Source organism: Tamlana carrageenivorans (assembly GCF_002893765.1).
Classification (GTDB): domain Bacteria; phylum Bacteroidota; class Bacteroidia; order Flavobacteriales; family Flavobacteriaceae; genus Pseudotamlana; species Pseudotamlana carrageenivorans.
The window spans coordinates 3,935,001-4,050,343 of the sequence record NZ_CP025938.1 but is presented as its reverse complement, the minus strand read 5'-3'; the positions used below and the strand labels follow the sequence as shown (position 1 = coordinate 4,050,343).

Genomic DNA, 115,343 nt, shown 5'->3' with positions numbered 1-115,343 from the left:
AAGAAAATGATTGATAAATTAAATGTAGCTGATATTAGACGCACCAGCAGAAGGTATCCTGCTATTATTTTTGAGCGCGAAAGAGAAGCAGGCGATCAAATTTTAAATGTTGAAGGCCTTGCAGCATCTATGGATGGTGAAGTGCTCTTCAAAGACATCGATTTAAACTTAGCCAAAGGCGATAAAGTGGTGGTGTTTTCACGTGATTCGAGAGCTACTACAGCATTCTATCAGATTTTAAATGATAAAGAAAAAGCCGATACCGGTAAATTCATGTGGGGTGTTACGACTACACAATCATATTTACCTTTAGATAATAGTGAGTTTTTTGAAAACGACTTAACCTTAATTGATTGGTTACGTCAGTGGGCAAAAACCGAGGAAGAGCGCGAAGAAGTTAATATTCGTGGTTTCTTAGGAAAAATGATTTTTAGTGGCGAAGAAGCCTTTAAAAAATCGTCGGTACTTTCGGGTGGTGAAAAAGTAAGATGTATGCTTTCTAGAATGATGATGATGCGTGCTAACGTGTTACAACTTGATGAGCCAACAAACCACTTAGATCTTGAAAGTATAACGGCTTTTAATAACTCATTAAAAAACTTTAAAGGAACGATACTATTTACTACGCATGATCATGAGTTTGCACAAACAGTAGCAAATAGAGTGGTTGAGTTAACGCCAAACGGTGTAATAGACCGCTACACCACTTGGGATGATTATATGCAGGATCCTAAAATAAAGGAATTACGTAATAAAATGTATGGGGCGTAGGCTTTAGGCAATATGCTGTATGTTTTATGCCGAAGGCTAGAATAAATTGAAGTTGTCTTGCTTATTTAGCTTCGCCCTTCAACAAGCTAAGTGTGACACCGTAGTGCATAGTTTCAGTGTGGGTTAATAATCAATAGTCAATAATGAATATTCAATTGTTTTATCTACGGTCTTCGAGCGGAGTCGAGAAGTTAAGTTACAAGGTTACAAGGTTACAGCGTTAAAAAGATGGTGTCATTCAGAATGAGGAACGACTGAAGAATCTTTAGCTCAATAACTTGTTGTAAAACATAGATTCATGAAGGTTTTTTGCCTTAGGTCGTATGCTTTATGCCAGTAACCAACAACTAATTATCACTTCTAATACCTACAATTTAACTTTTAGCTTTGAAGACTCTTCGACAAGCTCAGAGTGACAAGTTGGGACCACGTTTCAGTAGTAGGTTAATAATCAATAGTCAATAATGAATATTCAATTGTTTTATCTACGGTCTTCGAGCGGAGTCGAGAAGTTAAGTTACAAGGTTACAAGGTTACAGCGTTAAAAAGGTGGTGTCATTCAGAAGGAGGAACGACTGAAGAATCTTTAGTGGCTATTTCGGAGTGACCATGGCACGTATTTCGGTCAAACCGTGCCACTTTAAGAGATCATACAATAATAGTTAAAGAGTTTATCCAAAATTTTGTGTTTTTGAAAAATAATTTCAAAATTCATAGGTTAAAATAATATAGATTATAACCTGTTTGGAAAACAAATATACAATTGATTGTAAATTTGGCCCCATTTAAATCGTGTTTTCTTCCATTTTTTGCTGATGCTTTGAGCTGCTAAATATATGGATTTCAGTGCTGCATCATCATGAGGAAAGACTTTTTTGTTGCGTGTATATTTTCTTAAACTGGCATTAAAACTCTCAATGATATTGGTAGTATATATAAGTTTTCTAATCTCTTTTGGGTAGTTTAAAAACGCGGTCAAATTATCCCAATTGTTTTCCCAAGACTGTACGGCAGAGAGGTATTTATCTTCCCAATTTTGTTTAAAGACTTCGAAAGCCTCTAAAGCGAATTTCTCATTATCGGCTTGATAAATAGCTTTAATATCGACCATTATTGATTTACGGTCCTTATAGCTCACATATTTTAAAGAGTTTCTAATTTGATGTACGATACATATTTGACGTATACTACCTGGAAAAATAGCTTCTACAGCTTTATCTAATCCAGAGAGGTTATCCGAACACAGAAAGAAGATATCTTTTACGCCTCTAGAGCGCAGATCGTCTAAAATGGACATCCAAGCAGCTGCCTTTTCTGTCTCCACAATACTCATGCTCAAAATATCTTGTTGCCCTTCGGTATTCACCCCTAAAACTATCATACAGGCTTTAGATATTACCTTGCCTTCTTGACGTATTTTATAATGAATAGCATCTATCCAGACAATGGGATATACGTCTTCTAAAGGTCTATTCTGCCATTGTTTGATGTCTTCCAATAATTGATTGGTGACAATGGATACCTGTGATGTGGAATACTGCACTCCATAGGTACTTTCAATAAAATCAATAATATCGCTATTGCTCATACCTTTGGCGTAAAGCAGTTGAATACAATCTTCTAATTCTTGACTAATCGATTGATGTTTGGGGACAATAACAGGCTCAAAGCTCGCTTGACGATCTCTGGGGATTTTGATGCGTTGTTCGCCGTTATGAGTCTTGATAGTTTTCTCTGAGAAACCATTGCGCTGGTTGTTCTCAATTACAGAACCTCCTTTTTGAAACCCTAAGTGGGCAGTCATTTCTGCTTTTAAAAGTGATTCAATACCACGTTTAAGCAACTGTTCCTTGACCTGGTCAAAGTCCTCCTTGTTGCTGATTTTGCCGATCAAGGCGTCTAATTGTTTTTCTAAGTCTGAGTTCATAAAATAAAAATTTAAAAGTAAATTTTTTGCCTATGAATTTCAAAATCATTTTTAAACTAACTAACAGCAAAAACACAAAATAGTTTACAGTCCCTCCTATGCGATGAATTTACAATACGATCTAGTATCGCATCAGCGATAGTGCTTTCGCCGATAATATCGTACCAAGCGGATACAGGTATTTGTGAAGCTACAATCGTTGCTTTTTTATCATGTCTTTCATCGATTATGTCCATAAGCGCCTCTCTGTCCTGATTGTCGAAGCTCTGTAAACCAAAATCATCAAGGATAAGCAGATCTACTTTTAATAGTTTTGCAAGTTCTTTAAGGTAAGTGCCATCTACTTTACTTAGTTTTAATCGTTTCATCAGTCTAGCAGTATTTGTGTATAGGGTTCTTTTATTCATCATACAAGCTTGATGTCCCAATGCCTGAGCTATATAACTTTTACCCACTCCAGAGGATCCTGTGATAATCAAGTTTTCCTTTTTTTGTACAAAATCTAGAGTAGCCAAACGCTCGAACATATTTCTGTCCAAGCTTCTGTTGTGCAGGTAATTAATATCTGTAAGTGTAGCTCCCTGCTTAAAGGCTGCTTGCGTTGTAAGCCTTTTTATCTTTCTATTCTGAAGGTCTTCCCATTGGTGATCGGTAAGCAATGCTAGATATTGATCTGGCGTAAGACCCTCTATTCGGTTATCACTAAGGTGGTTGTGATGGAGTTCAGCCATAGCTGTTAATCTCATTTTTCTGAGTTTTTCGATGGTGTGATTTGTATTCATATATGTATAAAATTTAAGTGATTTTTTCGTGTTGTTTTTACTTATAATTGGATGCCCCACGGATGTTCGCATGCTTGGGGATATGAGAACCTCGGTCTGTTTCTTCTTGTAGGAATAAGGAGCTTTGATCTAGATTATTCTTCAGTATGTTGGTTATCCTGTTGTAGCTTACAGCATCAGCCTGTATGGCTCTTTTGCAAGCATTATCTAACCTTTGGGAGCCATAAGACTTATGGAGTTGTATAACGCCCATAGCTCTTTTATACCCTGTTTCAGGATAATCCAACGCAGCAATAATCCGCTCGACACATGCTGCAACATAACTACCATGGACAGCTGCCTTGTTCTTAAAGTATTGCGGACTCCACTGGCTGTATTGTTTATGAGAACTACTAAGGTGATCCTTGTTGGTTATGTATGCGCCTTTGGAACCGCTACGTTGGTGTATAGCTATGCGCTGTTGATTATAATACACCTCTACCATGCCTTTGGTATAGTGTAGCGTGGTTTCCTTGCCAATGTAACGATATGGAACGCTGTAGTAAGTCTTATCTGGTGAAAAATAGATATAGCCTATTTTCTGAACCTTAGCTCTTCTATATTCTTTTATCTCGTAGCGTGTACTGCTTAAGGGTTTTAGATACTCTCGTTCGACGCTTTGGAAGAGCTCCAGACGACTAGCTTCTTTGCGTTGGAATAATAGGTTGTTGTAGCACTCTAGCAGAAGTTTTATCTCTTTGTTTAGATCTGCTAAAGAAAAAAAGGTCATTTCCCGAAGGGGATAATAAATCCGTTGATAAGCTAGATGCACCGCGTTTTCCACCAGCGCTTTATCTTGAGGGGAGTAACTACGCGTTGGATTGACCACGCAGTTGTAATGGCGGGCAAAGTCTTTAAAACTACGGTTAACCTGAGCTTCGTATCTACTAGATCTGGTAACGGCTGATTTTAGATTGTCTGATACGATGGCCTTGGGTACTCCCCCCGTAGAAATGAAGGGCGTTTTCGCAACAACTTATAAAATCTTCACGCTTTTGGCTCATACAAGCCTCAACATAGGTATACTGACTGTTAGGGAGGATGGCAACAAAGACCTCTACTGGAAGTATCTCGCCTGTGATTTTGTCTACTATCTGAAGTTTTTTTCCAGCAAAGTCCACGAACATCTCTTTCCCTGCCTCGTGTTCAAGTTTCATAGATCCCTTGATCTTGGCATATTTACGATGGTAATGCTCCATGAATTGAGTGTAACTATAAGGGTCTTTAACCTTTTGACTATATTCTGTGTAGTGGTACAAAAAAGTAAATCCTGGGTGGTTCCGAGCCTTATTAATACTTTCAAAATAAAGCATCAATTCATCATAGCGTTTGTTATTTATGGTTGTATGAGATGTAAAGAGCTTTTCTAGGGTGTGGTTGTCTAGCTTTAATAACTCCTTAAAACTATAACCACTACCTTTAAATAGGTGTATATAGCTATTTATAGTGTTGCGGGAAATGCCAAGTGTGGCTCCAATTTGACGGTTACTATAACCATCTTGTTTTAAGTTGATAATTTGTTTTAGGTCCATTGGATCAAGTGTGTTGGCCATATCGCTTTTTAGAGCAATAAGGTAATTACTTGATCTCTTAAAGTGGCACAAATCGAAACGGAAACATTGGCACAAATCAAACCGTTTTTAGCTAACTCAATTTCCGTGTGGCACAATTTAAACCGAAATCAACGGCACAGTAACTCCGAAATCACTGGCACAAATCGAACCGTGTTAGCCAGTCTTAGGACTTTGGCTGGGTAAGAATGAATCGGCAGCCTTTTGGATGAGCGTACTAACCGATATGAAAGCCAGAGGCGTTCAGGATTTGCTTATCACGGCCACAGATAATCTTAACGGTTTTACCGACACCATTAAAAATGTTTTTCCTGAATCTAAAACCCAAATTTGCATGGTACATCAGATTCGTAACGCTTGTCGCTATGTTGTTTGGAAAGACAAGAAGGAATTTACAAAAGACATGAAAAATATCTATGATGCACCCACCAAAAACGCAGCAAAAGCTGCTTTAGAGGACTTTGCTCAGAAATGGGAACACAAGTACTCTTATGCTATTAAAAGCTGGAGAGACAACTGGGATGAGCTTACTGCTTTTTATGAATTTCCTGTTGAAATTAGAAAAATCATTTACACTACCAACCTTATTGAAAACCTTAATGGAAAAATCAGAAAGTACACTAAAAACAAGCTCTCATTCCCAACAGATGAGGCTGTTATGAAGTCCACTTTTTTAGCCCTTAGAGAGGCTACCAAAAAATGGTCGATGCCTATTAGGAACTGGGGCATTATTTTAAACCAGTTTTTAACTATATTTGAAAAAAGGGTTCAACTTTAAAAAAGCTAAACCCTCGATTTATAACTTACACACTTTACGGGATAGTGTCTATTAAATCGCTCTAAAAATAAAACCCTGTAAAAGAAGTATTCTTATACAGGGTTTTCATTTTTTATATTAATGCAACATGGGTTCGACAAGTTCAACCTGACGACCATCTTATTAATCGACTTTTAATACAGCTTCTTTTTTATTAATAAAGTATTGCTAATTATTAATAAAGGTCCTTAACTTTTCTAAGCTTAGATTTCCATAATTCTAAAGACTCTTCATGAAGTTTAATGTTATTGTGAACCTCCTTAACTAAAGGATTGTCATCTTCCACATTAGTGAAAAACTGTAAGTTGTTTTCCAGTTGATTAATCTGACTTTTAACTTCGTCTATCTTCTTTCTAATGAATACACGTTCATTATCTAAGTTTCTGTGATCGTCATCGGCAGCATTGAGTACGTCTAATTTGTTTTCGTACTTAATCATTTCAGCTTCGATTTTTTCCAGATCTAAATGGGATAATAATTGATCGGTTGCTTTTTGAAACTTAGCATCAATATAACGTTTGTCTTGAGGGACACGACCTAAGGCATGCCATTCTTTAATTTTTTCTTTAATTAACTCAATGCCTTTCGTTTTATCTTCAGTTAATTTTAGGTCTTTAAAAGCGTTTAAAAACTCATTTTTCTTGTGGTAAGCTTCTACTTGTTCGGTACTTGCAGCATTTCTTTTAGCATGAATTCTATCAAAATAGTAGTTACAGGCAGCCTTAAATTGTTTCCAGATTTTATCGCTGTCTTTTCTAGGAACGTGACCTATTTTTTTCCATTCACTTTGAATTTTTTTCATTAAAGGGGTTACCGTTTCAAAATCGTCACTTTCCTTATTATCCTCTGCCACCTTAATCAAGTCTAATTTTAATTGAAGGTTGTGGTACTGTTCCTTTTTTAAATCTTTATAAAAGCTGTTTTTTTGTCTGTTAAAGGTTCTTACAGCCTCTTTAAACTCTGCCCATGTTTTTTCGTTGAGCTTTAAGGGTACTTTTCCAGCATTGAAAAATGATTCACGTAAGGCTTCAATTTGTTTAATTTTCTTTTGAAGCGTACCGTGAGATTTGCAACCTGTGGCGCTAATAGCTTTTATCTTTTCAATGATTTCAAGCTTCTTCTCTAGATTCTTTTCGTAGACTTTGTCAATTTCTTGGTAATAGGCATGACGTTTGTCGTTAATAATTTTTGTAGCCGCTTTAAAACGCTCCCAGATTTCTTCACGATGCTCTTGACCAACAGGGCCAAGTTCTTCTTTCCACATTTTATGTAGTTCTTGAAGCTCTCTAAAAGCACGCATCACGTTATCATCTTTAGATAACTCTTCGGCACGCTCGATAATTAATAACTTTTTTTCTAGATTATGTTTGAAATCTAAATCGCGTAGGTCTCGGTTTAAATGTAAGAAATCATAAAACAACTCTACATGGTGGTGGTAGCTATTCCAAGCGTTATTGTATTTATCTCTTGGAATGGGACCAGTATTTCTCCAGCGCTCCTGTAAATCTTTAAAGTGTTTGTAAGTGGTATTAATGTTTTCTTCAACGTTAATAAGTCCTTTTAGCTCTTCAATAATGGCTAACTTATCCTGTAGGTTTTGTTTTAAGTTTTTCTCTAAACTTTGGTAATGTTCATTAAGTTTAGTTCGGTATACTTTGTAGGCATCCTTGTATCTTTTTTGAACAGGTGATGAAAAGTAGAAATCAATTTCATTACCACCATCATTAATAAAGTCTTCTTTCTTCTCATCAATAATGGTTTGTAGTTTTTGCTTAAACTCTGAATTTATACTATTCACATGGTTGCGAATGGCTTGAATTTTTTCGGTTGCAACAAGGCGTTCCAATTCTATAGCTAAGGCTTCTAACGACATGGTGTCGTATTCTTTAACCTCTATTTTATGACGATCTTTATTACCTTCATCTTCAGCATCTTCAGCATTCGATTCGTCAATTTCATTTAAAACTTCATCTTGGTCATCAGTTTTGGTCGAATTTTCAATAGCTTCTGATTCAGCACTTTCATTAGCGTCTTCAACAGAATTTACAGTTTCTTCTTCAGCATTCGATGTTGATTCCAAGGTTTGATTCTCATTTAATTCTGTAGAATTTTCAATAGCATTAGGCGTATCAACTTCTTCCGGTTTTTGTGATTTCTCGTTGTCAGACATTTTTAAAAATGTTAAGGTTCATCAATTATTTTCGAGTTTAAAGATACTAACAAGTAAAGTATAAACAAAGTGCATAGAAGTGTTTTAACTTATTTATAAAGGATTTAATAAAGATCCCAAATAGACCATGATTTTTCGGCTTGTAGTTTTAGCATATTGGCGCCATTAATAATGGTAGCTCCGTTTTTTTTACCACGACTTAAAAAAGTAGTTTCTTCTGGATTATAAATTAAATCGAAAAGAATATGGTTTTTACTTATACCTTGATAGGGGATATGCGGACAATCGTTAATGTCTGGGAAGGTTCCTAGCGGTGTACAATTGATGATAACCTCATGGTTTTTAACATCATTTTCTGTTAGGGTATCGTATGAAAATTGTACATGATTGGATAGTTTTCTAGAGACATAAGCGTATTCAATTCCTAATTCCTTGAGGCTATAAGCGACTGCTTTGCTAGCGCCTCCCGTGCCTAAAATTAAAGCCTTTTTATGATGCGGTTTCACAAAAGGTTCTAAGGTTTTTTTAAACCCATAATAATCGGTATTGTAACCAATAAGTTTGCCTTTTTTTGTGATTTTTATCGTGTTAACAGCGCCTATAGCTTTGGCTTTTTTGTTAATCTTACCCAAGTAAGGCATAACGGCTTCTTTATAAGGAATGGTAACGTTTAAGCCTTTTAAATTTGGGGTGTTTTTTATGATATCTGGAAATTTTTTAATGTCTTCAATGTCGAAATTTTCATAAGTAGCATCCGATATGCCTTCGTTTTCAAATTTTTCTTTAAAATATGCTCTGGAGAAAGAATAAGAAATATTTTTTCCTAATAATCCTAATTTGTTCATGTAGTTTTTCTGGTTTTTTGTCCGTACCACTCCAAGCCTAGAACAATGGCAATGCCAAGAAATATAAAGGCTAAGGCGACATAGGTTTCGGTTTGGAGTTCTGGAATATAACGGTGGTAGTTGTGCACAATATGTTGTCCTTTGGAATCCATTAATAAATGGCCGCTTTCATGTGTTTTATAGCTAGTTTCTTTCCAAGGCCATACTACGCCTAGTGAGCCAACAATAAATCCGATAATAGAAGAAAGGGTAATGCTTTTATAACGCTTTAAAATATAACTTAACAAATGCGAAAAAGAAACCAAACCCGTTATAGAACCAGCAGTAAAAACAACCAATATTTTAAGCATTCTGATGCGTTTGGGATTATTGGTAAAACTAAAATCGCCCGTAATAATCTCTGAAAAGGTGTCGTATAAAGCATTTACAGAATCGACTAATAACAGAACATAATTGCCTAATAGGATGAGGATAAACGATCCTGAAAATCCTGGAAGGGTCATACCCGAAACGCTAATGATGCCGCAGAAAAGAACAAACCACAGGTTGTCATTTTCCTTAGCAGGATTTAAAAAACTAATGCTCAAACCTACAATAATACCAATGCCAAGAGAGAGATAGGTTTTAGAATTCCAATCGTTAAAATCTTTGTAGATGTAATATATAGATCCGATTATCATACCAAAGAATACACTCCAAACATACAGTTCATAATGTTTAATAAGGAAATCTAAGATCTTTGAAATGCTAAAGTAGCTAATAAGCATACCTAGAAAAAGCAGACTTAAAAAACGGCCATTGATATAATAGAAAAAACTTTTAAAGCGTCCGTTAATAAGCAATCCAAAAGCTTTTTTATTTACCTTTTTTAATGAATAAATAAATTCTTCGTAAAAGCCGGCAACAAACGCAACTACACCTCCTGAAACTCCTGGAACTTTATTAGCAGCGCCCATGCCTAATCCCTTTAGAACTAGAAAAAGTTTATCGGTGAATGTTCTGGTATTTTGCATTACTGTTTTTTAGAACCTAATTTTTCAAGAATAAAAATAGTTAAAAATCCTAGAATCATTAAAATTACTGCAAATAGTACATGATTATTACCTTCAAAATTGAAAGGGGAAATACTTTCTTGTAATAACGGGGTTTTTATGCCTTTTGAACTGGTATGCCAGGTTAGTGTGTTTTTCCATGGCCACACTTTGTTTAATGATCCAAAAATAAAACCTGTTAAAACCGCTAATGTAATATTATGGTAGTGTTTAAATAGCCATTTTAACACATGGCTAAAACTAAGTAATCCAATAACCGCACCGGTTCCAAAAATCATTATTTTTTTGATATCAATATCGTGAATCGCATCACTTAAGGTTTTGTAAGCTCCTAAGATGATTAAAATAAACGAACCCGAAATCCCAGGAAGAATCATAGCACAGATGGCTAGGGCACCAGCAAAGAATAAAAATAGGGAACTATCATTAGTGCTTAGAGAAGGCATTTTACTAATGTAAAAAGCAACAGAAGCACCTAATAGTAGTGCTATAATAGTGGCTGCATTCCATTTGGTAATTTGTTTTCCAACAAAATAGATACTAGCAAGGATGAGTCCGAAAAAAAAGGACCATATTAAAATGGGGTAATAAATAAGGAGGTAGCTTGCCAGTTTCATAAAAGTCACAAAACTGATTATAATACCTGTTAAAAGCGCTAAAATAAAATTGCCATTAAGCTGTGTCCAAAAATCTTTAAAACCTTTACTAAAAAGGGTTTTAAAAAGTGATGCATTAACATTGCTTATCGTAGAAATTAGCTCTTCATAAATTCCAGAAATAAATGCGATTGTACCTCCAGAAACTCCTGGAACGGCATCGGCAGCCCCCATAGCTAGCCCTTTAAAAGTAATGATTAAGTAGTCGCTAAAACGTCGTTGCATAGTGGTTTTTTAAGAAAACCAAAGGTATACAAATTAATTAAAGGTTGTGTTACAGATTTGTTTTAAGTATTTTTTTTACCAAACGTTTATTTGAAACTTTTGGAAACAATTCATCAATTATAAAATAGTATTCATGATTGTGTTTTAGGCCGTTTTTTAAGTGAAAGCTCCCTTTGTCATTTTCGTTTAATTGAAAATATAAGCCAGCCAATCGGTATTCAATTTCGGCATTATCTGGGTAAAACTCTATAGCTTGTTCGAAATTATATATAGCAGCATCAGATTCACCCAGTTTAATTAGTAAATCGCCACGCGATAACCAGGTGTTTAATTCGTAATTGCCTAATTCTAAGGTTTTTTTGTAGCCGCGTTCGGCTTCTTCTAAGAAATTTAGCCTTTGGTTAATTTGTGAATAAAGCTTCCAATACATGACATTTTCAGAATCTATATTTATCGCTTTATTTATATAATGTAAGGCTTTTAAGTAATCGTTCTTTTTTTTGTAAAACTTAGTAATGGCAATCCATCCTTTGTCTAATAAAGGATCTTCGTGAACAGTTCTGTCGTAATACTGAAGGGCTAATTCATGATTGCCTAATTGTTCGTAACAGTTTCCAATTCGTAACAAAGCAAAGGAAGTAGGGTCGTCTAATGATAAAGTAATGCTATAGTTTTCAATAGCATCTTTATAGCGTTTTAATTTTTCTAAAACTTTGCCACGCTCTAAATACGCCCCAACAAAGGTGTCGTCGGAAATGATGGCAAAATCGTATGCCGCTAAAGCTTTTTTATAATCTTTTAAAAGATCGTATTGTTTTCCTAATTGGTGCCATGCCACTTCGCAGTATGGATTTTTATCTAGAAATACGTTTAAATACGAAATAGCATCTTCATGTTGATTTAAAAACTCAAAGCAATAAATGATGTTATATAAAGCCGAATAGTCCTCAATGTCACATTCTAAACATTTCATGAAGTAAACTTTAGCTTCTTCAAAATTGTCCAGAAATAAATATTCCATGCCTATAAGTGAATAAAGATCGACCACATCATCGGTAAGTTCCAAGGCTTGTTTTAAAACAGAAATGGCTTGTGAATGATTATCTTGTTTAGAAAAAATATTGGCTTTTTGTATATAGATTTCCTCATTATTAGGGTCTAAACTATACAGTTCACTTAATAAGGTATCGGCTTCGATGAGTTTGTCTTCAAACACATATATTTCAACTTTAAAAAGTCTTAAGTTGATGGACGTTGGATGTTGATCTAATCCTAACTTTATAGCTTTCTTTGCTAAGGCTATTTTACCTTGATTAAGGTAATGATGAATGATGTTTTCAAATTCTTCAGAATCAAAGAATAAAACATGATTTGTTTTTAACATCGATTCAAACTTGGTAAGCGGCAAATTATTGTTGTCATCCTGACTAAACTCCATAAGCACATTTGTGAGGTTCAACTTTCTTAAAGTTACTATTCTATTTAAAGGTTAGTCGTAAAAGGACTAAATGTTTTCAACAAAGTAATCAACATGAGTCGTTTTTTGTTGAATACTTGTTTGTTTTTTATTGGTAGTCAAGTGGTTGTGTTTCTGGTTAGGTGGTTTGAATGTCATCGAGAATCCTTAAAATAACCTGGCATCCTTCAATTATTTCTTCATTCGAAACCGTTAAGGGCGGGGTAATTCTTACTGCTTTTGGCTCAAACAGGAGCCAGAACAAGATTAAACCGTGATCTTGAGCGGTTAAAATAAGCTGGTTTACCATGTCGGGTGTTGGTAACATTAAGGCTAGCATAAGGCCTTTTCCTCTTATTTCTGCAATTAAAGGGTGTACCAAATGCTTTTTAAAAAGGGCTTCTTTTTCTAAAGCTTCGGCCATTAAATTGGTTTTGGTAATTTCCTGTAAAGTAGCTAATGCTGAAGCTGCAATTACGGGGTGTCCACCAAAGGTGGTAATATGGCCAAGCTTGGGTTTATCTTGCAATAAATCCATAAGGGCACTAGATGCGGTAAAGGCCCCTATAGGCATACCGCCACCAAGGCCTTTTCCCGATACGATAATATCTGGAATACAGTTGTAGTTTTCAAATCCGAAAAGTTTTCCTGTACGACCAATACCGGGCTGAATTTCATCTAAAATTAAAAGCGCTCCAACGGCATCGCATCGTTCTCTTACTTTAGCTAAGTAATTATTTTTAGGCTCAATAAAGCCAGCACCACCTTGAATGGTTTCTAAAATCACGCAGGCTGTTTTAGATGTAATAAGATTTAAATCTGCTTCATCATTAAACTGAATGAATTTCACATCAGGAATTAACGGCCTGAAAGCTTGCTTACGTTCCTCATACCCCATAACACTCATGGATCCCATTGTGTTACCATGATAAGCGTTTTTCGCTGCTATAAATTCGCTGCGTCCTGTTGCGCGTCTGGCTAGTTTTAAGGCGCCTTCAATGGCTTCTGTGCCAGAATTGGTTAAATAGGTTTTCTCAAAAGGAGCGGGTAAGTGGCTGGCGATAAGTTTGGTGAGTTCCACGGCAGGTTGCTGTGCATATTCACCGTAAACCATGACGTGCATGTACTTATCCAGTTGCCTCTTAATGGCGTCGACCACTTTCGGATGGTTGTGGCCTAGCGGACAAGCAGAAACTCCAGCGACAAAATCTAAATACCTTTTGTTAGCGGTATCATAAATATAGGAGCCAGAAGCGTGTGAAACTTCCATCGCCAACGGATGTGTTGAGGTTTGCGCTTGGTATTTAAAAAATTCAGAAATCATATGATGTTATTCCTTATTAACTTCAACAACATTTGCGCCCCACATGTATATGGTATCGTTGGTTTGAATATCACTTATTAAACATCGTAATTTACTGCCGTCTGCTTTTTTTGTTCCAATAAGGGTGTATTCCTTCCAGTCGTCGGTAAGGTTTACAACCAGGGTGTTATAGACTGCATAATCTTTGTCTGCTCTTTGAAAACGGAGTCTGGTTTTTCCTTTACCTTTCATCCAAATGGAGAATTTGAAAGTGCCTTCGGTGTTGTTTAATACTTGATATATATGGCCATCTGCAGTGCCTGTTCCTGTAATTTCATTGGCGACACTTTTACCTCCAGGTGTTGCCATAGTGCTTATGGTTACTTTTACTGCCGATTTAAACCATTTAGCGTGCTCAAATGCACTAGGGTATTCAATCAAGTTTTTTGATTCATGCGTAATAGGAATATTTCTAGCAGCTTTGTTGTGATGAGGTTTTCCTTTTCCTGCTAATTTAATGCGTTCCAACATGTCTTGATCAAAGAATTGGCCCGAAGGTATGTAGTCTTCAAGGCCTTTAATAACTGGTAACTCCAAAGGAGGGTCGTCACTAAAAAGATCTTCTACACTTTTGGGGCGTTCCTCTTCACGCCAATCGAAGCCTTTTAAATATTTGTCTTTTTGAGGGTATTTGGATTCCGGAATTAAATCGCCGTCCACTTGGTTAAATCTTGAATACTCTTCGATATCGCCCTCGGCAAATAAAATTTTGATACTTCCCGATTTCGCTTTGTCAATACCTATAAGTTCCTGTTTATCATTGCGTGCGTAGAATATGGATTCGGCATTTTTAATGATGTTAACCTCTCTTAATACATTTTCATCATTAAATAAGCCCACCAGTCTTAAGCCGTAAATTTGGTTGTATCCGTCGGTACTTAAAGTGTCTTTGCTAATTATGAAAGCATGATTAAACACTAAAAGTGAATCTATTTTTTCTGTTTTATTATTTGAAATTAAATGAATGGTATCACCGGTCATTTGGTTTTCAAAATTCCATAAGATGGGTTTACGTGCTTTTGAAAATTTATCGCCAGATGATAACCTCGGAATGTTTATTAATTTGGTGATCCCTGTTTTTTGATTTGCATAAATAGAATCTGATTTGCCTGTAATATCCGATTTAAAAAGTTTGGCGTTATAGTAAGCGTTCACAATACGATTATCGGGTTTTCCGGTAACCATAATTTTATCGGCATGCATAAACACAGAATCTTTTTCTTGAACGGTTATGGCTAAGGCCCGTTTTGTTATAAAAAGGGAGTCCTTTGCCTTGTAAACTTCGGCGTAATGCCCTTTGATAACACTTTTATTAAGGGTGTCGGTAACTTTGATGTTGTTGGTTGCAGATGCAAAGTTTTTATTGTTATCAAAATATAGACTGTCGCCTTCAATAATCCTATGGTCGTAATCTATTCTTGCATTTTTAATGGCGTATCCGACTTCTAATTTGGTATCGTAAAACCCTTTTTCGCAATAGGTTTTACTGGTTTCAGTTGTGATGATTGATGGGCCAAAAAGATAAGCAAAACCCGTGTCGGAATAAAAATCAAAGTAATCAGAATTGATAGTTGACTCTTTATTTACTAAAACCACATCTTTTACAAATTGGTATTTCTTGATATCCATGTAATATCTGCCAATTTTACTGGTAATTGTACCAGACGAATCTTTTACAACTTTACCGCCATTTCTGTAAAATGCTTGTTGTTTAACGCGATCAAAGTAAAGGGTGTCTGATGAAATAGTAGAATGCGGGTCTGTTAACACTACATCGCCACTAGCAAAAGCAAGTTCGGTAATACCACTATACTCTACATATTTGGAAGTCATATTAATGGTGTCGCCTTGTTTTACAGAAACGTTACCGTAAGCTTCAACAAAATTTTCTTCACCGTAGTGAATGGCTTTGTCGCACCACATGTTGGAGCCGCCATGAATTATATGAACTTGTTGCTTGTCGTCGCGGGTTAGAACCTTTGCACCAGGATAGTTTTCTTCGTCGATGGTGAGTTTACCAGCGTACTCAATTTGAATTTTGCGTTTCTCTTGAGCGTTATTCACCGAAACAAAAGAAACAATTAATAATAATAGTAAGACTTGAAGTTTGTTCAAAGTATAAAAAATTTGTGGCAAAAATAACGATTAAAAAAATGATTTATGATATCGAAACAAAAGAAGCTGTCTAAAAAGTATCACTAATGTTATTTTGATCCTGTTGATACGTTTTAAAATGATTGATAAGCGGCGTTGTTTAGGTACTGTTTAATTGGTAAATCAAATTAATTACTTTTTAAGCGGCCTTCAAAAATGATGTGTTATAATCACTTTGGGCCACCGAATTAAATTTATCCCACACTTAAAATATGCCCATAAAAAAAGACCACATTAAATGTAGTCTTTTATATTGCTTAAAATGTATCAACACTACTATTGCTGTCTAAAAATAGTTTGTTTTCTGTCTGGTCCAACAGAAACAATAGTAATAGGCGTTTCTAATTCTTTTTCTAAAAATTCGATGTAGTCGTTTAGGGCTTTTGGCATTTGAGAAGCTTCAGACATTTCAGTTAAATCTTCATTCCAACCACTAAATTCGGTATAAATTGGTTCTACATTTTCAGGTTCAATGTTATAAGGAAGGTGTGAGATTTCTTCACCTTTATATTTGTAAGCCGTACATACTTTTAAGGTTTTAAAACCAGAAAGTACATCACCTTTCATCATCATTAATTGGGTAACCCCATTAACTTGACAAGCATATTTTAATGCCACAAGGTCTAACCAGCCGCAACGTCTTGGTCTTCCTGTGGTTGCACCAAATTCATTTCCTACTTTGGCCATAGTTGCACCATCTTCATCAAAAAGTTCGGTAGGGAATGGGCCCGATCCAACACGTGTGGTGTAAGCTTTAAAAATACCGAAAACTTCACCAATTTGATTTGGAGCAACACCTAAACCAGTACAAGCACCAGCAGCAGTGGTATTACTAGACGTTACAAACGGATAGGTTCCGAAGTCGATATCTAATAATGAACCCTGAGCACCTTCAGCAAGAATGGATTGTCCAGATCTTTGAGCTTGGTATATATATTCTTCAGAATCGATAAATTTTAAAGATTTTAAAACTTCAACAGCTTTAAAAAATTCAACTTCTAACTCTTCTAAATTGTATTCAATTTCAACATTGTAAAATTTAATCATTGACTCGTGTTTATCAGCCAATGCTCTGTAACGCTCCTTCCAGTCGCTAAGTTCTAAATCACCTACACGAATACCGTTTCTGCCGGTTTTGTCCATATAAGTCGGGCCAATACCTTTAAGTGTCGATCCAATTTTAGCTTTACCTTTTGAGGCTTCACTAGCGGCATCTAATAAGCGATGCGTAGGTAAAATGATATGCGCTTTTCTTGAAATAAGCAATGATTTTCTATAATCAACGTCTTGTTCTTCAAGTTTATCGAGTTCACCTTTAAAAATTACAGGGTCTATAACGACGCCGTTTCCTACTAAATTGGTAGCGTTATCATGGAAAATTCCTGAAGGTATGGTGTGTAAAACATGTTTTTTACCGTTAAAAACTAAAGTGTGTCCTGCATTTGGCCCACCTTGAAAACGAGCTATAATGTTATAGTTTGTGGTAAGAACGTCAACAATCTTTCCTTTGCCTTCGTCTCCCCATTGTAATCCTAGTAGTAAGTCTACCGCCATTTTGATAATTAGTTATTTGTTGTTGATTTTCTATTTCCGTAAAAATAGAGCGAGTGGTTGTTAATTTTTATGTCGAAAACTTCTTCAATAGTTTTTTTGATCGATTCAATTCTAGGGTCACAAAACTCTATCACTTCACCGGTATCGGTTAAAATAACATGGTCGTGTTGTCTATCGAAGTATGATTTCTCGTAATGCGCTTGGTTTTGTCCGAATTGATGTTTTCTTACCAACCCACATTCTAAAAGTAGTTCTATAGTGTTATAAAGTGTGGCGCGAGACACGCGGTACTTTTTGTTTTTCATATTAAGATATAGAGACTCTATATCAAAATGTTCTTCACTATTATATATTTCCTGCAATATAGCATAACGTTCTGGCGTTTTACGGTGCCCGTTATTTTCTAAAAAGCTCGTAAAAACATTTTTTACGATATCCTGATTTTTTGTATCCGATTTTGCATTCATAATTTCCGTGTGCAAATTTACACATTTTTTACACTCTAGTAACCTTATCTATACCATTAATTTTTTTTAGTTTTTCAAGAATCTTTTTAATAATGGTATTGTTTTTTACTACAAGACTGATTTTTCCAGAGAATAATCCGTCCTCGCTTTCAAAACTAAGGCTTTTCATATTAACATGCATATTTTCTGAAACGATGGTTGTAATTTCGTTTACAAGGCCAATATGATCTATTCCTGTAATTTTAATTTGGGCCATAAATTCTTGTTGCGTCGAATCTACCCATTTGGCTGTCATGATGCGGTAGGCGTAATTAGATTGTAGGCTTAAGGCATTCGGACAGTTTTTTTTGTGTACCTTAATACCTTCAGTAACTGTTAAAAAGCCAAAAACATTATCTCCCGGTATGGGATTGCAGCAATTAGCAAGTTTGTAGTCTAGTTTTTCTGCTTCTTTTCCAAATACTAATGAATCATAGTTAGATGTAACTTCGTTTTTCTCTAATTCTTCTTTTGAAATATTAGCTTTTCTAGTGATTTTACTTTTAATGAAAGACATTAAAGCATTACTTCGCGAAGCCGCAAAGTTTTTAATCATAACATTGTCAATAGAGCCAATGCCTACGCGATAAAACAAATCTAAACTGGTTTTTAATTTAAAGTATTTAACAAGTTCGTTTATGGTTCTTTCATTAAGCGTAATTTTTAATTGCTTTAGTTTTCGACGCAAAATTTCTTTACCATCTTCGCCAATACGTTTTCGATCTTCTTTTAAAGCCGATTTTATTTTCCCTCGAGCTCTAGCCGTGGTGGCGTAATCGAGCCAGTTAGGATTGGGTTTAGCAGTTTCGGAGGTTAGAATTTCTACTTGATCTCCAGTTTCAAGCACATGACTTAGGGGAACCAATTTCCCGTTTACCTTAGCGCCTCTTGTTTTCATGCCAATTTCGGTATGAATACTAAAGGCAAAATCTAAAGATGTTGCGCCTTTTGGTAGTGATTTTAAATCACCATTTGGCGTGAATACAAATATTTCTTGAGAATAAAGATTGAGTTTAAACTGCTCAACGAAATCGACGGCATTAACTTCAGGGCTTTCAAGCGCTTCCTGAAGTCTGTTAATCCAAGTTTCTAGACTGTCTTCTTTTTCGGTGTTGTTTTTGTATTTGTAATGAGCAGCATAGCCTTTTTCGGCAATTTCGTTCATGCGTTCACTACGTACTTGGACTTCTACCCAGCGCCCTTTGGGGCCCATAACGGTAATGTGAAGTGCTTCGTAGCCCGTGGTTTTTGGCGAGGTAATCCAATCACGCAAGCGCATAGGGTTAGGTCGAAAATGATCGGTGACGATGGAGTAAATTTTCCAAGCTTGGAATTTCTCGTCGGCGAGTTCACTTTTGTAAATTATTCTAATAGCGAACTTATCATATACTTCATCAAAGGAAACCCCTTGGGTAAGCATTTTTTTTCTGATGGAGAAGATTGATTTCGGTCTACCTTTTATTGAATATATGATATTTTCTTTGTCTAAAGCTTTTTTAACAACATCACTAAATTGTTCGATATAAAGGTCTTGTTCCTCTTTGCTCTCTTTTATTTTATTAAGAATGTCATTATAAACATCTGGTTCGGTGTACTTTAAACTTAAATCTTCGAGCTGTGTTTTGATGTTGTAAAGCCCAATACGATGTGCTAATGGCGCGTATATATATAAGGTTTCTGATGCAATTTTGTCCTGTTTGTCAGGGCGCATGGAGTCCATCGTTTGCATGTTATGAAGCCTATCTGCTATCTTAATAATAATAACGCGAACATCATCATTAAGCGTTAAAAGCATTTTACGAAAGTTCTCGGCTTGTAGCGACACATCCATGTCTTTTTCTTTACTAAGCGAGGATATTTTGGTGAGCCCTTCAACAATACGGGCTATGGTTTTCCCGAAGCGGTTTTCAATGTCTTTTATTTCATAGTCAGGACTGTCTTCAACAACATCATGAAGTAAAGCCGCAGCAATAGAGGTAGCATCTAGTCCAATTTCTTGAGCTACAATTTTAGCCACAGCAATAGGGTGGAAGATGTAAGCTTCTCCCGATTTTCTACGTTGATTTTTATGCCCATCTAAGGCGACTTCAAAAGCACTCCTAATTAATTTTTTATCGTCACTAGAAAGTGTGGTGTAACTAACTTTTAGTAGCTCTTTATAAGCCTTAGCAATGCTGGCATTTTCTTTTTCAATAGCTTCCTCTGTCATAATTTAAAAGTAACATAAAGAATATTAACAGACAACATGCGCCTGTTTTTTTTAATCATTTTTAGAATAAAATGAGATTAAAATTGCGGTGGATAAAAATGTGCGGTCAAAAAATGCTGATCTTTTGATTTTAAATTTGGTTTAAAAAGGCTACTAAAAGCGAAACCGCTTTACCACGATGGCCTATACTGTTTTTTAAAGATAGCGGCATCTGCGCAAATGTTTCAGTATAGCCTTCAGGTTTAAAAATGGGATCGTAACCAAAACCTTGGTTCCCTATTTTATCCTTGGTAATCTCACCTTTACAAAGTCCGGTAAAACTTTGTAAAGTATCATTTAAATGTAAGGCGATTACGGTTTTAAATTGCGCGTTTCTATTAGAATTATCATCTAACTCGTTTAAAAGCTTATCCATATTATCCTGGGCATCCTTTTGCTCGCCAGCGTATCGGGCAGAATATACACCAGGCGCACCGTTTAGGGCTTCAACCTCTAAGCCTGTATCGTCTGCAAAACAGTTATAACCATAGTTGTCTTTAATGTAATTTGCTTTTTGAATGGCATTACCTTCTATAGTGTTTTGTGTTTCTGGAATATCCTCGGTGCAGCCAATATCTGCTAAGCTTAACAATGTGATGTGGTTAGGGATTAAAGCTTGAACTTCTTTGATTTTATTTATATTGTTGGTAGCAAAAACGAGTTTCATAGATATAGATTAGGATTTTAAACGTTCAAAAATACCATTATATCATATGAAATGAAAGTAGGCTGTCTTTATTCTAAAGAAAATTTTAATAGCATTTTATGATTTTTGTTGCATTCACTTTTTTCTAAAACTCGTATCTTCGGAGTGATATTAATTCTTAAAAGAGAACGATTATGACAGTAAATTTTCAATATGTAGGCGTAGATGTAAGTGAGACGCTTTCACAATTCACAAGAGAGAAATTAGAGAAAATATTTAATAGATACGAATTTTTAATAAGCGCAGAGGTACATTTTAAACAAGATGAAAAGGATCATGATTTAGGAAAAATTTGCAATATTGAATTGAGTTTACCAGGCCCTAGAATTTTTGCAACTTCTAATGAACGTAATTTTGAAGTATCCGTAAGAGAAACCATTAGCGATTTAGAGCGTCAGCTTAAAAAGAGAAAAGAAGTTTATAAAACACATTAGAATTGACATAAGAATGACAGATGACAGATGACAGGTGATTGAAGGCTATAAATTTAAAAAGATGATGAAGACCTAGTTTTTAATCATCTTTTTTTTTGTTAAAGAAACGCATGAACTAACATGCTGCAAGTCCGAGTAATTACTGAAAACTGAGACTGAGACGGAATACTTTAAAATTCTACATTTGGTAATTAAGTTATTAAATATAGAATTATTTTGTATCTTTGTAACTGATTTAAACCATGTTTAGCAAATGCATGTCATATCGCATAAAAAATTAAAGGACTATTTTTCTAAAGAAGTGAATTCTGAAGTTGCTTTACAAGATTGGTATAAAAGGGCTAAAACTGCAGAATGGGAAAATTATTCCGATTTAAAAAATACTTTTAATTCTGCCGATAATGTTGGTAATAATAGATATGTTTTTAATGTAAAAGGGAATCATTATCGAATTGTTGCTATTGTGCGATTTAATATTAAAAGGATATTTATTAGATGGGTAGGGAATCACTCAGAATACGATAAAATTAAGGACATAAATAAGTTGTAATCATGATAACAAATAAAGATTATATTGAGGCTAATTTAAGACTTGAAACATTGCTTAAAATTGTAGATGATGAAGGGGAAAATGAAGCTTTAAACAATGAACTGATTTTAGTTAGTGATATTATTGAAGCTTATGAAGAAAAACATCATCCAATAGGGATGCCTAAATTAATGGATGTTATAGAGCTTCGAATGTTTGAGATGAAATTAAAGCAAAAGGATTTAGCGGTTTTGTTAGGAACTAGCGCTTCAAGAATAAGTGAAATTTTTAAAGGAAAACGCGATATTACATTAAGCCTTGCAAGATCACTTCATAAAAAACTGAATATAGATAGCGATATTATATTACAGTAAAAGATGAATTATTTCTCGAAATTATAGAAGTGTTTTAGAGTTTGGTTTTTATAAAATATCAAAGGTCCTGACGGATGATAGGTGATTGATGATTGAAGGCAATAAATTTAAAAAGATGATTAATACCTAGTTTTTAATCATCTTTTTTTTGTTTAAGAAGTGCCATAAACTGAAAACTGTTACTAATAACTAATTTTACAAATCCGAGTCAGCCTGATAACTTGGGACTGCGACTGAAAACTAATATTAGCACATCCGAGTAATCACTGAAAGCTGCGACTGAAAACTGAAAACTTTTTATTCATCTATGATGATAAGGTTCATTCCTTAAAATGGTAAAACCTCTATATAATTGCTCAATAAAAAACAGACGAATCATTTGATGAGAAAATGTCATTTTAGATAATGATATTTTTCCTTGCGCCTTGTTGTAAACTTCTTCCGAAAAGCCATAAGGACCGCCTATCACAAATACGAGTTGCTTAATACCCGAATTCATGTGTTTTTGGAGGTAATTAGAAAAGTGTACAGAATCATATTGCTTGCCTTGCTCATCAAGTAAAATCAAGGCATCTGTAGTATTTGTCTTGCTAAGTATCAGCGTTCCTTCCTTCTTTTTTTGCTGTTCTTCACTTAAATTTTTAGAATTTTTAATATCTGGAATAATTTCTAGTTGAAACTTAATATAAAAACTTAAACGTTTAATATAATCGTTAATTAAATGCGTAAGTTGTTTATTATCAGTTTTTCCAATAGTAATAAGCTTGATAGTCATATAGCAATTTTTTTTAATTATTTTATTAATAATGCATTAAAACAAGACATTAATAAAAATTTCGTAAATGTAAAATTTAAAAAAGTGAATCTATTTATTATTTTTGCTGCAAACAAGATTTATTTATGATAACACAAGAGCAGTTCGATTCGGAGTTGAAAATGATAATTTCTAATGCGATTAGAGAGGATGTTGGAGATGGCGATCATAGTTCGATAGCATGTATTCCTGAAAATGCAAGAGGAAAAGCTAAGATTTTAGTAAAAGACAAAGGCATTATTGGTGGCGTAAACTTCGCTAAGAAAGTCTTTGCTTATGTAGATAAAAACTTGAAATTAGATGTACGTATTGAAGACGGTACAGAAGTTACTTACGGCGACGTGGTAATGTATATAGAAGGACCTTCGCAGTCTATCTTAAAGGCCGAACGTACCGTACTTAATGCCATGCAACGTATGAGTGCTATTGCAACGAAAACACGTACGTTTGTCGATTTGTTAGAAGGGACTAAAACTCGAATTTTAGATACCCGTAAGACGACTCCAGGGATTAGAGTTCTTGAAAAATGGGCTGTAAAAATTGGTGGCGGTGAGAACCACAGATTTGCTTTATATGATATGATTATGCTTAAAGATAATCATATAGATTTTGCAGGTGGGATCACAAAAGCTATTGAAATGACAAAAGATTATTTACTAGAAACAGGTAGAAATCTGCAAATCATGGTGGAGGCTAGAAATTTAAGCGAAGTGGAAGAAATTCTTCAGAATGAAGGCGTTTATAGAATTTTATTAGATAACTTCGATTATGAAGATACTAGAAAAGCCGTGAAAATTATCGGAAATAAATGCCTTACCGAGTCTTCAGGAAATATCAATGAAACAACCATAAGACATTATGCCGAATGTGGTGTAAATTATATTTCTTGTGGTGCTTTAACGCATTCCGTTCATAATATGGATTTAAGTTTAAAAGCGATAAAGTAGTTTATCGCTTTTAAATGTTTGATTTAATCAATTTAAGTTTTAAAAGACATTTTTTATTTTAATAACTTTGTTTGACAAACAACAAAAGCAAGTTATTAATGACTAAGCCTATAGAAGATAAACTTGATGAAATCCCTGTAGTTAATCTTCTGGTTCGTTTTTTAAAACGTATTAAGCTTCCTGGTTTAGAAGGTTTATCCTTATACGATTTAATAGAGCTTTACATTACGGGTATTATAAAAGGGGCGGTTACAACCAGAGCTAGTGCTATTGCTTTTAGCTTTTTTACGGCCATTTTTCCTTTTTTAATATTCGTTTTAATTATTATCCCATACATTCCTGTTGCAAATTTTAAACATGAGTTTTTAGTGTTTCTAGAATCGTTTTTGCCAGCGACTACTTCCGATTTTTTCTTTGAGAATATTTTTGAGAATATCGAGCAATCGCAACGTGGTGGTTTGCTGTCTTCTGTGTTTTTACTGTCTGTACTCTTAATGGCGAATGGGGTTAATGCCGTTTTTACAGGTTTTGAAAGTTCTTATCATGAGCAATTATCCCGAAATGCATTTAAACAGTATTTGTACGCTTTAGGAATCGCTTTGATTTTAGCTTTTTTGCTCATTTTTACCATTGCTATTTTGGGGTATTTTCAAATTTATGTGGTTCAAGAACTTTTAGTGTTATTTAAAGGTGAAGGTTATAAAGCAGAGGGTAAGGCTGTTTTTTGGACTAAAATGGTGCAGTCTGTTTTCTTTATAGTTATGGTGTATTTGTCGGTAGCGACCTTGTATTATTTTGGGACTAAAGAAGGGAAAGATTCACGGTTTTTTTCGGTCGGAGCTTTATTTACAACATTGCTTATTATTTTAACGTCTTTTTTATTTGGGGTGTATATCGAAAATTTTAGTCAGTATAACAAACTATACGGATCCATTGGGGCGCTATTAATACTCCTACTGTATTTATGGTTAAATTCTAATATTTTGTTGTTGGGATATGAGTTAAATGCCTCTTTAAATAAACTTAGAAAAGCCTCGTAGTTTATGGTAGATTTTATTGATGTTATTATTCCAATTCCTTTAAAAAAGCTGTTTACCTATACAGTGACACCTGCTGAAGCCGAATTTTTAAAACCAGGTATGCGTGTGGCTGTGCCATTTGGGAAATCTAAAATTTACACCGGACTCGTTTTTAGTGTGCACAAAAATGAGCCAGCGGCATATGAAGCTAAAGATATTCAGCAGATATTAGATGACACCCCCATTGTTAATGCCCAGCAATTAAAATTTTGGCAGTGGATAGCAAGCTACTATATGTGTACCTTGGGCGATGTGATGCGTGCAGCGCTTCCTAATGCTTTTATTTTAGAAAGTGAAACGGTGGTAACCAAAGGTAAAGTCGCTATTATAGATGATTCTGTTTTAAAGGATGACGAGTTTTTGGTTTATGAAGCCTTACAGCATCAATCGACGTTGAAAATTCAGGATATTTCAAATATTTTAGGAAAGAAAAATGTACTTCATGTGATTAAAGGGCTTATTGAAAAGGAGGCTGTTTTAGTTGAAGAGGAAGTTTATGAAAAGTACAAACCAAAACTAGTTCGTTACGTAAAACTGCAAACAAGTTATACGAGTGAAAAGGCTTTTCATGAATTGATGGAGGAATTAAGTAGGGCGCCCAAACAACGTGACGTTGTTTTAACCTTGTTTTCAATTTCGGCTAAAACGAAAAAACCAGTTAAAGTTACCGATTTGGTTACCGAAAGTGGTGCCTCTTCGTCTGTCGTTAAAGCTTTAATTGATAAGGGTGTTTTAGAAGAGTATCACATTCAAACCGATCGCGTAGAATATTCTGGAGAAGATACCGAGGCATCGAAACATTTAAACGAACATCAGGAAACGGCGTTAACCGAAATAAATTCTAGTTTTCAATCGCATGCGGTAACCTTGTTGCATGGGGTAACATCATCGGGGAAAACAGAGGTTTATGTTAAACTTATTGAAGCGGTGCTTCAGCAAGGACGGCAAGTCTTGTATTTACTTCCAGAAATCGCTTTAACGACACAACTTATTACAAGGCTTCAAAATTATTTCGGGGAGCAAGTGGCGGTGTTTCATTCTAAGTATTCGGCTCATGAGCGTGTAGAGGTGTGGAATCAAGTATTAACCAATTCCGCGAAAGCGCAAATTGTATTAGGCGCAAGATCTTCCATTTTTTTACCTTTTAATCATTTAGGGTTGATTGTGGTTGATGAAGAACACGAGCAGTCATTTAAACAATTTGATCCAGCCCCGCGATATCATGCCCGAGATGCGGCAGTGGTATTAGCGCACTTGCATCAAGCTAAAACCTTACTGGGATCGGCGACACCAAGTTTAGAGAGTTACTATAACGCTAGGCAAAATAAATATGGTTTTGTTGAATTATTATACCGATACAATAATGTTTTAATGCCAGATATTGAGCTAGTCGATATTAAAGACAAGCAGAAAAAGAAGCGGATGAAAGGGCATTTTAGCGATCGGTTGATTGAAGAAATGACCGAAACTTTGGCTGAAGGTCATCAAATTATCTTATTTCAAAATCGTCGCGGATTTTCACCAATCGTGGAGTGTAAAACATGTGGTCATGCGCCAGAGTGTCCAAATTGCGACGTGAGTTTAACCTATCATCAATACCGAAACCAGTTGCGTTGCCATTACTGCGGTTATCAAGCCGCTATGATACAAGATTGTTTGGCTTGTGGCGGACAAGATTTAGACAGCAAAGGTTTTGGTACCGAGCAAATCGAGGAGGAGGTTAAAATATTGTTTCCCGATTATAAGGTGGCCCGAATGGATTTGGATACAACCCGGGGGAAATACGGTTATGAAAAAATTATTACAGCTTTAGAGCAGCAAGAAATTGATATTTTGGTGGGTACACAAATGCTTACTAAAGGATTGGATTTTAGGAATGTGAAATTGGTGGGGATTATGAACGCCGATAACATGCTTAATTTTCCAGATTTTAGGGCGCATGAGCGTAGTTTCCAATTGATGTTACAAGTTGCGGGTAGGGCAGGACGTACGGCAGAGCGTGGTAAAGTTTTAATTCAGACTTATAATCCGCACCATAACATATTACAGCAGGTGTCTACAAATAATTATATCGATATGTTTAAAGAGCAAATGAACGATCGTTATAATTTTAAGTATCCTCCTATTTATAAGCAAATAAAGATTACGCTAAAGCACAAAGATTTTAATCGGGTGGAAACCGCATCGATTTGGTTTGCTAAGTCACTCCGACAAGTTTTTGGAGATTATGTATTAGGACCAGAAGCGCCTCCGGTGGCTAGAATTAGAAATCAGTTTCACAAAAACATTTTGGTTAAAATTCCTAAAAAACACTCACTAGCTAAAACAAAAGAAGCTATTATTAAAATTAATAATAGCTTCGAAAGTGTAAAAGATTTTAGATCTGTTAGAGTAATTTTAAATGTCGATAATTTCTAGTTTTAAAATTTATAAATTATAGATGAAAACTTTAAATATTATTTAAAGCATCAACCAATTGTGTTTTTTTGTTTCTACTTAACGGAATTTCGTAAGCGCCAACTTCAACGTTTTTACTATTAAATCGGTCAATTTTATCTAAATTAACGATATAAGATTTGTGAATTCTTAAGAATTTACCTTCTGGTAATTCAGCTTCAAAAGATTTCATGGTTGAAAGTACCACCAAGCTATTTTCTTCGGTAACTAATTTTACGTAATCCCCAAGGGCTTCAATCCATTTAATGTCTTTAATGTAAACTTTACGTTTTTTAAGATTACTTTTTACAAAAATGTGTTCACCTTCTTCTTCGCTAAAATCTTGAGTCAATCTGTGTTGCTCTAAGGCTTTGTCTACAGAGATGTTAAAACGTTCTCTGGTGATAGGCTTGTGTAAATAATCGGTGGCGTCGTAATTGAATGCTTTAAAAGCGTATTCAGTTTTACCAGTTACAAAAATAATTTGAGGTTTATTGTTCAGCACGTCTAGAAGTTCAAATCCGTTTAGAACAGGCATTTCAATGTCTAAAAAAATTAAATCTACTTGATGAGTGTTTAAACCATTTTTTGTTTCAAGAGCACTACTGTACTCTGCAATTAAGTTGAGAGATGGGTGGTTCTCGACTAGTTTAACAATAGAGAGGCGTTGTATTGCCGAATCGTCTACCACTACACAGTTTAAAGTCATAACAATTTATGTTTCGGTTAAGGTATCGACAATAATACAAAAAAACCGATTAAAAAACAAGAAACATCGGTAAAGGGTTTTTGGAGGTGTATTTGGTCTATGATTTAGATATTATCTTGTTTGGTAAATTTAGCTGTAAATTTATTGTGAGATATGTATAATTTGATTACTTTTGCAGCCAATTTTTAACAATAAAATACGATTTTTATGAATCATTATGAAACTGTTTTCATCTTAAATCCCGTTTTATCTGAAGATCAGATAAAGGAAACAGTAAAGAAATACGAAGATTTTCTTGTTTCTAACGGTGCTAAGATGATAGCTAAAGAAGATTGGGGACTAAAAAAATTAGCTTACCCAATTCAAAACAAGAAAAGTGGTTTTTATCACTTATTCCAGTACCAAGTATCAGGAGAAGTTATTGATGCTTTAGAGGTAGAGTTTAGACGTGACGAGCGTTTTATGCGTTATTTAACAGTGTCTTTAGATAAGCATGCTGTAGCTTGGGCAGAGAGAAGAAGAGAAAAACTTAAACAAAAAGCTTAATTATGTCATCAATAGAACAACAATCAAAAGGAAAAAAAGACGGCGAAATTAGATATTTAACGCCTCTTAATATTGAAACTAATAAGCAAAAGAAATATTGTCGTTTCAAAAAATCTGGTATTAAATATATAGATTATAAAGATCCAGATTTCTTATTAAAGTTCGTAAATGAGCAAGGTAAAATCTTACCAAGACGTTTAACAGGAACTTCATTAAAGTATCAAAGAAAAGTGTCTGTTGCTGTGAAAAGAGCACGTCACTTAGCTTTAATGCCTTATGTAGCTGATTTATTAAAATAAAATACCGATAACGATGGAACTTATATTAAAACAAGACGTTGAAAATTTAGGATTTAAAGACGATGTTGTAACAGTTAAGAACGGTTATGGTAGAAACTTTTTAATTCCTCAGGGACAAGCTATTTTAGCTACAGTTTCAGCAAAGAAAGTATTAGCTGAGAACTTAAAGCAAAGAGCTTATAAAGAAAAGAAAATAGTTGAAGATGCTAACAAAGTTGCTGAAGCACTTAAAGCATTAGAAATTAAAATACCAGCTAAAGTTGGTGCAGGAGACAAATTATTTGGTTCTGTAAACAACATCGATTTAGCTGAAGCTTTAGAGAAAGAAGGTCAAGCAATTGATAAAAAATTCATCACCGTTACTACTGTAAAGCGTTTAGGTAAATACAATGCCGTGATTCGTTTACACAGAGCTGTATCTGTAGATTTAGAATTTGAAGTTGTTGCTCAAGCTTAATTTTTTAAAAGCTTAACAATTTAAGGAAACCACTCTTTTTGAGTGGTTTTTTTATGCGCTATAGTTTCCTAATTTTGCGAGATATTTCATAAATTTGCGCGCTTGTAAAGGACAGTGTTTATTGTTCAAAAGCAAGCTAAATGATACAAATGGCTCTCAATTTGAGAGATTAATAGGCGAAAATGAAATATTCAAGACTTACAAAAGAACAGTTCGAAGAATTACACCAAGAATTTATAAACTTTTTAGCAACCCAATCTATTACAGCTGATGAGTGGACTAATTTAAAAGCCAATAAACCAGAACTTGCTGAAACTGAATTAGATGTTTTTAGCGATTTAATCTGGGAAGGTGTTTTGAATAAAGCAGAATATTTAGAGCATATTTCGGCGCAACACATGTATTTATTCCATTTAGGAGAAGAGCAAATGCAAGCCATTGTGGTTAATATAAAAAATGATGTTGACATCACCACAGAAGAGGGGTATGATTGGCTTCGTGAAAACCTAATGGATGAAAATGTGGAATTTTTACAAGCCGATAAGGAATATTCGGACGATAAGAATTTAGATAAATTCAAAATGATCGAGCAAGGTGCAGTAATTACTAAAGGCGATTTGTTTAAGTATTTTGATAAACTAATTAACTAATCAATCCTGTGAAGGCAGAATCTGGTTGTAGTTAAAACTAATATTAGAGCTCTTCCGCTGCAGTAATTACATTTTGTAAACTAGGATAAGGAAGATGCTATTATTAAATAATTAAAAGACACCTGTTTTAGCAGGCATTTATATGGCACAAAAACCAAGCATACCAAAAGGCACAAGAGATTTTAATCCAGAACAAGTTGCTAAACGAAACTATATTTTTAATACCATTCGAAATGCCTTTCAAAATTTCGGGTTTCAACCTATTGAAACACCAAGTTTTGAAAATTCTAGTACTTTGATGGGGAAGTATGGCGATGAGGGTGATCGATTGATTTTTAAGATTTTAAATTCAGGTGATTTTTTATCAAAGGCCAATACTGAAGCTTATGCAGAAAAAGATTCTACAAAAATAACGTCGTCTATTTCAGAAAAAGCATTGCGTTATGATCTTACCGTACCTTTTGCACGTTACGTGGTACAACATCAAAACGAGATTGAATTTCCTTTTAAACGCTATCAAATTCAGCCGGTATGGCGTGCCGATAGACCGCAAAAAGGACGTTTTAGAGAGTTTTACCAATGTGATGCCGATGTGGTTGGTTCGCAGTCTTTGTGGCAGGAAGTAGAGTTTATTCAGCTTTACGACACCGTGTTTTTAGCATTAAAACTGGAAGGTGTTACCATTAAAATTAACAATAGAAAAATTCTTTCTGGTATTGCCGAAGTGATTGGTGCTAGCGATAAATTGATTGATTTTACAGTAGCTTTAGATAAGCTTGATAAAATTGGTGAAGAGAAAGTTAAAGAAGAGATGCTTGGTAAAGGAATTTCTGAAGAAGGCATTTCAAAACTTCAGCCTTTATTTACACTTTCAGGTTCTTTTGAATCTCAAATTGAAAGTTTAAAAAGTATTCTTTCTACTTCCGAAGAAGGATTAAAGGGTATTGAAGAACTGACGTTTATTCATACAGCTATTTCCGAATTAGGAGTAAATACAGCAACACTTCAGTTGGATGTGACTTTAGCCCGTGGTTTAAATTATTATACAGGTGCTATTTTTGAAGTGTCTGCGCCTAAAACCGTTCAAATGGGCTCTATTGGTGGCGGTGGTCGTTACGATGATTTAACCGGTATTTTTGGACTAAAAGATGTAAGTGGTGTTGGTATTAGTTTTGGTTTAGATCGTATCTACTTGGTATTAGAGGAACTGAATTTATTCCCTGAAACTGTTAGCAAAAACGTTGAGGTTTTATTTATAAATTTCGGAGACAAAGAAGCTTTATTTAGTTTGAAAGCTATTAAAGAATTAAGAGCTGCTGGCATTAATGCCGAATTGTATCCTGATGCCGCTAAAATGAAAAAGCAAATGAACCACGCTAACAAACGCGACATTCCATTTGTGGTTTTAGTAGGTGAACAGGAAATTACTTCAAATAATTATACAGTTAAAAATATGAAAACTGGGGAGCAAGACACTGTGAGTTTGGAGGCTTTAGTTGAGAGCGTGAAGGGGTGAAAAAGCTATAGGCCTTATGCTTTGAGTTTTAAACCTTTGATTTGAACATGCGCTTCGACGAGCTCAGCGTGACAAACATATAAACAAAACCCTCGATGAAGTTAAAATCATCGAGGGTTTTATCATTAACACGAATGTTTGGACTTAGTCAAACTTAGTCTGACTGAATACAGCCTACATCCTTCCTTCTTATTCCACTAAAATCTTTTTAGACACGATGCCCTGTGCTGTTTGTAATTTAACGATATAAGCACCTGAGTTTAAATTTCTGGTTTTAAATATATTATACGTGTTTTCGTTGTCAATTTCGAAATGTTGAACCGGTTGTCCTAAAATATTAAAAAGACCTATGGTTTTTACGGCTTTCAAATTTGGGTTACGTAATACCACACAGTTTTTCTGGTTGTTAAAGTAGATGTGTAAATCTTTATCGAAAGTGCTTTCATCGCTATGTAGCGCTGCATCTTTAGAGAAAGTCATAACAAACCTATCGTGGTATTCTCCAGGACTTAGGTGAATTTCGAAATCAGAAGCTCTTAAATCATGATAGGTGTTTAATATATTATCAAATAAATAGACTTCGGTTTTAGCGTCAACATACTCTAAAGCGTCAATTTTTAATGTCACCAATCCTTCTGTCGATACTTTTATGCCTAGGGGTAATTTAAGATCTGGGTCCTCAAAATCTTTAACCGCTTGAATAACTAATTTGACATCATCAAGCAGCCAATACATGTCTTCTTTATGATTTTCAATGAGTGGGGCTTCAAAACCAATATCGAAATTTATTGAAGCGCCTTCGTCGGTTCCTAGTAAAAGTTGTCTGTTGTAACTTTCTGGAGAATGTAAAGCCAATCTAATTTTAGCTCGGGTATCGATGTAAGAAGTGCTTGTTGATTTTTTTGAAGTGGCTTTTAAAAATTCTGAATTACCACTACCTTCGGTAACAAATATACGTTGACTGTTTTTAAACACAATATTACCACCTTTTATTGTGGTAACTGAACCAGTGCCATCAAGAACAGTTGAAACAAAAAAGCCTTGTCCTACAGGAATATAGCGTTTGGCTATTTTACCTGGGGCTCCAGTAGCATTAATTCGAGAGTCGTTAGAGAATGCTTGTGTTTCTCCGGTTTTAGTAACGATGGAATAGCCACCTTCATATTCTCTGGTGTAATGGGTATTTGTAGAAATATGATCCCAGAAGTATAAGGCGCCATTTATGATGTTGTCTGAATTATTTCCACCATCGGCAATATTATCATCTATAAAAGCATGAGCATCAATTGCCGAAGGATATGGGTTTCCTATCAGATATTCGTTATCTACATCTAATATTAATCCTGGAATATTTCCACTAAATGGAATGCCTTCAAAATTATAATCCTGTACTGCATCAGTCCCTTTCATGGTAAACCCTTCACCTGCACTTAGCGCGCCTGATTTTCCTGCATGAACCCAATGATAAATATTATCGGCAGGTTTGTTTGGGTAACTGTATAACCAATACTCTGATATGGTGCCAGCACTCCCATTGATATCTGTGGTGAAATTTACGTTTGATATAACGCCTTCAACCGAGTAGCTAGTGTTTGTTGCTGCATTGGAACTAACACTTCCCACAGGCGACGACCAGTAATTATACTCATACATGCTAGAAGCTCCCTGTTGAGCGTGTTTAAGCACGCCGTTGCTAGCGTTGGTGATATTGCTGTGTTCGGTTTCAATAAGTTGCGATTCACCTTGTAGGTCTAGCGTACCGTATAAATCTACTGCAAAACTTGTATACAATCCTTTTGAAGCTGGAACGGTTAAAGTTGCACCAGGGTCTATATAAATCCCTGCAGTACCTTGCACGTCATAACTGCCATCAAGTGTGACATCATGAGAAATTTTAACGATAGAAGCATCATCTTTATTTCCAGATTTGGTATGAATATCCCAAACATCCCCATGTAACCAAGTTTTCGGATCTGACCAATTACCGCTTGCGCTTGTAGTCGTTACATAAGGAAGCGGAGCGGTTTGGTTGTAAATGGTTTTAAAATGATGCATTTTGGCTCCAGAAGGATTGGTGCTGGAAACCAAATTTTCAAGAATATCGTCTGTATAATTATCAAACTTGTAGTATTTAATAATGCTAGAGGCATAATCCGTTGGATCAGGAAAAAGACTAGTTAGTACGCTTCCTTTAGAAAAAGTGCTTTCATCTAATTCTTGATAGATACTACTCTTAATATGAATAGGAGACAAAGCTTCGTTAAATACCCTAACTTCATCTATTTCACCTTTGTAAAAGAATGTAGGTTCGGTGGCTGGTGAAACAATTGTAGAGCTGCCTATCATGAAATTCCCACTATTGTCTACACCTCCAAAACTTGTTGTCGACGCTTCTTCAACACCGTTAATGTAAAGTTTTGTTTCTCCTACTTTGGTAGTACATGTAATATGTGTCCAAAGCCCTTCTTTTAAGGTTGTAGTTGACTGTAAATTGTTTGCACCGATAAATGCTCTGATAGTATGGTCGGTGTCAATTCTCAAATAGAAATTATTTTTCCCTGCAATGATTTGAAATCCATTATTGGTATTAGCGCCACCATATTTAACAAATGCCATAATCGTACCGCCGCTACCTGCTGGGAAATCAACGGTATCATCTTCTATATAGTCATTACGGCCATCAAAATATAGGCTATGGCTTCCATTTATGTCTCTAGGAGAACCAAATAAGCTACTGTCGCCATCCAAGGAATCCATGACACCATCTTCATCGGCATCGGTATTGTCCGTTAGTTTTCCATTACCATCCAACAAGTTTGCGTAAATTAATCTAGGGTCGTTTGTAGCTAGTGGATTTACCTCCAAATAATCGGGGATGTTTGGATCACCAAAAGTACTAATGGGGTTTTCTTGCCCATCATTTCCGTAAGAATCAGTAAGACTAGTGTTCCCTTCCTGAAAATCAAAAACATCTAAAATACCATCACCGTAACCAGGAGCATTTCCTCTAAAGGTTTCGGAGTCGATGCCATCACCAATACCGTCACCATTACTATCACCATCACCGTTGTAAAAACTTGTATCGTGGGTGTTTGTGGCTCCCGATTCATCCACATCAAAAAGTCCGTCGTTATCGCTATCAAGGTCAAGGTAATTAGGCACACCATCTCCATCGGCATCTCGCCACGGATGATTTAAAAAATCAGTATAAGTAAGGTATTCTAGGCTGTCTAATAGACCATTATTATTAGCGTCTGTCCAACCAGTCATGCCAGTTAAATGTCCTTTTCCGTTACTCATTGTAGCAGTATCAAAAGTTGGGTCTGTAGCGATACTAGCTTCCACCACATCAGGAATACCATCGTTATCGGAGTCTAAGTCGTAAACATCGGCAATGCTATCGCCATCTAAATCGCAAAGGGATTGTTTAATTACGATATCATCTATAGCGAGGTCGTTTCCTCCGCCACTATCTTCGTTGTTAACAAATTCTACTACAATCGTAGTTTCTATTGGAGTAAATGAATGTTTAAATTCTCGCCACCTCAATAATTTGTCGCAATCATCCATGCCACTTGGGCATCTAAATATTTTACCAGGAGCATAAGTTGAAACAGGTGTAGTTAAGTCTGATTCGTAGTAAAAGTTGACAGTAATGTTAGGTTGGAGTCTGCCTGGGGTTACATTATCAACATTTACAGCCCAGTAACTATATTCAAGTAATACACCTGAAATCAATCCATTAATTTTAGTTCTGTAAAAAACTTCCCCCTTGTTATCTGCATTGAAAAGCGCCATTCTACCATTGGTATCTCCCGTATGGTCAGTTATGGGGTCCCAAGCATGCCAAGCCCAAGTTGCTACTGAACCACTTGGTCCAACAGGCTCGCTGTTGTTTCCATTTGTTATATGATTTGTTAGGGTGTATTCTCCATCGTTTACGCTTGAATTTGAGTCATTACAAGCATTTGGATCCGATGATGTTGTGGTTTCATTATCCTCAAAGCAATAGCCGGTGTAAACATCATAATCAGAGCTCGACATTGAAGCTCTCCCAGTTCCGGCACCAAAAGTTTCATTTAAAAAGATAAACTCGGTAATGGTAGAACTGGCTATAGCTGCGCAGGCTTGTTCTTCAATGGCGTCTGAGATGCCATCATTATCATCATCTTCATCAATGTTATCTTTAATGCCATCACCATCACTATCGGCTATGGCACTATCACTAGCAGCGGTAGCACTCATCGATTTCGTGCTTGTTAATGTGTTGTATTGAGTTTGGTTCGATTTGTTTTGAGCACTTAGACTAAGAGAAGTTGTTAAAATAGCAATTAGACATAACAGTGTACAAAAAATGGTAGTTTTTTGCATTGTAAAGTAGGTTAAATGGGGTTAGTAGTTGTTTTATGTAATCGAGTACAATATACTTATGTATCTGGTATTCACAAAATAATGTTTATTATTTTTAATCTAATTTCTGTGTTGAAGTAAATTATTGCTATCGATAGGTTTGAATTTGAAATGAGTACCATTATTATAATTTATAGAAAACCTTGCACAAGGGAGTCTAAACTCGTCATAATTAAGTTTAAGTTAAGGTGTTTTATTTAAGAGAGGTGCGTGATGTTTTAGTAAAATATTAGTTTAAATTGTTGATATTTAGTTTTTTATGTGGTTTTGAGTATGGATTAGCAATACCAGAGTAATTTTTTTATATTTGGCGCATGATAGCAAGATGGTGCCTTAGCGCTTTTATATTTTCATTAACCCTTTTTGGTGTCCTTTCTCAGCAGCAAGTAAGTTTGCCTAATCAGGAGGTTGTTTTACAATTTTCTGAGGAAACTTTATCGGCTAGAGAATTACAACTGGTTTTAAGTGATATAAAACATCAGCTATTAGAATCAGGGGTAAGTAACCTTCAGGTGAAAGCTTATGATAATGGCGAATTTCGTATCAGTTACTACAGTACGGTCGATGTTGCTATAATTAAAAAGGTGTTTAATGATGAGGCTCATCTTGAAATAGCTCATGCCGAGCACCAACAACCTATACAGCTTCCTTCCGAAGATCATTCTAAAAAATATAATGTCGATGTCTATGAAATCCAGTCGGGAAATACTACGGATTGGGATTTTAAAGGGACACTTGTTTTACAAGTAGATTCTAAAAGTGATCGATATATTTCTTCCAACACACTGTTTTCTGTTGGTTTTATTGATACCTCGAAAGCAGAAATTACTTTTCAAACGGCCTTTAAAGTGTGTCAAAACATTTTTCTTGATTTCCAAGATGGCCTTCATGTTATTCCCGAAGTTCGAGCTGGCCCCATTTGCTAAAGGCTAAGATAGCATGTGCCTGCTATATTTTAAAAGTTTTTTATGTTGGTGAGTGTCATTATTTAAATCAAAAAACACTTGATCAATATGAAAAAAGAGCCTACCATTTTTCAATAAACCTTTCTAAAACCGCGCGCTTAGAAAGTAAACAATCATAAAAAATAAATCATTAGTTAGTTTTGGGCTTAAATTCTATATTTGCCCGATTAAAAATTGACGTAAAAATTATAAAATGCAAAACAAAGGATTAGTAAAATTGTTTGCACTTTTGTTTGGTTTGGTAAGTATTTATCAGTTATCATTCACATTCAAAGCAAATCAAATTGAAAAAGAAGCTGTGGAATTGGCTACAAACAAAATTCCATCTTCTGAAGAAAATTATCACGCAAAACGTAGTAGAGAAGAATCTAACTACTTGCAATCTATTGCCAACGATACCGTGTATAACATGGGTATTGCGAAATTCACTTATAATGAGGTGAAGCAAAAGGCCATGAACTTAGGTCTTGATTTAAAAGGGGGGATTAATGTGATTCTTCAAGTATCTGTAAAAGATATCTTAAAAGGTTTAGCAAATAATACGGCCGATCCTACTTTTAATAAAGCTTTAGAAGATGCTACAGAACTTCAAAAAAATGGTCAAAACACTTATTTAGAAGATTTCTTCACAGCTTTTGATGCCATTAAGGGGAATACAAAATTGGCGTCTCCAGATATTTTTTATACCAAAGCATTGGATGGTGAGATTGACGGAAGCATGTCTGATGACGAAGTAAAAGTTGTTATCGAAAGAAAAATTGACGAGTCTATCGTTTCTGCATTCGAAGTATTACGTAAACGTATTGATGAGTTTGGTGTAACATCACCTAATATTCAACGTTTAGGAACTTCTGGTCGTATTTTAGTTGAATTACCAGGTGTTAAAGATGTAGAGCGTGCTACAAGTTTGCTACAAAGTACAGCGCAATTAGAGTTTTGGGATGCTTACAAAGGTGAGCAGTTCTTTCCTTTCTTAGCACAAGCTAATGAAACTTTAAAAGATGTTGTTGATACTAAAAAAGGTACTGAAGAAGCTACAGAAGAAGCTGACGATAAATCTTCTCAAATTGATGATTTATTAGGTGATGCTGTTACCGATTCTACGGCTGTTACAGCGGTTAACCCAATTTTTGATCTTATTAGAGGTCAAGGGTACCCAGGTGGACCAATCATTGCTAAATTTGAAGCAAAAGATAAAGCCACTGTTCTTGATTATTTAAACAGAAAAGAAGTTAGAGACTTATTACCATCAGAGCAACGGTACGTAAAATTTGCTTTTGGTAAGCCGGAAAAAAATAGCGAACTAATTGATTTATACGCTTTAGTTGGTAACAGAGAAAATATTCCACCATTAAGTGGTGATGTTGTAACCGATGCTAGAAACCAATTTAGTGCGGTTGGGAAATCGGAAGTTTCTATGCAAATGAATGCTAAAGGTGCTAAGATCTGGGAAGAAATGACTGGAAATGCTTACGCTCAAGGTAGTCAGATTGCTATTGTACTAGATAATATCGTTTACTCTGCTCCAGGTGTTACTACAGGACCTATTGCTGGTGGTAGTTCTTCAATTTCTGGAGATTTTTCATTAAACGAAGCGATCGATTTAGCCAACGTTTTACGTGCTGGTAAATTACCTGCTTCTGCAGATATCATTTCTAGTGAAGTTGTTGGTCCTTCTTTAGGTAAAGAAGCGATTCAAAGCGGAACCATGTCATTCATGATTGCTTTAGCTTTAGTATTATTATGGATGGTATTTTATTATGGGAAATCTGGTTTATTTGCCGATATCGCCATGTTATTAAACATCTTATTAATCTTTGGTGTACTTTCTGGTTTAGGCGCTGTTTTAACCTTACCTGGTATTGCGGGTATCGTATTAACTATTGGTATGTCGGTGGATGCGAACGTACTTATCTTTGAGCGTATTCGAGAAGAATTAGGTAAAGGTAAGGGACAAGTTGAAGCGATTAAAGACGGATTCGGAAATGCTTTATCTTCTATTTTAGATGCGAACATTACAACTGGTTTAACAGCTTTAATCTTATTTGTATTTGGTACAGGACCAATTAAAGGTTTTGCAACGACCTTATTAATTGGTATCGCAACGTCTTTATTTACTGCAATATTTATTACTAGATTATTAATCGATTGGTATACAAATAGAGGTGGTAAATTAGAATTCGCTACGGGAATTACTAAAAACTTATTTAGAAATATCAATATCGAGTTTTTAAAGAAACGTAAAATTGCATACATTATTTCAGGATCTTTAATTGTTGTTTCGTTAGTTTCATTATTTACAAACGGATTAGATCAAGGTGTTGATTTTGTTGGAGGTAGAACCTACCAAGTGCGTTTTGCTCAAGCGGTTTCATCAGCTGAAATTACAGATGTTTTATCAGACCCTGCTGTATTTGGTAGTGCCGATGCTAAAACTTTTGGAGCTTCTAATCAGTTGAAAATTACCACGAAACACATGGTAAACGAGTCGGGTACAGAAGCTGATGAGCATATCAGACAAAAGCTTTACCAAGCTTTAGTGCCTTATTTAGAAGGGATTTCATATGAGCAGTTTATCGACTTAAATGATGTGAATAAGCAAGTAGGTTTATTAGAAACTTACAAAGTATCACCAACCATTGCCGACGATATTAAGCAAGCTTCTTTATGGGCTGTATTAGGATCGTTAATCGTGGTGTTCTTATACATCTTATTCCGTTTTAAGAAATGGCAATATTCTCTTGGTGCTGTAGTTGCTGTATTCCACGATGTGGTTATTGTATTAGGGGTTTTCTCATTAACTTATAAATTCATGCCATTTAACATGGAAATTAACCAAGCGTTCATTGCAGCGGTCTTAACCGTAATTGGTTACTCTTTAAATGATACCGTGGTTGTATTCGATAGAATTCGTGAGTACTTTAACGAGCATACTTCATGGAACTTCAGTAAAATTGTTGATGTGTCATTAAGCAGCACATTAAGTAGAACTTTAAATACATCATTAACTACTTTAGTGGTGTTATTAGCTATCTTTATTTTTGGTGGAGATTCTATTAGAGGATTTATGTTTGCCTTAATTGTAGGGGTGGTTGTAGGTACCTACTCATCTTTATTTATAGCAACACCTGTTATGTATGAAACAGTAGATAAATCTAATAAAAAGAAAGCGCTTAAAGGCGGTGAGTAATTCACAGCTTTTAGTTTAAATATAAAATGCCTGTTAACGATGTTAGCTGGCATTTTTTATGTTTAAATTTTTAATGCGTATTCTTATTTAAAAGCCTAAAGCTTCAGGATGTTTTTGGTGAAATTATCTTTATAAACTCTTCCAATTGGGATTTTATAATCACCTTGAAGATAAACCGTAGAGCTTACTAATTTCTTTATTTTCTGAATATTCAAAATATAAGATTTGTGAATGCGATAGAATTGATTCTGAGGCAAAACTTGTATCCAATGGCGCAACGGCTCGTGGGACACATATTTTTTATTTGCGGTCATGATTTCAGTGTAGTCGGAATCTGATGCAATAAATAGAATATCATTAATCACAACTTTTATATGCTCGTAACCAGATTTAATAAAAATTTCAGAAGGAATTTGAGCGCTTAATTCTGTTGGTTTGGGAGTTACTTTAGATACGGCCTGAAAAAACCTCTGAAACGAAAAGGGCTTTAGTAAATAATCGACCACATTTAACTCATAACTTTCCAAAGCATATTCAGAGAACGCCGTGGTTAAAATGACCTGCGGCAAAGATTTTGAACCTTTAAGAAACTCTATACCCGAAATTTTTGGTAAATGAATGTCTAAAAACATCAAGTCGACCGTGTTATCCTTTAAGAAATCCATGGCTTTTATGGCATCAGAGAAAACACCTTCTAAACTAAGAAAATCCACATCATCAATGTACTTTTTTAAAATACGTTGCGCTGGTGGTTGGTCTTCAATGATAATACAAGTCATAGTTAAACAATTTTATGAAGCTTTAAAGTTAAATGAATCTGATAAAAGTTATCATGTTCATTAATTTTTAATTGGTGGGCATCAGGATAGAGGAGCTCCAACCTTTTTTTAACATTTTTCAAACCGATACCATGCGTTAAATTATCGGGTTTGTTTATGGGTACAAAATTGTTGCTGCAATGAAAATTTAAAACGTCATCTGTCATCGAAATGTCAATGTTAATTTTAATGTCTTCGGATTGCGCTGATTGACTATGTTTAAAAGCGTTTTCAATAAAAACGACCAATATCAATGGGGCAATTTCATACTGCGTATTGATATTTTCAACCAAAAAATTGATGACTCCACGTTCTTCTATTTGAAGTTCATTTAATTGGGTGAAATTTTTTAAGTGTTCTATTTCTTTACTGATAGACACATATCGCGCTTTACACTCGTAAAGCATGTATCGCAACACCGAGCTCAGTTCTAAAATAATAACAGGAGTTTTAGGTGAGGCTTCAATGGCGTACGAATACAAGTTGTTTAAATTATTAAATAGGAAATGCGGATTAATTTGTGATTTTAAAAACTGAAGCTCACTTTCTTGAATGTGTGAGGTTAATTTCTCAACCTGGCGTTGTTTTACAATGGCGTCCCAAGTGAATTTAAATCCAGATAAAATGGTTATAACTGGTAGAATATCGGCAAGCATAAAAAAGACACCTGGAAAAGTATCAGACCGCTTGGTATTTGGGAAAAACACTTTCTCAAGAAAAAATTCTTCCGTAAGGATTACAGCAACAATGAGTAAAATTAAATTCGCAGTAAATATGAAATACTTCTTCTTATAGAAAAAAGTAGGAATTAAAATGTAACTAATAATGGCAGCGGCAACAGCATAGTTTAAAAAGAAGATAATGTGGTAAAACTCAAAGGTTCTGTTTGTTCTATCGTAAGTGTAGAAAATAAAAACCAGTAAATGTAGGATAAGTTGGAAGACAACTTCTCGCCAAGTTATTTTTTTAAACGTGTTTTCTTTACTCATGTATCGAAATTACAATTAAAACCAGAATAATAAAAAGCAACTTCTGTGAACAACCAAATAAATCATGCAAACGTAAATTTGGGTTTATGTATTTGTAGTGCAAGCAATGAAAGAATTAAGCATCAAATGAATGTCATTTACTTTTGCATCATCAAGCTATCTAAGGAGTGATTTGCCGTTTACTGGAATGAATTTGTCGTTCGCGGGATACAATCTGTTATTCTGAAAATAAATGAACATTTTTGCATAAACGCAATTGAAAATGAATTACAGAAAAGGCTATTTTATTTTATCTCTGTTATGTTTAACCCTGTTTATGGGTTTAAAAAGTTCTGCTCAAAACATTCAAATTAAAGGTCAGGTTGTTGAAGAAAATAGCAAGCAATCTTTAGCTTTCGCTACAGTGGCTATTGTAGATCAGGCTACTAAAAAGGCAATCAGCGGATCTATTACCGATGATGAAGGGTATTTTGATTTAGATACGTCTGCTAGTAATTTTTATGTTGAAGTGAGCTATATGGGCTTTATCTCAAAAACTATAAAAACTTTTGATATTAAGAGAAATACAGCTAATCTAGGCGTGATTCTTTTAGCTGAAGATGCCGAACAATTAAATGAAGTCGTGGTACAAGCCGAAGTTTCTAGAAACGAATTTAAGTTAGATAAGCGTGTTTTTAATATCGGAAAAGACATTAGTAATACAGGGGTTAGTGCTTTAGAAGTGCTTAGTAATGTGCCTTCGGTAAGTGTAAGTATTGAGGGAGCGATAAGTTTGAGAGGTAGTCAAGGTGTGCAGGTTTTAATTAATGGAAAGCCGTCTATCTTAACCGAAGATTCAGGTTCTTTAGGAAGTATAACTGCTGATATGATCGAAAAAATAGAAGTGATTACAAATCCATCGGCTAAATATGAAGCCGAAGGCACTTCTGGGATTATCAATATTGTTATCAAAAAAGAGGAACGAAAAGGTGTTAACGGGTCGGTGACTTTAAACACGGGAGTGCCCGATAACCATAGTGTAGGATTAAGTTTGAATAAACGTTCAGAAAAATTTAACCTATTTACTCAAATTGGTTTAGGACGTCGTTCTTCACCGCAGGATAGTGAAAATATTAATAACGATTTAATCAATAATACCATCCTTTATAATATTGGAGAAAGTTTTAGAAATGAAAAATTCTATACCATTACGCTTGGAACCGATTATTATATTAACGATAATAATGTGATTACCCTTTCGGGGAATTATGCTTTCGAAGATGAAGATCAGCCTTCAGATAATAATTATCAATTATTTGATGAGGATGAAAACCTAGTGTCGGAGTGGAACCGAAATGAAACAACTGAAGCTTCAAATCCGAAGTGGCAATACGAACTGCAATACAAGCGCGATTTTGAAGATCATGAAGATCACGATTTACTAATTAGTGCCACGGGACGTTCCTTTTCTAAAGATCAAAATTCCTTGTTTAGTGATAAAACGGTTTCTGGTTCAGATTACGACGCCACACAACGTACTAGAACCGATTTTGGAGAAAACACTTTTACTTTTAAGTTAGACTATACCAAGCCTTTTTCTGAAAAATGGAGCATGGAAACTGGTGTGCAATATGTTTTAAGTGATGTGAGTAACGACTATGAAGTGCAAAACTTAATAAATGGTAATTTTGAAACCGATTTTGGTCTTACCAATATTTTTGAATTCGACCAAGATGTATTAGGTGTTTACGTTACTGGTGCTTTTGATAGTGGAAAATGGGGCGTAAAACCGGGATTAAGAATGGAGTATACCAAAGTAAATACGTTATTGGTTGATACCGACGAAGCTAATAATCAAGATTATTTCAATTTTTTTCCTAGCATTCATACGTCTTATAAAATATCGGATATGGTTTCCTTGCAAGCGGGATACTCTAAACGTATTTACAGACCCAGACTTTGGGATTTAAATCCATTTTTTAATATAAGAAACAACTTTAACATCCGTCAAGGAAATCCTGACCTTCAACCCGAATTTACAGATTCCTATGAAGTAACTAGTATTTTTGATATCGGAAAAACATCATTAAATTTCGGATTGTTCCAGAGGTATACCACCGAAGTGATAGAGCGTGTTTCAACATCTTCAAACAACGTGATTGTGCAACGTCCCGAAAATATTGGAACGAATAGCACTTATGGAATCGAGTTTAATACCAAAATTAGCCCTGTACAATGGCTTAGCTTTAATGTTGATTTCAATTATAATAAGTTTAGTCGCGTGGGAAGTTTTCAGACGACTGTATTTGATTTTAAAGGTGACCAATGGAATTCTAAAATCCTAGCCAAATTTAAATTTCCTGCTGATATCGATTTTGAAGCTACAGGAAATTACAATTCAAAATACCAAACCATTCAGAGCGAGGTAAGCGACAATATATTTCTAGATTTAGGTTTACGCAAAAAAATATTAAAGGGTAAAGGTGTTATTAATATGAGTGTACGTGATGTTTTTGAATCCCGTATTCAGGAAAGTGTTACTGTTCAAGACGATTTTGAAGCTTATAGTAAAAACAAGCGTGGGCGTTTTATAACTTTTGGGTTTAGCTATGGTTTCGGTAAAGGTGATGCTATGGAGTATTCTGGAAGTCGAAGACGTTAAGCTAGCTTGGTTTTGGTCTAAAAATGTTTAGCTTTGTGCTTACCAAGCTAATAAATTATGTTTTAAAACCAACGGCTTATGAAATTGTACCCTTTAAAGTTTACCCCATTATTTAAATACCGTATTTGGGGCGGTGAGAAACTAAAAACGCAACTCCATAAAAAATATACCGAAGATTGTATTGGTGAATCTTGGGAGATTTCTGATGTTTCTGGAGATGAAACCGTAGTAACTCGAGGTGCCTTACAAGGCAGTACTTTAAAGGATTTAATAAAAACATATCAAGGCGATTTTATAGGTAAGAAGGTTTATGAAGCTTTTGGAGAGGATTTTCCATTACTGATTAAGTTTATTGATGCCAAAACACCGTTGTCTGTTCAAGTACATCCTAGTAATGAAATTGCTAAGGAGCGTCATAATTCCTTTGGGAAAAATGAAATGTGGTATGTCATGCAAGCTGATGAAAATGCCGAACTTATTGTAGGTTTCGATAAAGAAATAAGTAAAGAAGCCTATAAAACATACTTAGAAAATAATACGATTTTAGATGTGATGCACCATGAAACGGTGCAGAGTGGTGATACGTTTTACATTCCTACAGGGCGTGTTCACGCCATTGGTGCCGGGGTTTTGTTGGCGGAAATTCAACAAACTTCCGATATCACATACCGTATTTACGATTACGATCGTGTAGACGCTAAAACGGGAAAGAAACGTGATTTACATAACGATTTAGCTATCGATGTTTTAGATTATAAAGTACACGATTCGTATAAAACGGCATACAAAACAGCTAAAAACGAAGCGCATACCCTTGTAAATTCACCTTACTTTAAAACCAATATTATTGATGTTGATGCCTCTATTAACCGCGATTTTACAGAATTAGATTCCTTTGTAATTTATATCTGTGTTGAAGGTGACGTAGAACTTCTTTGTAATAATTCAAATTACAGTATTAAAAGAGGCGAGACCATCCTTTTGCCAGCAAGTATTAACAACGTAACACTTAAATCTGAAGGCGCGAAGTGTATTGAGGTTTTTATGTAGGTTTTTGTTTGTTGAATTGTTGGTGCGTCTAATTGTGTAACCGTAAGGCGTTGTCAAATAAGGTTTTGTGAAGGGGGTAGAGTTTAAAGTTTAAAGTTAAGTTGAAAACTATAATATTAACTTTAACTGAAATAGCAAGTTGTCACACTGAGCCTGTCGAAGGGTATATAATCTCTGAATCTCTACCACTTTAATTCTCCAACGACATTTTTTTAGTGCGATGCATTTAGCCTAAAGCCTAAAGCCTAAAGCCTAAAGCAAATAGCATTATAAACCCAACGACTCCAAAAACGGCCAGACAAATTTACCAAAATCCGATTTTTGTGATCTTGAAAAATTACCGTGTTTCCCGCCTTTAACCGTCATAAACTCTGTTTTAACACCTTGTGCTTTTAATTTTTTGTAAAGCTTAACCGATTGAGAATAGGGCACCGTAGGGTCTTTGTCGCCATGAATAATGAAGGTAGGCGGACTATCTTTAGAAACGTAGTACATGGGTGAAACCGATTTCACGAATTCTGTGTTGAGGTGGTGGTTGTTTAACCATCTTTTAGCCGAACCATCGTGATGTAAAACGGTTAAATCTGCAGGTCCATATTCATCGATAATGGCGGCAACTTTTATAGTGCCTTTGTAATGACAGTTAGTATCAAACTTTTTGTTGTTTCCTAACAAACCTGCCATAAGAGCAAGATGACCTCCTGCAGAACCTCCCATGATCACAATTTTATCGGTGTCAACATTGAGTGACTTGGCGTGTTCGTAAATGTAAATTAATGCACATCTCACATCCTGGATAGCCGCAGGAGCAGGAGCAACATCTGTTAAACGATATTCCACATTAGCCACAGCATAGCCTTTTTTAAAGAATGTACCAAAACCGGTTTGCGATTCTTTTTGCCCAGATTCCCATCCGCCGCCATGTATATTAATAACTATAGGTGTCGGCGTTTCAGAAGTCGAATTGGTGTATAAATCCATGCGACCTTTCCAACCGTTTATTTCGGTGTAAACCTGATCGATAGTAGCGGTGTAATTTGAGGGGTATTTAACAGGTTTGAATTTAACCGACTGGCTAAAACTGTTACACACAAAACTTAATATAATAAGTAGCGTAAATGGTGTTTTTATCATTTCTGAAGGATATTATAGGACACGAAATTTATTCAGAAAGATAAATAATTTGCGTGTAGTTTCACTTTAAAATTTGATTGAACTTATGCCTTTTCTAGGCGCATCAATCAGCTAACTACCCAATGCGTGCTGTAAGCCAAGCTTTGAACTCATGAAAATTTTGAGGTGCTACACCATGACCAACAGGAAATTCAGAATATTGATTTTTAATATTTAAATTATTTAAAAAAGGTGCTGTTTGTCTGGCCCATTCCACAGGAATTACTTGATCTACGCTACCGTGTGAACAATAAAAATCTAAGTTTGAGTAATCTTTCGCGGCGATATCATCAGGGAAAATATCTTGAACTAAATAGCCACTTAAAGCCACAATGTTTTTAACCTTTTCAGGATAATTAAGAGCCACCCCATAGCTTAAAATGCTACCTTGGCTAAAGCCTAAAAGTGACACATTATTTTTATTTACAGGATAAGCTTCAACAGCTTCATCAATAAAATTAGCAATTAAATCGCGGGATTGTTGGGCTTGTTCGATATCATTCCACTTGCCTTTTTCGGCATCAAAGTTAATGGCATACCAAGCGTTTCCGTAAGGAGCCAAAGGGTAAGGAGCCTTTACGGAAATGATAAATAGTTCTTTAGGTAGTTCGCTAGCAAACGAAAACAAATCATTTTCATCACTACCATAACCATGCATCATGATTAATAATGGTGCATTTTCGGTTAAACTAGATTTTCTAATAAGGTGTTGTAAAGAAAGTGATGTGTTTTCCATGTTATATTCCAATATTTGCAAATATTTTTTGATAAAAAGCGCCAACTAAAGGCGCTGGCTGTGTTTTTCTGGTTAAAGCATTTGAAAAACCAAAAATAAAAAGCACGGCAAAAAACAAATAAAAAGCAGAGGTGATAAGCCAGCTATCAAAAGCACCAACAATATAACCAAGGGCAAAAAATGTTAACCAAAGTCCTAGCGATTGTCGGATGTGGAAACTTGCAAAAACACTAGGCTTTTCATTATTTAAATAGAAGGCGATAATCACACCAAAAATAGTTATATAACTAATTATGGCATTTTTACGCCCATTTTCTATATCCTGTTCTGTCATTTAATTATGATTTTAAAACCGCTTGTTGATTAGCGATTATGCCGTAAACGTATCCGTTTAAACTTTCATTTTCAAAAATGGCATTCTTTGATTTTGAAAGTATATCAGCTTTAGTGAATGTCGATTTGGTATTCGGATTAAAAAGCGTGAGGTTAGCAACAGTACCTTCTTTTATAGGTGTTTGTTCCAGTCCGAAACGGTCTTTTCCGCGGGTTAAAATATCGATGGTTTTCTTAGTTGTAAATAGTTTTTGTAAGGCGCCAAACGCACTTTCTAAACCTATGGTTCCGTAATCGGCATAGTCGAATTCAATTTTTTTCAATTCGATATTTAAAGGGTTATGGTCGGTAGTTACCATATCGATGGTACCGTCCTTAATACCTTCAATAAGGGCATCGGCATCCTCTTGGGTACGAAGAGGCGGCAGCACTTTAAAGTGGGTGTTAAAATCGCTTAGGGCTTCATCTGTAAATATTAAATTATGAATGGCAACACTACAGGTAACATCCAGTTTTTTCTTTTTGGCTTCACGAATTAAAGCTACCGAACGGGCTGCAGAAATGGTTGGAATATGAAGCTTTCCGCCCGTGTATTCTAACAAAAATAAATCTCTTGAAACTTGCATTTCTTCAGCTAAAGCTGGTATGCCTTTTAAGCCTAATCGCGTGCTTGCAATATGCTCATGAACCACACCTTTACCAGCAATTTTATTTTCTTGTGGAAACGAACAAACTAGTCCGTCGAAATTAGCAGCATACTGCAAAGCTATTTTCATTAAATTCGGATTAGAAATCGGTCTTTTATAATCGTAAAAAGCCGCAGCTCCCGCAGAACTCATATCGTAAAGTTCGGCCAAATCTTCTCCTTTACTTGCTACGGTTAAAGCACCAATAGGCAAAAGGTTCACCGCGTTATTTTGAGATTTTGCTTTTATAAAGGTGATGTCGGCATTCGAGTCGATAACTGGATTGCTATTAGCATTTAATGCCACCGCTGTAAATCCAGAAAGTGCCGCAGTTTTTAATCCGTTAGCAATCGTTTCGCGCTCTTCCCATCCAGGTTCGCCAAAACTAACACCACTATCAAACCACCCTTGTGAAATATGAAGGTTGTCAAGTTGAATTTCTTGATAATTATTAGGGTTTTTTATGCTTGTGGCAATCTTAGTAATCACACCATTTTCGATTAATAAATCATGAGAAGCATTGTGAAATTCGCTTTTCGAATCTATTATCGTGGCCGATTTTATAAGTATGTTCATTTAAAGAATTTTAAGATGAGCATTTCAATAATCAATAACGCTAGTGCAAAAATAACAAACCATTTCCATAGGGCATTAATTTTTGTGTCACTTTTTATGCTGTCAAAAATTTTAGTCACCGAGTCGCCTATGGTTAGCTGTTTTAAATCAGATAAATTGCGGTAACTTAAATCGCTTTCTTTTTTATCGTAATTAAAACTCACATGTTTTATGGTGTCATTGGTATGCATAATGGCATAAATACCATCTTTTGTTGGAGCTTCAGAGGTTTTAATAACCACTTTATTGTTGAAATATTGTTGTCTCGGAATCAAATGGATGTCATTCTTTACCAACGATAACACGGCATCTTGTTGTATTTGCGTGTCTACATCAAAGGTATGATCACGACCAATAGTATAGTACAAGCTTGGGATTTTAAAACTTTGTTTACCAATATTGAACAGTGTGGGAACAATAAGTGGTGAATTTTTAAAACTTGAATTTTCTTGATTTAATGCTGAAGCAAATACATAAACTTGACCGGATTGTGATAAAAAAGATTTACCGTCTTCAAATTGTAACGCTGAAGCACCACGATTCGATGTTAGTTCGTAAAAACTTGAAACTTTTGGATACCGAAAGTTCTTTACTTGCTTTTCAAAAACCCCGTTGTTAAATAGCGGGTGACTATAATTTATGTTGGTAATGCTCTTTTCTATGGGGATTTCCTTTGAGAATTGTGCTCCAAACGTATTTAAAAACTGGTTGTAGCTATTTATCTGAATGTCTTTTGAAGGGATAATTATTATAGAGCCGCCTTGATTTGAAAACTCCTTTAAAGCTGTTGTTAAAGCTGTTGATAGCGATTTTAATTCGTTGAGAATAATAAGATGTTGTTGGTCAATGATGTTAAAACTTAATTGCTTTTCTTCCGTCGCCGTGTAATTGAAAACATCTTTGGTGTATATGCGCTTTAGGAAATCATCATCAGCCTGATTAATGGCTAAAACATTAATTTTTGTGGCTTTGTTGATATTGAAATACAAATGATTATCAAACTGTAGCCCAGAGTCTTCAATAGAAATTTTTCCATTAATAGGTTGATTGACAGGTAAGGAAAAGGTGGTTTCTCCTGTTTTATGGAGTGCTATTGATGTTTTTGCAATTAACTTTTGATTATTAAAGAGTGAAATGGGTAAGTTTTCTATAGTCGTACCACTGTTTTTTAGTTTTACAGTAAGCTCTATTTGAGTGGCGTTTGTTTTAGAAATGTAAGCCGAATCGATAGAAACATTATTGCCATTTATCGGGCTAAGTTTTACAAGGTTTATTGGCATTAGCGTGTCCGATTCAATCTGAAAACTGGAGTTGTCCTGTTGAAAATCAGAAATAAACACCAAGTTTTTTAAGTGGTCTGTTCGGTTGCTAAAAAGTGTTTTACCCTTTAATATCGCGGCATGCGCAGTTAATGGGGTTGCAGTATAATCGAGCTTTAATAAATCGTTTTTAATCCCAGTTATGGTGGTATTTTTAAAAACCTGATCGTTGGTAAAAACACTAATATTTTGATTGTTATCTACGTTGGCGATAATATCTTGTACGGCACGTTTTAAAAGGCTCCCTTGTTGGCCTTTGGCTTGCATACTAAAGGAGTTGTCTAAATAAATGACCGTTTCTTTTTCCTTATTAAAAACATTTTTTTTGGAGGTATAGGGTTGTGCAAAAGCAAAAACCAGAGCCGCTAAAAGCATTAAACGGGTTATAAGAACGAGCCATTTTTTTATAATCGCACTCTTTCTTGTTTGTAAAGTGGCTTCTTTTAAAAAAGCGACATTGGTGAAATCTTCACGCTGAAATTTTCGAAGTTGAAACAGGTGAACAATAATAGGAATAAGCAGTAAAAATAAGGCGTAAAGAAGTTCGGGGTGTTTAAACTGCATATCTCATTTGGATTAGTCAAACCTACATAATTTTTTGTCATTAACAAAAGAAAACATAGTCTTCAATAGCTTTTAGTTTTAAAGAATTCATGTATTCTAAAATGACTTTTTGCTCCGTTTTATTGGCAACCGTTATAATGCTTTGCGGTGATGTTATACTTTCTAAAGCCTTAAAAGGTTTTAAAAGCGTCCCGTAAATATCTTTACCAATTTTTTTAGGATTATCGCAAATCCATTCAAAAGGGATATTTAAGGTTGTTAAGGCTTTGGCAATGGTTTTTCCTTTTTTGCCAGCGCCCCAAACCACTAAAGTTTTATTGTGGTTATAATCAAGTTCTAAAAAATAATTTAGCTTAAGATCTATAAAATGGTTTTCGGCATAATGCACATGAGTTCGGGAAGTCCGATAGCTGTAATCGCGCCACTCATGCAATACGACATCGCAAGGAATACATTTAAAATCGTGCTTGTAAAACCGAAAAGCCAGGTCGTAATCTTCAGGGTAGCGATTCGGATTAAAAGCATCACAAGCTATTAAGTCTTCACGGTGAATCATCCAACAAGGGGAGGGGATCACACATTCTTTATAGATTTCAGAATAATTGGTGCCTTTTTCAGTTAAGGCGTTTAGCCATGTTTCATAACTTTTATAGCCTGCTTTAATGCCGTCTTCAGCAAAATAATGAACCTGCCCCAGAGCGACATGTTTTTTTCCGAAAGTTAATAATTGATGCGCTAAAACTTCAATTTTGTTAGGGCGCATAATGTCGTCACTATCCATACGAGTAATTAATTCGCCAGTACTGTGTTGAAATGCAAGTCGTAAAGCATCAATAATACCTTGTCCGTCGTTTTTAAAAAGTTTAAAACGAGGGTCTTTTGAAGCAAAATGTTCTACGATATCAAAACTTCCATCAGTCGAATGGTCATCTACAATAAGTAATTCCCAATGGGTATAACTTTGTTGTATTATCGACGTAAGGCAATTCGTAATGAAATTTTTAGTATTTTTAAACGGTATTAATATACTAACAAGCGGTGTTTGCATCCTGCGAATTTAACAAAACCTTAGTTAAACCTACCGTTTCATAGTTGTATTTTGCGCATCAATTTTAACAAAAAACATATTAGATGAAAAACAAAATTTTGGCCTTGACATTTACAGGCTTGCTATTGGCCAGTTGTGGTACAAAAAAAATATCAGCGAACGATCTTGCTGTGAACACGCCAATTGAAACTTCGTTGGATTTAGTAAATATTAATAACGATCGTGTGCCAGTAACTATTGATCCGGGCCGTTTTACTGTAGATCAAGTAACTTATAGATTACCAAAAGTGGTTCAAGGTACCTATGCGGTTAGCGATTTTGGAAAATATGTAGATGATATAAAAGCATACGATTACGATGGTAATGAAATGCCTGTTAAAAATGTAGACACCAATACTTGGACCATCTCTAACGCTAAAGAGTTGGATAAAATCACTTACTTAGTTAATGATACTTTTGATGTCGAAGAAGTAGGAGGAATTGGTCATGAAACTCCTTTTTCGCCTTCGGGAACTAATATTGAAGACAAAAATTTTGTTTTAAACTTACATGGTTTTATTGGTTATTTCGATGCTTTAAAAACAAACCAATATAAAGTAGACATTACGAGCCCTTCTACTTTTGTGCGTTCTTCGGCTTTACATGAAGTTGGAACTAAAACCAGCGAAGACGGAAAAACCACTACAGCAAGTTATACTGCAGATAAATATTTTGAGATTACCGATAATCCATTAATGTACGGTGATTTGGATGTAGAAACCTTTCAGGTTGGTGATATTAAAATTGTATTAAGTGTGTATTCTCCTAGTAAAGCACATTCAGCAAAATCGTTAAAAGAAACGGTTTATAAAATGATGAAAGCTCAAAAAGCATTTTTGGGTGATATCAATTCTACGCCTAGATATGATATTTTCTTATATCTATCGGAAGGAAAAGAGGACTCGCCTAAAGGTTTTGGGGCCTTAGAACATCATTCTTCTACCGTGGTTGTTTTTGCAGACGCTATGCCTGCTGAAGCTTTAGCTGAAAGTATGATTGATGTGGTCTCTCATGAGTTTTTTCATATTGTAACACCTTTAAGTGTGCATTCTGAAGATGTTCAGTACTTTGATTATGCGAATCCGACATTCTCTAAACATTTATGGATGTATGAAGGGGTGACCGAATATTTTGCAACTTTATTCCAAGTGCACGAAGGCCTAGTTGATGAAGCTGAATTTTACAGCGATATCATGGAAAAAATAAATTATTCAAAACAAATGGATGATACCATGAGCTTCACCTTAATGAGTGAAAATGTTATTAAAGAACCTTATAAAAGTCAGTATTTAAACGTTTACCAAAAAGGGGCTTTAATCGGGATGTGTATTGATATTACCATGCGTGAGGAAAGCAATGGGCAGCGTGGTATTTTATCACTAATGAAAGAATTGTCTAATAAATATGGTAAAAACAAACCATTTGAAGACGATAAACTTTTTGATGAAATTGTAAGTATGACTTATCCTTCTTTAGGAGCGTTTTTTGACAGTCATGTTCAAGGTGATATTCCAATTAACTATTCAGAATATTTTGATAAGGTAGGTTTAGAAATCCGTAAAGGTAAAGTGGAAGGAAACTATATTATTATGAATGGCGCACCAATTTTATCTGGAGACCCTGCTAAAGGAGTTATCTTTTTTACCGATATGGTATCAGATAATAGCTTTTGGGTAGAAAATGGAGCTAAACCAAATGATATCATTAAATCTGTAGGCGGAAAGGCATTAACTTTTCAAAATGCGAATGATATTTTACAAGAAATTTACATGTGGAAGCCAGGGCAAGATGTTGATGTTGTTTTAGTTCGTGATGGCGAAGAGATTCAGATTAAAACTAAAGCTACCAAAAGCTTTGTAACAGGTGAAGGGCTTGTAGAAAAGGCTGATGCCACTCCAGCTCAAAAAGAATTGCGTGAAGCGTGGTTAAAAGGCTAATAGTTAAGTTAGTACTAAGAATAAAAAAAGGCGCTTGATGAAACTTCATCAAGCGCCTTTTTAACCATTAACCATTAACCATTAACCATTAACCATTAACCATTAACTATTTCCCTCTCTCATATTTAGCCGCTTTCCCATTACTCAATGAGTTTTTAATAAACTCACGAATATCATCATTAGCACTTATTAAATCATCTTTTCTTAAGTACATCATATGGCCGCTTCTATAACCTTTAAAGGTAAAACGGTCTTTCATTTTTCCGCTAGGATCTATTTGCCAGGTGGTATATTTTGCCGCAAAGTAGGTGGTAGCACCATCATAATACCCCGATTGTACAAGTACTTTTAAATAAGGGTTTTGTGCCATGGCTTGTCTTAAACCTTCTCTAACATTGTTATTTCTGCGGTCCCAAGGATGTACATTGCCAAACATATTATATTTAACGTCGGTTTTAAAATTTAGGTGTTCCCTTAAATAATAATTAATCGCAGGTGTAAACGAGTGCGACCATGATGAGATTTCGGCATTATAATCAGGAGAAGTTCCAGCTTCAGTTTTGTCAAAGCCTAAATATCTAGAATCCAAGCGTCCTACAGTTTGGCCAGATGTATTTCGAAGTAATGCTTTCCAGAAGTAATTGTTTGGCACTTCTAAATTATGTTGCAAAATATCTTTTTCATCCAATCCGGAATAATAAGCTATTTTTTTGGCGACTTGTTGTTTTTCAGATTCTGAAATAGAACCACCCTTTGCCAAAGCAGGCATGAAATGATTAATGGCGTAATTTTCAACTTCAGGTAAAATGTCTAATAAGTCTTTTTGCTGAAGTTCATTAGGAAGCATTTTATGGTACCAAGCTGTAGCTGTAAAATATGGTAAGTTTTAGGATGAGTACACTGGCTGACTTGTACTGTATAATTTGTAATCGGCTGGTGATACCATGATGACTCCGTTTAAATACATCCATTGATTTGACTGTAATTCATTGGCTAATCCCATAACACGTGTGCCACCGTAACTTTCCCCAATTATGTATTTAGGAGATTCCCAACGGTTTTTTCTAGAAACAAAAGTGTTTATCCATTCGGCTAAATATTTGATATCGGCATTAATTCCGAAAAAGGTTTCACGGTCTGGTAATTTACCTTATTTGTCTGGTAGCATTCTAGAATATCCTGTGTTTACAGGGTTTACATAGACAATATCGGCCACATCAAGAATGGAATTCGGATTATCCTTCACACCGTAGGGCTGAACTGGGTAGCCTTCGTCATCTAAATTCAAAACTTTGGGTCCAGTATAGGCGATGTGCATCCAAACTGAAGCAGAGCCTGGTCCGCCATTAAATGAAATCACTAAGGGACGGTTAGCTTTATCTTTAATGTTATTGCGTTCGTAATACGTATAATATAATGTAGCAATAGCATCTCCTTTTTGATTCCAAACAGGCTGTGTGCCCGTAGTCGCCGTATAATTGATGCTTGTGTTTTTAATGGTCGTTTGGAGTGTAGTAACCACCATAGTATCTGTAGGTATTTTTCTGGATTGCGAAAAACTAAAAAAACTACAGATTGTGAAAATGAGAGGTAGAAACTTTTTCATAGGCTTTATTTAAGGTTTTTGTTGGCAAATGTAGTGAAACCATGCTTAAAACCCTTCAAAAACACCCAATCCAAAAAGCGCAAAGTCATATTTTACGGGGTCTTTAGGGTCTAGTATTCTTAAAGCAGTGTCTAATTCAGTTAACGCTTTGGCGTCGTTTTGTTTTCTCTTAAGAAGCCCTAATTTCCTAGCGACATTTCCTGAATGCACATCTAACGGACAAGATAATTTAGATGCGGGAATGGAAGTCCAAAGACCAAAGTCGACGCCAGCCTGGTCGTTTCTTACAAGCCATCGCAACATCATGTTCAAGCGTTTTGCTGCCGATCCTTTGTTAGGGTCGCCAACATGTTTTTGACTGCGTTGCGGATGTTCAATAGAAAAAAAGATTGTTTTAAAAGCGTGAATGGCTGGTTGCATGCTATTTTCTGAGGCATGACTCATAAATACATTTTCTAAACCGCCATGATTTAAGTAAATGTTTTTTAGGGAGGTAATAAAGTATTTTAGGTCTTCGGCGTTAAATGTACGGTGTACAAAACCATCGAAGGCATCGAGATGTTGTGCCTGGTGATTCATTACAAAATCATATGGCGAATTACCAAGTAGTTGCATGATTTTATCGGCGTTTTTAATAATCATTTTCCGATTACCCCAAGCGATCGTAGCGGCTAAAAAAGAAGCTATTTCAATATCCTCTTTTAATGAAAATCGATGCGGTATCTGTATGGGGTCACTGTCTATAAACTTAGGGTTGTTGTATTCCAATACTTTGCTGTCTAGAAACTCTTTTAATTCTGTGGTTTTCAAGATTGATGTCATTTTGCGGTTTCTAAAATACCAATTATTAAGTTAACAGTTTGAGGTTTTAAATCTAGATGATTATTAAAATCATGGATAAAAAGAGTGAAATTATCGACAAAATGCTTTGTTTTGTGTAAAATGTCATATTTCACCCTTGGTTTTGAACTAAAATTCCATCAAATAGCGTTATTTTTGAAACGAATAACGTAAACAAATACATTATGAAAAAATTAATCATTCCAGTTTTAGCACTTTTATTTATAGCATGCGATGATGCTAAAGATACCGTTACTGAAGCTGTAGAACCTACAGCAACTATTGAAGCGATTCAGGAATATGCTTTGGTTAATCAGATATTCCAAGATATTGGAAATAATAATGGTGATGCCATTTTGCAAGCAGAAGGATCTTCATCAGCAAAACTAGAAGGTACTAAAAATAGCCCTGAAATTACAGTGACACCTATGGATTTAACCACATTTCCTAAAACGATTACTGTTGATTTTAAAGATGGTACTTTAGGTCGAGATGGTATTACTAGAAAAGGTATTGTGACTATTGTTTCAACGGGCTGGTACGGTGAAGAAGGAACCACGCATACGGCTACTTTTGATGGGTTTTATCACAACGCCTACAAAGTGGAAGGGACTCAAGTTGTTGAAAATTTAGGAGAAGATGAAGATGGAAATTTAAAGTATAGTGTTACCATTGAAAACGGTAAAATTACTGATGATAACGGTGCAGCTATTTTATATAGTGAGGATTCTTTTAGAACATGGATTTCTGGAGCAGATACGCCATTAAATATTTGGGATGACCAATACCTGTTAGAAGGTACCCAGTCTGGAGAAAGTTCAAATGGCATTGCATATAAACTAACGGTTGAAGAGACGTTACATTTTGTATTATTGCCTAGAGCAGTAAAAGCAGGTGTTTTAAGAGTTGATGTTGGTGTGTTTAAAAATGTTATTTTAGACTATGCTGAAAAAACCATAACAATTTTTGGGGTTACATATCCTTTAGAACAATAATTCCTTACGATTAAGTTTTAATCTCATAAAATTCCCCGAAGCTCTGGCTTTGGGGTTTCTTTTTTTATAATCTTTCCTGTATGACTGCTAGAGTTTTGTTGGTTCTATATCGCTGTAAGGGGTTTATTTTTAGTGTTATAATATATTGTAATTTTTAAAAAATTATTTATTTAATAATAAACCCTAAATTCGTGACTTATATTTTTAATGAATTTGGATCTTTCAAAGCGCATTTTACCCATTATCGTCTTTTCTCAATTTTGCTGCACCTCTTTGTGGTTTGCGGGAAATGGTGTTATTACCGACTTAATCTTTACATTTAAATTAGAACAATCAGCTTTAGGTTTATTAACTTCTGCGGTTCAATTTGGTTTTATCATGGGCACTTTTTTGTTTGCTTTTTTACAATTACCGATCGTTTTTCGCCTTCAAAAGTGTTTTTCGTCTGTGCTCTATCTGGTGCTTTTTTTAATGCATTGGTGGTGTTTCCTAACCAGACTATTTACAGTTTAATGTTGTTACGTTTTTTAACGGGCTTCTTTTTGGCTGGAATTTATCCAGTGGGCATGAAAATAGCCGCCGATTATTACCAAAAAGGTCTGGGTAAATCCTTAGGGTTTCTAGTGGGCGCTCTAGTATTGGGAACGGCTTTTCCTCATTTATTAAAAGGCTTCAGTGGACTTATTTCGTGGGAGTATGTGGTGTATATTACATCGGTTATTGCGGTTTTAGGCGGGGTTTTAATTTTAGTTTTTGTTCCAGATGGACCTTTTAGAAAATCCGCGAAAGCGATAGACCTATCTGCAATATTTAAAATATTTAAAAGGCCCGATTTCCGTTCGGCAGCTTTTGGGTATTTCGGACACATGTGGGAGCTTTATGCTTTTTGGGCGTTTATACCTTTGCTGCTTACCACTTATGTTAAAATGCATCCAGGTACAAGTTTTAATATCCCATTATTAAGTTTTAGTATTATCGCTCTAGGCGGAATGGCTTGTGTGATAGCTGGATATTTATCCCAAAAATTTAAAACCTTAAATGTTGCTACCACAGCATTAGTACTTTCTGGAATTTGCTGTTTGGTATCGCCTATGTTTTTTGAAATAAAGTCGGAAGTTGTTTTTGTAACCTTTGCCGTATTTTGGGGTATGGTGGTTATTGCCGATTCGCCATTATTTTCAACTTTGGTAGCCAATACTGTAAGCCCTGAGTTTAAAGGTACAGCGCTTACCATTGTGAATTGTTTGGGCTATAGCCTGACCATAATAAGTATTATGCTTTTTAATTATTTGATGGCTTTTGTGCCCTTAAATTATCTTTTCGTTATACTGGCTATTGGGCCGATTATAGGTGTTTCAGCCTTAGTATCCAAAATGGTTTTTAAGAAAAAAGCCTAGTGTTTATATTTGGTGGAAATTCAAGTTTAATTTTGGTTTTAGGCTTCTTAGTCAAAACGGTTTTATGGCCTATAGAAAATTTATATAAAGGTTCGTAAGCCTAGATTTTTTTGGTTCGTTTTTTCATCAATGGAAAAAATGAACTACAACATAATTATGGAAGGGGGTGATATGGAAGCGCTTCTTTAAAAAAGAAAAATCTAAGAAATTATTTTACCATCAACCATGGTTAATTTTCTGTCGGCCATATTGGCTAAATCTTCATTATGTGTTACAATAACAAAGGTTTGACCAAATTCATCACGCAATTTAAAAAACAAATTATGAAGATTTTCGGCCGATTCACTATCTAAGTTCCCAGAAGGCTCATCGGCAAAAATTAAAGCTGGACTATTAATTAAAGCTCGAGCTACGGCAACGCGTTGTTGTTCACCTCCCGAAAGTTCGTTAGGTTTATGGTCGTAGCGGTGCGATAATCCTAAGAAATCGAGCAACTCTTTACCGCGTTTTTCAGCTTCAGCTTTATTCGTGCCTTTTATAAACGCTGGTAAGCATACGTTTTCTAAAGCTGTAAATTCTGGAAGTAATTGATGAAACTGAAAAATAAATCCGATGTGTTCATTTCTAAATTTAGCTAAGGCTTTATCTTTTAGGTTATTAATTTTCTTCTTATTAATTATCAATTGATAGGGTGTTCTGGACGAAGCTTTGTCTAAAGTCCCTAGAATTTGTAATAAAGTCGTTTTTCCTGCCCCAGAAGCCCCTACAATAGAAACGACTTCCCCTTTTTTAATATGAATATCGACACCTTTTAAAACTTGTAAATCGCCGTAAAATTTATGAATGTTTTTTGCTTGAATCATCTATAGTAAATAACAGGGGTGAATTTACTACTTTAAAGCGTTATGAACAATTAAGTTTCTTTTTTTGTTATATCTACTTTTAATTATATTTTTATTGAATAGCTATTCTAGCACTCGAAGTTCGATAATTAAACAATAAGGAAAAATATAAAAATCTAAATATGGAAATTTTTTTACCTATTTTTAATGGAATAATAGTAATTCTTGGAATTATTGCCTTAAGAAAAGATACAAATAGATCAATGAAGCAAATGTTGACTATTATTATTGTACTTTCTACGATTTGCCTGGTTGGATATTTTCTAGGTAAGTCCATGGTTTACATGTTCAATTAAAAATAAAGCTTAACAATTAACAAACATTTTATGCCATATAAAAGTTTTGAAGAATATAGTGATGAAACCACCGATGGAATTACCAATCAATATAAACATATTATAGAAGATTTAGGGGAAGATACCCAGCGTGAAGGTTTAGTGAAAACTCCCGAACGCGCGGCAAAAGCCATGCAGTTTTTAACTCAAGGCTACGATCAAGATCCTGTTGAAATTTTAAAAGGAGCGATGTTTGAAGAGTCCTATAACGAAATGGTTATTGTTAAAGATATCGAGTTATATTCGCTTTGCGAGCATCATATATTACCCTTTTTTGGAAAAGCCCATATTGCGTATATACCAAACGGACATATTGTTGGTTTAAGTAAATTGCCTCGCGTTGTTGATGTTTTTGCTAGACGTTTACAAGTTCAAGAACGTTTAACTAAGCAAATTTTGGATTGTATTAATGATACCTTAAAACCTCAAGGCGTCGCTGTAGTTATTGAAGCCTCTCATATGTGTATGATGATGCGTGGGGTACAGAAACAAAATTCGGTAACGACAACTTCTGGGTTTCGGGGGCAGTTTCAAAAAATTGAAACCAGAAATGAGTTTTTAAAACTGATTGGAAAATAAATTTGCTGTGTTTTTTGAAAGAGTTTTACCTAAAATCCTACAATGAATAAATACAAAAAATTAGTTTTAAGCATTATTTGTGATGCTATAGGTTGCTTATCCTATTTTTTTCCAGGACTAGGGGAGTTATCAGATATCGTTTGGGCGCCAATTTCTGGGTGGATAATGACTAAAATGTACAAAGGAAAAGTTGGAAAAATAGCTGGTGTCGTGGCTTTTGTTGAGGAAGTTTTACCCGGGACAGATATTATGCCAACCTTTACCATCATGTGGTTTTACACCTATTTTATTGAAGAAAAAAAGAAAAAACAATAATGAAAGGGAACAGCGAAACTTTTGCTACATGGGATAAAATGGCCCAATTGTATGAAGCTAAGTTTATGAAAGAAGAACTCTATAATGCTTCCTACGATTATTTTTGCACACGTATTTCTAGCCCGAGAGCAAAAATTATGGATGTTGGTTGTGGCCCTGGAAATATAACGCAGTACCTTTTAAAAAAACACCCTACTTACGAGGTTTTAGGTGTCGATATTGCTCCTAATATGATTGCTTTGGCAGAAAAGAACAATCCTATGGCCCAATTTATAACCATGGATATTCGTTTAATTGGCGAATTAACACATAAATATCACGGTATTATTTGTGGTTTTTGTTTGCCATATCTTTCCGAAGAAGAATGCAGGTACTAATTTCTAATACAAGCACCTTATTGCATAACTAAGGAGTTTTATATTTAAGTTTTGTAGAAGGAAACTTGATGATTCTAAATTTAAATCTGGAAATACTGGTAGAGTATTTTTTTACTACCATCGCTTAAAAACTATTGAAACAAAATTACAGGATATCGGATATCGTGTTTTAGAAGACATAAAATTTCCATATAACACCTCCAACAAAACTTCAGAAACGTATACCATTATTATAGCGAAAAAGTTGTAGTTTCAAAATTTGAAAGCATTTTAGTTTGTGACTTATTATTTTTTAGCAAGAATTTTAGTGCAAATTAATCACTGCGTTTTTTTGTTATAAAAGCGAGGAAATAATTAAGATGAGCTATTTGTTTTCAATTTGTTGATATGTAGTATTTTGAGTTGATAATTGGGGTGTTTAAATAATGTTTGTTATTAGCGCTCAAATAACTATTTAAATTTCGTAAATTTGCCTGCGTTTAAAAGCGCAACATGACAAGTACTACGAAATACATCTTTGTAACCGGTGGAGTTACATCATCCTTAGGTAAAGGAATTATAGCAGCATCTCTTGCTAAATTATTACAAGCTCAAGGTTACCGAGTAACCATTCAAAAATTAGATCCTTATATTAATGTCGATCCTGGAACTTTAAATCCGTATGAACATGGCGAATGTTATGTGACCGAAGATGGCGCAGAAACTGACTTAGATTTAGGGCATTATGAGCGTTTTTTAAATCGTAATACCAGTCAAGCAAACAACGTGACCACTGGTAGAATCTACCAAAGTGTCATTGAAAAAGAACGTCGTGGCGAGTTTTTAGGGAAAACAGTTCAGGTTGTTCCCCATATTACAGATGAAATAAAAGAACGTATCCAAATTTTAGGTAATTCTGGCGATTATGATATCGTAATTACTGAAATTGGAGGTACTGTTGGTGATATTGAATCCTTACCATACATCGAGGCTGTTCGTCAGTTACGTTGGGACCTAGGTGAAGATAACGGTATCGTTATTCATTTAACGTTAGTGCCATTCTTATCGGCTGCTGGCGAATTAAAAACTAAGCCAACCCAACACAGTGTTAAAACCTTAATGGAAAGTGGGGTACAGGCCGATATTTTAGTGTGTAGAACAGAGCACAATTTACCAAAAGACTTACGTCGTAAATTGGCCTTATTCTGTAATGTCAAAGAGAATGCGGTTATTCAATCTATTGATGCTTCTACCATTTACGATGTGCCAAACTTAATGTTAGAAGAAGGTTTGGATAAAGTAGTTCTTGAAAAATTAGCGCTTAAAAGTGATGTTCCAGATATTGATAGATGGAACCAGTTTGTACACCGTCATAAAAATCCGAAATCTGAAATTACTATTGGATTAATTGGAAAATATGTCGAGTTACAAGATTCTTATAAATCTATTTTAGAAGCCTTTATTCATGCTGGTGCAGAGAATGAAGTTAAAGTGAATGTAGAATCGGTTCATTCAGAGTATATTAATAAAGACAATGCTAAATTAAAACTAGGACACTTAGATGGCGTTTTGGTTGCTCCAGGATTTGGTGAGCGTGGTATTGATGGTAAAATTGATGCCGTACAATATGTACGAGAAAATAATGTGCCATTTTTAGGAATATGTTTAGGAATGCAAATGGCTGTTATCGAATTTGCTAGAAATGTACTAGGTATTAAAGATGCCGCATCTTCTGAAATGAATGCCAACACCAAACATGCAGTAATTGATCTTATGGAAGATCAAAAAAACATTACCGATAAGGGTGGTACCATGCGTTTAGGGGCTTGGGCTTGCGACTTAAAATTAGGATCTGTGGTTCATGATATTTACAAAACTCAAACAATAAGCGAACGTCACAGACACCGCTATGAGTTTAATGGCAACTATAAAGATCAAATGGAAGCAGCGGGTATGATTGCTACGGGTTTAAATCCAGATACCGGCTTGGTAGAAATTGTTGAAATTCCAGAACACCCTTGGTTTGTTGGTGTGCAATACCATCCAGAATATAAAAGTACGGTTGCTAATCCGCACCCATTATTTGTGGCGTTCGTTAAAGCAGCATTAACCAATAGTAGAGGGAAAAAAAGTGCCAGTATGGCAAAAAAATAAATTTGGTTAGTTTATTGCTTAACCAATAAGAGTTTAAAACAAATACTTTGTCATTTTCAAAAACGAAACCGTTCTCAAAAAAGATTGATTCACTAAAATGACAGCAATTTAAATATGGAAGAAAAAAAATTAGACCTTAATTCGATTATAGGATTTGTACTTATTTTCGGAATTTTAGCCTACATGCTGTGGCAAAACCAGCCAACACCTGAAGAACTTGAAGCACAAGAAAAAGCTAAACAAGAGCAAATTGCAGCCGAACAAAAGGAAAATGCCGATCAAGAAACCGTAGCAACAACGGCAACAGATTACAATACAGGTTCCGGGATAGATTCTTTAAAGCAAGTTGAATTAAAAAATAAATTAGGTGCTTTTGCTTATTCTGCAATGCAATCTAACGGCGATGAAACTGTCGTTGAAAGTGATTTGTTTAAACTTAAATTTAGTAGTAAAGGAGGATATCTGTCTGAAGTACAACTAAAAGAGTTTGTAAATTACGATTCAATTCCTATTTATCTTATCCAAGATAAAAACGCTTCATTCAATATTAATTTTGGAACTACAGATAGCCGAATTCTAAATACTAAGGATTTACCGTTTGTGCCAGAAGTGACTAAAAATGGTGATGTTACTGTCGTTTCTATGAAACTTAAGGTGTCGGAATCTAAATTTTTAGAATACCGTTACGAGATTAAAGAGGGTGACTATATGATTGATTTCGCCGTGCGATCTCAAGGCTTAGGAGATGTTATCAATAGTGGATCACAGATTAATTTAGATTGGAAACTTAAGGGGTACCGTCACGCCAAGAGTATTTCTTATGAAAATAGATATACCGATATTCATTACGAATATGAAGGCGGAAAAGATAACTATACAGGTGCCAGAGATGCCGATAAAGATTTAGATGATGTTACTTGGATAGGCTTTAAACAGCATTTCTTTTCTTCAGTATTGTTAACCGATAAAGCTTTCAAAACGGCGAATATTAATTCGGAAAACTTAGTAGACGACGAAACGATTGATACCGTTTATACGAAAGCATTTGCTGCTAAAATGCCTTTAGCGTTACAAGGTGGCGAGATTAACGAATCAATGGATTGGTATTTTGGTCCGAACGATTTTGACATATTAAATGCTTACGATAGAAACCTTGATGAGCTTGTACCTTTTGGTTGGGGAATCTTTGGTTGGATAAACCGTTATATTTTCATGCCATTATTTAGTTTCCTTGGCGGATTTATGCCTTACGGAATTGCTATTGTGGTGATGACCATTATGGTGAAAATATTATTGTCTTTTGTGCAATACAAACAATTCTTGTCTCAGGCCAAAATGAAGATTTTAAAACCTGAATTGGATGAAATCCGTGAAAAGCACAAGAATAACAAAATGAAGGCGCAGCAAGAAACTATGGCTTTGCAAACCAAAGCAGGCGCTAGTCCGATGGCTGGTTGTTTACCAGCTTTAGTACAATTGCCCGTGTTCTATGCTTTGTTTCAGTTTTTCCCTTCGGCATTCGACTTAAGGCAAAAGCCATTTCTTTGGGTAGACGATTTATCATCGTATGATACTATTGCAGAGTTACCGTTTAACATTCCGTTTTATGGAAGCCACGTAAGTTTATTTCCAATTTTAGCTTCTATTGCTATTTTCTTCTATATGCGATTAACAACAGGACAAAATATGCAATCACAGCCACAACAAGAAGGCATGCCTGATATGGCTAAAATGATGAAATACATGATGTATTTCTCACCTATAATGATGTTGTTTTTCTTTAATAACTATGCTTCTGGTTTAAGTTTATATTACTTTATTTCAAACTTAATTAGTATCGGAATCATTTTAGTGATTAAGAACTTTATTTTGGATGAAGATAAAATTCATGCTCAAATTCAGGAGAATAAAAAGAAACCTAAAAAACAAAATCGTTTCCAAAAGAAAATGGCGGAAATGATGGAGCAAGCTGAGCAACAACAAAAGGCGCAGCAAAAGCGTAAATAATATATCAATAACTTAAAGAGGCTCTCTAAAGGTTGTTCCGATTCTATTAGGCAGATCATATGTACTCAGTTGGATTTTTATCCTTTGAAAATATGATAAGCTAAGTTTGATTTCTGGAAATATACAACTTTATAGAAAGCCTTTTTTGTACAAGAAAGTTAGCAATACCACGTTTTAGATATGTGTTAATTGAATAATACAAGAGTTGAAATATTTACAATTGTAATTCCGAGAAAGCGATAAAAAAGATAAAAATGAAAAAGATATTTAGTGTATGCTTCGTGTTTTTCGTGAGCAGTTTTATGTGGTCGCAAGACATTAATCAGTTCGATGCCAATGGTAAGCGTCATGGCATTTGGAAAAAGAATTTTGACAATACCAACATAGTAAGATATGAAGGCGCATTTAATCATGGGAAAGAGACCGGTTTATTTAAATTTTACACGAATTATAAAAACAAAGCGATTTTAAGTGCTACTAAATTGTTTGATGAAAAAACGGGTATTGCCGATGTTAAGTTTTTGACTTCAAACGGCAAAGTGATTAGTGAAGGTCAAATGAACGGTAAGGCGCATATTGGAACTTGGAAATACTATCAAAAACATTCTGATAAAATACTAACCTTAGAAACTTATGATAGTACTGGGGAATTAGTTGGCGAGCGTTTGGTGTATTTCCCTAATGGTAAAGTTGCTGAAAGAAAGAATTATGTTAATGGGAAATTAGAAGGTAAGGCCTATTCGTATACAGAAAAGGGTGTTGTCCTATCTGAAAGTCATTATGAAAATGGTGAGTTCCATGGACCGTATAAATCGTATGATACTAAAGGCCAATTGGTATCGGAAGGTGTTTTTAAAAGAGGAAAAAAAGAAGGTATTTGGAAATTCTATAGAAATGGAAAATTAACTGATGAAAAGAATTTTTCCTATGTACCTAAACGCACAAAAAAAACTCCTTAGACTTTTAAGGAGCTCTTTTTTTATAGACAACTATTGCAGGAAGGAAAGAATGAAATATTGTCTACAAACTAACAAACCAAAACTAACTAAACTAACTTTTCTTTTTAAATAGAAGGTGTTTCTTATCTATTGAGATATTTTTATAAACGCTTCCTTAATTTTTAGGAGCGTTTTTTGTGTTTCATTTTTGTAATTAGAACGTATAATTCAAATCGGTATTCTAAATGTAATGAAAAACGTTTTATTTTCCTACCTAAAATGAATTAATTTCATTTGAGGTGCTTTGATTTTTCTTACTGATTTCCTATAAATATATTAATAAATATATGAATTCACAAAATTTTTTATAATTTTTTTGTTAAAACGTTAAAAATAATCGGTGTTTGTTATGTTTGGTGTAAAGTCTAAGTAAAAAACATCTTTTAATTATATGTATCTTTGTGCCCTAATTTTTTCTAAGAATGAAACGAGTTATTATTGGACTTTCAGGAGGTGTAGATTCTAGCGTTGCTGCTTACTTATTAAAGGAGCAAGGTTATGAGGTTATTGGTTTGTTTATGAAAAACTGGCACGACGATTCGGTAACCATTTCTAATGAATGTCCTTGGTTAGATGATAGCAATGATGCGATGTTAGTTGCTGAAAAATTGGGTATTCCGTTTCAAACGGTCGATTTAAGCGAACAATATAAAGAGCGCATTGTAGACTATATGTTTCATGAATATGAAAGAGGTCGTACACCAAATCCCGATGTGCTTTGTAACCGTGAAATTAAGTTTGATGTTTTTATGAAAATAGCCCTCGATCTAGGAGCTGATTATGTGGCTACAGGGCATTATTGTAGAAAGGGAACCATTCATAAAGAAGGTAAGGATATTTACCAATTATTAGCAGGAGTGGATGGGAATAAAGATCAGTCTTACTTTTTATGTCAGCTCTCCCAAGAACAATTAGCGAAATCACTTTTCCCCATAGGCGAATTAACTAAGCCTCAGGTGCGTGAAATTGCAACAAAGTTAGACCTGGTTACTGCCGATAAAAAAGATTCTCAAGGTCTTTGTTTTATTGGAAAAGTAAAGCTTCCAGATTTCCTTCAGCAACAACTTAAACCTAAAGAAGGTGTCATAGTTGAAATTTCGAGTGATCAAAGTTTATATCAGGTTAATACACCAGATTTTAATTCTGAAGAGGAAAAATTAGCCTTCTTATCCCGTAAAATCGAATATAAAAAAGACCTAGGTAAAATTGTAGGTAAACATCAAGGGGCTCATTATTTTACAAAAGGGCAGCGCAAAGGATTGGGCGTAGGTGGTACAGTAGAACCGCTTTTTGTTATTGATACCGATGTTGAAGAAAATGTGATTTATACCGGGCAAGGGAAGGAACATCCAGGCCTGTATAAAAAAGCATTGTTTGTTAGCAACGATGAATTGCATTGGGTGCGTGAAGATTTGGCTTTACAAACAGGCGAGACGCTTGCAGTTAAAGCCAGAATCCGTTACCGACAAGCGCTTGAAAACGCAACACTTCATAAAGTGGATACTGGGCTATACGTATCTTTTGAAAACTTTCAGTCGGCCATTACCGAAGGGCAATTTGTGGCTTGGTATTTAGAGGATGAACTTGTAGGTTCTGGTGTTATTGCTTAAGTTAAAAAATATGACCAATCGGATTACACAATTATTCAATATAAAATATCCAATCGTTCAAGCAGGAATGGTATGGAATAGCGGCTGGCGCTTAGCTTCAGCGGCTAGTAATTCTGGCATTTTAGGTCTGCTTGGGGCGGGGTCTATGTATCCAGAAGTGCTACGCGAGCACATTCAGAAATGTAAAAAAGCGACTAACAAACCTTTTGGTGTCAACGTACCGATGCTATATCCGAATATTCAAGAAATTATGAATATTATTGTTGATGAAGGTGTGAAAATTGTTTTTACCTCGGCTGGTAATCCTAAAACATGGACCGCCTGGTTACAAGAACGTGGCATTACCGTGGTACATGTAGTTAGTAGCGTAAAATTTGCACTTAAAGCTCAAGAAGCCGGTGTTGATGCTGTTGTTGCAGAAGGTTTTGAAGCTGGGGGCCACAACGGAAGGGATGAAACCACCACGCTAACCCTTATTCCTATGGTTAAAGAACAATTAAACATTCCATTAATAGCTGCAGGTGGTATTGCTACAGGAAGCGCCATGTTGGCTACCATGATTTTAGGTGCCGATGGCGTGCAAATCGGCAGTCGTTTTGTGGCTAGTGAAGAAAGTTCAGCCCATAAAGCCTTTAAACAAGCGGTAGTTGATGCCAAGGAAGGCGATACACAATTAACCCTTAAAGAACTGGCTCCCGTGAGACTCATTAAAAATCAATTTTATAATCAGGTTCAAGATTTATATAAATTGTCTCCATCTGTTGATGATTTGAAAGCCTTACTCGGAAGGGGGCGTGCTAAAAAAGGCATGTTTGAAGGTGATTTAGTGGAGGGCGAATTGGAAATCGGACAAATTTCTGGACTTATTCATGATGTCAAGCCTGTTTCTGAAATAGTCGCTAACATTATAGCCGAATATGAATTGGCAAAAAAGGAACTGCCTAATCTTTTTTAATCAAAATTAATTTAGCTTCCTAAATGGAATACCGTTGCCATTTTCATAATTTTTAAGTGGAATGAAATACTTTGCGAAGTTTGTTATAACAACTTCTATTTTGGTTGCCTAATATGCTCATTTTCTTTGATATAATCCCTAAATGTAGTCCTGAAAATGTTATGTAATATGTCATGAGAATTACTTTTTAGGTGTTTTTTCTTTCAAATTAGGATTTTGTTTTTCCTGTACGATACAGTTTTTACACCCTTTTTTCTAGATTTTTACTCAATTATCATAGTTTAACTATAGTTGAACAGCTTGTAAGTTGTTGATTTTAGGTGGTTTATGTGCTTGTTTAGTTTATGTCTAGTTGGTTTTTAGTGCAGTTTTGTTTCTTCAAGTAACTGTGTTTATATATTGCAACTATCCAATTACGAATATTTTAAAAATACATATGTAATGCTAATGAATTGCTAATTAAATGTGTGTTAATTTTTGTATTCGATAATAAAACCAACAATAACTAAAACTAAAACTCAGAACTATTTATGCAACTTTTTACTAGAAAAAGTGCACTAGCCTCAACTTTTACCTTAATTGGAATGAGCCTATTTGCACAGGTTGATGTCGATGTCAATCTTAACATGAAACACTCCGTTGATGGAGAATCGCGATTCGGACGTGAACGACGTATGACGATTCACTCTTCCTTACCCGAAGGTGACTGGACAGGTCATGAAGACAAACTAAACTACTTAATTAACGACCTAGACGTTTACTTTGGTCGCGAAACAGGTTCTGCAACCTGGAAAATGCACTATGTGGAAGAAGACCCCAATAAACCTGGTTGGGCGAATGAAGAGCAGATGGCTGTACATGGAAATGGTTTAAAAAAATGGTACGAATCTGAAGACTTTGCCAATCGTCATCAATACGAAGGTAAATCTCATATGATTATGGGGGTTAACGACCACACACCTATGTATCCTAATTTATCATGGCATCCCGGTTTTGGTAAAGGTGCAGGCGGCTGGTTTGTAAAAGATACCGATGCAGCGGCAGACTGGGTAGCTAAATATTTGGCAAATTATTATGCCGAAACTCCTGGACAAATTGGTGAAGAAATGCCAACCTATTGGGAAATTTATAATGAGCCCGATATGAATTACATGAATCCATCATTTGGTATGATTGTTTCCAGTATGGAGAAAAACTGGGAATATCACAAACTTGTCGCTCAGGAAGTCCGTGCAAAATTAGGTGCTAACGCTCCTAAAATTGGAGGTATGTGTTTAGGGCAACTCGATTTTTACAAACAAGATGGTATTCCAAGTAGAACCGATGGTCAATTTTGGTACGATAATTCTAGTGCAGAGGCTAATTTATTGTACGACAACATGCTATCGGGTATAGGAAGCGGCATTCCTAACCCTGGAGTAGGTAAAGCCGTTTGGCCAAAAGCTTGGGAAAACAGAACTAAAGATTGGTGGCAATGGGATTATATGTACCAAGGCTTTATTGATTATACAGGTGCCGATATGGATTTTTACGGTGTACACTTATATGATTGGCCGCAGGAAGATCCACAAAGAGACAAAGCCAATACACGTTCTGGAGGTCATGTAGAGGCTATGTTAGATTTATTTGAATGGTATGATAATGAATTATTTGGACAAAAAAAGGATATCGTCATGTCTGAATTTGGTACTGTTAACTCAGGAATGATAAACAAACCAGCGTGGCGCGATGGAAAACGCGACTGGCTATACATTAAACCTTTTAACCAAATGATGATGCAATTTTTAGAGCGTCCTTCGCATGTGGTTTATAGCATGCCTTTTGCGCCTGTAAAAGCAACTTGGGGCGCTTTTTTTGAAGGTAATAATGTGGTACGTTATGACGGAGCAACACTTATGGAGCCTAAAGGATCTTGGACGGGAGACCCTAGTACTTGGACCATGAACGAACCTACTGGTGGTTGGGAATGGAGTGGTATTATTCACTTTTTTGAATTATGGAAAGATGTTGAAGGTACACGTATTGATACTAAAGCGAGTGATATTGATGTACAGGTAGATGCCTATGTAAATGGCAAACACGTTTATGTGATTTTAAATAACGCCATAGATGATAATAAATCGATAAACTTAAACACGTTTGGTTTAGCGGGTAATAACATTGAAAACGTAGAGCTACGTCATATTTTCAAAGGTGATGCGGGTTACACGCAATATACGGTTGCCAATATGACTGCCGCACCGGCTCAAGTGACACTAAAACCAAACTCTACTATAGTTTTAGATTATACCTTTACAAATAATGTGGTTATCGATCAAGAATCGGAAGAAACAAAGTACATGAGTGCGCCATTAGCTGGAAATGCGAAAAACGATCGTGGTACACAATTGTGTCATACAGCGTCTACCCCAAGTATAACAGCAACGGTTTCTGGTGTAGTAAAACCAACACATGGGGAAGCCATTATTAGAGTTGGAGGATTTTTTCCAAATCCTAACGATGGAAATCCTGGTATGAAAATTAAAAAACTTACCGTAAACGGAAATGACGTTATTGTACAAGCCGATAATTTTATTGCCAATACACGTGGATATGGATTAGGAAACTTTAAAGGGGCTTGGTTTGGTGTTTTAGAATTAGAATGTCCAATTGAGTATCTACAAGATGGCAATAACACGGTAACTTTTGAAAGATATCAAGCGGCTGAGTTTACAACTTTAATGATTCAGGTTTTCGATATGACTACCGATCCGGGTAGAACAAATGGCGGATCTACGATTACTGGGCTTGCTTTTAATTCAGCTACTGAAGATGTTATGAATGGAGAAACTTTAGGGTTAGCACCAATTTTTACGCCTGAAGATGCTTCAGATAAAGGTTTAACTTGGACCTCTTCTAACGAAGCTGTGGCTACTGTAGATGAAAATGGCGTGGTAACAGCAGTTGCCGATTCAGGAAGCACAGTAATTACTGCTACAAGTACGGCTGATAACTCGATTGCGGCTACCATCACTATTAATGCTATGCCTTATCAAGCTTCATCGGTAACAGCTATGTCTATAATTGAAGGTGATGCCCTAACCGTAGCGCATTATACAAATACCGATTTGAATATAGAATTTACACCGACACCTACCGTGGCACCAGAAGTGGAGTGGACAACTTCCGATGATAGTGTTGTGGAAATTGTTTCTAACGGAACCATTATTGGTAAAAAAGTAGGTGAAACAGCAACAATTACAGCGACTGTAAAAGGAACTACTATTAAAGATGACATTGTTGTTACCGTTGGTATTGCAGGACAAGAAACCATTTTCTGTGATGCGTTACCAACTAATTTTGATGCCACTACTAATATCGACTTTACGGCAAACGTTAATATCGATGGAGCTCGTGAGTTATATATAGCATTAGTTAAAGGTGCCGATGTTTTAGCGAGTAACACCATAAATTTAAATGCTCAAGGCTTAGAAACGGTTCCAGTGTCTTTCACCTTAGCCAATGCACCAGCACCAGGTACGGGCTATAAATTACGTGCGGAATTGACAAATGGAACCACAATCATAGCGACATGTGATAATGACATAACGATTAATCAGCCTACAACGATAAGCAGTATAACGGTTTCTCCAAGTTCTGCTTATGCGGTTACGTCGGATGCTATTCAATTATCTGCAACGGTTTTACCAGCAGATGCTAGTAATAAAACCGTTAATTGGACGACTTCTAATGCTAATATCGCTACCGTTGATGCTAACGGACTAGTTACAGCCATTACAAGTGGAACAGTTACCATTACTGCTACGGCCGTGGATGGTGGTTTACAGGATGCAAGTGTCATTACTTTTGTTGATCCTAGCAGCAGTTTAATTATTGAAGCTGAAGATTTAACCTCTACAAGCGGTACAGAAGATGATAGCTCTTGGGGAGGTCCAGGCTTAGGGTTTAGAGTAAATGGCGATTGGATTGATTACGGAAACTCGGGAGATTGGGCAGAGTACCAGGTTAATATTCCTGAATCAGGATTTTATCAAGTGACTTACCATTATGCAACTCCAGGAAGTAATACTGAAATTACGGGAACTATAAATGGTATCGATTTTTCAACCGACACTTTTGAAACTACTGGTGCATGGACAACCCCAGGAACACATATCGCATGTGCTCCTCTACAGGTTAACGCCGGAACCCAAACTTTTAAAGTAACGGCTTCAGGATCTGATGTGTGGCAATGGAATTTAGATAAAATTGAACTTATCAAAGTACCTAGTGATTATGCAATAGGTATGCCTTGCGGCGGATCATTATCAGTGGATGAGGTTCAGAATAAAGCGATTAGATTTTACCCGAACCCAGCCTCAGATGTGTTAAATATTACAAACCTAAAGGGTTACGAAAAAATTTCACTTTATGACTTCACAGGTAGATTTATAGGGAAGCTAGAAGCTAGCGGAACAATAAATATTAGTCATATTCCTTCTGGAGTGTATTTAATTCATATTGTAGGAAATCAAACAACTTTTTCAAAAACATTAATTGTTAGTCGTGATTAATTTTTTATTTCGGAGATTTTAATAGAATCTTTTTAGGGTGATGATGAAAATATCGAGGGTGAAAGCCTTCGGTATTTTTTTGTTTTATGGCCACTTTTTTACCATAAAATAGGGCTACTTTTGCAATATGAATTTATCGCAGTACACCAAAGAGTTTAAATATAATTGGCAACTTGCCTCTCCAGTGATGTTGGGGATGCTTGGTCATACCTTTGTGAGTTTTGTAGATAATATCATGGTAGGGCAATTGGGTACAGCCGAATTAGCAGCCGTTTCTTTAGGGAATAGTTTTATGTTTATTGCCATGTCTTTGGGAATCGGATTTTCAACAGCAATAACGCCTGTGGTTGCAGAATCGGATGCCGCGAACAATTTTAAAGAAGGGAAATCGGCCTTTAAAAATGGCTTGTTTTTATGTACAGTTATTGGTGTTATCCTTTTTTTTATCGTTTATTTCGCTAAACCCCTCATGTACTTCATGAAGCAACCTGTAGAGGTGGTCGAGCTAGCCATTCCATATTTGGATTTGGTGGCCGTGTCTTTAATTCCCTTGGTGATATTTCAAGGGTTTAAACAATTTAGCGATGGGATGTCCATGACACGATACCCCATGTATGCGACCTTAGTGGGCAATGTGGTTAATATTGTATTAAATTATGTCTTAATTTTTGGAAAGTTTGGCTTTCCGGAGTTGGGAATTGTTGGAGCGGCCTACGGAACTTTAGTGTCTCGAATTCTTATGGTATGGTACATCTGGTACTTACTTAAAGGAAAAGAAAAATCGAAAGCCTTTGTTACAAATATCAAGTTTTTTGTACTAGATAAATTAATGATTAAAAAGCTGCTGCATCTAGGTTCTCCTAGTGCCATGCAAATGTTTTTTGAAGTAGCTATTTTTACGGCAGCCATTTGGTTAAGCGGATTACTAGGGAAAAACCCCCAGGCAGCCAATCAAATTGCTTTAAACTTAAGTTCGATGACCTTTATGGTGGCTACCGGTTTGAGTGTAGCGGCTATGATTCGAGTTGGAAATCAAAAGGGATTAAAAGCTTATTTTGAACTGCGTCGCATTGCCTTTTCATTGTTTCTAATGGGGACGCTGTTAGCCGTTTTATTTGCTTTATTTTTCTCTGTATTTCATGAGTATCTGCCTAAAATATATGTCGATTTTGACGATGCTAAAAACCTGGCCGATAATAAAGAGGTGGTTGGTATTGCTTCCAAATTATTAATTGCAGCAGCCATATTTCAAATTAGCGACAGTATTCAAGTGCTTGTATTAGGGGCTTTACGTGGGTTGCAGGATGTGAAAATTCCAACACTAATAACTTTTATTTCCTATTGGTTGGTAGGGTTCCCTATAAGTTGGTTTTTAGGTAAAGAAGAGGCTTATGGGAGTTTTGGAATTTGGATCGGACTTCTTGCCGGATTAACCACCGCTGCGATTTTATTGTATATAAGGTTTAATTATTTAACGAAAAGGTTAATTTTGTCAAACAACAAATCATAAAAAATGAGTCTTCCAAAATTTATTCTAGGTGATAATACCGAATTTCCTGATGCGATCTATGTTATTCATACCGAATTTCCGCGTTTCATTATAAATCTTGAAAATGATGAAGTGGAATGGTTTGAAGATTTTGATGTTGAAGACCAAAAAGAATTGGCCAGTGAAACCGAGTTAGCCATTAAATTGGCCACCGATTTTTATGATAGTGAAGTCGCTAAATACGAAGAATAACATTTTATGACGATTGACGAATTACTAAAGTACGACACCGAGCTTTTCTTATATCTAAACAATTTAGGGTCTGAAACCTGGGATCAGCTCTGGTTACTCATTACAGACGAACTTACGTTTATTCCGCTGTATGCCATTTTATTGTATTTGATTTATAAAAAACTGGGTTTAAAATCATTATTAATTCTCGTTGTTGTTATTGCTTTAATGATCACTTTTACAGATCAAATAACCAATGTGTTTAAACGTGGCTTTGAGCGTTTGCGTCCTTGTAGAGAACCTAGTATTGCCGATCAGGTGCGTTTTATTGCCGTTCGGTGTGGTAAATATGGATTTTTCTCTGGCCATGCCTCAAACTCTATGGCAGCCGCTATTTTTGCCGGGTTAATGTTAAAACCTTATTACAAATATTTGATAGGCATTCTAATAGTTTGGAGTTTTATTGTAGCCTATAGTAGAATTTATGTTGGCGTGCATTATCCTTTAGACTTGTTATGCGGATTAACCTTTGGGGGTTTTGGAGGTACTTTGTTTTATGTCATAGCACAGTTTTTGCTTAAGCGCTATGCTAGAGATTAATGCTTTAGTTTCAAAAGATATTCTGCAGCTGCAAAAGGCGTTGTTTTATTAAGGTCGAGAAGTTGCAACTGTTCTTTCAAAGCCGCTTTTATTTCTGGTTTATTGAAGAAATCTGCTTTTAATTGAGATTCAATCGTTTGAATGAGCCAATACTTATTTTGTTCATGGCGCTTTTCATTGAAGTAATGGTTAGCTGAAGTGATTTGAACATAGTCTAAAACCTGCTGCCAAATCGCATCAATACCTACTTTATTCAAAGCACTACAAAGACTAACTTGGGGTTGCCATTCCGATTTATTATTGGGGTAGAGGTGTAGCGCATTTTTAAAATCGGTTTGCGCTACTTTAGCTTTTTTGAGGTTGTCACCATCGGCCTTATTAATGGCTATGGCATCGGCCATTTCAATGATGCCTCGTTTTATGCCTTGCAGCTCATCACCAGCCCCTGGAAGTTTCAGTAATAAAAAGAAATCGACCATACTATGCACGGTAGTTTCACTTTGTCCCACTCCTACGGTTTCAATAATTACCACATCAAAACCAGCGGCTTCACACAAAACAATAGACTCCCGGGTTTTTCTTGCTACACCACCTAATGAGTTGCCCGAAGCAGACGGTCTAATAAAAACATTTTTATTTTTTACTAAATCCTCCATGCGGGTTTTATCTCCTAAAATACTGCCTTTAGTAATGCTGCTACTGGGGTCTATGGCGAGTACAGCAATGCGTTTACCCTGCCGACTTAAGTGATGGCCAAAAGCTTCAATAAACGTGCTTTTCCCTACGCCAGGAACGCCAGTAATACCAATTCGGATCGATTTATTAGCCTTGGGCAAACAGGCTTTTGTAATGGCACTTGCCTGAGCTGTATGTTTTGGATGTTCGCTTTCAACGATGGTAATGGCACGACTAAGGGCTGATATGTTTTTGTTAAGAAGACTCGAAATTAAATCATCAACATCAATGGTTTTGTTGCGTCTGGATTTAAAGCGCTCTATGGCCTCGGGGTTTGTGATTTCAGAAATTGAAACCCCTTCATTTTCTTGAATGGATGTTTTTTTAGGTTTAGACACGCCAATAGTTTGTCTAAAAGTAACATTTTTTTCTGTGGGAAGAATACTCTATTTCAATGGCAAGGCGATTTTTACATCATCCCAAGCCATGGTTAAAAAGAGGTTGTCGGTAGAATTATCAAAAGCGATGGTAAACTGTTCTACCGTATTATCTAATTTTTGAACTGGAACTTCGGTAGTGATCACATCGTAATTGGGATCCCACATAGGTTGCATTTCAGCATTTACACCCCATTTGTATTGTTTAGAATTGAATATTACGGTCCAAGTAGAGTCTTTTGGTACCGTCCATAAGGTATATTTTCCTGGTGGTAATGGCATGCCGTTAATTTCAAGGTTTTCATTGGTTTCAAAAGTGGTCGCTTCGTTTGCTCCCGTACGCCAAACTTGATTGTAAGGAACCAAGGCTCCAAAAATTTCACGGTTCTTCTTAAAAGGTCTATTGTAAAAAATTTCTAATTCTAAATCGTTTAATTTAAATTCCACAGTGTCTTTCGGACTTAAACGAGGTGCGAAAATATTTTCAACAAAAACAGAATATAAAAATAATCCTAAAGCTACCAATGATAAGAGTATTAGGACGCGTTTTAAAAAGGTGTTCATAGATAGACTTTTAGGGTATAAAGATATATTAATTGGGATGACTACTAAAATGCAAACGCAGATTTATTTAGCTTTGTTATAAATCGGCAAAAAAAGTAAACGCTTTTTGCAACACTCCCCATTTTTTATCGTCTTTAATATGAACTAATCAAATAACAAAGTAGCATTAGCATGTTTCATATTGATATTATTGAACAGTGCAAAAAAAATAACCGTAAGGCTCAAATGCAGTTGTACAACCAGTACTGCGATGGTATGTATATTGTAGCTAAACGGTTTTTAAAAGATGCTGCCGATGCCGAAGATGTTGTACAAGAAGCATTTATAAATGCCTTTACAAAACTTCATCAATACAATGCAGAAGTGACTTTTGGCGCTTGGTTAAAACGTATTGTTGTTAATAAAAGTATCGATTTAATTAAAGCTAGAAAAGCCGATTTTGTGGCTTTAGATGAGGTGCACCTCAAAGTCGTCGATACCGAAAAAGACAGCAAATGGTTGGTTGACGAGGCGATTACATTATCTGATGTAAAAACAGCCATAGAAAAATTACCAGACAAATATCAATATGTTGTGATGCTTTTTTTAGTAGAAGGCTACGACCATCAAGAGATTTCCGAAATATTGGGCATTTCTCAGGTGGCCTCTAGAACACAATTATCAAGAGGAAAAGTGAAGTTACAAGAATTATTAAAACTTAAAAAAAATGGCGCGAGATATTAAAGACCTGTTTAAAGATCATGTAGTTAGCAATGAACGAATGCCTGAGAATCATCAAGTCAGGTTTCTAGAAAAGCTAAACAAAGCCTTGCCGAAGCAACCTAAGCCGAATCGGTTTTTAGGACTTAAAATAGCAGCGAGTATCGTGGTGCTCTTGGGGTTGACTTTTGGACTTTTTAAGTTTTTCAATGGTGGCGAAAATACCGTGCCTGTTCAAGTAGCACATACCAAACCTGTTGAAACGAAGACTTTAGGCGATATTTCTCCCGGACTTAAAAAAGTGGAAGATTATTACTTAGCGAGTATCAATTTGGAACTCTCAAAAATGACTTATACCGATGAAACCAAAGAATTGGTAGATAGTTATTTAGAGCAAATTGATGCTTTAGATAAAGCTTATCAAGATTTGTTTTTAGAGTTTACGGAAGAAGGTCCTAGTGAATTGACCATAAATGCTTTAATCGATAATTTGAAATTGCGATTAAACCTATTGTACCGGTTGAAGGGTCAACTGAAGGATTTACAAAGTGCTGAGACTAAAAAGGATGCCTTGCAGCAACACATTTAAAAATCAAAAAATGAACAGAATTATAAAACATAGAATTGTAATCATGTTGTGCTTGTTTCTAACAGGAAACCTGTTTGCACAACAAAAATTAACCAAAGTATCTCAAGCGATTAAAGTCAATAAAGATGTTAAAATCGATTTGAACACCAGTCATTGTAACATTGTTTTTGATACTTGGAATAGGGATACCGTTGAAATTGAAGCTTATATTGAAGGCGATCAACTTAGCGCTGAAGATTTACAAAAAGCTTTAAAGGCTTGGCATATTGATGTCGATGCCTCTACAGATCAAGTGCGTATTATTACAAAAGGTAGCGGACCTCAGGTTTGGGTGGTAAATACCACAGCCTATGAAGACGATGAAGCTGTTGAAGCCATTATTAAGGAGTTAAAATATGAATTGGCTGATATTCCAGATGTAGATATTCACGTTGAAGTGCCACTAGCTCCCGATGCGCCTATGCCTCCTGGGTTTCCCGAGATGCCTCAATTACCAGAATTGCCGGAACTTCCGGAGCTTCCAGAATTGCCTGAAGGTGTTACCGATGTGCGTTTTGATTACGAAGCGTATAAAAAGGAAGGTGATAAGTATTTAGATAAATATTCAAAGAAAATTGAACTGAAGTATGGCGATGACTTTGCGAAAAAAATGGAAGCCTGGGGCGAACGCCTTGCCAAGCAATTGGAGAGTCAAACCGCTAGGATAGAGGCACAGCAAAAAAGAGCGGAAGCGATGCAAGCCAGACGATTGGCCGAAAGGGCAAGAATGCATGCCACACAAACCGAAGAGCGTATTTTATTGCAAGAAGATAGACAGCGAAAAATAGAACGCATGGTTAAAAGTCACGGCGATGCCAAAGTGAAAAGGACGATTAAAATAAAAATGCCTAAAAACTCAAAGTTAAAAGTGAAAGTAAAATATGGTGAAATTGAATTTGCCGATAATGTAGAAAATTTAAAAGCAGATTTAGATTATACCAAACTTAAAGCACAAGGTATTGATGGGAGTTTAACTTCCATCAGTGCTTCTTATTCGCCAATTAATATCGCCAACTGGAATGCTGGCGCCTTGCAATTAAATTATGTAGATAAAGCAGAATTACATGCGGTGAATCACCTGACTTTAAATTTAAACTCTTCAAAAATCACCATTGATAATTTGATGAAAAGCGCTGTGATTGATGGAAATATTGGCGATTTGAAAATTTTAAATATTAGTGATAAGTTTTCTAGCCTTAATGTGATCCTTCAAAACTCAAATGCCAAAATAAAACTACCAGAAACTGCATGTCATTTCCAGTATAAAGGCACACGATCTCGCTTTTCGCATCCTAAAAAATCGGCTAAAGAAAACCTTTCTACTTTTTCAACAGGGTCACTGGATAGCGGAAAAAGTATCGTGGTTAATGCGAAGTTTAGCACGGTAGGGATGGAGGAGTAGCCCCATCAATAGATGTTTATTCTAGAGTTTCAACCTGTGTCTTTTCTATAGCTTTAAGAATTGCATCTAAAGGATCCAAATAATCAAACCACAAAGTTTCTTCATTGCGTTTAAACCAAGTCAATTGGCGTTTTGCAAAGCGGCGTGAATTTTTTTTGATTTCTGAAACTGCAAAATCTAAAGGCCATTCTCCATTTAGATAATTGAATATTTCCTTGTAACCTACCGTGTTTAAAGCGTTTAAGTTTTGATATTCTTGTAAACGTTTCACTTCTTCTAGTAAACCTTGTGCCATCATAATATCCACACGTTTATTGATACGGTCGTAGATAATTTCACGATTTGCAGTTAAGCCAACGGTTATGGTGTTGAAGTGTCTTTTTTCTTTGCCTTTATTTAAAAATGACGAATACGGTTTGTTGGTTCCAATACAAATTTCTAAGGCTCTAATCACGCGGTGCGGATTGTCAATCACGATGGTGTTGTAGCTTTTTAGATCTAAGTCTTTGAGTTTGTTTTGTAACGTTTCTAAGCCTTCTTTTTCAAGTGTTTTATTGAGATTTTCTCGGATACTGGGATCGACTTCGGGAAAATAATCCAAGCCTTTAGTTACAGCATCAACATATAAGCCTGAGCCACCAACCATAATCACAACATCGTGTTTTTGGAATAAATCATCTAGACAACCTAAAGCCTCTTTTTCGAAAGCGCCAACATTGTAATTTTCTTGAATGGATTTATGCTGAATAAAATGATGAGGTGCAGCGGCAAGTTCGTCGGGAGTAGGAGCCGCGGTTCCGATACTCATTTCTTTGAAAAACTGACGTGAATCGGCCGAAATGATTTCGGTATGAAAATGTTGCGCGAGCTTAATGCTTAACGTCGTTTTTCCTATGGCCGTAGGTCCAACAACAGCAATTAAATATTTGGCTTTTGAATTGATGACGCTTGAGTTTAAATATTTTGTAAAGTTATATTGAAAAAGGGATTGCACAAAGGTTTCGAGATAAAATATCTTGTGCTATTTTAGGTTCTATATCGTTATAACCCACGTTAACAAACCAAGTTAATGATAATTCCTTAGTTCAGAGTATCTGAACAGAATGGTAATTTTTATACACATAAAATGAGTATTCTTGAAAACTTCCCTACCTTAGTGCATTGAATAAATAAGTTTAAAGTGAATCGAATAAAAGAGGTTTTGGACAAAAAAGGGATTAAGCAAATTTGGTTGTCCGAACAATTAGGGAAGAGTTATAATATGGTTCATTCCTATGCTCAAAACAAAAGGCAACCGAGTATTGAAAATCTGTACAAGATTGCAGAGATTCTAAATGTTGATATTAAGGAATTGCTGATTTCTAACAAAACCGATCAAAACACGAAATGAAACAAGCAAAGGGAATAATGAATTTTAAACGAATCTTATTTAGCGCGTTCCACGTGACCGCTAAAAAACAAATAAATAAGGACACTTGAAATCCACTGAAATACAACATAACGTTCAGAACGTAATCAACAACTTCTCAAAAGAAGATTTTGTATTCGATTTATTGCTTGCCTATGGCATATCGAAAACTTCGGTAACCCGATTAAAAAAAGGTGATTATAATTTATCTAAGATTGCTGGAGAAGTTCTTTATAAAAAGAAAATTTACTTTAAAGTAGAAGCAACCGATAAACTGCTAAGTAGCATTGACGCTATTACAAAAGAAGAACGCATCTTAAAACACAAACCAAGATTTGCTATTCTTACCGACTACAAACAAATTGTTGCCAAAGACTTACGTTTAGGTAAAAATTTAGATGTAGAAATAAAGGACCTCCCAAATTATTTCGACTTCTTTTTACCTTTAGCAGGCAGCGAGGTTTACCATGCAAGCAATGATAATGAAGCCGATAGAAACGCGTCTTACAAAATGGCTTCGTTGTACGATTTGTTAATTGAGGAAAATCGACACTATCCCGTAAAGTGTGTAAGTTATAAATCGAGGGTTTAGCTTTTTTAAAGTTGAACCCTTTTTTCAAATATAGTTAAAAACTGGTTTAAAATAATGCCCCAGTTCCTAATAGGCATCGACCATTTTTTGGTAGCCTCTCTAAGGGCTAAAAAAGTGGACTTCATAACAGCCTCATCTGTTGGGAATGAGAGCTTGTTTTTAGTGTACTTTCTGATTTTTCCATTAAGGTTTTCAATAAGGTTGGTAGTGTAAATGATTTTTCTAATTTCAACAGGAAATTCATAAAAAGCAGTAAGCTCATCCCAGTTTTCTCTCCAGCTTTTAATAGCATAAGAGTACTTGTGTTCCCATTTCTGAGCAAAGTCCTCTAGAGCAGCTTTTGCTGCGTTTTTGGTGGGTGCATCATAGATATTCTTCATGTCTTTTGCAAATTCCTTCTTGTCTTTCCAAACAACATAGCGACAAGCGTTACGAATCTGATGTACCACGCAAATTTGGGTTTTAGATTCAGGAAAAACATTTTTAATGGTGTCGGTGAAACCGTTAAGATTATCTGTGGCCGTGATAAGCAAATCCTGAACGCCTCTGGCTTTCATATCGGTTAGTACACTCATCCAAAAGGCTGCCGATTCATTCTTACCCAGCCAAAGTCCTAAGACTTCCTTTTTACCATCTCTGCGGAGTCCAACGGCGATGTACATGGTTTTGTTAATGACTTTAGAGTTCTCCCGAACCTTAAATACAATACCATCCATCCAAGTAATTAAATATACGGGCTCCAGGGGTCTGTTTTGCCAAGCAATAATATCATTGGTAACTTTATCTGTGATACGTGATATGGTAGATGTAGATACATCAAAATCGTAAACTTCTCGGATTTGCTCTTCAATATCAGAATTACTCATACCCTTGGCATAAAGGCTGATAATGACGTTTTCTATGCCGTCAACCATGTTTGTGCGTTTAGGAACCAGCATAGGGTTAAAAGAAGCTTCTCGGTCTCTGGGAACTTTAATATTAGTCTCTCCTAAAGCTGTTTTTATCCTTTTAGATCCATAGCCGTTACGGGTATTGCTATTATTGGATTGCTGATGTTTCTCATAGTCTAAATGAGCGTCAAGTTCTCCTTCTAGCATCTTTTCAATACCTCGCTTTTGGATGGATTTTAGAAAAGAGGTTAGTTCGTCTCCTGTTTTGAACTGTTTTAAAAAATCGTCGTTTAGAAAATCTTCTTTCTTCATAAGTGTGTAAATTTTAAAATTAAACAAAAAATATCGAGGGTTGCAACCCTCGATATTTTTTGTTTACACACTTTATGAGATACTGCCGGAAAATCCAAATATTTATAATTCCAAAGAAAGTATTCATAATCTAAATATTTTCTTGTCTCGTTTGTTATTTTGTTTTTTTGCTGAAGACACAGAAATTTTTGAGCAGGACAGTATTTTTACCAATACCCTTGCGCAACACACCTCAGAAAACGGCAGTGATACACATACCTTTTTAGATGATTTATTCGACTACCTTGATACGCCTATAGAAAAAAGATTTTTACACTCCCCCTTTGGGGCGATTTCCTAGGTAACGGCAATTCTTGGTTCTTGTTGAATAATTCTAGTTATTAGAAGACTAAATAAATCCTCTTCTCTATTATTGAACTTGAAGGCGATTTCATCTAAATAGCTCTGTAAATGTTCAGGGCTTACTCGGTGATACTGACCCACAATAGCCCTTTTGATTGTTGTCCAGAAAGAATCCAATCTAGAAGTATTATATTTTCCTAATGACATTATGTTTTTTGAATGATTGAGCTTAACATGTTTTGCATGTGTCTTATGAAGCATTCTATAAGCTCCAAAACCATCTGTAACTACCTCGCTTGCTGTATCAATGTGCTTGTTTAGCAATGGTCTAATGGTTTTTGCATCAGCCTTATCAATCACTATAACTTTCACTAACCCTTCCCGCTGCATCATCCCAAGAACGGGCTTTTTGTGTTCCATTCCTCCAGGATAAATACCGAGTTCCTTTTTATAAGACTTACGCATATTAGTCATGCTTCCTCCAACATAGCTCTCATCTACCTCGACAATACCCTTTAATAGATCATCTGAATCAGAATACATAGCTTTTCGTATGCGTTTTTGCATATACCATGCTGTATTTTTGTTAACATTAATATCACGAGCAAGTTATAGTGAAGAAATCCTTTTTTTAGCATTAACAATTAAAAATATTGCTGCAAACCATTTGGGTAATGGTAATTTTGAAGCGTGCATTATAGTGTCTACCGTAACGCTAAAAGAACTATTACAGTCCCTGCACAAATGTCTATTTGAATTTTTTCGATTATGAATATGCATGCTTCCACAATGAGTGCAAACAGGCCCATTAGGCCAACGAATAGACTCAAGGTGCTCTATACACGCTTTCTGAGTACCAAAACGTGAGACGATTGAAAGTATTGATTCTTGTTCCATTTCTCTAAGATATATATTTTTTGCCATATTCTAGGAAATCGCCTTTTTAAGGGTGGGTTTTGTTTTTATAGCGAACGGTTTTTTCTTAATTTTAAAGGCAGTTTTAGAACTGCTTCCGCCAGTTTGTAATTGGTGGTTATCACGCAGCAATTTATAGTCGTTTTAAAATTATAATGGTTTTGGGCATATTTAAGAGGTATTCGCAAATAAATGAATTAAGACCCAGTGTTGTCAAAGTCATCATCGTAGGTAATTCCTAGTTTGTCCGATAAATAGCGTATAAATCCTATAAAAGCACGAGGTTACTTTTATACATTTAATATCTTTACCATCAAAAGTATATCTATGAGTAATTTATTAGAGGTTAATAAGGTCTCGAAGCATTTTGGAGACTTTAGAGCCTTAAATGATGTTTCTGTTTCGGTGCCCGAAGGCAGTATTTTTGGTTTATTAGGGCCAAATGGTGCGGGTAAAACCACCTTAATACGTATTGTAAATCAAATAACCATGCCAGATGAAGGAACGGTACATTTGGGAGGTGAATTACTCAATCAACATCATATTAAGGATATTGGGTATTTGCCAGAAGAGCGTGGTTTGTACAAATCGATGAAAGTAGGAGCGCAAGCGTTATACTTAGCACAACTTAAAGGTTTAAGCAAAACTGAAGCTAATAAACGACTTCATTATTGGTTTGAGCGCCTAGAAATTGGCGATTGGTGGAACAAAAAAATCCAAGAACTTTCTAAAGGGATGGCTCAAAAAATTCAATTTGTCGTGACCGTTTTACACCAACCAAAACTATTAATTTTTGATGAGCCATTTTCAGGTTTTGATCCTATAAATGCCAATTTAATTAAGGATGAAATTTTACGCTTGCGCGAAGAAGGTGCAACGGTCATCTTTTCAACCCATCGCATGGAATCTGTGGAAGAGCTTTGCGATGATATCGCCTTAATAAATAAGTCTAATAAAATTCTGGACGGTAAATTAGTAGATATCAAAAGAGCCTATAAAAGCAATACCTTTGAAGTGGGTATACGAGCGGAAGATAAGGAAAAACTAAGATTGGAATTGCATGATAAATTCAATGTGTCTAGAGCCCAATTTAAAACCCTTGATGACGAATTAAAATTGAATATTAAATTAGATAAGGAAGATAAACCAAACGACTTACTTAACTATTTAACTTCAAGAGGGGAAGTTTCTCATTTTGTAGAATTAATTCCTAGTGTTAACGATATTTTTATTCAAACCGTAAAGAATAACTAATTTTTTATGAACCACTTACCGCTAATTTTAAAACGCGAATACTTAACAAAAGTTAGAAATAAATCTTTTATTATCATGACTTTTTTGAGTCCGATAATATTTATCGCACTCATTGCCTTTGTGGCCTATCTCACTCAATTGAATAATGATAAAGTTCGTGTCATTTCTGTATTAGACGAATCAGAAACCGTTCAAAATGTATTTAAAAACACCGAGCATACAACCTATAATATTCTTCAAGGAATGTCGCTTGAAGATGCAAAAGCTTTGGTATTACAAACCGAAGGTACAGGGCTGTTACATATCCATCAGTTAGAAAATAAAACGATAGACTCACAACATATTACGTTTTATTCCGAAGAAGCACCTTCATTAAGTTTAATTTCAGAAATTGAAAATAAAGTTGAAAAGCGCCTAACAAATATCAAACTTCAGGAAAATGGGGTTGATGTTGAGATGATTAACAATTCAAAAGTAAAAATAACCATCGCTCAAGAAAGTTTTGAAGGTGAAAAAACTTCAAAAGTAGATAGTGTTATCAAACTCATTTTTGGAGGTGCTGCAGGTTACTTGTTGTTCATGTTTATTATTATTTATGGCAATATGATTATGCGTAGCGTTATAGAGGAGAAAACGAGCCGCATTATTGAAGTTATCATTTCCTCTGTAAAACCTATGCAACTTATGCTGGGAAAAATTTTAGGGACATCTTTAGCAGGCATCACGCAAGTGGTTATTTGGATTATATTTGGAGGTATTTTAACCATGGTGGCCTCCTTAGTTTTTGGCGTTGATATGGGTGAAATGCAAACACCACAGCAGCAAGTTATGCAACAAGCTATGGACCATCCAGAAGTAAGCTCGCAAGCACAAAATATTGCCAATGCTTTTTATCACTTACCTTTAACAAATTTAATAATAGCTTTTATTCTGTTTTTTATTGGAGGTTATTTATTTTACAGCTCGCTTTATGCTGCCATTGGAGCCGCTGTTGATAACGAAACCGATACTCAGCAGTTTATGATGCCTATTATAATGCCTTTAATATTAGCGGTATATATTGGTTTCTTTACGGTAATAGAGGATCCTCACGGAACGGTTTCAACCGTGTTTTCATTTATACCGTTAACATCGCCGGTAGTAATGCTTATGCGTATCCCTTTTGGTGTGCCCCTTTGGCAACAAATTTTGTCATTAACCTTATTAATTGCTACGTTTATTACTACAGTTTGGTTTGCTTCAAAAATTTATCGTGTAGGTATTTTGATGTATGGAAAAAAGCCAACTTACAAGGAGTTAATTAAATGGATTAAGTATTAATGATGCAACAAGATACAGCAGATCAAATAGAAAAAAGTGTAGAAGCCGTTAGCGAAACCATTACCGAAAGTAGTGTTTGGGCTAAAATTGTTGAGTTTCTAGAATTTAAAATCATCGATTTTTCATACGCGAGCGAAGGTGATACTCATGAGATTGTTTTAAAAGTGAAGTATGTGTTACTGGTTGCTATGGTTTTATTGGTAACAACCTATGTTTTACGTTGGATTAAAGGTGTTGTAACTAGAAAAATGCCGCCAGACGATAAAGTGAAATTCACCACAGTATTTTCATTTGCGCGTTGGTTAATATATATAATTGTTATCCTTGTTGTTTTCGATTCGATAGGGATTAATGTAACGGCCATTTTTGCAGCTTCAGCAGCGCTTTTAATTGGTATTGGTTTAGCCCTTCAAACTTTATTTCAAGATATTATTTCTGGCATCTTTATACTGGTAGATCAAACCGTCCATGTAGGAGATATTATTGAAATTGAAGGGAAAATTGGTCGTGTTGAAGAAATTAAATTACGAACTACTCGAGCGGTTACTATCGACAATAAGGTACTTGTGATACCTAATCATTTGTATTTAGAAAATATGCTTTTTAATTGGACCCAAAATGGCACGTTAACAAGAGAGTCTGTTAATGTTGGCGTGGCCTATGGAAGCGATGTTCAGTTGGTTAAAAAATTACTGCTACAGGCAGCAAGAACCCATGAATTGGTACTTAGTGAGCCAGAACCTTCGGTTGTTTTTATGGATTTTGGAGCCAGTTCTTTAGATTTTAAACTGGTATTTACTATAAATAATAGTTTTAGAGCCCAATTTCCTAAAAGTGATATCCGTTTCGAAATCGATAGGCTCTTTAGAGAACACAATGTGAGTATTCCTTTTCCACAACGTGATATTCATATCATTCAAAAACCACAATAAATATTGAATTTAATAATTGAATTAAAAATAGAACTATGCCTAGAATATTAGTTATTGAAGATGAAGCCGCCATTAGACGCGTATTGGTTAAAATTCTTTCAGAAGAAAACGATACCTACAAAGTTGATGAAGCTGTTGATGGTTTAGAGGGCATTGAAAAAATAAAGAATGAGGATTATGACCTGGTGCTTTGCGATATCAAAATGCCAAAAATGGACGGCGTAGAGGTGTTAGAAGCTACAAAAAAGATAAAAGCAGAAGTTCCTATGGTTATGATTTCTGGTCACGGCGATTTAGATACCGCAGTAAATACCATGCGTTTAGGTGCTTTCGACTACATTTCTAAGCCACCCGATTTAAACCGACTGCTAAATACGGTTAGAAATGCTTTAGATAGAAAAGAACTGGTAGTGGCTAACAAAATACTAAAGAAAAAAGTTAGCAAAAAGTATGATATGATTGGAGAAAGTAAAGCCATTTCTCAAATTAAAGACATGATAGACAAAGTGGCTCCAACCGATGCCAGGGTTCTAATTACTGGGCCCAATGGTACAGGGAAGGAGTTGGTAGCTCATTGGTTGCACGAAAAGAGCGCCCGTTCTAAAGGCAGTTTGATAGAAGTTAACTGTGCTGCCATTCCTTCAGAACTTATTGAAAGTGAGTTGTTTGGTCATGTAAAAGGTGCTTTTACAAGTGCTAATAAAGATCGCGCCGGAAAGTTTGAAGCCGCTAATGGAGGTACCATTTTTTTAGATGAAATTGGAGATATGAGTTTATCGGCACAGGCTAAAGTATTACGGGCTCTGCAAGAAAATAAAATACAGCGTGTGGGTAGCGATAGAGATATAAAAGTTGATGTGCGTGTTATTGCAGCTACCAATAAAAATTTAAAAAAGGAGATTGAAGAAGGGCGTTTCCGTGAGGATTTATATCACCGATTAGCCGTTATTTTAATTGAAGTTCCTTCTTTAAATAATAGGAGAGAAGATATTCCTTTATTGGTTCGTCATTTTGCAGAAAAAATAGCTTCAGAAAACGGATCTTCTCAAAAGACCTTTTCCGATAAGGCTATTAAACTGCTCCAAGAGTACGACTGGACTGGTAATATTAGAGAACTTCGCAATGTTGTAGAACGTTTAATTATTTTAGGCGGACAAGAAGTAAGTGAGCAAGATGTTAAGTTATTTGCTTCTAAATAATTGAAATACATCAAAATCTTTAAGATATAAAAAAAGCTGTTTGACGAATCTAACAGCTTTTTTATGATAAAAACAAGTTCGTTTTAACTCGCTTCACATTGGTTTAAAGCTTCCAAATAGTTTTTGGTGATCGTTTTCATTTCATTAATGTAATGACTTTTAATCTCAGTAACAGACTTTGTTTCCAGATCTATAACAGTTTCTTCAAAAGTTATTGGTGAGTTGCTGCCATAAACCTTTAAAGTTTCATTGAAAGATTTCACATTCTCTAAAATCCGTGCTTTATAAGATTTAATAATTTGCTGTTTTCTAAGCGCTAATTCTTGAGCCTCTTGTTGTGCTAATTGCATTTTAATTTGTTCAGCTTTTAGCTTTAAAGCTTCTTGCTGTTGCTTTAATTTTAGCTGTTCCTGTTGTAAATCTGATAATTCGGTGCTACTAGTAGTATTCGAAACAGCTACAGTAGTGGTAGTTGGAGCTACCTTTTGGTATTGATTATAAGCACATTTGTCAATTTCAATTAAGCTTTCTTTGCTTAATTCACGACCGCGCTTTACAAAAAATCGACCGTCCTCATACGTTTCAGCCGATTCAACTTTTACAAGTAAATCAATACTCTTTTCAGCCAGTTCTACAGCTTTTTCACAGTTACAAAAGCTTAGGGCTTCTTTGGCAAGTTTAAAAGACTCTACCGATCTGTTAGCATAGTGTTTTAAGTGGCTAATATTATTCGATTCGTAGGAGTCTTTAACATGAGAATAAGCATTTCCGAGATAGGAATTTGCATTGTCACAATTGGTTTGAGCACTAACAACCATAGAGGCCGTTAGAAAAAATAGTAGGTAATAATTTTTCATAAAATTTGGGTTAACATAAATAGGTAGGTCTAAGATATAGAAAATATATGAAACCAAAGGCTGTCTTCTATTTCAAATTTTAAATTTACTATATTTAAGCTATTATAAAGCGTATTGTTAACTAAAATGAAAAGATATGGACATAAATCACTATAAAATAACATCAGAAATTACTTTAAAAAACACGCAAACGAAAGTTGTTTTTGATGATGCAGAAAAGGAACTAAAAAAGGTAAGAAAAAAACTAGGAAAGCTACAAGACACCTTATATGCGCATGGTAAATATGCGGTTTTAATCTGTTTACAAGGCATGGATACAGCGGGAAAAGACAGTTTAATTCGTGAGGTTTTTAAAGATTTTAATGCTCGAGGCGTTGTGGTGCATAGCTTTAAAGTACCAACAGAATTAGAGTTAAAACATGATTTTATCTGGCGTCATTACGTCGCTTTGCCTGCTCGTGGAAAATTTGGTGTTTTTAATAGAACACATTATGAAAATGTTTTGGTAACTCGTGTGCATCCCGAATATGTTTTAAGCGAAAACTTACCCCATGTCCATAGTGTAGATGATGTAAATGAAGACTTTTGGGATAAACGTTTCGAACAAATAAATAATTTTGAAAAACACGTGGCTCAAAACGGTACACTCATTTTTAAGTTCTTTTTAAACCTATCTAAATCAGAACAAAAAAATAGGCTGTTACGCCGTTTGAATAAACAAGAAAAAAATTGGAAATTCTCTCCTGGAGATTTAGAAGAACGTTTACTCTGGGATCAATATCAGGCTTGTTATGAGGATGCCATTAATAGAACCTCTAAACCTCATGCGCCTTGGTATAATATCCCGGCCGACGATAAGCCTTCTGCACGTTTATTAGTAGCTAAGATTATATATGAAACCTTAAAGCAATTTGATGATATTCAAGAACCAGAATTAGATGATGCCATCAAAGAACATCTTAAGGAGTATAAAAAACAATTAGAAACGGAATAATGCTTAGAGGTTTTTATGGAATTATGAAGGCCAAGATATAACAAGAACTAAAAGGAGTTATCACGTTGAAAATTTTTAGAAATATTATATTTGACGTTAAAAAAAATCATGATGTTTTTAAACAAATTCAAACTCCTTTTTATTTTATGCCTGATCGTTTTTTCAGTTGAAGCACAAGATAATATGACACCAGAAAAATTACCTTTTTATGAAATTCCAGAGGCGCCAGAAACCTATACTGCCGGAACTGTTGCCGCTCGTATGATTGATGGCTTAGGATTTAGATATTTCTGGGCTACAGAAGGCTTAACGGAAAAAGATTTGAATCACAAATGCAGCGAATCGGGAAGAACAAGTGCGGAAACTATCGAGCATATCTACGGTTTGTCTAAATTTATTAGAAACGCAGTGCTTAGCCATGATAAGGATTTGAATCAAGAAGTGTTAAGTTTTGAAGAGCAACGTAAACAGACCTTATTAAATTTGAAATTAGTGTCAGATATGTTGAGAAACACAGACAAACCATTGGTTTTAGAAGATACTGAAGTGTCGTTTTGGAATATTATTAATGGTCCAATTGCTGATGCTACTTGGCATTGCGGACAAATAGTAATGTTAAGGCGTGCTTCTGGAAACCCGTTTAATTCTAAGGTGAGTGTTTTTGCTGGAAAGTTGAAGGCCTAAATACTTTTGTAGTTAACAGATATAAAAAATCCTCTTTAGAACAAATAGTCTATAGAGGATTTTTTATGTTTATATTGAAAGTTCTGTTTATTTAGAAACGGCTACTTTCTTTTTAGGTGAAAAATCTACTTCCACTTGATTTTTTAGAATGTCTTCAAAAGTTTCACGTTTTCTAATAAGTTTCGCTTCATTATTATGCCATAATACTTCAGCAGGTTTAAACCTAGAATTGTAGTTGCTTGCCATAGAGAAGCAGTAAGCTCCTGCATTTCTAAAGCACAAAACATCGCCTTCTGTAATCTCGTTAATTCTTCGGTTGTTACCAAAGGTATCGGTTTCACAAATGTATCCCACAACGGTATAGAAACGCTCACGTCCGTTAGGATTTGAAATGTTTACAATATCGTGATGCGAACCGTAAAGCATTGGGCGAATTAAGTGATTAAAACCAGAATCAACTTGAGCAAAAACCGTCGATGTGGTTTGTTTCACAGCATTTACATGGGTTAAAAAACTACCAGATTCACTCACTAAAAATTTACCAGGTTCGAAAGCTAAGGTTAAATCTTTTCCATATTCTTTACAGAATTCATTAAATCTAGCTGTTAATTTCTCACCCAATTCTTCAATATTGGTTTCAATGTCTCCAGCTTTGTATGGTACTTTAAATCCAGATCCGAAATCAATAAAGTCTAAGCCTTTAAATTGTTTTGCTGTTTCAAATAAAATTTCACTAGCGTAAAGAAAAACTTCGATATCTAAAATATCACTGCCCGTATGCATATGAATACCGTTAATGTGCATTTTAGTATTTTCAACAATACGTAAAATGTGAGGTATTTGGTGTATTGAAATTCCAAATTTAGAATCTATATGTCCCACAGAAATATTGGCATTTCCTCCGGCCATAACATGTGGGTTAATACGAATACAAACAGGAATGTTAGGGTGTTTGGTACCAAATTGCTCTAATATAGAAAGGTTATCAATATTAATTTTTACGCCTAATTTAGCCGCTTGTTCAATTTCTAATAATGATACCCCATTAGGTGTAAAAATAATTTGATCGGGTGAAAACCCAGCCGCCAAGCCAAGTTGTACTTCCTGGATAGAAACCGTATCAATTCCAGAACCTAACGATTTAAAAAGCTTTAGAATAGAGATGTTAGATAGTGCCTTTACCGCATAATTAAGCTTTAATTTTTTTACGTTTTTAAAGGCGTTTGTTAATCTGTGATATTGAAATTCAATTTTTTCAGCATCATAAACATAAACTGGGCTTCCAAAATCTTCTGCAATTTTAAGCAATTGACTATCTAACATAATTTTAAAATTTTTGGCAAAGATATTTCTTTGTTGAATAAAAAAAAGGAATAAATAAAAAATTATACAAAATAAACAAAGTGTTAATTATTTAACTTTTACGTAAAAACTTATTGGTGTTTTCACTATTAAATATTAGGGTAAGTAAAGCCTATCATATATATTTGCTTTTTTCTTAAACAATTAGCAAATTATGAATTTACACGAATATCAAGGTAAAGAGATATTGAGTAGTTTTGGAGTTCGTATCCAAAGAGGTATTGTTGCACAGAATGCTCAGGAAGCAGTAGCTGCTGCAAAGCAATTAACTAGTGAAACCGGAACGAGCTGGCATGTTATTAAAGCCCAAATTCACGCTGGTGGTCGTGGTAAAGGTGGCGGAGTAAAACTTGCAAAAAATCTTCAAGAAGTTGAAGAAATTGCAGGACAAATCATTGGTATGGATTTGATTACGCCTCAAACTTCAGCAGAAGGTAAAAGAGTACACCAAGTATTAGTAGCCGAAGATGTTTACTATCCAGGAGAAAGCGAAACAAGCGAGTTTTATGTTTCTGTATTATTAAACCGAGCAACGGGGCGTAATATGATTATGTATTCTACAGAAGGTGGAATGGATATCGAAACTGTTGCTGAAGAAACACCTCATTTAATTTTTACTGAAGAAATTGATCCGAATGTAGGATTAGTTCCTTTCCAAGCAAGACGTATTGCATTTAACTTAGGTTTATCGGGTGTTGCTTTTAAAGAGATGACAAAATTCGTAACCGCTTTATATACTGCTTACGTAAAATCTGATTCTTCTTTGTTTGAAATCAATCCTGTTTTAAAAACAAGTGATGATAAAATCATGGCAGTTGACGCTAAAGTAACTATCGATGACAATGCCTTATACCGACATAAAAACTACGTAGATTTACGTGACGTTCGTGAGGAAAGCGCTATTGAAGTTGAAGCTGGAGAACTTGGCTTAAACTATGTTGACCTTGACGGAAACGTAGGTTGTATGGTTAACGGTGCTGGTTTAGCTATGGCAACTATGGATTTAATTAAGCAAGCAGGTGGAGAGCCAGCTAACTTCCTAGATGTTGGTGGTACGGCCGATGCAGCTCGTGTAGAAGCAGCTTTTAAAATTATCTTAAAAGATCCTGCTGTAAAAGCAATCCTTATTAATATTTTTGGTGGTATTGTACGTTGTGATCGTGTAGCTCAAGGTGTTATTGATGCTTACAAAAACATGGGTAACATCAATGTGCCGATTATTGTACGTTTACAAGGAACAAATGCCGATATCGCTAAAGAATTAATTGACAATTCTGGATTAGCTGTATTAAGTGCTACTGAATTCCAAGAGGCTGCAGATAAAGTACAACAAGTACTTGCAGAATAGTTTTAAGCGTTTAAAACAAACACTATAAATATAAAATCTCCGAGAGTTTTAACTTTCGGAGATTTTTGTTTTTAATCACATTTTTAAATTGAAGCTGTAAGAGTAAAGGTGACCTTTTAAGTTACTTTTCAAAGGGATATGCCTTAGCAGTCTGTGAAATTATTTCGAAAGACTCCATATAACAAAACGTATTTTTTGCCGACAGCTTTTAGGCGTATGACTAAAATTATTAATTAAAGTAATAAGGATAAACTCAATATTAATTGATTTGATCGGGTGTCTAGCCTATTTTCAGCCAGCGGAATATTAGAATTAATAATAGTAGCTTCGTTTTTAGTAAAGGCACGTTCGTATCTTAAATCAATACCAATTCTTTTTAAATTAAATCCAAACCCAATATTGAGCCCAACGGTAAAGTCTTTCTCCATATCATCAACCGATAAACCTTCAAAATCGGTGTCTAAAATGTATTGAAATGATGGGCCTGCAAATATACTTAAGGGACCAACAAGATCAAGTCCTGCTAGCATGGTGGCATCAATTTTTTGCATTTTAAAAGTATCATCATCATAGTCACTTTTGGTGTTCGTATAAACCAATTCGGGTCTTAAAAATATAAATCCACCTGTTTTTCCAAATACACCAACATGAAAACCTGTATTAGCCTTGGGGTTTTCGTAGGCGTTTTCTATATCATTAAAATAATCGCCGTTAGCGTTGTAATTTAAACCGCCCTTAATGCCCCAACCCGATCCTGATTGGGCTATTGAAAGACTCGGAATTACACAAAATAACAGTATGAAAAGTGTGCTTTTATACCATTTGCTTTTAAGATTTTTCGTGTTTTTCATAATTTTTAAGTTTGTTTTTTATTCAAATATAAATTCTAAAACGTTTTGAAAACAGTATTATTTTCTTTTTATAACAATCGTTTTCATTTTTCAGTTAATTATCTTTGCGCACTCCATTTTGTTTTTTGGTGTTAGAAGCCAATTGCAAATAGGTGATATATTTTTCAAAAGATAATAGAATAAAATGAAGTTCGAGATAAACGCACAAGATTCACAAAGTAAGGCAAGAGCTGGGAAAATCACCACAGATCACGGGGTTATTGAAACCCCAATTTTTATGCCTGTTGGAACGGTGGCCACCGTAAAAGGGGTGCACCAACGTGAATTAAAAGATGAGATTAATCCAGATATTATTTTAGGAAACACCTATCATTTATACCTGCGTCCGCAAACTAAAATTATTGAGAAAGCAGGTGGCCTTCATAAATTTATGAATTGGGATAGAAATATTTTAACCGATTCTGGAGGATACCAAGTGTACTCACTTTCAGCAAATAGAAAAATAAAGGAGGAAGGGGTAAAGTTTAAATCACATATCGATGGGAGTTATCATACCTTTACACCTGAAAATGTTATGGAAATTCAACGTAGTATTGGGGCCGATATTATCATGGCTTTTGATGAATGTACACCGTACCCTTGCGATTATAACTACGCAAAACGCTCCATGCATATGACTCATCGTTGGTTAGATCGCTGTATTAATCACTTAGAAAAAACACCTTTAAAGTATAATTATAATCAAGCATTTTTCCCAATTGTTCAGGGTAGTACATATACCGATTTACGAAAACAATCGGCTGAATATATTGCTAATGCAGGCGCTGTAGGAAATGCTATTGGAGGTTTATCGGTAGGAGAGCCAGCAGAGGAAATGTATGCCATGACCGATGTGGTATGTTCTATTTTACCAGAAGATAAACCGCGTTATTTAATGGGTGTGGGTACTCCAATAAATATTTTAGAAAATATAGCCTTAGGAGTTGATATGTTCGATTGTGTGATGCCAACCCGTAACGCAAGAAACGGCATGCTTTTTACAGCACATGGAACCATAAATATTAAAAACTTAAAATGGGCTGAAGATTTTTCACCTATTGATGAAATGGGTATCACTTTTGTTGATACCGAGTATTCTAAAGCATATTTACGCCATCTGTTTACTGTTAATGAATTGCTAGGTAAGCAAATAGCTACTATTCATAATTTAGGGTTTTATTTATGGTTGGTTCGAGAAGCAAGAAAACATATCTTAGCAGGAGATTTTAGAACATGGAAAGACATGATGGTAAAACAAATGAACAACCGCCTATAAGTGTAATGAAAATTTTAGATTGGTACATACTTAAGCGTTATTTGTTTACATTTTTCATGATGTTGCTGCTCTTTATTCCTATAGGAATAACGGTGCATTTAGCTGAAAAAATTGGTAAAATACTGGATAACAATGTTCCTTTACATGAGGTTCTAGTCTATCTTTTAGATTTTACCATTTACTTTGCTAATTTATTATTTCCATTATTTTTATTCTTATCTGTAATCTGGTTTACATCAAAATTAGCCAACAATACCGAAGTTATCGCATTTTTAAGTTCGGGAGTATCGTTTTATAGATTCTTACGACCATATATGATTGGTTCTTTTATTGTGGCCATTTTAGCCATTATAATGGGACTTTTTTTGGCACCAAAGGCTAGTGAAGGGTTTAACGATTTTAGCTATAAATATTTTAAATCTGGTAGAAGTGCTGTTGAAAATACTAATGTATTTAGGCAGATTAATGATAAAGAGATTATTTACGTAAGTAGCTTCGATGTTAAAAATAGCGTCGGTAATAATTTTACCTTAGAGCATTTTGAAGACAATAAATTAAAACACAAAATTAATGCTAGTAGTATTCGGTATATTGAAAGTGATACCACCTATCGTTTAACAAATTATGTGAAACGAGATATTGGTGAAAACGACGATGTATTGGATATTCAACGACGAAAAGACACCCTTTTTAGTTTTGATGTTGATGATCTAATCCCTGTTATTTATGCCGCTGAAACTAAAATGTATGGCGATTTAAAAAACTTTATAGCTAAAGAAGAGGCAAGGGGCTCCAGTAATGTAGGGCGTTTTAAATTAGTATTGTATCGCAAATGGAGTTTGCCGGTATCGGTATTTATTTTAACCATAATTGCTGTTGCCGTATCATCTATGAAACGTCGTGGAGGCATGGGGGTAAACCTAGCTTTAGGAATCTGTATTGCCATGGTATTTGTGTTTTTCGACAAAATTTTTGGTGTTATGGCCGAGCAATCAAATTTTCCTCCTCTAATTGCTGTTTGGTTCCCTAATGTTTTATTTGGCATATTAGCCGTTTTTCTCCTAATTAAAGCCAAGCGTTAAGGTTAGAAAACTATCGTAACTTATTCTCAAGAATTACAATAGTAACGGCCTTATTTATATGCAAAATGTCATTTAAAAATGATTACAAAAGCTGCAGATTAACATATTCAGAATAAAAAATAAAAGCTTTAATTAATATGTAAATTGTTGATTTTATTGTGTTAAACATGGGGAGCATGTTATTTACTAGAGGATAATCCTTAAAAAGAAAGCCAACTTAACATATAACACCATTAAATTTTTATATTTGCATATTAACCTAGAATTAAATTACAATAACTAAATTCCTATGGAATATTTAGAATTTGAATTACCTATAAAAGAACTTGAAGATCAGTTGCAAAAATGTGCCATTATTGGTAAGGAAAGCGAAGTAGACGTTTCGGAAACATGTTCTCAAATTGAAAAGAAATTAAAAGATACACAAAAGGAACTGTATAAAAATTTAACGCCTTGGCAACGTGTACAATTATCACGTCACCCAGACCGACCTTATACATTAGACTATATTAAAGCCATTTGTGGTATTTCTTTTTTAGAATTACACGGCGATAGAAGTTTTAAAGACGATAAGGCGATGATTGGTGGCTTAGGTAAAATTGGCGATCAAAGCTTTATGTTTATCGGTCAGCAAAAAGGCTATAACACGAAAACACGTCAGTATAGAAACTTCGGGATGGCAAATCCTGAAGGCTACCGAAAAGCGTTACGTTTAATGAAATCAGCCGAGAAATTTGGTATTCCTGTAGTAACCTTATTGGATACGCCAGGTGCTTACCCTGGTTTAGAAGCTGAAGAACGCGGACAAGGAGAAGCTATTGCTAGAAATATATTAGAAATGACCCGCTTAAAAGTACCCGTAATTACTGTTATTATTGGTGAAGGTGCCTCTGGAGGTGCTTTAGGTATTGGTGTAGGCGATCGTGTTTTTATGCTAGAAAACACCTGGTATTCTGTTATTTCTCCAGAATCTTGTTCTTCTATTTTATGGCGTAGCTGGGAATATAAAGAGCAGGCTGCCGAAGCTTTAAAGCTAACAGCCTCTGATATGAATAAATTAAAACTGGTTGACGGTATTATCAAAGAACCTCTTGGAGGCGCGCACAGAAACCGTGAAAAAACTTTTGAAACTGTTGGTGACACGATTATGAAAAGTTATGAAGAACTTAAAAAGTTGTCACCAGAAGATTTAGTTTCTCAACGTATGGACAAATATGCTAATATGGGGGTCTTTAAAGGCTAAACCTATATATACCAAAATATATTAAAATCTGAAGTCATTCCAACTTCAGATTTTTTATGCTTATTAACAAAATAATTAATTTATTAACAGCCGATTGTTGACGATTAGTGGACAATCATAAGCGTTAAAATTCATCAAAAGACTTTCTTTTTATTTACTTTCGTAGTTATGAAACAACCAAATCAATTAGCCTCCTATAAAGTAGACAAAAGCACGCTTATAAGCCTGGAAAAAGGTAAGATACCACCTCAAGCAATTGACTTAGAGGAAGTTGTGCTTGGTGCAATGATGATCGATAAGAAGGGGGTAGATGAAGTTATTGATATTTTAAGTAACGATGCGTTCTATAAAGAATCGCATCAATATATCTTTGAGGCTATTTTTCAATTGTTTGAAAACAGTGAACCTATCGACTTATTAACCGTTTCAACCCAATTAAAGAAAAACGGGAAACTGGAATTAGCTGGTGGCGATTTTTACTTAATTGGTTTAACAAATAAAGTGTCATCTTCGGCGCATATTGAGTTTCATGCCCGTATCATTTTGCAGAAATTTATTCAGCGTAGTTTGATTAAAATTTCTAGTGAAATTATTGAAGATTCATACGATGAAACAAAAGATGTATTTGATTTATTAGATACTGCCGAATCTAAATTATACGAAGTTACCCAAGGAAATATTAAAAAGTCTAGTGAATCGGCATTAGACTTAGTTATTCAGGCCAAGAAGAAAATTGAGGAAATTTCTAATAAAGAAGGTTTAAGTGGAATTCCAACAGGATTTCATAAATTGGATAAATTAACCTCAGGGTGGCAACCTTCCGATTTAATTATTATTGCTGCACGTCCAGGTATGGGAAAAACGGCATTAACCTTATCCATGGCAAGAAATATTGCTGTTGATCAAAATATCCCTGTAGCATTCTTCTCGTTAGAGATGGCTTCTGTACAGTTGATTACACGTTTGATTTCTAGTGAAACCGGACTGTCTTCTGAAAAATTACGTACTGGAAAATTAGAAAAACACGAGTGGGAACAGCTTAATGTCAAGGTTAAAGGTCTAGAAAATGCTCCTTTATATATTGATGATACGCCATCGCTTTCTATTTTCGATTTAAGAGCTAAAGCACGTCGTTTGGCTTCGCAACATGGCATTAAAATGATCATGATTGATTATTTACAGTTAATGACAGGTGGTTCAAACCACGGTGGAAATCGTGAGCAAGAGATCTCGATGATTTCTAGAAACTTAAAAGCCTTAGCAAAGGAACTTATGGTACCGGTAATTGCTTTATCTCAGTTATCGCGTGCTGTAGAAACCCGTGGTGGAAGTAAAAGACCTCTATTATCCGATTTACGTGAATCTGGTGCGATCGAGCAAGATGCCGATATTGTATCCTTTATTTACAGACCTGAGTATTATAAAATTGATGAGTGGGATGATGAAGAACGCTCGCCAACCGAAGGACAAGGGGAGTTTATTGTAGCTAAACACCGTAATGGCGGCTTGGAGAATATCCGTTTAAAATTCTTAGGACATTTAGGTAAATTCGATAACCTTGACGAATACGATTCACCTTTTGGTGATAACGAATTCCATTCTAAAATGAATGCAGGTTCTCCAGATAATGCTTTCAACTCCGATGATTTTAAAGCCAGCCCAGATCAAGCTTTTGGAAGTTCATTTAATGATGATGATAACGAAGTGCCTTTCTAGGAGATTTTAATATTTAAAATTTTTATAAAAGGTTTAACCCGCTGTATTTTTTGAGTATCTTTCAACCTATGAAGAAGGTGTTATGTATTCTATTGCTATTTATTTCGTCGCAAGCATTTGCCTCTTACGTTCTAATTCCCATGGATGCCGAGAGCCAAAAAAATCATCTTAAGGCTTATGGAATTACTTATTGGACTCTTAACCGAGATTTAAAGGTAAAGTGGCTACTAAATTATCGAGGTGGTTCTTTTTTGTTACCAGATACCGAAGGGGTACGTAGAGAATGCCAAATTCGAGGCGTCTCCTTTGAAGTTATTTCCAACGCTAAAACCGAAAGTATTTTAGAAGAAATTAGCAGTCCCAGTCAAAATATGGAGGCTGTTGTGTTAGAAAAGGCGCCTAAAATTGCTGTTTACACACCCAAAGGGAAATTACCTTGGGATGATGCGGTAACGATGGTATTACAATATGCTGAAATTCCTTATGAAACCGTTTACGATGAAGAAGTGCTTAATGATGGCTTATTAGTTTTCGATTGGTTACACTTACATCATGAAGATTTTACAGGGCAGTATGGGAAATTCTACGCCCAATACCGCGCAACATCTTGGTACATCGAAGAAAAAAAAGAAGCCGAAGCCTTGGCTTCAAAATTAGGTTACAATAAAGTTTCTGAAGAAAAACTGGCGGTCTCTTTAAAAATTCGGGATTATGTTATTGGTGGCGGATTTATGTTTGCCATGTGCAGTGCTACCGATAGTTTTGACATTGCCTTGTCGGCCGAAGGCGTTGATATTTGCGAGCCTATGTTTGATGGCGATGGGAGTACAGCAAACTATCAGAATAAAATTGATTACCATAAAACCTTTGCGTTTACCGATTTTTTATTAGAACGTAGCCCTTTGGTTTATGAGTTTTCATCTATAGATACGACTAGAAAGCGGCATGTACCTAAAACAGCCGATTATTTTACTTTAATGGATTTCTCAGCTAAGTGGGATCCTATTCCAACCATGTTATGTCAAAATCACACAGCCTTAGTTAAAGGTTTTATGGGACAAACAACGGCCTTTGCAAGAGATGAAATTAAATCGAATGTTTTGGTTTTAGGAGAAACAAAATCCAATGGCGAAGCCAAGTACATTCACGGGATAAAAGGCAAAGGCTTTTTTACGTTTTATGGAGGTCATGACCCCGAAGATTATCAGCATCGGGTAGGGGATGCTAAAACCGAATTAGATCTACATCCTACATCTCCAGGGTACCGCTTAATTCTGAATAACGTTTTGTTTCCAGCGGCTAAAAAGAAGAAACAAAAAACTTAATAGACTGCTATTTTTAATTGTTTTGATATGAATTTTTTTCAAAAAGAAGTACGATTAAAACCGTATTCAAGAGGTTTTCATCTTATTACTGAAGCTGTTTTAAGTGCTATTCCTGAAATAAAAATCATAAAAGTAGCTCAGTTACAAGTTCTTATAAAGCATACTTCGGCGAGTTTAACCATTAATGAAAATGCCGATTTTACAGTTAGACAGGATTTTTAAAGTCATTTTAATAAAATGGTACCCGAAAAGGCACCCTATTACAAACACACTTACGAAGGTCCAGACGATATGCCTGCGCATATTAAAGCTTCTTTATTAGGAGCTTCGGTTCAAATTCCAATTACAAACGGTAAACTTAATTTATGGGTCTGGCAAGGTATTTACCCTTGTGAACACCGCGATTATGGTGGTGAACGAAAGTTGGTGGTTACCGCTTTTGGGGTGTGATTCTAATTCAATTCATTTAAGCTTGTTGCAAAAGCTTGTCATTTCGACGATAGGAGAAATCTCTGATCCCATTGCTTTAAGATAAGACCTGTCTGAGAATAGATTCCTCACTCTGTATCGGAATGACATAACATTTCTTTCTAAGATTTTATAATGACTTGTGTTTAAAAGGACCTTTCAGGTTTTAAAACCTGAAGGGGCTCTAGAAGGTATTATTCTGACAGTTTCAATATAGAGCATTTGTTGTTTTATTTGATTATAGAATGAATTGTAATGAAAGGATCTATGTTTACTAAATTAAATCAATAAGCTATTAATCATAAGTAATTCACAATCTTGTCATTTCGACAATAGGAGAAATATCAGAAACCTTTTTTTTAAGATAAAGCCTACCTGAGTTGAGATTCCTCACTTCGTATCGGAATGACATATCAAATTGGAATGACACCATTCACTTTTTTAAAATCGGCATGTGTTTACTATACCTATGAATTCTCCGCGTTAGGGATTGCAGTGGAAAGCTTTTGGCGAGGCGAGCATCGAGCCAAAACTTGTAACGGAAAGCCCGACCAGATGACCTGAGCAGAGACGGGATCAGTCCTAAAAGTTGGGGACTAGGCATAAATTTGTGCTAATCTAAAGAGGAAGAATTCCTTGGGACTGTAAACTATTTTGTGTTTTTGCTGTTAGTTAGTTTAAAAATGATTTTGAAATTCATAGGCAAAAAATTTACTTTTAAATTTTTATTTTATGAACTCAGACTTAGAAAAACAATTAGACGCCTTGATCGGCAAAATCAGCAACAAGGAGGACTTTGACCAGGTCAAGGAACAGTTGCTTAAACGTGGTATTGAATCACTTTTAAAAGCAGAAATGACTGCCCACTTAGGGTTTCAAAAAGGAGGTTCTGTAATTGAGAACAACCAGCGCAATGGTTTCTCAGAGAAAACTATCAAGACTCATAACGGCGAACAACGCATCAAAATCCCCAGAGATCGTCAAGCGAGCTTTGAGCCTGTTATTGTCCCCAAACATCAATCGATTAGTCAAGAATTAGAAGATTGTATTCAACTGCTTTACGCCAAAGGTATGAGCAATAGCGATATTATTGATTTTATTGAAAGTACCTATGGAGTGCAGTATTCCACATCACAGGTATCCATTATCACCAATCAATTATTGGAAGACATCAAACAATGGCAGAATAGACCTTTAGAAGACGTATATCCCATTGTCTGGATAGATGCTATTCATTATAAAATACGTCAAGAAGGCAAGGTAATATCTAAAGCCTGTATGATAGTTTTAGGGGTGAATACCGAAGGGCAACAAGATATTTTGAGCATGAGTATTGTGGAGACAGAAAAGGCAGCTGCTTGGATGTCCATTTTAGACGATCTGCGCTCTAGAGGCGTAAAAGATATCTTCTTTCTGTGTTCGGATAACCTCTCTGGATTAGATAAAGCTGTAGAAGCTATTTTTCCAGGTAGTATACGTCAAATATGTATCGTACATCAAATTAGAAACTCTTTAAAATATGTGAGCTATAAGGACCGTAAATCAATAATGGTCGATATTAAAGCTATTTATCAAGCCGATAATGAGAAATTCGCTTTAGAGGCTTTCGAAGTCTTTAAACAAAATTGGGAAGATAAATACCTCTCTGCCGTACAGTCTTGGGAAAACAATTGGGATAATTTGACCTCGTTTTTAAACTACCCAAAAGAGATTAGAAAACTTATATATACTACCAATATCATTGAGAGTTTTAATGCCAGTTTAAGAAAATATACACGCAACAAAAAAGTCTTTCCTCATGATGATGCAGCACTGAAATCCATATATTTAGCAGCTCAAAGCATCAGCAAAAAATGGAAGAAAACACGATTTAAATGGGGCCAAATTTACAATCAATTGTATATTTGTTTTCCAAACAGGTTATAATCTATATTATTTTAACCTATGAATTTTGAAATTATTTTTCAAAAACACAAAATTTTGGATAAACTCAATTCCTTATTTCTCACACCTCTAAGTTGTTGTCTAAAGGCTTTGATCTTTGCATTAAAAGATTCAGCAGCCGCATTGGTACTTCTGTTGTCAAAATAGTTTAATATTCCCCTGTAATTTAGGGAGATTGTGTTCATAACAACTCTAAAGCTTTTAAAGCCACTATTTTCAATTTGATTGTACCAAAGTGCCAATTTAGTCATTGCTATATTTTTGTCTGTACAAGTATTATAAATTACTCTTAGCTGGTTTGACAAGTCATAAGCTTCCTTTATCATAGGGTATTGCATGAATAAAATTCCTGCCCTTTCCTTTTGGGAACTAGTCCATTTGTCAGGACTTTTGAATAGAAGATACCTACTTCGTGCTAGCAGTTGTTTGCGCGTATCCCCGTTACTAAATACTTCTGCTAGATACTGGTAGTTATTATTTTTAGCTGTCTTGATAGCCTCATTTTCTAGTTCTAGAGCTTGCCAGCGGTATTTTACTCTAATGTCTTGTACAGTATCAGAAGCTAGTTGTTGTACATGAAAGCGATCAATGACTTGCACGGCTCTTGGGAAGCTCTTCTTTGCAATTAGTTTCATGCCACCGGCCATAACTAAGGTTATTTCTTCTACCAACCTCCGCTTGCCTTCAGGTATCTTTTTAAGATATTTAATAACCTCTTCAGACTTAGTTCCTGAAATAATAGCTACAATAGAACCTGCTCTACCTTTGGCTTTTTTATTGGTTACTACGGTGTATAACTCTCCTTGTGAAAGTGCTATTTCATCTATAGATAATCGTTTGCCAATATTTTGAGGGTAGACTAACCATTTGGAGGATTGCTTAAGGTATTCCCAATCTTTAAATTCACTTAAATAATCTCGATATTGGCGCTGTAGCTTTTTACCATCTAAACCATACAAATTAGCTATAGTTTGCGTGCTAGTATTGTTATTATCGATTAATTTCTTTTAAAAAAGCGGCAAACTCGGTGGTCATACGAGTGCCTTTTGCTACATTATTCCAGTCTCTTTGCAGGGTTTCTTTTGTGTCTACATCACGCCATCTGCGGCGCTTTAAATGCAGATAAACTAGTTTCCCTCTAAGTGGAAAATCCTCGATAATTATTTCTTTATGAAAACCTTTAGATTCTACTTTACGTGTTTTAAAACTATTTGGGACAATGTTCTTCTCTTCGAAATACAACCGAAGTTTATCTTCTGTTGAAGAACTGAAGTGTCTACCTTTGTTGTGACGGTTTTATATAGAGTATAAACTATATTTGAATTATGGGAAAAAAATATGACAACGAGTTTAAATCGATGATATTAGATTTATCCAAATCTGGTATACCAACAAAACAACTGAGTGAAGAATATGGAGTTCATACAAGTGTTATTAATAGAAGGAAACAAGAGTATGATTTAAAAGGAGGAGATTTTTCTAAAAATGAACCTAAATCCAAAGAACATCAAGAACTTATAGCATTAAAAAAGGAATTAAGAGATGTTAAAATGGAACGTGACATCTTAAAAAAGGCGGTGAGCATCTTTTCCAAGAGCGACAGATAAGGTATAACTTCATTTTATCAAACAAAAATACTTATCCTGTCGAAAAGACGTGCAAATGCATGAAGGTTAGTAAAAATGCTTATTACCATTGGCTTAAAACCAAAGACACCTTAAAGGTTAATTCCTCTAAATCATTTTTAAAAGACAGAATCGAAGCTATATTTGACAATAGTAAACAGATTTATGGTAGCTATCGAATTCAAAAACAACTTGAACGAGAAAAGCTTTTTTATTCCCGTTCATATGTGGGGTTACTTATGAAAGAAATGGGACTAAGAAGTGTATTGAATAAGAAATTTGTGGTAACTACGGATTCAAATCATTCTCTAAAAACAGCTAAAAATGAATTAGACAGGGATTTTACCAGTTTTTCTTTAGGCTACAAATTAGTCTCTGACATTACGTATATAAGAGTTAATCAACAATGGAACTATTTAACCACGATAATGGATTTGGCTGATAGAAAAATAATAGGCTGGTCTTTAAGTGAAGATATGACTACTGAGAATACGGTTTTAAAGGCCTGGGTTGATGCTAGAAGAAACAGAGTGATAAACCAGCAGTGTATTTTTCATTCGGACAGGGGTGTGCAATATGCATCCAACAGAATCACAAATATGTTCTTTTTTAATCAAAAAGTGATACAAAGCATGAGTAGAAAGGGAAATTGCTGGGATAATGCTGTAGCTGAAAGTTTTTTTAAAACCATTAAATATGAGTGGATTAACAGATTTAAGTATACGTCTTATAATCAATTATACAAATCTATTGATCAATATTTAAACTGGTATAACACTCAAAGATTACATTCTAGTTTAGGATACATGACGCCTCTTGAAAAAGAATTACAATTAAAAGGATTTATTAACAAAGCTGCTTAGTATAAAATAGTACCAAATTTATTAGGTAGTCCAAACTACTTTTAAAACTAAAATGAGCTACCAGAAAATCAGGTAGTAATAAGGATAATAAATCTTTAGAAATTTCCACGGAATTTAATTTTTTCCAAAGATAAAATTATTTTTACTCCCCAACTTTTGCTCTTGATCCCAGAGACGAAGGGCAGGTGGTAACGCCCAAATTAGTCATAAAAAAAACCGACTCTTTCGAATCGGTTTCCTTTATTAAGCGAATAATATGTTATACAATAGGCAAAAGCCTTATTTTACTTTTTCAATTACAGCTTTGAAAGCCTCTGGGTTATTCATAGCTAAATCGGCTAAAACCTTACGGTTTAATTCGATATCGTTAGCTTTTAATTGTCCCATGAATTGAGAATAAGATAAACCATGTTCTCTGGCTGCTGCGTTAATACGCGTGATCCATAAAGCACGGAATGTTCTCTTTTTGTTTCTACGGTCTCTGTACGAGTATTGCATCGCTTTGTCAACCGCATTTTTTGCTACTGTCCAAACGTTTTTACGTCTTCCAAAGTAACCTTTTGCTTGTTTAAGAACCTTTTTTCTTCTGGCTCTTTTTGCTACAGAATTTACTGATCTTGGCATAATTTTAAATGTGTTTTGTAGTAGGCGGCTAAACTTTGTTATTGGTTTCTAGTTATTGGTTTTTGGTCTATTGCTATAGGTCAAACTTTTTAACTTTTAACTTTTAACTTTTAACTCTTTTAAACTGGCCTAACTCCAGGGTTTATAAATTGTTTTAACCGATTAAAACCGATGCTTATTTTAAACGCATCATGGTTTTAATGTTATCCTCATCTGCTTTGTGTACCAAACCATCATGAGTTAACTTAAGCTTACGCTTTTTAGATTTCTTTGTTAAGATGTGACTCTTAAAAGCGTGCTTTCTTTTAATCTTACCAGTACCTGTTAACTTGAAACGTTTTTTGGCACTAGATTTTGTTTTCATTTTAGGCATTTTCTTTTCCTAGATTATAATTATTTCGCTTAATTATTTTTACGCCGAACACAGGTTTCAGCTTTTTTTTCTCTTAACAGATGTGTTTTACTTTTTTGGAGCAATAAACATCGTCATACGTTTACCTTCTAATCGAGGCATTTGCTCTACTTTTCCAAATTCTTCAAGATCTTGAGCTAATTTTAATAGCAAAATCTGACCTTGTTCCTTGAAAATGATTGAACGTCCTTTAAAGAATACGAAAGCTTTTAACTTAGCGCCTTCTTTTAGGAATTTCTCGGCATGTTTCTTTTTAAACTCGTAGTCATGATCATCGGTTTGTGGACCAAAACGAATTTCTTTAATGATAACCTTGGTGGCTTTCGATTTTAAAGCTTTATCACGCTTCTTTTGTTCGTAAAGAAACTTCTTATAATCCATAACCTTACAAACCGGTGGGTCTGCATTAGGAGATATTTCTACAAGATCTAACTCTTGCTCGTTAGCGATTCTTAAGGCATCACCTTTAGTATAAATACCAATCTCAACGTTATCACCTACAAGGCGTAACTTTTGAGCAGTAATTTTAGAGTTAATTTTGTGCTTGTCCTCTTGCGAAACCCTTCTAGGTTGCTGTCTTCTTCTAATTGCTATGGCGTTATGGTTTTAAATTAAACTTATTTTATTTCTTAAAACGATTTCAACGTTTTTTTAATGTCTTCTTTTATTATTTCAGAGAAGGCTTCAACGGAAATCATTCCTAAATCTGCTCCACCATGTTGGCGTACAGTAATTTTGCCTTCTGCTTCTTCTTGCTCCCCAATAATGATCATATAAGGATGCTTCTGCATTTCCGCTTCACGAATTTTCTTCCCTATTGTTTCATTTCTATGATCTACAAGGGCGCGAATTTCGTCATTTTCTAGCAAATTTAAAACTTTTTGTGAGTATTTTTCATATTTCTCGCTAATTGATAATATAATTACCTGTGTTGGCATGAGCCAAAGCGGGAAATTACCCCCTGTATGTTCTAACAATAATGCTACAAAACGCTCCATACTTCCAAACGGCGCACGGTGAATCATTACTGGGCGATGCGACTCGTTATCACTGCCTTTGTAAGATAATTCAAAACGCTCTGGTAAGTTGTAATCCACTTGAATGGTACCTAGTTGCCAGCGTCTTCCAAGGGCATCCTTAACCATGAAATCTAATTTCGGACCGTAAAAAGCAGCTTCACCTTCCTCAATAACGTAATTTAAACCTTTATCGGACGCGGCGTTAATAATCGCTTGTTCTGCTTTTTCCCAATTAGCAACATCACCTATATATTTATCAGGATTTTTAGGATCACGAATAGATACTTGCGCAGTAAAGTTTTCAAACCCTAACGAGCCGAATACATAAAGTACCAAATCGATAACATCTTTAAATTCTTTATCCAATTGATCTGGAGTACAGAAAATATGGGCGTCATCTTGAGTAAAACCACGAACTCGGGTTAAACCGTGCAATTCACCACTTTGTTCGTAACGATAAACGGTACCAAATTCAGCAAAACGTTTTGGTAAATCTTTATAACTCCATTGGGTACTGTTGTAAATCTCACAGTGGTGCGGACAGTTCATTGGTTTTAATAAAAACTCCTCATCTTCCTTTGGTGTTAAAATAGGTTGGAAGCTGTCTTCACCATATTTAGCATAATGCCCAGAAGTTTCATAAAGCTCCTTTTGTCCAATATGTGGTGTGACCACCATTTCGTAACCTGCTTTTTTCTGAGCCGCTTTTAAGAAATTCTCTAAACGCTCACGTAAAGCAGCACCTTTTGGTAACCATAACGGTAAACCTTGGCCCACACGTTTTGAAAAAGTAAAAAGCTCAAGCTCTTTACCTAATTTTCTATGGTCACGTTTTTTTGCTTCTTCAAGCATTTCTATGTATTCGGTCAATTCTTTTTGCTTCGGAAATGAAATACCATAAACACGCGTTAACTGCGGGTTATTTTCATTACCTCTCCAGTAAGCACCGGCAACACTTAAAATTTTAACGGCTTTTATAATCCCTGTGTTCGGGATATGTCCGCCACGACATAAATCGGTAAACGTCGAATGGTCACAAAATGTAATGGTACCATCTTCTAAGTTTTCGATTAATTCCGTTTTAAACGGATTGTTTTTATATAAATCTAAAGCTTCTGCCTTGCTCGCCGAGCGCATTTTAAAATCATGCTTCCCTCTAGCGATTTCTAGCATTTTAGTTTCAATAGATTTAAAATCTTTTTCAGATACATTATGATCTCCAAAATCTACATCATAATAAAACCCGTTTTCAATAGCAGGACCAATGGTAAGTTTTGCGCCTTGGTATAGTTCTTCTATGGCTTGGGCTAATACGTGAGCCGAACTGTGCCAGAAAGCTGTTTTACCTTCGTCGTCTCTCCAGGTGTATAAAACTAAAGAACCATCGGTGGTTAAAGGTGTAACGGTTTCAATGTTTGTACCATTAAAATTCGCCGAAATCACGTTTCTTGCAAATCCTTCACTTATGCTCTTAGCAACATCCATAGGTGTAACGCCTTCATCAAACGTTTTCACACTGCCATCAGGTAATGTAATATGTATCATATAAAAATTTAAAATCAGGTTGCAAAGATAATGGTATAAACAAATACTCACAATATATATATAGGTATAATTTGTGTTAAGGATTGTTCAAAATTAAAATGATGGGCTACTCCTATATATAATGATGGTTTATTTGTATTAGGCTTTGCAACAAGTTGAAAAATTTGTTAAACCAAGAAAGGGGCAGAATGAATTTGATAATTTAGTATCTTTGATAAAATGAAAACGGAAATGAATATAGAATCTCGAAAACTACAATTTATTCAAGAATTCTTAAAACTTCAAAGCGAGGAGGTTATTTCTAAGCTTGAGAAAATTTTGAAAAAGGAAAATATTGATTCTGATGAAAAGGTTTTGAAACCAATGACAATTGATGAATTAAATGAAAGAGTTGATCAATCGGAATCCGATTTTAAGAATAATCGATTTAAAACGAGTTCTGAGCTTTTAGCCAAATATGAATAATGAATTTTAAAATTATTTGGTCTGACTTTTCAGCAACTCAACTTGACGATATTTTTGAATATTATAGAAGTAAGGCAAGTCTAAAAGTTGCTACCAAAATTGTTACTGGTATTATTAAAGAATCAGAAAAGTTGGCAAATGCGACTTGTATTGGACAAGGGGAGGAGTTACTTAAAGAAAGAACAACTCAATATCGTTATTTGGTTTTCAAAAATTATAAATTAATCTATTCTGTTGATGAAGAAAACGGATTAATAAAAATCGCCGATGTTTTTGATACCCGACAAAATCCACCAAAAATAAAACGGACAAAATAAAACGGTTGCTAAGAACGGTGTATCTTCATGGTTAGTTCGAGCCTGATAACCATAATTCTTTCTATTTATCAATTCGGATTTTATATGTTTCTTTCACGCTTAATTACTTCACAACTCATACATGTAATTAGTCCATATCATAAAGTGTGTTTCTTTATTCCTATATATAAGGATACTATTGAAATATATGCTAGGCATGTGTACGGGGATATAGTTGTTAGAAATTAAGTGTTAGGTAAAACATATATATATAATAGGATAGTTGTAATAGAGTAGGGGTAGAGTTAAAAAGAACTCAGCTTTATATTGGTAAGTGAATATTATTATCAAAGTTTAAGCTTATGTAAGGTGTAATTTCGATTGATAAGGGAGTGTTACCATTATTTAAAATCATTTTTTCGGATCAGTCCTAAAAGTTGGGGACTAGGCATAAATTTGTGCTAATCTAAAGAGGAAGAATTCCTTATTTCTCACACCTCTAAGTTGTTGTCTAAAGGCTTTGATCTTTGCATTAAAAGATTCAGCAGCCGCATTGGTACTTCTGTTGTCAAAATAGTTTAATATTCCCCTGTAATTTAGGGAGATTGTGTTCATAACAACTCTAAAGCTTTTAAAGCCACTATTTTCAATTTGATTGTACCAAAGTGCCAATTTAGTCATTGCTATATTTTTGTCTGTACAAGTATTGTAAATTACTCTTAGCTGGTTTGACAAGTCATAAGCTTCCTTTATCATAGGGTATTGCTTGAATAAAATTCCTGCCCTTTCCTTTTGGGAACTAGTCCATTTGTCAGGACTTTTGAATAGAAGATACCTACTTCGTGCTAGCAGTTGTTTGCGCGTATCCCCGTTACTAAATACTTCTGCTAGATACTGGTAGTTATTATTTTTAGCTGTCTTGATAGCCTCATTTTCTAGTTCTAGAGCTTGCCAGCGGTATTTTACTCTAATGTCTTGTACAGCATCAGAAGCTAGTTGTTGTACATGAAAGCGATCAATGACTTGCACGGCTCTTGGGAAGCTCTTCTTTGCAATTAGTTTCATGCTACCGGCCATATCTAAGGTTATTTCTTCTACCAACCTCCGCTTGCCTTCAGGTATCTTTTTAAGATATTTAATAACCTCTTCGGCCTTAGTTCCTGAAATAATAGCTACAATAGAACCTGCTCTACCTTTGGCTTTTTTATTGGTTACTACGGTGTATAACTCTCCTTGTGAAAGTGCTATTTCATCTATAGATAATCGTTTGCCAATATTTTGAGGGTAGACTAACCATTTGGTGGATTGCTCAAGGTATTCCCAATCTTTAAATTCACTTAAATAATCTCGATATTGGCGCTGTAGCTTTTTACCATCTAAACCATACAAATTAGCTATAGTTTGCGTGCTAGTATTGTTATTATCGATTAATTTCTTTTAAAAAGCGGCAAACTCGGTGGTCATACGAGTGCCTTTTGCTACATTATTCCAGTCTCTTTGCAGGGTTTCTTTTGTGTCTACATCACGCCATCTGCGGCGCTTTAAATGCAGATAAACTAGTTTCCCTCTAAGTGGAAAATCCTCGATAATTATTTCTTTATGAAAACCTTTAGATTCTACTTTACGTGTTTTAAAACTATTTGGGACAATGTTCTTCTCTTCGAAATACAACCGAAGTTTATCTTCTGTTGAAGAACTACTTTTAAAACTAAAATGAGCTACCAGAAAATCAGGTAGTAATAAGGATAATAAATCTTTAGAAATTTCCACGGAATTTAATTTTTTCCAAAGATAAAATTATTTTTACTCCCCAACTTTTGTGCTTGATCCATTTTTTCTATTAAAACATACTAGTTTTCTAGTTGTATTATAAATATTAGCCTTTCGGCGGAAGGCTCTTCAGGTACATCATGGTTACTATTTATAGTAATATCCACGACAAGCATCGAGTTTTTTTTAATGAGTATGACATCTGAAGCAATTATTTTACAATGTAAATAACACGTTTACTGAGGGTTAATTCCATCATCAAAAAAACTTTAAAAAAAAGCGATAAAAAGTTTGTTTGGGAGAAGGAAAGGTTTGTATATTTGCACCCCGCTAACGAAGGCGTCAGTCTTATAAAGCGGTAGTTCATTGAGTTGTTTTGGTATTAAAATAAGGTTAAAAAAACTTTTAAAAAATAATCAAAAAAAAGCATTGTGGGTTTAATAAAAGGTTGTATGTTTGCAGCCGCTAAAAACAGCAGGTCTGTTGGAGGTGAGGAGTTCATAAAGCAGTTTTGGTTGTTAAGATTTAAAGCGAAAAAAACTTTAAAAAAAATATCAAAAAAACATTGTGAGTTTAAAAAAAGGGTTTTACATTTGCACCCGCTTAGCAAGGAAACGAGCTAAAGAAAAGAGAAACAAGTTCATAAACATATTGAATTGACAGCGTAAGAATTGAATTGGAAACGATTTAATTCAACAAAGAGAATAGACCATTTTGAGTACTAGAGATTCTAATTAGTTGTTAAAGCTGTTACCTTATAGGTAGCGCATAAAAATTTAACGATGAAGAGTTTGATCCTGGCTCAGGATGAACGCTAGCGGCAGGCCTAACACATGCAAGTCGAGGGGTAACATAGAAAAGCTTGCTTTTTTGATGACGACCGGCGCACGGGTGCGTAACGCGTATAGAATCTACCTTTTGCTACTGGATAGCCCAGAGAAATTTGGATTAATACAGTATAGTATCATATTACTGCATGGTATTTATGATTAAAGGTTACGGCAAAAGATGACTATGCGTCCTATTAGCTAGTTGGTGTGGTAACGGCATACCAAGGCAACGATAGGTAGGGGCCCTGAGAGGGGGATCCCCCACACTGGTACTGAGACACGGACCAGACTCCTACGGGAGGCAGCAGTGAGGAATATTGGACAATGGAGGCAACTCTGATCCAGCCATGCCGCGTGCAGGATGACTGCCCTATGGGTTGTAAACTGCTTTTATACAGGAAGAAACCACGCTACGTGTAGCGTTCTGACGGTACTGTAAGAATAAGGATCGGCTAACTCCGTGCCAGCAGCCGCGGTAATACGGAGGATCCAAGCGTTATCCGGAATCATTGGGTTTAAAGGGTCCGTAGGTGGATGATTAAGTCAGGGGTGAAAGTTTGCAGCTCAACTGTAAAATTGCCCTTGATACTGGTTATCTTGAATCATTATGAAGTGGTTAGAATATGTAGTGTAGCGGTGAAATGCATAGATATTACATAGAATACCAATTGCGAAGGCAGATCACTAATAATGTATTGACACTGATGGACGAAAGCGTAGGTAGCGAACGGGATTAGATACCCCGGTAGTCTACGCCGTAAACGATGGATACTAGCTGTTCGGATTTATCTGAGTGGCTAAGCGAAAGTGATAAGTATCCCACCTGGGGAGTACGTTCGCAAGAATGAAACTCAAAGGAATTGACGGGGGCCCGCACAAGCGGTGGAGCATGTGGTTTAATTCGATGATACGCGAGGAACCTTACCAGGGCTTAAATGTAAGTTGCATTAGTTAGAGATAGCTATTTCTTCGGACTACTTACAAGGTGCTGCATGGTTGTCGTCAGCTCGTGCCGTGAGGTGTCAGGTTAAGTCCTATAACGAGCGCAACCCCTGTTGTTAGTTGCCAG

At 35.3% G+C, this 115,343-nt stretch carries 96 protein-coding genes, 1 rRNA gene and 5 pseudogenes (2 of these 102 cut by a window edge); 56 read left to right on the top strand and 46 right to left on the bottom strand.

Annotation, left to right across the window (positions count from 1 at the left end; all coding sequences use genetic code 11):
• Positions 1 to 771: the 3' end of an ABC-F family ATP-binding cassette domain-containing protein gene (locus C1A40_RS17750; RefSeq protein WP_102997043.1), read on the top strand. The gene continues 849 nt to the left of window position 1, outside the view; 771 of the gene's 1,620 nt are visible here — the last part of the coding sequence; its start codon lies beyond the left edge, outside the window; it ends in the stop codon at positions 769 to 771.
• 733 nt (positions 772 to 1,504) lie between these two features.
• On the opposite strand, the gene C1A40_RS17745 is transcribed toward C1A40_RS17750, so the two are convergent.
• From C1A40_RS17745 to C1A40_RS18610, 4 genes are read right to left on the bottom strand one after another with little or no spacing between them, the layout of a single operon-like run.
• Positions 1,505 to 2,698: an IS256 family transposase gene (locus C1A40_RS17745; RefSeq protein WP_102997042.1), complete on the bottom strand. Its 1,194-nt coding sequence runs from the start codon at positions 2,696 to 2,698 to the stop codon at positions 1,505 to 1,507.
• 56 nt (positions 2,699 to 2,754) lie between these two features.
• Entirely contained in the window at positions 2,755 to 3,480 is a 726-nt protein-coding gene (gene istB / locus C1A40_RS17740; protein ID WP_102997041.1) for an IS21-like element helper ATPase IstB, read from the bottom strand.
• 37 nt (positions 3,481 to 3,517) lie between these two features.
• A complete protein-coding gene (locus tag C1A40_RS18615; protein WP_241910428.1) occupies positions 3,518 to 4,348 on the bottom strand; it encodes a Mu transposase domain-containing protein in 831 nt (276 codons plus the stop codon).
• Positions 4,349 to 4,406: 58 nt separating this feature from the next.
• Complete coding sequence (locus C1A40_RS18610) at positions 4,407 to 5,072, bottom strand: helix-turn-helix domain-containing protein (protein WP_241910450.1); 666 nt, start codon at positions 5,070 to 5,072, stop codon at positions 4,407 to 4,409.
• Positions 5,073 to 5,253: 181 nt separating this feature from the next.
• On the opposite strand from C1A40_RS18610, the pseudogene C1A40_RS17730 reads away from it, so the two are divergent.
• A pseudogene (locus C1A40_RS17730) lies at positions 5,254 to 5,868 on the top strand (IS256 family transposase); the annotation flags it as partial.
• A 214-nt stretch (positions 5,869 to 6,082) separates the two neighbouring features.
• On the opposite strand, the gene C1A40_RS17725 reads toward C1A40_RS17730, so the two are convergent.
• From C1A40_RS17725 to C1A40_RS17675, 11 genes are all read right to left on the bottom strand, one after another.
• A complete protein-coding gene (locus C1A40_RS17725; protein WP_102997040.1) occupies positions 6,083 to 8,077 on the bottom strand; it encodes a DUF349 domain-containing protein in 1,995 nt (664 codons plus the stop codon).
• Positions 8,078 to 8,181: 104 nt separating this feature from the next.
• On the bottom strand, positions 8,182 to 8,922 hold the full coding sequence (locus tag C1A40_RS17720) for a shikimate dehydrogenase family protein (RefSeq protein ID WP_102997039.1): 741 nt from the start codon (positions 8,920 to 8,922) through the stop codon (positions 8,182 to 8,184).
• A complete protein-coding gene (locus C1A40_RS17715) occupies positions 8,919 to 9,935 on the bottom strand; it encodes a DUF368 domain-containing protein (RefSeq protein WP_102997038.1) in 1,017 nt (338 codons plus the stop codon). Before C1A40_RS17715 ends, C1A40_RS17720 begins: the two co-directional genes overlap by 4 nt.
• Positions 9,935 to 10,855, bottom strand: a complete 921-nt coding sequence (locus tag C1A40_RS17710; RefSeq protein ID WP_102997037.1) for a polyprenyl-phosphate transporter — start codon at positions 10,853 to 10,855, stop codon at positions 9,935 to 9,937. Before C1A40_RS17710 ends, C1A40_RS17715 begins: the two co-directional genes overlap by 1 nt.
• Before the next feature lie 49 nt (positions 10,856 to 10,904).
• On the bottom strand, positions 10,905 to 12,293 hold the full coding sequence (locus C1A40_RS17705; RefSeq protein WP_102997036.1) for a tetratricopeptide repeat protein: 1,389 nt from the start codon (positions 12,291 to 12,293) through the stop codon (positions 10,905 to 10,907).
• Between the two features lie 157 nt (positions 12,294 to 12,450).
• Positions 12,451 to 13,635 carry an aspartate aminotransferase family protein gene (locus tag C1A40_RS17700; RefSeq protein WP_102997035.1) on the bottom strand — a complete coding sequence of 395 codons (1,185 nt, stop codon included), beginning with the start codon at positions 13,633 to 13,635 and terminating at the stop codon, positions 12,451 to 12,453.
• Positions 13,636 to 13,641: 6 nt separating this feature from the next.
• The gene (locus tag C1A40_RS17695; RefSeq protein WP_102997034.1) at positions 13,642 to 15,789 is read right to left on the bottom strand and encodes an OstA-like protein; all 2,148 of its coding nucleotides are present in this window, start codon (positions 15,787 to 15,789) and stop codon (positions 13,642 to 13,644) included.
• Positions 15,790 to 16,104: 315 nt separating this feature from the next.
• Positions 16,105 to 17,382 (bottom strand): adenylosuccinate synthase, encoded by a 1,278-nt coding sequence (locus tag C1A40_RS17690; RefSeq protein ID WP_102997033.1) that lies wholly within the window; start codon positions 17,380 to 17,382, stop codon positions 16,105 to 16,107.
• 8 nt (positions 17,383 to 17,390) lie between these two features.
• Positions 17,391 to 17,849: a Fur family transcriptional regulator gene (locus C1A40_RS17685; RefSeq protein WP_067145697.1), complete on the bottom strand. Its 459-nt coding sequence runs from the start codon at positions 17,847 to 17,849 to the stop codon at positions 17,391 to 17,393.
• Positions 17,850 to 17,877: 28 nt separating this feature from the next.
• Positions 17,878 to 20,097, bottom strand: coding sequence for a RelA/SpoT family protein (locus C1A40_RS17680; RefSeq protein ID WP_102997032.1), 2,220 nt, complete (start codon positions 20,095 to 20,097; stop codon positions 17,878 to 17,880).
• A gap of 130 nt (positions 20,098 to 20,227) precedes the next feature.
• Positions 20,228 to 20,803, bottom strand: coding sequence for a non-canonical purine NTP diphosphatase (locus C1A40_RS17675; RefSeq protein WP_102997031.1), 576 nt, complete (start codon positions 20,801 to 20,803; stop codon positions 20,228 to 20,230).
• Between the two features lie 173 nt (positions 20,804 to 20,976).
• On the opposite strand from C1A40_RS17675, the gene C1A40_RS17670 reads away from it, so the two are divergent.
• From C1A40_RS17670 to C1A40_RS17660, 3 genes are all read left to right on the top strand, one after another.
• Entirely contained in the window at positions 20,977 to 21,276 is a 300-nt protein-coding gene (locus C1A40_RS17670; RefSeq protein ID WP_102997030.1) for an HPF/RaiA family ribosome-associated protein, read from the top strand.
• Between the two features lie 253 nt (positions 21,277 to 21,529).
• On the top strand, positions 21,530 to 21,826 hold the full coding sequence (locus tag C1A40_RS17665) for a type II toxin-antitoxin system HigB family toxin (RefSeq protein ID WP_102997029.1): 297 nt from the start codon (positions 21,530 to 21,532) through the stop codon (positions 21,824 to 21,826).
• A 2-nt stretch (positions 21,827 to 21,828) separates the two neighbouring features.
• Positions 21,829 to 22,179, top strand: coding sequence for a helix-turn-helix domain-containing protein (locus C1A40_RS17660; RefSeq protein WP_102997028.1), 351 nt, complete (start codon positions 21,829 to 21,831; stop codon positions 22,177 to 22,179).
• A gap of 301 nt (positions 22,180 to 22,480) precedes the next feature.
• Here the strand turns inward: C1A40_RS17660 and rlmH are convergent, their stop codons facing one another.
• Positions 22,481 to 22,954, bottom strand: a complete 474-nt coding sequence (gene rlmH, locus C1A40_RS17655) for a 23S rRNA (pseudouridine(1915)-N(3))-methyltransferase RlmH (protein ID WP_102997027.1) — start codon at positions 22,952 to 22,954, stop codon at positions 22,481 to 22,483.
• A 125-nt stretch (positions 22,955 to 23,079) separates the two neighbouring features.
• Between rlmH and nadC the strand changes: the two genes are divergently transcribed.
• From nadC to priA, 3 genes are all read left to right on the top strand, one after another.
• Positions 23,080 to 23,940, top strand: coding sequence for a carboxylating nicotinate-nucleotide diphosphorylase (nadC, locus tag C1A40_RS17650; RefSeq protein ID WP_102997026.1), 861 nt, complete (start codon positions 23,080 to 23,082; stop codon positions 23,938 to 23,940).
• Between the two features lie 98 nt (positions 23,941 to 24,038).
• Positions 24,039 to 24,980, top strand: coding sequence for a YihY/virulence factor BrkB family protein (locus C1A40_RS17645; protein WP_102997025.1), 942 nt, complete (start codon positions 24,039 to 24,041; stop codon positions 24,978 to 24,980).
• A 3-nt stretch (positions 24,981 to 24,983) separates the two neighbouring features.
• Positions 24,984 to 27,437: a replication restart helicase PriA gene (gene priA, locus C1A40_RS17640; protein WP_102997024.1), complete on the top strand. Its 2,454-nt coding sequence runs from the start codon at positions 24,984 to 24,986 to the stop codon at positions 27,435 to 27,437.
• A 31-nt stretch (positions 27,438 to 27,468) separates the two neighbouring features.
• Here the strand turns inward: priA and C1A40_RS17635 are convergent, their stop codons facing one another.
• The gene (locus C1A40_RS17635) at positions 27,469 to 28,164 is read right to left on the bottom strand and encodes a LytR/AlgR family response regulator transcription factor (protein ID WP_067145716.1); all 696 of its coding nucleotides are present in this window, start codon (positions 28,162 to 28,164) and stop codon (positions 27,469 to 27,471) included.
• A gap of 207 nt (positions 28,165 to 28,371) precedes the next feature.
• On the opposite strand from C1A40_RS17635, the gene rpsF reads away from it, so the two are divergent.
• From rpsF to hisS, 5 genes are all read left to right on the top strand, one after another.
• A complete protein-coding gene (gene rpsF / locus C1A40_RS17630; RefSeq protein ID WP_102997023.1) occupies positions 28,372 to 28,710 on the top strand; it encodes a 30S ribosomal protein S6 in 339 nt (112 codons plus the stop codon).
• Between the two features lie 2 nt (positions 28,711 to 28,712).
• Entirely contained in the window at positions 28,713 to 29,009 is a 297-nt protein-coding gene (rpsR, locus tag C1A40_RS17625) for a 30S ribosomal protein S18 (RefSeq protein WP_019388303.1), read from the top strand.
• 13 nt (positions 29,010 to 29,022) lie between these two features.
• Positions 29,023 to 29,466 carry a 50S ribosomal protein L9 gene (gene rplI / locus C1A40_RS17620; protein WP_102997022.1) on the top strand — a complete coding sequence of 148 codons (444 nt, stop codon included), beginning with the start codon at positions 29,023 to 29,025 and terminating at the stop codon, positions 29,464 to 29,466.
• 182 nt (positions 29,467 to 29,648) lie between these two features.
• Positions 29,649 to 30,116: a DUF6495 family protein gene (locus C1A40_RS17615; protein WP_102997021.1), complete on the top strand. Its 468-nt coding sequence runs from the start codon at positions 29,649 to 29,651 to the stop codon at positions 30,114 to 30,116.
• A 142-nt stretch (positions 30,117 to 30,258) separates the two neighbouring features.
• Positions 30,259 to 31,632, top strand: a complete 1,374-nt coding sequence (hisS, locus tag C1A40_RS17610; RefSeq protein WP_102997020.1) for a histidine--tRNA ligase — start codon at positions 30,259 to 30,261, stop codon at positions 31,630 to 31,632.
• A 189-nt stretch (positions 31,633 to 31,821) separates the two neighbouring features.
• Here the strand turns inward: hisS and C1A40_RS17605 are convergent, their stop codons facing one another.
• The gene (locus C1A40_RS17605) at positions 31,822 to 35,877 is read right to left on the bottom strand and encodes a LamG-like jellyroll fold domain-containing protein (protein ID WP_158651407.1); all 4,056 of its coding nucleotides are present in this window, start codon (positions 35,875 to 35,877) and stop codon (positions 31,822 to 31,824) included.
• Positions 35,878 to 36,356: 479 nt separating this feature from the next.
• On the opposite strand from C1A40_RS17605, the gene C1A40_RS17600 reads away from it, so the two are divergent.
• On the top strand, positions 36,357 to 36,968 hold the full coding sequence (locus C1A40_RS17600) for a hypothetical protein (RefSeq protein ID WP_102997018.1): 612 nt from the start codon (positions 36,357 to 36,359) through the stop codon (positions 36,966 to 36,968).
• Positions 36,969 to 37,200: 232 nt separating this feature from the next.
• Complete coding sequence (gene secDF / locus C1A40_RS17595) at positions 37,201 to 40,197, top strand: protein translocase subunit SecDF (RefSeq protein WP_102997017.1); 2,997 nt, start codon at positions 37,201 to 37,203, stop codon at positions 40,195 to 40,197.
• A 95-nt stretch (positions 40,198 to 40,292) separates the two neighbouring features.
• Here secDF and C1A40_RS17590 read toward each other — a convergent pair whose 3' ends face one another.
• Together C1A40_RS17590 and C1A40_RS17585 are read right to left on the bottom strand one after the other, a co-directional pair.
• On the bottom strand, positions 40,293 to 40,976 hold the full coding sequence (locus tag C1A40_RS17590; RefSeq protein ID WP_102997016.1) for a LytR/AlgR family response regulator transcription factor: 684 nt from the start codon (positions 40,974 to 40,976) through the stop codon (positions 40,293 to 40,295).
• Positions 40,977 to 40,978: 2 nt separating this feature from the next.
• Entirely contained in the window at positions 40,979 to 42,004 is a 1,026-nt protein-coding gene (locus tag C1A40_RS17585) for a sensor histidine kinase (protein ID WP_102997015.1), read from the bottom strand.
• Between the two features lie 262 nt (positions 42,005 to 42,266).
• Here C1A40_RS17585 and C1A40_RS17580 point away from each other — a divergent pair, with 262 nt between their 5' ends.
• Together C1A40_RS17580 and C1A40_RS17575 are read left to right on the top strand one after the other, a co-directional pair.
• Entirely contained in the window at positions 42,267 to 44,645 is a 2,379-nt protein-coding gene (locus C1A40_RS17580; protein WP_102997014.1) for a TonB-dependent receptor, read from the top strand.
• A gap of 78 nt (positions 44,646 to 44,723) precedes the next feature.
• Positions 44,724 to 45,695 carry a type I phosphomannose isomerase catalytic subunit gene (locus C1A40_RS17575; RefSeq protein ID WP_102997013.1) on the top strand — a complete coding sequence of 324 codons (972 nt, stop codon included), beginning with the start codon at positions 44,724 to 44,726 and terminating at the stop codon, positions 45,693 to 45,695.
• Between the two features lie 267 nt (positions 45,696 to 45,962).
• Here C1A40_RS17575 and C1A40_RS17570 read toward each other — a convergent pair whose 3' ends face one another.
• The 6 genes from C1A40_RS17570 to C1A40_RS17545 all read right to left on the bottom strand — a co-directional run bounded on the left by C1A40_RS17570 (position 45,963) and on the right by C1A40_RS17545 (position 52,169).
• Complete coding sequence (locus tag C1A40_RS17570; protein ID WP_102997012.1) at positions 45,963 to 46,829, bottom strand: alpha/beta hydrolase; 867 nt, start codon at positions 46,827 to 46,829, stop codon at positions 45,963 to 45,965.
• Between the two features lie 115 nt (positions 46,830 to 46,944).
• Positions 46,945 to 47,604, bottom strand: coding sequence for an alpha/beta hydrolase (locus tag C1A40_RS17565; protein WP_102997011.1), 660 nt, complete (start codon positions 47,602 to 47,604; stop codon positions 46,945 to 46,947).
• Between the two features lies 1 nt (position 47,605).
• A complete protein-coding gene (locus C1A40_RS17560) occupies positions 47,606 to 47,938 on the bottom strand; it encodes a hypothetical protein (protein ID WP_102997010.1) in 333 nt (110 codons plus the stop codon).
• Between the two features lie 4 nt (positions 47,939 to 47,942).
• A complete protein-coding gene (locus C1A40_RS17555) occupies positions 47,943 to 49,199 on the bottom strand; it encodes a dihydroorotase (RefSeq protein WP_102997009.1) in 1,257 nt (418 codons plus the stop codon).
• Positions 49,196 to 51,121 (bottom strand): BatA domain-containing protein, encoded by a 1,926-nt coding sequence (locus C1A40_RS17550; RefSeq protein ID WP_102997008.1) that lies wholly within the window; start codon positions 51,119 to 51,121, stop codon positions 49,196 to 49,198. The genes C1A40_RS17555 and C1A40_RS17550 overlap by 4 nt, the downstream gene beginning before the upstream one ends.
• 40 nt (positions 51,122 to 51,161) lie before the next feature.
• The gene (locus tag C1A40_RS17545) at positions 51,162 to 52,169 is read right to left on the bottom strand and encodes a glycosyltransferase family 2 protein (protein ID WP_102997007.1); all 1,008 of its coding nucleotides are present in this window, start codon (positions 52,167 to 52,169) and stop codon (positions 51,162 to 51,164) included.
• A gap of 83 nt (positions 52,170 to 52,252) precedes the next feature.
• Here C1A40_RS17545 and C1A40_RS17540 point away from each other — a divergent pair, with 83 nt between their 5' ends.
• Positions 52,253 to 54,145 carry a M61 family metallopeptidase gene (locus C1A40_RS17540; protein ID WP_102997006.1) on the top strand — a complete coding sequence of 631 codons (1,893 nt, stop codon included), beginning with the start codon at positions 52,253 to 52,255 and terminating at the stop codon, positions 54,143 to 54,145.
• A 106-nt stretch (positions 54,146 to 54,251) separates the two neighbouring features.
• Here C1A40_RS17540 and C1A40_RS17535 read toward each other — a convergent pair.
• A pseudogene (locus C1A40_RS17535) lies at positions 54,252 to 55,751 on the bottom strand (S10 family peptidase).
• A gap of 45 nt (positions 55,752 to 55,796) precedes the next feature.
• On the bottom strand, positions 55,797 to 56,561 hold the full coding sequence (locus tag C1A40_RS17530) for a TIGR02757 family protein (RefSeq protein ID WP_102997263.1): 765 nt from the start codon (positions 56,559 to 56,561) through the stop codon (positions 55,797 to 55,799).
• A 215-nt stretch (positions 56,562 to 56,776) separates the two neighbouring features.
• Between C1A40_RS17530 and C1A40_RS17525 the strand changes: the two genes are divergently transcribed.
• The gene (locus tag C1A40_RS17525) at positions 56,777 to 57,586 is read left to right on the top strand and encodes a hypothetical protein (RefSeq protein WP_102997005.1); all 810 of its coding nucleotides are present in this window, start codon (positions 56,777 to 56,779) and stop codon (positions 57,584 to 57,586) included.
• Positions 57,587 to 58,020: 434 nt separating this feature from the next.
• Positions 58,021 to 58,983 carry an MFS transporter gene (locus tag C1A40_RS17520; protein WP_338418060.1) on the top strand — a complete coding sequence of 321 codons (963 nt, stop codon included), beginning with the start codon at positions 58,021 to 58,023 and terminating at the stop codon, positions 58,981 to 58,983.
• A gap of 200 nt (positions 58,984 to 59,183) precedes the next feature.
• On the opposite strand, the gene C1A40_RS17515 is transcribed toward C1A40_RS17520, so the two are convergent.
• The gene (locus tag C1A40_RS17515) at positions 59,184 to 59,846 is read right to left on the bottom strand and encodes an ABC transporter ATP-binding protein (RefSeq protein ID WP_102997004.1); all 663 of its coding nucleotides are present in this window, start codon (positions 59,844 to 59,846) and stop codon (positions 59,184 to 59,186) included.
• Positions 59,847 to 60,211: 365 nt separating this feature from the next.
• Between C1A40_RS17515 and folE the strand changes: the two genes are divergently transcribed.
• The 12 genes from folE (at position 60,212) to C1A40_RS17455 (ending at position 76,067) form a co-directional block, all read left to right on the top strand.
• Positions 60,212 to 60,799, top strand: coding sequence for a GTP cyclohydrolase I FolE (folE, locus tag C1A40_RS17510; RefSeq protein ID WP_102997003.1), 588 nt, complete (start codon positions 60,212 to 60,214; stop codon positions 60,797 to 60,799).
• 42 nt (positions 60,800 to 60,841) lie between these two features.
• The gene (locus C1A40_RS17505; protein WP_102997002.1) at positions 60,842 to 61,114 is read left to right on the top strand and encodes a hypothetical protein; all 273 of its coding nucleotides are present in this window, start codon (positions 60,842 to 60,844) and stop codon (positions 61,112 to 61,114) included.
• Entirely contained in the window at positions 61,114 to 61,491 is a 378-nt protein-coding gene (locus tag C1A40_RS17500; RefSeq protein ID WP_102997001.1) for a class I SAM-dependent methyltransferase, read from the top strand. Before C1A40_RS17505 ends, C1A40_RS17500 begins: the two co-directional genes overlap by 1 nt.
• A 492-nt stretch (positions 61,492 to 61,983) precedes the next feature.
• Entirely contained in the window at positions 61,984 to 63,624 is a 1,641-nt protein-coding gene (locus C1A40_RS17495) for a CTP synthase (RefSeq protein WP_102997000.1), read from the top strand.
• A 114-nt stretch (positions 63,625 to 63,738) separates the two neighbouring features.
• Complete coding sequence (yidC, locus tag C1A40_RS17490) at positions 63,739 to 65,631, top strand: membrane protein insertase YidC (RefSeq protein WP_102996999.1); 1,893 nt, start codon at positions 63,739 to 63,741, stop codon at positions 65,629 to 65,631.
• Positions 65,632 to 65,885: 254 nt separating this feature from the next.
• A complete protein-coding gene (locus C1A40_RS17485; RefSeq protein WP_241910449.1) occupies positions 65,886 to 66,590 on the top strand; it encodes a toxin-antitoxin system YwqK family antitoxin in 705 nt (234 codons plus the stop codon).
• 461 nt (positions 66,591 to 67,051) lie between these two features.
• On the top strand, positions 67,052 to 68,239 hold the full coding sequence (gene mnmA / locus C1A40_RS17480; RefSeq protein WP_102996997.1) for a tRNA 2-thiouridine(34) synthase MnmA: 1,188 nt from the start codon (positions 67,052 to 67,054) through the stop codon (positions 68,237 to 68,239).
• Positions 68,240 to 68,249: 10 nt separating this feature from the next.
• Positions 68,250 to 69,194 carry an NAD(P)H-dependent flavin oxidoreductase gene (locus C1A40_RS17475; protein ID WP_102997262.1) on the top strand — a complete coding sequence of 315 codons (945 nt, stop codon included), beginning with the start codon at positions 68,250 to 68,252 and terminating at the stop codon, positions 69,192 to 69,194.
• Between the two features lie 530 nt (positions 69,195 to 69,724).
• Positions 69,725 to 73,747 carry an Ig-like domain-containing protein gene (locus C1A40_RS17470; protein WP_102996996.1) on the top strand — a complete coding sequence of 1,341 codons (4,023 nt, stop codon included), beginning with the start codon at positions 69,725 to 69,727 and terminating at the stop codon, positions 73,745 to 73,747.
• A 127-nt stretch (positions 73,748 to 73,874) separates the two neighbouring features.
• Positions 73,875 to 75,257, top strand: a complete 1,383-nt coding sequence (locus tag C1A40_RS17465) for an MATE family efflux transporter (protein WP_102996995.1) — start codon at positions 73,875 to 73,877, stop codon at positions 75,255 to 75,257.
• A 3-nt stretch (positions 75,258 to 75,260) separates the two neighbouring features.
• Positions 75,261 to 75,488, top strand: a complete 228-nt coding sequence (locus tag C1A40_RS17460) for a hypothetical protein (RefSeq protein ID WP_102996994.1) — start codon at positions 75,261 to 75,263, stop codon at positions 75,486 to 75,488.
• A 6-nt stretch (positions 75,489 to 75,494) separates the two neighbouring features.
• Positions 75,495 to 76,067 (top strand): phosphatase PAP2 family protein, encoded by a 573-nt coding sequence (locus C1A40_RS17455; RefSeq protein ID WP_102996993.1) that lies wholly within the window; start codon positions 75,495 to 75,497, stop codon positions 76,065 to 76,067.
• Here C1A40_RS17455 and meaB read toward each other — a convergent pair.
• Both meaB and C1A40_RS17445 read right to left on the bottom strand, forming a co-directional pair.
• A complete protein-coding gene (meaB, locus tag C1A40_RS17450; protein ID WP_102996992.1) occupies positions 76,064 to 77,140 on the bottom strand; it encodes a methylmalonyl Co-A mutase-associated GTPase MeaB in 1,077 nt (358 codons plus the stop codon). The genes C1A40_RS17455 and meaB overlap by 4 nt on opposite strands.
• 48 nt (positions 77,141 to 77,188) lie before the next feature.
• Positions 77,189 to 77,743 (bottom strand): DUF2911 domain-containing protein, encoded by a 555-nt coding sequence (locus C1A40_RS17445; RefSeq protein WP_102996991.1) that lies wholly within the window; start codon positions 77,741 to 77,743, stop codon positions 77,189 to 77,191.
• A 171-nt stretch (positions 77,744 to 77,914) separates the two neighbouring features.
• Between C1A40_RS17445 and C1A40_RS17440 the strand changes: the two genes are divergently transcribed.
• The 3 genes from C1A40_RS17440 to C1A40_RS17430 are packed head-to-tail and all read left to right on the top strand — an operon-like array spanning position 77,915 to position 80,472.
• Positions 77,915 to 78,466 (top strand): RNA polymerase sigma factor, encoded by a 552-nt coding sequence (locus C1A40_RS17440; RefSeq protein WP_102996990.1) that lies wholly within the window; start codon positions 77,915 to 77,917, stop codon positions 78,464 to 78,466.
• Positions 78,450 to 79,031, top strand: a complete 582-nt coding sequence (locus C1A40_RS17435) for a hypothetical protein (RefSeq protein ID WP_102996989.1) — start codon at positions 78,450 to 78,452, stop codon at positions 79,029 to 79,031. Before C1A40_RS17440 ends, C1A40_RS17435 begins: the two co-directional genes overlap by 17 nt.
• A 10-nt stretch (positions 79,032 to 79,041) precedes the next feature.
• The gene (locus C1A40_RS17430; protein ID WP_158651406.1) at positions 79,042 to 80,472 is read left to right on the top strand and encodes a DUF4097 family beta strand repeat-containing protein; all 1,431 of its coding nucleotides are present in this window, start codon (positions 79,042 to 79,044) and stop codon (positions 80,470 to 80,472) included.
• A 16-nt stretch (positions 80,473 to 80,488) separates the two neighbouring features.
• On the opposite strand, the gene miaA is transcribed toward C1A40_RS17430, so the two are convergent.
• Complete coding sequence (gene miaA / locus C1A40_RS17425) at positions 80,489 to 81,415, bottom strand: tRNA (adenosine(37)-N6)-dimethylallyltransferase MiaA (RefSeq protein WP_102997261.1); 927 nt, start codon at positions 81,413 to 81,415, stop codon at positions 80,489 to 80,491.
• 237 nt (positions 81,416 to 81,652) lie between these two features.
• On the opposite strand from miaA, the gene C1A40_RS17420 reads away from it, so the two are divergent.
• Both C1A40_RS17420 and C1A40_RS17415 read left to right on the top strand, forming a co-directional pair.
• The gene (locus tag C1A40_RS17420) at positions 81,653 to 81,862 is read left to right on the top strand and encodes a helix-turn-helix domain-containing protein (protein WP_102996987.1); all 210 of its coding nucleotides are present in this window, start codon (positions 81,653 to 81,655) and stop codon (positions 81,860 to 81,862) included.
• 85 nt (positions 81,863 to 81,947) lie between these two features.
• On the top strand, positions 81,948 to 82,472 hold the full coding sequence (locus C1A40_RS17415; protein WP_199287727.1) for a type IIL restriction-modification enzyme MmeI: 525 nt from the start codon (positions 81,948 to 81,950) through the stop codon (positions 82,470 to 82,472).
• Positions 82,473 to 82,477: 5 nt separating this feature from the next.
• Here C1A40_RS17415 and C1A40_RS17410 read toward each other — a convergent pair whose 3' ends face one another.
• Positions 82,478 to 83,674: an IS256 family transposase gene (locus tag C1A40_RS17410; RefSeq protein ID WP_102996472.1), complete on the bottom strand. Its 1,197-nt coding sequence runs from the start codon at positions 83,672 to 83,674 to the stop codon at positions 82,478 to 82,480.
• Positions 83,675 to 83,744: 70 nt separating this feature from the next.
• Between C1A40_RS17410 and C1A40_RS17405 the strand changes: the two are divergent.
• Positions 83,745 to 83,984 (top strand): annotated as a pseudogene (locus tag C1A40_RS17405) (type IIL restriction-modification enzyme MmeI); the annotation flags it as partial.
• A 26-nt stretch (positions 83,985 to 84,010) separates the two neighbouring features.
• On the opposite strand, the gene C1A40_RS17400 reads toward C1A40_RS17405, so the two are convergent.
• Positions 84,011 to 84,613: an IS1595 family transposase gene (locus C1A40_RS17400; RefSeq protein ID WP_277871410.1), complete on the bottom strand. Its 603-nt coding sequence runs from the start codon at positions 84,611 to 84,613 to the stop codon at positions 84,011 to 84,013.
• A gap of 12 nt (positions 84,614 to 84,625) precedes the next feature.
• Positions 84,626 to 84,913, bottom strand: a complete 288-nt coding sequence (locus C1A40_RS18825; RefSeq protein WP_422395609.1) for a transposase — start codon at positions 84,911 to 84,913, stop codon at positions 84,626 to 84,628.
• A 345-nt stretch (positions 84,914 to 85,258) separates the two neighbouring features.
• Between C1A40_RS18825 and C1A40_RS17390 the strand changes: the two genes are divergently transcribed.
• Genes C1A40_RS17390 through C1A40_RS17375 form a run of 4 tightly spaced genes read left to right on the top strand, consistent with a single transcriptional unit; the run spans position 85,259 to position 89,636 of the window.
• On the top strand, positions 85,259 to 86,185 hold the full coding sequence (locus C1A40_RS17390) for an ABC transporter ATP-binding protein (RefSeq protein ID WP_102996985.1): 927 nt from the start codon (positions 85,259 to 85,261) through the stop codon (positions 86,183 to 86,185).
• 6 nt (positions 86,186 to 86,191) lie between these two features.
• Positions 86,192 to 87,505 (top strand): ABC transporter permease, encoded by a 1,314-nt coding sequence (locus tag C1A40_RS17385; RefSeq protein ID WP_102996984.1) that lies wholly within the window; start codon positions 86,192 to 86,194, stop codon positions 87,503 to 87,505.
• A gap of 2 nt (positions 87,506 to 87,507) precedes the next feature.
• Positions 87,508 to 88,437, top strand: coding sequence for a mechanosensitive ion channel family protein (locus C1A40_RS17380; protein ID WP_102997260.1), 930 nt, complete (start codon positions 87,508 to 87,510; stop codon positions 88,435 to 88,437).
• A 35-nt stretch (positions 88,438 to 88,472) separates the two neighbouring features.
• Complete coding sequence (locus tag C1A40_RS17375; RefSeq protein WP_102996983.1) at positions 88,473 to 89,636, top strand: sigma-54-dependent transcriptional regulator; 1,164 nt, start codon at positions 88,473 to 88,475, stop codon at positions 89,634 to 89,636.
• 83 nt (positions 89,637 to 89,719) lie between these two features.
• On the opposite strand, the gene C1A40_RS17370 is transcribed toward C1A40_RS17375, so the two are convergent.
• On the bottom strand, positions 89,720 to 90,493 hold the full coding sequence (locus C1A40_RS17370; RefSeq protein WP_102996982.1) for a hypothetical protein: 774 nt from the start codon (positions 90,491 to 90,493) through the stop codon (positions 89,720 to 89,722).
• Between the two features lie 136 nt (positions 90,494 to 90,629).
• Here C1A40_RS17370 and C1A40_RS17365 point away from each other — a divergent pair, with 136 nt between their 5' ends.
• Together C1A40_RS17365 and C1A40_RS17360 are read left to right on the top strand one after the other, a co-directional pair.
• The gene (locus tag C1A40_RS17365; protein ID WP_102996981.1) at positions 90,630 to 91,487 is read left to right on the top strand and encodes a PPK2 family polyphosphate kinase; all 858 of its coding nucleotides are present in this window, start codon (positions 90,630 to 90,632) and stop codon (positions 91,485 to 91,487) included.
• 90 nt (positions 91,488 to 91,577) lie between these two features.
• The gene (locus C1A40_RS17360) at positions 91,578 to 92,171 is read left to right on the top strand and encodes a hypothetical protein (RefSeq protein ID WP_241910447.1); all 594 of its coding nucleotides are present in this window, start codon (positions 91,578 to 91,580) and stop codon (positions 92,169 to 92,171) included.
• Between the two features lie 87 nt (positions 92,172 to 92,258).
• Here the strand turns inward: C1A40_RS17360 and lysA are convergent, their stop codons facing one another.
• Positions 92,259 to 93,494 (bottom strand): diaminopimelate decarboxylase, encoded by a 1,236-nt coding sequence (gene lysA / locus C1A40_RS17355; protein ID WP_102996979.1) that lies wholly within the window; start codon positions 93,492 to 93,494, stop codon positions 92,259 to 92,261.
• Between the two features lie 193 nt (positions 93,495 to 93,687).
• Here lysA and sucC point away from each other — a divergent pair, with 193 nt between their 5' ends.
• Positions 93,688 to 94,881: an ADP-forming succinate--CoA ligase subunit beta gene (sucC, locus tag C1A40_RS17350; RefSeq protein WP_102996978.1), complete on the top strand. Its 1,194-nt coding sequence runs from the start codon at positions 93,688 to 93,690 to the stop codon at positions 94,879 to 94,881.
• A 233-nt stretch (positions 94,882 to 95,114) separates the two neighbouring features.
• Here the strand turns inward: sucC and C1A40_RS17345 are convergent, their stop codons facing one another.
• Positions 95,115 to 95,732 (bottom strand): outer membrane beta-barrel protein, encoded by a 618-nt coding sequence (locus C1A40_RS17345; protein ID WP_102996977.1) that lies wholly within the window; start codon positions 95,730 to 95,732, stop codon positions 95,115 to 95,117.
• A 184-nt stretch (positions 95,733 to 95,916) separates the two neighbouring features.
• Here C1A40_RS17345 and tgt point away from each other — a divergent pair, with 184 nt between their 5' ends.
• The 7 genes and pseudogenes from tgt (at position 95,917) to C1A40_RS17310 (ending at position 104,807) form a co-directional block, all read left to right on the top strand.
• On the top strand, positions 95,917 to 97,047 hold the full coding sequence (gene tgt / locus C1A40_RS17340) for a tRNA guanosine(34) transglycosylase Tgt (RefSeq protein WP_102996976.1): 1,131 nt from the start codon (positions 95,917 to 95,919) through the stop codon (positions 97,045 to 97,047).
• 5 nt (positions 97,048 to 97,052) lie between these two features.
• Complete coding sequence (locus C1A40_RS17335) at positions 97,053 to 98,129, top strand: LptF/LptG family permease (RefSeq protein WP_102997259.1); 1,077 nt, start codon at positions 97,053 to 97,055, stop codon at positions 98,127 to 98,129.
• Positions 98,130 to 98,418: 289 nt separating this feature from the next.
• Positions 98,419 to 99,372 carry an acetyl-CoA carboxylase carboxyltransferase subunit alpha gene (locus tag C1A40_RS17330; protein WP_102996975.1) on the top strand — a complete coding sequence of 318 codons (954 nt, stop codon included), beginning with the start codon at positions 98,419 to 98,421 and terminating at the stop codon, positions 99,370 to 99,372.
• 168 nt (positions 99,373 to 99,540) lie between these two features.
• Positions 99,541 to 101,088, top strand: coding sequence for a replicative DNA helicase (dnaB, locus tag C1A40_RS17325; protein ID WP_102996974.1), 1,548 nt, complete (start codon positions 99,541 to 99,543; stop codon positions 101,086 to 101,088).
• Between the two features lie 140 nt (positions 101,089 to 101,228).
• Positions 101,229 to 102,413, top strand: coding sequence for an asparagine synthetase B (locus C1A40_RS17320; protein ID WP_102996973.1), 1,185 nt, complete (start codon positions 101,229 to 101,231; stop codon positions 102,411 to 102,413).
• 27 nt (positions 102,414 to 102,440) lie between these two features.
• Positions 102,441 to 102,863: pseudogene (locus C1A40_RS17315) on the top strand (secondary thiamine-phosphate synthase enzyme YjbQ).
• A gap of 750 nt (positions 102,864 to 103,613) precedes the next feature.
• Positions 103,614 to 104,807 (top strand): IS256 family transposase, encoded by a 1,194-nt coding sequence (locus tag C1A40_RS17310; RefSeq protein WP_102994979.1) that lies wholly within the window; start codon positions 103,614 to 103,616, stop codon positions 104,805 to 104,807.
• A 38-nt stretch (positions 104,808 to 104,845) separates the two neighbouring features.
• Here C1A40_RS17310 and C1A40_RS17305 read toward each other — a convergent pair whose 3' ends face one another.
• Together C1A40_RS17305 and C1A40_RS17300 are read right to left on the bottom strand one after the other, a co-directional pair.
• Positions 104,846 to 105,784 (bottom strand): ISAon1 family transposase, encoded by a 939-nt coding sequence (locus C1A40_RS17305; protein ID WP_422395599.1) that lies wholly within the window; start codon positions 105,782 to 105,784, stop codon positions 104,846 to 104,848.
• A gap of 31 nt (positions 105,785 to 105,815) precedes the next feature.
• Positions 105,816 to 106,076 (bottom strand): annotated as a pseudogene (locus tag C1A40_RS17300) (ISAon1 family transposase N-terminal region protein); the annotation flags it as partial.
• Between the two features lie 74 nt (positions 106,077 to 106,150).
• On the opposite strand from C1A40_RS17300, the gene C1A40_RS17295 reads away from it, so the two are divergent.
• Positions 106,151 to 107,313, top strand: a protein-coding gene (locus C1A40_RS17295) for an IS3 family transposase (protein WP_102994977.1) whose coding sequence is annotated in 2 segments (ribosomal slippage) — positions 106,151 to 106,388 and positions 106,388 to 107,313 — 1,164 coding nt in all. Because the reading frame shifts where the segments join, the coding sequence is not laid out codon by codon here.
• A 279-nt stretch (positions 107,314 to 107,592) separates the two neighbouring features.
• On the opposite strand, the gene rplT is transcribed toward C1A40_RS17295, so the two are convergent.
• The 4 genes from rplT to thrS form a co-directional block, all read right to left on the bottom strand.
• A complete protein-coding gene (gene rplT / locus C1A40_RS17290) occupies positions 107,593 to 107,937 on the bottom strand; it encodes a 50S ribosomal protein L20 (protein ID WP_067150884.1) in 345 nt (114 codons plus the stop codon).
• A 175-nt stretch (positions 107,938 to 108,112) separates the two neighbouring features.
• A complete protein-coding gene (rpmI, locus tag C1A40_RS17285) occupies positions 108,113 to 108,310 on the bottom strand; it encodes a 50S ribosomal protein L35 (RefSeq protein WP_067150881.1) in 198 nt (65 codons plus the stop codon).
• A gap of 87 nt (positions 108,311 to 108,397) precedes the next feature.
• Positions 108,398 to 108,943: a translation initiation factor IF-3 gene (infC, locus tag C1A40_RS17280; protein ID WP_262509421.1), complete on the bottom strand. Its 546-nt coding sequence runs from the start codon at positions 108,941 to 108,943 to the stop codon at positions 108,398 to 108,400.
• 35 nt (positions 108,944 to 108,978) lie between these two features.
• A complete protein-coding gene (gene thrS, locus C1A40_RS17275; protein WP_102996971.1) occupies positions 108,979 to 110,913 on the bottom strand; it encodes a threonine--tRNA ligase in 1,935 nt (644 codons plus the stop codon).
• A 231-nt stretch (positions 110,914 to 111,144) separates the two neighbouring features.
• On the opposite strand from thrS, the gene C1A40_RS17270 reads away from it, so the two are divergent.
• Both C1A40_RS17270 and C1A40_RS17265 read left to right on the top strand, forming a co-directional pair.
• Entirely contained in the window at positions 111,145 to 111,378 is a 234-nt protein-coding gene (locus C1A40_RS17270; RefSeq protein ID WP_102997258.1) for a hypothetical protein, read from the top strand.
• On the top strand, positions 111,378 to 111,695 hold the full coding sequence (locus C1A40_RS17265) for a type II toxin-antitoxin system RelE/ParE family toxin (RefSeq protein WP_102996970.1): 318 nt from the start codon (positions 111,378 to 111,380) through the stop codon (positions 111,693 to 111,695). The genes C1A40_RS17270 and C1A40_RS17265 overlap by 1 nt, the downstream gene beginning before the upstream one ends.
• Positions 111,696 to 112,118: 423 nt before the next feature.
• On the opposite strand, the gene C1A40_RS17260 is transcribed toward C1A40_RS17265, so the two are convergent.
• Positions 112,119 to 113,063, bottom strand: coding sequence for an ISAon1 family transposase (locus tag C1A40_RS17260; protein WP_479685328.1), 945 nt, complete (start codon positions 113,061 to 113,063; stop codon positions 112,119 to 112,121).
• Between the two features lie 48 nt (positions 113,064 to 113,111).
• Complete coding sequence (locus tag C1A40_RS17255; protein WP_102996968.1) at positions 113,112 to 113,444, bottom strand: ISAon1 family transposase N-terminal region protein; 333 nt, start codon at positions 113,442 to 113,444, stop codon at positions 113,112 to 113,114.
• A gap of 779 nt (positions 113,445 to 114,223) precedes the next feature.
• Here C1A40_RS17255 and C1A40_RS17245 point away from each other — a divergent pair.
• Positions 114,224 to 115,343, top strand: a 16S ribosomal RNA gene (locus tag C1A40_RS17245) (it continues 403 nt past the right edge of the window).

Excerpts from the sequence above, each read along its gene's own strand:
- C1A40_RS17745 (WP_102997042.1), bottom strand. The coding sequence starts at position 2,698 with ATGAACTCAGACTTAGAAAAACAATTAGACGCCTTGATCGGCAAAATC.
- istB (WP_102997041.1), bottom strand. The coding sequence starts at position 3,480 with ATGAATACAAATCACACCATCGAAAAACTCAGAAAAATGAGATTAACA.
- C1A40_RS18610 (WP_241910450.1), bottom strand. The coding sequence starts at position 5,072 with ATGGCCAACACACTTGATCCAATGGACCTAAAACAAATTATCAACTTA.
- C1A40_RS17725 (WP_102997040.1), bottom strand. The coding sequence starts at position 8,077 with ATGTCTGACAACGAGAAATCACAAAAACCGGAAGAAGTTGATACGCCT.
- C1A40_RS17720 (WP_102997039.1), bottom strand. The coding sequence starts at position 8,922 with ATGAACAAATTAGGATTATTAGGAAAAAATATTTCTTATTCTTTCTCC.
- C1A40_RS17715 (WP_102997038.1), bottom strand. The coding sequence starts at position 9,935 with ATGCAAAATACCAGAACATTCACCGATAAACTTTTTCTAGTTCTAAAG.
- C1A40_RS17710 (WP_102997037.1), bottom strand. The coding sequence starts at position 10,855 with ATGCAACGACGTTTTAGCGACTACTTAATCATTACTTTTAAAGGGCTA.
- C1A40_RS17705 (WP_102997036.1), bottom strand. The coding sequence starts at position 12,293 with ATGGAGTTTAGTCAGGATGACAACAATAATTTGCCGCTTACCAAGTTT.
- C1A40_RS17700 (WP_102997035.1), bottom strand. The coding sequence starts at position 13,635 with ATGATTTCTGAATTTTTTAAATACCAAGCGCAAACCTCAACACATCCG.
- C1A40_RS17690 (WP_102997033.1), bottom strand. The coding sequence starts at position 17,382 with ATGGCGGTAGACTTACTACTAGGATTACAATGGGGAGACGAAGGCAAA.
- C1A40_RS17685 (WP_067145697.1), bottom strand. The coding sequence starts at position 17,849 with ATGAATGCAAAATCGGATACAAAAAATCAGGATATCGTAAAAAATGTT.
- C1A40_RS17680 (WP_102997032.1), bottom strand. The coding sequence starts at position 20,097 with ATGACAGAGGAAGCTATTGAAAAAGAAAATGCCAGCATTGCTAAGGCT.
- C1A40_RS17675 (WP_102997031.1), bottom strand. The coding sequence starts at position 20,803 with ATGAAACTCGTTTTTGCTACCAACAATATAAATAAAATCAAAGAAGTT.
- C1A40_RS17670 (WP_102997030.1), top strand. The coding sequence starts at position 20,977 with ATGACAGTAAATTTTCAATATGTAGGCGTAGATGTAAGTGAGACGCTT.
- C1A40_RS17665 (WP_102997029.1), top strand. The coding sequence starts at position 21,530 with ATGCATGTCATATCGCATAAAAAATTAAAGGACTATTTTTCTAAAGAA.
- C1A40_RS17660 (WP_102997028.1), top strand. The coding sequence starts at position 21,829 with ATGATAACAAATAAAGATTATATTGAGGCTAATTTAAGACTTGAAACA.
- rlmH (WP_102997027.1), bottom strand. The coding sequence starts at position 22,954 with ATGACTATCAAGCTTATTACTATTGGAAAAACTGATAATAAACAACTT.
- nadC (WP_102997026.1), top strand. The coding sequence starts at position 23,080 with ATGATAACACAAGAGCAGTTCGATTCGGAGTTGAAAATGATAATTTCT.
- C1A40_RS17645 (WP_102997025.1), top strand. The coding sequence starts at position 24,039 with ATGACTAAGCCTATAGAAGATAAACTTGATGAAATCCCTGTAGTTAAT.
- priA (WP_102997024.1), top strand. The coding sequence starts at position 24,984 with ATGGTAGATTTTATTGATGTTATTATTCCAATTCCTTTAAAAAAGCTG.
- C1A40_RS17635 (WP_067145716.1), bottom strand. The coding sequence starts at position 28,164 with ATGACTTTAAACTGTGTAGTGGTAGACGATTCGGCAATACAACGCCTC.
- rpsF (WP_102997023.1), top strand. The coding sequence starts at position 28,372 with ATGAATCATTATGAAACTGTTTTCATCTTAAATCCCGTTTTATCTGAA.
- rpsR (WP_019388303.1), top strand. The coding sequence starts at position 28,713 with ATGTCATCAATAGAACAACAATCAAAAGGAAAAAAAGACGGCGAAATT.
- rplI (WP_102997022.1), top strand. The coding sequence starts at position 29,023 with ATGGAACTTATATTAAAACAAGACGTTGAAAATTTAGGATTTAAAGAC.
- C1A40_RS17615 (WP_102997021.1), top strand. The coding sequence starts at position 29,649 with ATGAAATATTCAAGACTTACAAAAGAACAGTTCGAAGAATTACACCAA.
- hisS (WP_102997020.1), top strand. The coding sequence starts at position 30,259 with ATGGCACAAAAACCAAGCATACCAAAAGGCACAAGAGATTTTAATCCA.
- C1A40_RS17605 (WP_158651407.1), bottom strand. The coding sequence starts at position 35,877 with ATGAGTGCTACCGCTGCTAGTGATAGTGCCATAGCCGATAGTGATGGT.
- C1A40_RS17600 (WP_102997018.1), top strand. The coding sequence starts at position 36,357 with ATGATAGCAAGATGGTGCCTTAGCGCTTTTATATTTTCATTAACCCTT.
- secDF (WP_102997017.1), top strand. The coding sequence starts at position 37,201 with ATGCAAAACAAAGGATTAGTAAAATTGTTTGCACTTTTGTTTGGTTTG.
- C1A40_RS17590 (WP_102997016.1), bottom strand. The coding sequence starts at position 40,976 with ATGACTTGTATTATCATTGAAGACCAACCACCAGCGCAACGTATTTTA.
- C1A40_RS17585 (WP_102997015.1), bottom strand. The coding sequence starts at position 42,004 with ATGAGTAAAGAAAACACGTTTAAAAAAATAACTTGGCGAGAAGTTGTC.
- C1A40_RS17580 (WP_102997014.1), top strand. The coding sequence starts at position 42,267 with ATGAATTACAGAAAAGGCTATTTTATTTTATCTCTGTTATGTTTAACC.
- C1A40_RS17575 (WP_102997013.1), top strand. The coding sequence starts at position 44,724 with ATGAAATTGTACCCTTTAAAGTTTACCCCATTATTTAAATACCGTATT.
- C1A40_RS17570 (WP_102997012.1), bottom strand. The coding sequence starts at position 46,829 with ATGATAAAAACACCATTTACGCTACTTATTATATTAAGTTTTGTGTGT.
- C1A40_RS17565 (WP_102997011.1), bottom strand. The coding sequence starts at position 47,604 with ATGGAAAACACATCACTTTCTTTACAACACCTTATTAGAAAATCTAGT.
- C1A40_RS17560 (WP_102997010.1), bottom strand. The coding sequence starts at position 47,938 with ATGACAGAACAGGATATAGAAAATGGGCGTAAAAATGCCATAATTAGT.
- C1A40_RS17555 (WP_102997009.1), bottom strand. The coding sequence starts at position 49,199 with ATGAACATACTTATAAAATCGGCCACGATAATAGATTCGAAAAGCGAA.
- C1A40_RS17550 (WP_102997008.1), bottom strand. The coding sequence starts at position 51,121 with ATGCAGTTTAAACACCCCGAACTTCTTTACGCCTTATTTTTACTGCTT.
- C1A40_RS17545 (WP_102997007.1), bottom strand. The coding sequence starts at position 52,169 with ATGCAAACACCGCTTGTTAGTATATTAATACCGTTTAAAAATACTAAA.
- C1A40_RS17540 (WP_102997006.1), top strand. The coding sequence starts at position 52,253 with ATGAAAAACAAAATTTTGGCCTTGACATTTACAGGCTTGCTATTGGCC.
- C1A40_RS17525 (WP_102997005.1), top strand. The coding sequence starts at position 56,777 with ATGAAAAAATTAATCATTCCAGTTTTAGCACTTTTATTTATAGCATGC.
- C1A40_RS17515 (WP_102997004.1), bottom strand. The coding sequence starts at position 59,846 with ATGATTCAAGCAAAAAACATTCATAAATTTTACGGCGATTTACAAGTT.
- folE (WP_102997003.1), top strand. The coding sequence starts at position 60,212 with ATGCCATATAAAAGTTTTGAAGAATATAGTGATGAAACCACCGATGGA.
- C1A40_RS17505 (WP_102997002.1), top strand. The coding sequence starts at position 60,842 with ATGAATAAATACAAAAAATTAGTTTTAAGCATTATTTGTGATGCTATA.
- C1A40_RS17500 (WP_102997001.1), top strand. The coding sequence starts at position 61,114 with ATGAAAGGGAACAGCGAAACTTTTGCTACATGGGATAAAATGGCCCAA.
- C1A40_RS17495 (WP_102997000.1), top strand. The coding sequence starts at position 61,984 with ATGACAAGTACTACGAAATACATCTTTGTAACCGGTGGAGTTACATCA.
- yidC (WP_102996999.1), top strand. The coding sequence starts at position 63,739 with ATGGAAGAAAAAAAATTAGACCTTAATTCGATTATAGGATTTGTACTT.
- C1A40_RS17485 (WP_241910449.1), top strand. The coding sequence starts at position 65,886 with ATGAAAAAGATATTTAGTGTATGCTTCGTGTTTTTCGTGAGCAGTTTT.
- mnmA (WP_102996997.1), top strand. The coding sequence starts at position 67,052 with ATGAAACGAGTTATTATTGGACTTTCAGGAGGTGTAGATTCTAGCGTT.
- C1A40_RS17475 (WP_102997262.1), top strand. The coding sequence starts at position 68,250 with ATGACCAATCGGATTACACAATTATTCAATATAAAATATCCAATCGTT.
- C1A40_RS17470 (WP_102996996.1), top strand. The coding sequence starts at position 69,725 with ATGCAACTTTTTACTAGAAAAAGTGCACTAGCCTCAACTTTTACCTTA.
- C1A40_RS17465 (WP_102996995.1), top strand. The coding sequence starts at position 73,875 with ATGAATTTATCGCAGTACACCAAAGAGTTTAAATATAATTGGCAACTT.
- C1A40_RS17460 (WP_102996994.1), top strand. The coding sequence starts at position 75,261 with ATGAGTCTTCCAAAATTTATTCTAGGTGATAATACCGAATTTCCTGAT.
- C1A40_RS17455 (WP_102996993.1), top strand. The coding sequence starts at position 75,495 with ATGACGATTGACGAATTACTAAAGTACGACACCGAGCTTTTCTTATAT.
- C1A40_RS17445 (WP_102996991.1), bottom strand. The coding sequence starts at position 77,743 with ATGAACACCTTTTTAAAACGCGTCCTAATACTCTTATCATTGGTAGCT.
- C1A40_RS17440 (WP_102996990.1), top strand. The coding sequence starts at position 77,915 with ATGTTTCATATTGATATTATTGAACAGTGCAAAAAAAATAACCGTAAG.
- C1A40_RS17435 (WP_102996989.1), top strand. The coding sequence starts at position 78,450 with ATGGCGCGAGATATTAAAGACCTGTTTAAAGATCATGTAGTTAGCAAT.
- C1A40_RS17430 (WP_158651406.1), top strand. The coding sequence starts at position 79,042 with ATGAACAGAATTATAAAACATAGAATTGTAATCATGTTGTGCTTGTTT.
- C1A40_RS17410 (WP_102996472.1), bottom strand. The coding sequence starts at position 83,674 with ATGAAGAAAGAAGATTTTCTAAACGACGATTTTTTAAAACAGTTCAAA.
- C1A40_RS18825 (WP_422395609.1), bottom strand. The coding sequence starts at position 84,913 with ATGGAACAAGAATCAATACTTTCAATCGTCTCACGTTTTGGTACTCAG.
- C1A40_RS17390 (WP_102996985.1), top strand. The coding sequence starts at position 85,259 with ATGAGTAATTTATTAGAGGTTAATAAGGTCTCGAAGCATTTTGGAGAC.
- C1A40_RS17385 (WP_102996984.1), top strand. The coding sequence starts at position 86,192 with ATGAACCACTTACCGCTAATTTTAAAACGCGAATACTTAACAAAAGTT.
- C1A40_RS17380 (WP_102997260.1), top strand. The coding sequence starts at position 87,508 with ATGCAACAAGATACAGCAGATCAAATAGAAAAAAGTGTAGAAGCCGTT.
- C1A40_RS17375 (WP_102996983.1), top strand. The coding sequence starts at position 88,473 with ATGCCTAGAATATTAGTTATTGAAGATGAAGCCGCCATTAGACGCGTA.
- C1A40_RS17370 (WP_102996982.1), bottom strand. The coding sequence starts at position 90,493 with ATGAAAAATTATTACCTACTATTTTTTCTAACGGCCTCTATGGTTGTT.
- C1A40_RS17365 (WP_102996981.1), top strand. The coding sequence starts at position 90,630 with ATGGACATAAATCACTATAAAATAACATCAGAAATTACTTTAAAAAAC.
- lysA (WP_102996979.1), bottom strand. The coding sequence starts at position 93,494 with ATGTTAGATAGTCAATTGCTTAAAATTGCAGAAGATTTTGGAAGCCCA.
- sucC (WP_102996978.1), top strand. The coding sequence starts at position 93,688 with ATGAATTTACACGAATATCAAGGTAAAGAGATATTGAGTAGTTTTGGA.
- C1A40_RS17345 (WP_102996977.1), bottom strand. The coding sequence starts at position 95,732 with ATGAAAAACACGAAAAATCTTAAAAGCAAATGGTATAAAAGCACACTT.
- tgt (WP_102996976.1), top strand. The coding sequence starts at position 95,917 with ATGAAGTTCGAGATAAACGCACAAGATTCACAAAGTAAGGCAAGAGCT.
- C1A40_RS17335 (WP_102997259.1), top strand. The coding sequence starts at position 97,053 with ATGAAAATTTTAGATTGGTACATACTTAAGCGTTATTTGTTTACATTT.
- C1A40_RS17330 (WP_102996975.1), top strand. The coding sequence starts at position 98,419 with ATGGAATATTTAGAATTTGAATTACCTATAAAAGAACTTGAAGATCAG.
- dnaB (WP_102996974.1), top strand. The coding sequence starts at position 99,541 with ATGAAACAACCAAATCAATTAGCCTCCTATAAAGTAGACAAAAGCACG.
- C1A40_RS17320 (WP_102996973.1), top strand. The coding sequence starts at position 101,229 with ATGGATGCCGAGAGCCAAAAAAATCATCTTAAGGCTTATGGAATTACT.
- C1A40_RS17310 (WP_102994979.1), top strand. The coding sequence starts at position 103,614 with ATGAACTCAGACTTAGAAAAACAATTAGACGCCTTGATCGGCAAAATC.
- rplT (WP_067150884.1), bottom strand. The coding sequence starts at position 107,937 with ATGCCAAGATCAGTAAATTCTGTAGCAAAAAGAGCCAGAAGAAAAAAG.
- rpmI (WP_067150881.1), bottom strand. The coding sequence starts at position 108,310 with ATGCCTAAAATGAAAACAAAATCTAGTGCCAAAAAACGTTTCAAGTTA.
- thrS (WP_102996971.1), bottom strand. The coding sequence starts at position 110,913 with ATGATACATATTACATTACCTGATGGCAGTGTGAAAACGTTTGATGAA.
- C1A40_RS17270 (WP_102997258.1), top strand. The coding sequence starts at position 111,145 with ATGAATATAGAATCTCGAAAACTACAATTTATTCAAGAATTCTTAAAA.
- C1A40_RS17265 (WP_102996970.1), top strand. The coding sequence starts at position 111,378 with ATGAATTTTAAAATTATTTGGTCTGACTTTTCAGCAACTCAACTTGAC.